Origin of the sequence: Pseudomonas graminis (assembly GCF_001705435.1) — a bacterium.
In the GTDB taxonomy this organism is placed as follows: Bacteria; Pseudomonadota; Gammaproteobacteria; order Pseudomonadales; family Pseudomonadaceae; genus Aquipseudomonas; species Aquipseudomonas graminis_B.
Genome location: NZ_MDEN01000058.1, coordinates 57,672 through 172,744, shown reverse-complemented (window position 1 = coordinate 172,744; position 115,073 = coordinate 57,672). Strand labels below are relative to the sequence as shown.

Here is a 115,073-nt window from a genome sequence, read left to right as displayed (position 1 = left end):
AGCCGCGTATGTTCGGCGCTGAAATCGTGCCGAGACTGGCCGGCTTCAAATTCCTCACCCACCTTGCTGACGATTACCCAGTCCTGGCGTTGCCCGCGCAGCAGCGGGCCGAGGCGCTCTTCGCTGCGACCGTAGGCCGGGGCGGTGTCGATCAGGTTGATGCCCAGATCCCGCGCCAGCTTCAGCAGCATCTGCGCTTCGCCGTCGTCGGGAATCGTGAAGCCATTGGGGTATTTGACGCCCTGATCGCGGCCCAGCTTCACCGTGCCCAGCCCCAGGGGGGAAACGTTGATGCCGAGGGTGCCGAGCGGTCGATGCAGATCGTGCAGGGTCTTCATGGCAGCAGTTGATCCCAGACAGGCATGGCGAGGGGCGGCTTGGGGAAGTCGGTGTGCGGCGGTTGTGGGGTGGGGTGAATGTCATCCCGGGACAACGAGGCCAGTACGCGATCGGCGAAGTCGGGAGCCAGCGCCAGCTTGGTCGGCCAGCCAACCAGCAAGCGGCCTTGCACGTCGAGAAAGGCGTTGTCGGGGCGAACCAGACCGCTTTGCTGCGGCTCGGCGCGGTCCACGCGCAGGGTGGCGAACTGCGCCTGACTGAGGTCGACCCACGGCAGCAGATTCCCGAGTTCTTTTTTTGCGGCGGCGATCTGCTCGGCGGGGTTGCGGGCAACGCCTTCGGCCTCGGCAATGTCGCCGCCCAGGTACCAGACCCACTGACCGTCGGCCGCCGGATGCGTCGTCACCGTGATCCTTGGTTTCGGCCCGCCACCCAGGCAATGGGCGTACAGCGGTTTAAGCGTCGGGCCTTTGACCAGCACCATGTGCAGCGGCCGGCGTTGCATGGCCGGCTGGCTCACGTTCAGCGCCTTGAGCAGATCAGCCATGCCTTCACCGGCGCTGAGCACCACCCGCTGGGCGTGGATGTCGCGGCCGTCGACGCGCAGTCCGACCAGTTCGCCATCAACCCGCAGCGGCTCGATGTCCTGACCCGCCAGCAGGCTGTCGCCCGCCAGCTCCGTCAGTTTTTTCACCAGGCTGGGGATGTCGATGACCAGCTCGGCCAGGCGGTACACCTTGCCTTTGAAGCGCGGATCCTGAAGCGCAGGCGGCAGGTCGCTGCCCTTGACCTGATCGACGCGCCCGCGCACGGCCTTGCTGGCGAAGAAACTGGTGAGATTGCCGGCGATGGTGCCGGGCGACCACAGGTAGTGGGCTTCCGACAGCAGGCGCACGCCCGACAGGTTCAGCTCGCCTTTGCCTTCCAGCGCTTCGCGCCAGCGGCGGGGCATGTCGGCGATCGCTTCGGAAGCGCCGGACAGCGCGCCGTGCAGGGCGTATTTGGCGCCGCCGTGAATGATCCCCTGGGATTTGAGTGTCTGGCCGCCACCCAGGCTGGCCTTTTCCACCACCACCGTCGAAAAGCCCTGATGCCGCAGTCGCGCGTTGAGCCAGAGACCGGCAACGCCCGCGCCGACAATCAGGACGTCAGTGGAAATAGCAGATGACATGGGCACCTCAAATGGCGAAACGAATGCCGGCATTATAGGGGAAGGCTGTTTTCAGTAACCCCCTTAATGACCGGCCGTCTTCGAGAACAGCTGGATGACCACAACGCCTGCGACGATCAGACCCATGCCGGCGATGGCAGGCAGATCCAGTTTCTGCCCATAAATAAACAGCGCGGCGATGCTGACCATGACGATGCCCATGCCCGCCCACACGGCGTATGCCACGCCAACCGGGATGGTGCGCACCACCAGCGTGAGCATCCAGAACGCAATGCCGTAACCGACGATCACCAGCAGCAGCGGGATCGGCGTGCTCAGGCCTTTGACGGCTTTCATGGACACGGTGCCGATGACCTCGGCACAGATGGCGATGGCCAGCAGGTAGTACGCAGGCATGGTGTTACTCCTTTTCGATGGCCGTCATTAAAGCGGCTTACCCGGCACCGAACAACCTGGCGTTTTGGGGAGGCGCGGTGGTCTCAGGTGGACTGTGCCGGGCAAGATATGTGCGAAGCTCGATGGAAATCTGACAGCAATTGGCTGATAAACTCCGCGCCCATGAATAGAACCCTCTACAGCATCCTGTTTCACCTCGGCCTCCCATTGATCGCCCTGCGCCTGTGGCTGCGCTCGCGCAAAGCTCCGGCCTACGCGCAACGGGTCGGTGAGCGCTTCGCCCTGGGGCTGCCTGCCATGCAGCGTGGCGGGATATGGGTGCATGCGGTGTCGGTGGGCGAGAGCATTGCCGCTGCGCCGATGATTCGCGCGTTGCTGGCTCGCTATCCGCAATTGCCCATCACCATTACCTGCATGACACCGACCGGCTCGGAGCGCATTCAGTCGCTGTTCGCCCACGAGCCGCGCGTCCAGCATTGCTATCTACCCTATGACTTTCCGTGGGCCGCCGGGCGCTTTCTCGATCACATCCAGCCGAAGATCGGCGTGATCATGGAAACCGAGCTGTGGCCCAATCACATTCATCAGTGTGCGAAGCGCGGCATTCCGACGGTGCTGGCGAATGCGCGGCTGTCAGAGCGTTCCGCCCGTGGCTACGGACGCTTCGCCGGGCTGACTCGGCCGATGCTCGCCGAGATGAGCCTGTTTGCCGTACAGACCGAAACCGAGGCCCAGCGTTTTCGTGACCTGGGCGCTCGGCCCGAATGCGTCACGGTGACAGGCTCGATCAAGTTTGACCTGACCATCGATCCGCAATTGCTCGAGCGTGCCGTTCAGCAGCGTGAGCAATGGCAGACCCTGCAGCGTCCGGTCTGGATTGCCGCCAGTACCCATGCGGGCGAAGACGAGGTGGTGTTGGCGGCCCATCGCACGTTGATGGAAACCCATGCCGATGCGCTGTTGATCCTTGTGCCCCGTCACCCCGAGCGGTTCAACAGCGTGCTTGAGCTGAGCCAGCGGCAGGGGTTTGCCAGCGTTCGTCGGTCTACGGCCGAGGCGGTGACGCCGGAAACGTCGGTTCTGGTGGGCGACACCATGGGCGAGTTGCTGTTTCTGTATGCCGTGGCGGACATCGCCTTCGTCGGCGGCAGCCTCGTGCCCAACGGCGGCCATAACCTGCTGGAACCTGCGGCGCTGGATAAACCCGTTCTAAGCGGCCCGCACCTGTTCAACTTCCTCGAAATCGCCGCCATGCTGCGCAGTGCCGGCGCGTTGGAAGAGGTCAGTGACTCGCCCGCACTGGCCGCAGCGGTGAGGGGCTTGATCGACCAGCCCGAGAAAGCAAAGGCAATGGCCGATGCCGGATTGGCCGTGATGAAGGCCAATCAAGGTGCGTTGCAGAGGTTGCTGGATGGGATTGGGCGGTTGTTGAACTGATTGCGCCTGAAATGCCGCCTTCGTGAGCAAGGTGGAGCGCCACCCCGGTCACTCCCACAGGTGCGCTAGTTACCGCACGGCATCGGAGTGTCAGGGCGCCACCAATCCGACTAGTAAAGCTGGCCAACTCCGCAGCTCTGCCTGCTGACTGAGTACCTGTGGGACCGACCGGGGTGGCGCTCCACCTTGCTCGGGAAGAGGCAGGTACATCCGCCAAATCTTCAGCGGCTGGAATATCGTCTTCGTGAGCAAGCTCACTCCCACAAGTACGTCATTCACCACGCTACTGCGCGGTTTCAGGGCACAGGTCACTGACTACGAATCAAGCGCAGTGATTCCCGTTTCAATGCATTACATCCTTTCAGTGAAGCCGCTCACCGCTCCGTCGGCCGTTCGAAGTTCTTCGCCGCTTCTTTCGCCAGATCAGGCGGCAGGAAGTCTTTGTCAGGGTTGTAATCGGCCTTCAGGAAGCGCGACAGATCCTGCAGATCCCCAGGGCTCAGCGTGCCGGCTGCCTGCTTCAGACGCAGGTTGTCGAGGATGTAGTCGTAGCGGGTGTTGTTGTAATCGCGCACCGATGCATACAACTGGCGCTGTGCATCCAGCACGTCGACGATGTTGCGCGTACCCACCTGATAGCCGATTTCCGTGGCCTCCAGCGCGCTCTGGTTGGAGATGATCGACTGTTTGCGCGCCTGGACCTGCTCGACATCGGTGTTCACCGCGCGGTGCAGGTTTCGGGTGTTTTCCACCACCTGGCGGCGCAGACCTTCGCGCTGTTGTTCGCTCTGGCCGAGGCGGGCATAGGCCTCGCGGACTTGAGAACTGGTCAGCCCGCCGCTGTAGATGGGGATATTCACCTGCAGGCCGATGGTGCGTTGCTCGACGCTGCCGTGGAAACTCTGGCCGGTGTAATTGGGGTTGGTGAAGCCCAGCGGGTCGTTGTCGCCCTTCTCGTACTGCGCTACCGCATCGACGGTAGGCGCGTGGCCTGCCTTGCGTTGACGCAGGGTTTCTTCAGCGGCGCTGACGGCGTAGTTGCTGGCCAGCAGATTCAGGTTCTGCTGCGTCGCGGTGTCGACCCAGGCTTTCGCGTCGTTGGGCGTAGGTGCGAGCACAGGCAGGGTGTGCACGATGCCTTCGATGGAGTTGTAATCGCGGTTGGTCAGGGTGATCAGCGCCTGAAACGCGTCATCGACCTGGCGTTTGGCGACGATCCGCGCAGCGCGTGCGGTGTCGTAGCTGGCTTGCGCCTGAAGCACGTCGGTCTTGTCCGACAGACCGACGTCGAAGCGTTCATTGGCCTGATCGAGCTGGCGCTTGAGCGCCGCTTCCTCTGCCTTGGTCGAGGCGAGATTGTCCTGTGCGCGAAGCACCGCAAAGTAGTCCTCGGCGCTTTGCAGAATCAGGTTTTGCTCGGTGGCCGAGAGCTGCAGGATGGCCTGCTCGTTGACGTCCTTCGCAGCCTTGAGCTGGAACCAGCGGTCGGCACGGAAGATCGGCTGACTCAGGGTCGCGCGATAGACCGTTCCGCTGCGGCTGATGACGGCGGACGGTTGGTCAATCGATGTGCGGGTGTCATTGATGTCAGCGCCACCGGAGATGTTCGGCAGCAGGCCGGCGCGAGCCTGAGGCACGATTTCCTTCTGCGCGTCATAGCTGGCGCGGGCCGCCGCGAGATCAGCGTTGTTGTTCACCGCTTCCTGATACACGCTGACCAACCCGGTCCTGGTTGGCAGCGGCACGTCTGCTGCCCCGGCCATCGCACTCGAAGCACACGACACGGCAATGGCCAGTGAAAATTTGCGCAGCATAGACATTCCCTAGTAATTCAAGCGGTATGAAGACATTGACGTTGCGTCCGATCCAGATGGCTTTGGCGCCGCGTAGCGAGTGTAGTTCCAGAGGGTAGGGACAACAATCGGGCAAATCAGCCATTTAACGCGCGTTTGAATTCCGCGCTTGGCGTTTGGCCTGCGCCGCGACTAGACTGACGCCGTTCTTGTCGGGGTGCCTTGATATGAGGCTGAGATCGGATAATCCGGATCCCGTTGAACCTGATCAGGTTAGCGCCTGCGTAGGGAACAAGATTTCTCGTCTCCCGGCGAGTCCTCTTGAGCGTCGTCCGGGGTCGTCTTTGTTCAATTTCTGAACAGTCCGCGCCTCTTCGATTCTCAGCATCCATGTCGTCTCAGGGTGCATCCGTCCGTGTTCATCAGGCTCAAGCTCCGACAATTCATTCCGCCGCTGGATGATGTCTGGAGAGCCCGTGATGAGTACAACACTAAAAAACGCCAATCTGAGTGAATCCGCCCAAGTCGACTCGGGGTCGGTTCAACCGTTTACCCGCTCGCAGAAAATCTACGTCCAGGGCTCGCGTCCGGACATCCGTGTGCCCATGCGCGAGATCAGCCTGGACGTTACGCCCACCGGCTTCTCCGGAACAGACAGCGGCGGCGAGATCAATGCGCCGGTCTGTGTGTACGACACCTCCGGCCCTTATACCGACCCCAACGTCATCATCGACGTGCGCAAAGGCCTGGCCGACGTGCGTTCGGCATGGATCGAGTCCCGCGCCGACACCGAGCGTCTGGCAGGTCTGACCTCCAACTTCGGCCAGCAGCGTCTGGCCGATGCCGAGCTGACCAGGCTTCGTTTCGCCCACGTGCGCAATCCGCGTCGGGCAAAGTCGGGAGCTAACGTCAGCCAGATGCACTACGCGCGTCAGGGCATCATCACCGCCGAGATGGAATACGTCGCCATCCGCGAAAACATGAAGCTGCAGGAAGCCCGCGCCGCCGGCCTGCTCACCCAGCAGCACCCAGGCCAGAGCTTCGGTGCGAGCATTCCGAAAGAGATCACGCCTGAGTTCGTGCGCGAGGAAATCGCCCGTGGTCGCGCGATCATTCCCGCCAACATCAACCACGTTGAGCTCGAGCCGATGATCATCGGGCGCAACTTTCTGGTGAAGATCAACGGCAATATCGGCAACAGCGCGCTGGGCTCGTCCATCGAAGAGGAAGTGGCGAAACTGACTTGGGGGATTCGCTGGGGGTCGGACACGGTCATGGACCTGTCCACCGGCAAGCATATTCATGAAACCCGCGAGTGGATCATTCGCAATTCGCCCGTGCCCATCGGCACCGTGCCGATTTATCAGGCGCTGGAAAAAGTCGGTGGCGCCGCCGAAGACCTGACCTGGGAGCTGTTCCGTGACACGCTGATCGAGCAGGCGGAGCAGGGCGTGGACTATTTCACTATTCACGCCGGTGTACTGCTGCGCTACGTGCCGCTGACCGCCAAGCGCGTGACCGGGATCGTCAGCCGTGGCGGTTCGATCATGGCCAAATGGTGCCTGGCCCATCACAAGGAAAACTTCCTTTACACCCACTTCGACGACATCTGCGAAATCATGAAGGCCTACGACGTCAGCTTCTCCCTGGGTGACGGCCTGCGCCCGGGGTCGATTGCCGACGCCAACGACGAGGCGCAGTTCGGTGAGCTGGAGACACTCGGCGAACTGACCAAGATCGCCTGGAAACACGACGTGCAATGCATGATCGAAGGCCCTGGCCACGTGCCGATGCAGTTGATCAAGGAGAACATGGACAAGCAGCTCGAGTGCTGCGACGAGGCGCCGTTCTACACCCTTGGCCCACTGACCACCGACATCGCACCGGGTTACGACCACATCACGTCGGGCATCGGCGCGGCCATAATCGGTTGGTTCGGCTGCGCAATGCTCTGCTACGTCACGCCCAAGGAACACTTGGGGTTGCCGAACAAGGACGACGTCAAGACCGGGATCATTACCTACAAGATCGCCGCCCATGCCGCGGATCTTGCGAAAGGGCATCCCGGTGCGCAGATTCGCGACAATGCGCTGAGCAAGGCGCGGTTTGAATTCCGCTGGGAAGACCAGTTCAACCTCGGGCTGGACCCGGATACCGCGCGCGCCTATCACGACGAGACGCTGCCGAAAGACTCGGCGAAGGTCGCGCATTTCTGCTCCATGTGCGGGCCGAAATTCTGCTCGATGAAGATCACCCAGGAAGTGCGCGAGTACGCCGCCAACCAGAAGATCAGCGCGGTGGACGTGTCGGTGGACGAAGGCATGCGCGAGCAGGCGGCGCGGTTCAGGCAGGAAGGCAGTCAGCTTTATAAGAAGGTTTAGTGGCAAGCGGCAAGCGGCAAGTCACAAGCTGCAAGGAAAAGCAGGCCCGCGTTTGATCTTCTCTTGCGGCTTGCGGCTTGCGGCTTGCGGCTTGCAGCTCATAACGGCTCTTCAGCGAGACACAAAAGTGAACACTCCCGGCACCTATTCCCCCGACGCCCCCGTACCCGCCGCCAAGCGGGTTTTTGGCGGACGCGATCTATTCTCTCTGTGGTTTTCCCTCGGCATCGGCCTCATGGTCCTGCAAACCGGCGCATTGCTGGCGCCGGGGCTGGGCATGTCCGGCTCGATGCTGGCGATTCTCCTCGGTACGCTGGTCGGCGTCTTGCTGCTCGCTGCTGTTGGCGTCGTTGGCAGTGACACCGGGCTGTCGTCGATGGCGGCGCTCAAGCTCAGCCTGGGCAGCAAGGGAGCAGGCGTTCCGGCGATTCTCAATCTGCTGCAACTGGTGGGCTGGGGCTCGTTTGAAATCATCGTCATGCGCGACGCCGCCAGCCTGCTGGGCGCGGGCGCGTTCTCCGAAGGGAGCCTCTGGGCGAGTCCGATGCTCTGGACGATCGTTTTCGGCGCCCTCGCGACCTTGCTCGCCGTGAGCGGTCCGTTGGCCTTCGTCCGGCAGATCCTGCGCAAGTGGGGCATCTGGCTGCTATTGGCCGCGTGCGCCTGGCTGACGTTCAATCTGTTCAGCAAGGCTGACTTGACGGCGCTGTGGTCACGCGCGGGCGACGGTTCGATGCCATTTGCCGTCGGCTTCGACATTGCCATCGCCATGCCGCTGTCGTGGCTGCCGCTGATTGCGGACTACTCACGGTTCGGCAAGCGCGCCACCGGTGTGTTCGGTGGCACAGCGCTGGGCTTCTTCATCGGCAATTTCTGGCTGATGTCCCTTGGCGTGGCGTACACCCTGGCCTTCGCGCCAAGTGGTGAAGCCAACGCGCTGCTGCTGGCGCTGGCGGGCGCGGGGATGGGCATTCCGTTGCTGCTTATCCTGCTGGACGAATCGGAAAACGCGTTCGCCGACATTCACAGTGCAGCCGTGTCGAGCGGGATTCTGCTCAAGGCCAAAGTCGAACACCTGTCGCTGGCGATCGGCACCATCTGCACACTGATCGCCTGCTTTGCGCCACTCGCCCAATACCAGAACTTCCTGCTGATGATCGCTTCGGTGTTCGCGCCACTGTTCGGCGTGGTACTGGTGGATCACTTCATCCTGCGCCGCCGTCGTCACGGCATCGCGACGACGGGCCTGCGCTGGATGACGTTAATCGCGTGGATCGGCGGGATCGGCACCTATCATCTGCTGGCGAATCTGTATCCGGACATCGGTGCAACACTGCCAGCGCTCGTTGTGGCGGGTGTGTTGCAGTGGGTATTGGCGCGCGGACAGGCACCTGCATTCAAGGCCGACGTGCGGCGTTAACTCAGTGGGCTGGGCCTGGAACAGAACAACCAGGCTCAATGCCAGCGGGCGACTCAAAGCGAGTCGAGGTCCGGGAATCCCCAGTCTGTCAGCGGTGCGAGCTGGGACAGAAAAGTCAGGTGCTCGATGGTTTTGACCTTTTGCAGATGTTTCAGATCGGCTGGACCGCCAAGTGCGAGGGCAGGTACGAAGCCGTACATCTCATCGGGCTCCAGCGGTCCGAGTACTGTCATTGATTTTTCAAACAGATCGTCAAAGTCGTTCGACGCGTGATCAAAGGACGCAAAGAAGATTTTTATCTCGTCATCAAAACGTTCGGCGGGTATGTGTCGAGTGGTCCGCATATATCTGGCATAAACGGCATTGACCGTTAGCCAGCTTCCGGTTCCTTGCTGCCACATGTAGATATCACCAAATGCTCCTCTTGCGATCACATGATAGGTCTCAGGATGTGGAATGCCTGACTCCGACAGCCAACAGCGCATGGTTACTTCGTACTCGGCCGGGTTGACGCACCAAAATACTCCATTTCCGTAGCCGCTCCAGCCATACCGATGCCAATGTAATAACAGTTGCGATGGCAATACCCCTGTGTACTTTTCCATGGATGATAATGGAGCTTCCCTTCTATGTATTTCCGGGCCGACTTCTTCAATCAAGCAAACGTAATATTCGTCCATACCCCTATTTACACCTTTCCAGTCTTGCGTTGATTTTTGCGCTGTCACGCATATCTACGCTCGTTGTGCTCGCGGCGTGATCCAATCCGTCTATTCTGCCTCGCCACTGCGCGCCAATACTTGAATTGACACGTGCATCTCCGAAGTCAGAGATGACGTCTTTCCCTCCCGCAAATAAATCGGGGTTATGCAAAGCGGCAAGGATGCTCATCTTTTCTCGCGCTATGATTTTCGCCGCGCGTCTCGCTCCGAGTAGTGGGGTATCGTCTAGCTTCATTTTGGCCATGGCGTCTTTAATCAAACCTTCTTCCAGAGCCTTTCTGGCGAGCCGGGCCACCCCCGGATCCCTAACCTTATCTCCCGCCTTGAACGCCTCCCGCCCCCGCAGATACTCAGCCACGGTCAAATCATTCAGCCCTTTCTCCTGTCCCACCAGTTGCCTGTCGAACTCGGGAATCTTGCTGTCATGCAGGTTGCTCGCGTTAAAGCATGGCACCTTGTATTCCGGCATGCCCAGCGGTTTCTTCCCGCCCGGTCGATCGGTTTCACGATGGCTGTCGGACTTAGGCTCCGGTGTGAGCGAGCTACCCGTTCGAGCCCTGGCAGGCTGCAAGTCAGGCCGCCCTTTAAGGCCCTCTTCATGCTTGACCATCCACTGCGCCAGCCGCGCGCCTTTTCTGCTGGCGCGCATTTGGCCAGCCAGTAGCGCGATGTCGCCGCGACCTCGGGTCAAATACTCAACCACCGCGCCGAGCAGCAGGATTACCACTTCCGTGTGCCCGCGGGCGATGTGGTGTGCCGCTTGATCGACAACCCACGGGTCGTCCTGTGAAATCGGGTTTAGCCCATCGTTGCCTCGGGTCCCGTCCCAAGCGACCTCGATACCGCGCACGTAGTGGTCCAGCAGCGCAGGCAGACCTTGTACGAAAAACTCCGCGACCGACGCCAGCCCAAGCACCCCGAGAATCCAGCTGCTGGCTTGCAATCCCGCCGCCATGCCAGCGATCGCGCCGGGCCCCGCGCCTATGCCACCCGCCAGGGCGCCTACCCCCGCACCCATCGCGCCCCCGGCCAGAACACTGCCGACAATGATCATGGCCATGTCGCCGACGACGCCCATCAGATCAAACAGCACGTCGGCTATGTCGATGTCTGCGAATCGCTGGCGCAATAATGCGCTGGCTTCAAACTCGGCGCAGTAAAAGGCAGTTCTGATGTTGTCGACACGGCGCAGAACAAGTTCGACAGAAGGCGCCTGTTCATTTAGGTAACTTCGAAAGTCGCCTAGGCCGCTACTTTGAACTTCAAGCCTCAATCGATCTTCAATTTCAAACCATGACGGCAGGACATTCCATAAGCGCATCCCGTCTCCCTGACTGTTCTAAAAAGTTCAGGGCGGAACTTAATGATTAAATCAGTGAAGCGTCAATAAACAAGGGGTTTAATAATGGGGCGGGTTTAAGGAGGTTGATGTTTAATGTTTGGAAGTTATGTATGAACGTGTATGTAGGAGCTGGATATGGAAAAGAGGGGGGGTTAAGGAAGGGGATGTTAATAAAAAAGCCGGCGCTTTCTCAGCAACCGGCTTGGGTTCAACCAATCAGCTCCGGCCAGGAAACAGCTCAGGCTTAACGATGCCGTTCAACTGCGGATACGGAATCTTCAGCTCGATGTGGCCCATGGCGTAGGGGGCGATGGTTGTCACCGGGTACTTGAGGATCACCGCACCGTACGTCAGAGCAATGTTGGAAGTTTGCTTGAATGCCCACATGTTCTGGAACTCGGTGTCCTTGTCCAGCTTGCTGCTGATCAGCCAGGCCTGATGAGCGAGGCGGGCCTTGTCCCAGAAGGCAGCTTCCTGACCCGGCACCAGCATGTCCGCGAGTGTCAGCACGCGTTGCTGCTGGCGAGAATAGTTGATGAACGCGCGGCCCGGATTACCCTGGCCGCTGCCGGAATCGACGTAGCTGGACAGCTCCACGACCACGATTCCGTCATGCTGCTCACGTACCTTGGCTTGCAGGTAGCTGCTGTTGCGCGCCGGCGCGCGGCTCAGGTATTGCTCCTGATACGCCTTCAGCGTCGGCGGCACCGGACCATCGCTGTCGCTGCGGGTCAGTTGCAGCAGCGTGCGCTGGACGATCTCGTCAAGTTTCGGTTCATCGGGGAAATGCACGGTGTCGATGTTCACCAGCGGGCAATCATCGGTGGTGCAGCCGGGCTTCATCAGTTCGGAGGCGTCGCGCTGAACGGTCAGCGGACTGCGCAGATTGGGTTGAAACAGGCTTTGGCAGGCGCCCAAAATCAGGGCCACGCAGGCCAGTGAAATGATCTTCAGAAAAGACATGTTGATCCTTGGCATCGGCATAAGGGGGCGTCACGTGGTAGGTAACGGCAAGGTCCTTCGACTGTGGGTGGCGCAATCAGTTCGCCATCGGGCGGATTAGAGTGCTTTCCCCGGCAGTCGTCTACCCCGGTGACCGGTTTTGCGAATTCAAAGGGCTGCATCCCGCACCACAGCGCGTTAGGATGGGCCCGGACACAGTGCTCAAGCAGTGAGAAATGTATGACGGATAGCAACAGATCGACACCGACAAAGCACGAAATTACACACCGTGAGACCTGCTTCAAAGGGTTTTACCAGCTCGACCGTCTTCAATTGCGCCACGAGTTGTTCGCGGGCGGCATGGGCCCGGAAATCAAGCGGGAGCTGTTCGTTCGCCACGATGCGGTGTGCGTGCTGCCCTACGACGCCAAACGCGATGAAGTCGTGCTCATCGAGCAGTTCCGCGTCGGCGTTATCGGCAAGCATGAAAACCCTTGGCTGATTGAAATGGTCGCCGGCCTGATCGATAAAAAAGAGGAGCCCGAGGAGGTTGCTCACCGCGAGGCACAAGAGGAAGCTGGGCTGACGTTCAACGCCCTTTGGCCGATCACCAAATACTTTCCATCGCCGGGGGGCAGCAACGAGTTCGTGCATCTGTACCTGGGCAAGTGCGACAGCGAGGGGGCAGGTGGGCTGCACGGGCTGGTAGAAGAGGCCGAAGACATCCGGGTTTCGGTCTGGTCATTCGACGACGCGATGCAAGCCGTCAGGGACGGGCGCATCGTCAACGCCGCAACTATTATTGCAATGCAATGGCTGGCGCTTAATCGCGCCGAAGTAAGGGGGCTATGGTCGTGAATCTTCTGCGCGAGCGCTATCGTGTCGACCTCGCCGGGCTGCAAGCCGCCTGCGAGGCGAACTACGCGCGCTTGATGCGTTTGCTGCCCGATATGCGCAATCAACAGCGCTCACGCCGGGTCGCCGTGACCCAGGGCGATCAGATGCTGGGCGTGCTGGCGGTCGAGGTCATCCTCGATTGCCCGTACACCACCACGCTCCAAGTCCGTCAGGAACACAGCCTGCCGTGGTTGCCGGTGCCCGTCCTCGAAGTGCAGGTCTACCACGACGCGCGCATGGCCGAAGTCATCGGCGCCGAGCACGCGCGTCGTTTCCAGGGTATCTATCCCTATCCCAACGCCGACATGCACCAGCCTGACGAAAAGGCCCAGCTCAACGTGTTTCTGGGTGAATGGCTGAGCCATTGCCTGGCGTGCGGGCATGAGTTTGAGGCGGTACGCTGAGACGGCGCGACTTATCGGCTGGACCTTCTGCACGCAGATGAGAACCAAGCCCTCTTTCCAGGTTTGCCGCCGCACCGATCTCACACCATAATCCGGCCACATCCGCTTAAGGAGATGGCCATTGTCGAGCCCATCCTCTCATTCCTCATCCGTGCTGGTCGTCCAATTGACCGACAGCCATCTGTTCGCCGAAGCGGACGGCACGCTGCTGGGCATGCCCACGCGCGCCAGTCTCGATGCGGTGGTCGAGCGTGTCCTCATCGAGCAGCCGGCGATCGATCTGGTACTGGCGACGGGGGACTTGTCTCAGGACGGCACGGTTGAGTCGTATCAGGCATTCCGCGAGGCAAGTGAGCGCCTGAATGCGCCCGTGCGCTGGATTCCGGGGAATCACGACGAGCTGAGGGAGATGGCGATTGCCGCGCAGAACAGCGACTTTCTCGAACCGGTCGTCGACGTCGGCAGCTGGCGGGTCACGATGCTGGATTCTGCTGTTTCCGGGTCCGTCCCCGGTTATTTGCAAGACGGCCAGCTTCAGTTGCTCGCCCAGGCCTTGAGCGAGGCGCCGGAGCGGCATCATCTGGTGTGCCTGCATCATCATCCACTGCCCATCGGGGCGGCATGGATGGAACCCATCGGTTTGCGCAATCCCGAGGCGCTTTTTTCGGTCCTGGATCGATTTCCTCAGGTGCGTGCGGTGCTGTGGGGTCATGTGCATCAGGAATTCGATCAGCTTCGTGACGGCGTGCGGCTAATGGCTTCGCCATCGACCTGCATTCAATTCGCGCCGAACAGCGTGGATTTCGGTCTTGATGACCTTGCGCCCGGCTATCGCTGGCTGCGCCTGCACGACGATGGGCGGGTCGAAACCGGTGTTTCGCGTATCGAGCCCGACCTGTTCGACGTCGACATCAACGGCGCGGGCTACTGAAAGACATTTCCTCAATTTGCCGCGATTCGTCAACAGGTGAGTCATCGCGCAGTTGACCCTGTAAACTGCGTGGCTTTGCCTTGATGGGCGGCGACAGGCCAGCCCGTCCGGGATGTATCGATTGCCGTTTGGGAGGCAACTGCGTGAACCAGGATCAATCGACGCTTCTTTACATTCACGGCCTGAACAGCTCGGCCAGGTCGCAGAAAGCCACACAGCTGACGACGCTGATGGCGCGTCTGGGTCTGAGCGATTACGTGCGCGTGCCCGAACTGCATCATCATCCGCGTCAGGCGCTGACCCAGTTGGAGGCCGCAATCAAGGAGCTCGGTCGGCCGCTGCTGGTCGGCAGCTCGCTCGGCGGCTACTATGCGACTCACTTGGCTGAGCGCCACGGCCTCAAGGCTGTGCTGATCAACCCGGCGGTCAATCCGCATCAGCTCTTCGATGGTTTTCTCGGCACCCAACAAAACCTTTATACCGGCGAGAGCTGGGAGCTGACGCACGACCACGTGAAGGCGCTGGCCGAGCTGGAAGTGCCTGCTCCGCAGGACCCGCAGCGTATTCAGGTGTGGCTGCAGACGGGCGACGAGACGCTGGATTACCGCCGCGCCCAAAGTTTCTATCGGGCTTGTGCATTGCGCATCGAAGCGGGTGGCGACCATGGGTTTCAGGGTTTCGCTGCAAAGATGCCATCGCTGTTGAGCTTCGCCGGGTTCGCTCCAGCGCTGCTGCAGGGCGTCGATCTGAGCGGGCTCTGACCTGAGCCGTCGCTGCGACACACGTGTAGAACAGTCTTGTAAAAACATTCTTGTAAAACAGTAGCACTCCGAAATTTCATGAACGACTTGATGACGAGACCCCATGGCCAATCCCAGCGCTAGCTCTTATAACGCAGACGCCATCGAAGTCCTCTCGGGCCTCGACCCGGTCCGCAAACGGCCGGGCATGTACACCGACACCTCACGCCCCAACCACCTGGCGCAGGAAGTCATCGACAACAGCGTCGACGAAGCGCTGGCAGGTCACGCCCGGTCTGTGCAGGTCATTCTGCACGCCGACAATTCGCTGGAAGTCTCCGACGATGGTCGCGGCATGCCCGTGGACATCCACCCCGAAGAAGGCGTGTCGGGCGTCGAGCTGATCCTCACCAAGCTCCACGCCGGCGGCAAGTTCTCCAACAAGAACTACCAGTTCTCCGGCGGCCTGCACGGCGTCGGGATTTCCGTGGTCAACGCGCTCTCGACCGAGGTACGGGTACGGGTCAAGCGCGATGGCAACGAATACGAAATGACCTTTGCCGATGGCTACAAAGCCAGCGAACTGGCGGTGATTGGCACCGTTGGCAAGCGAAACACCGGCACCAGCGTGTATTTCGCGCCGGACCCCAAATACTTCGACACCCCGAAATTTTCTGTCAGCCGCCTCAAGCACGTGCTCAAGGCCAAGGCCGTTCTGTGTCCGGGCCTGCTGGTTAGCTTCGAGGACAAAGGCACTGGCGAGAAGGTCGAGTGGCATTACGAGGATGGGTTGCGCTCGTATCTGCAGGATTCGGTGTCCGACTTTCTGCGCCTGCCCGACGAGCCGTTCTGCGGCGTTTTCGCAGGCAATAAAGAGGCTGTCGACTGGGCGCTGCTGTGGTTGCCCGAGGGCGGCGACAGCGTTCAGGAGAGTTACGTCAACCTGATTCCGACGGCCCAGGGCGGCACCCACGTCAACGGCCTGCGGCAGGGCCTGCTGGACGCGATGCGTGACTTCTGCGAGTTCCGTAATCTGCTGCCCCGCGGCGTGAAGCTGGCACCCGAAGACGTCTGGGAGCGCATCGCTTTCGTGCTGTCGATGAAGATGCAAGAGCCGCAATTCTCCGGGCAGACCAAAGAGCGGCTGTCGTCCCGTGAGGCGGCGGCGTTTGTTGCCGGTGTAGTCAAGGATGCTTTCAGCCTGTGGCTCAATGCGCACCCGGAAATGGGAATGCAGCTGGCCGAACTGGCGATCAACAATGCCGGTCGTCGTCTCAAAGCGAGCAAGAAGGTCGAGCGCAAACGCATCACCTCAGGCCCTGCACTGCCGGGCAAACTGGCCGATTGCGCGGGGCAGGATCCGATGCGCTCCGAGCTGTTTCTGGTCGAGGGTGACTCCGCCGGCGGCTCCGCCAAACAGGCGCGGGACAAGGAATTTCAGGCCATCCTGCCGTTGCGCGGGAAGATCCTGAACACTTGGGAAGTCGACGGCGGCGAAGTGCTCGCCAGCCAGGAAGTGCACAACATTGCCGTGGCGATCGGGGTTGATCCGGGCGCTGCGGACATGAGCCAGCTGCGCTACGGCAAAATCTGCATCCTCGCCGACGCCGACTCCGACGGCCTGCACATCGCCACGCTGCTGTGCGCCTTGTTCGTCCAGCATTTCCGCCCGCTGGTGGATGCAGGTCACGTCTACGTCGCCATGCCGCCGCTGTACCGTATCGACTTGGGTAAAGACATTTATTACGCCCTGGACGAAGCCGAGCGCGACGGCATTCTCGACCGGCTCGTGGCTGAGAAGAAACGCGGCAAGCCGCAGGTCACCCGATTCAAAGGCCTGGGTGAAATGAACCCGCCGCAGCTGCGCGAAACCACCATGGACCCGAATACCCGCCGACTGGTGCAGCTGACCCTGGATGACTTTGAGGCGACGTCGGAAATGATGGACATGCTGCTGGCCAAGAAACGCGCAGGCGACCGCAAGAGCTGGCTCGAATCCAAAGGCAATCTGGCCGAGGTGCTGGTCTGATGCGGGGCTGGTTTGCAGCGCTGTTATTGATCGCCACGCCCGTTTTCGCCGCGCCATTGCCCGAGCTCAAGCTGCTGTCAGAGCATCCGGTGGACGACATGATCGGCGGCAACCTGTCCGGGCTCGCGTCCTGCAACGGCGTGCTGTGGACCGTTTCGGACCGCGACGACACCCTGCTTTACAGCCTTGACACCTCGGCAACGGTCTGGAAAGCCAAGGCCCAGACGCTGGAAATCCCACCGATTCCGGACAGCGGGCTGTCTGCGACCTTGCGTGGCATGGCCAAGGCTTCGGCGCTGATCCGTGGCGGCGACCTGGATTTTGAAGGCGTGAGTTGCGACGCAGCGGGCAACCGTTACCTCGTCAGTGAAGCCTACGCCGCCGTGCTGAAAGTGCCGGTTGACGGTGCGCCGGTCTGGCTGGAGCTGCCCAGGAAGGTCGTCGAAGAAGCGCAGTCGGCCGGGATGCTGCAGCATTTCAACGCCATATTCGAAGGGATCGCGGTCAATCCGGCAGGCGATCAACTATGGCTCGCCGCCGAGCGTGACAAGCGCGGCCTGTTGACCGCAAAGCTCGGCAAGGACGGCTGGGCCTGTGACGCCAGCTGCATTCTGCGAGTCGAGTCCGGCAACGATATTTTGCCGCCCGAGCTGGGTGGCAAGGCCGTCTCCAAGGACTTTTCCGACATCTCGCTGTACAAGGGCAAGCTGTTCACCCTGGAGCGCGCGGCTTACCGAATCTGCCGTCGGACCTTGACGACAGGTCAGTTGGAAACGTGCTGGTCGTTCGCCAAAGAGGCGCTCCAGCCCAACCGGCTGTATGACCAGAAATACGGCCTGACCGAAGCGCTGATCGTCGACGAAAAAGGCGCTTGGGTCGGCACCGACAACAACTTCGGTGTCCGCGCCGATGGCGAAAAACGTCCCGTCGTCTGGCGCTTTGCCGCGCCCGAGGGTGGCTGGAGCGGCAAGCCTTGACCCAGTCACCCCCCGGCAAACGCGCCGGGCGGCTGATGCTGATCATCGCCTGGGCGGCGGCGCTGTTTCTGGCGACGCGGTTTTTTGGCGAGTGGGAGCAGCGTCAGGAAAATCCGAATACCATCGTCGCCTCCGAGCATGGAGACGGCTATGTCGAGGTGAAGCTGGTGGGCAATCGTGACGGCCATTTCGTCATGACCGGGCAGATCAATACCCGTCCCGTGCAGTTCATGCTCGACACCGGCGCAACCAATGTCGCCGTGCCGGAGACCGTCGCGCAGGCGCTGCGCCTCGAGCGGGGCGAGCGCGTGCAGGTGAGTACGGCCAACGGACGCACCGACGCGTTCCGGACCACGCTGCAACGGTTACAGATTGGCGACATCGTCCTGAACAACGTGCGCGCCCTGGTGGTGCCCGGTCTGGACGGTGAACAGGTGCTGCTGGGCATGAGCGCCGTGAAACAACTCGAATTCACACAGCGCGGCGGCACATTGCTGCTGCGCCAGACGACAAAATGATGAGGCCCGCATGAGCGACTCCCTTGACCTCAGCCTGGATGGCGTAGAACGCCGATCGCTGGCTGACTTCACCGAACAGGCCTATCTCAACTATTCCATGTACGTGATCATGGACCGGGCGCTGCCGCACATCGGCGACGGCCTGAAGCCTGTGCAGCGACGCATCATCTACGCGATGAGCGAGCTGGGCCTGGACGCTGACGCCAAGCACAAAAAATCGGCGCGTACCGTCGGTGACGTGCTCGGCAAGTTTCACCCCCACGGCGACTCGGCCTGCTACGAAGCCATGGTGCTGATGGCGCAACCCTTCAGCTATCGCTACACACTCGTCGACGGCCAGGGTAACTGGGGTGCGCCGGACGATCCCAAGTCGTTCGCCGCCATGCGCTACACCGAAGCGCGTCTGTCCCGTTACTCCGAAGTGCTGCTCAGTGAATTGGGCCAGGGCACGGCGGATTGGGGACCGAATTTCGACGGCACCCTCGACGAGCCGCTGGTGTTGCCGGCGCGTTTGCCGAACATTCTGCTCAACGGCACCACCGGCATCGCTGTCGGCATGGCCACCGACGTACCGCCGCACAACCTGCGGGAGGTCGCGACAGCCTGCGTGCGGTTGCTCGATGAGCCGAAAGCCACGGTCGAACAGCTCTGTGAGCACATTCAGGGCCCGGACTACCCGACCGAAGCGGAAATCATCACGCCCCGCGCCGACCTGCTGAAAATGTACGAAACCGGCAAGGGCTCGGTGCGTATGCGCGCCGTGTACCACATCGAAGACGGCGACATCATCGTTACCGCGCTGCCACATCAGGTGTCCGGTGCCAAGGTGCTGGAGCAGATCGCGGCGATGATGCAGGCCAAACCGTCCAAAGCGCCGCAGATCGCTGACCTGCGTGACGAGTCCGACCACGAAAACCCGTGCCGGATCGTGATCATCCCGGGCGCCCGTAAGAACTTCGACCACGATGCGCTGATGCAGCACCTGTTCGCGACCACCGAGCTGGAGTCGAGCTACAGGGTCAACATCAACATCATTGGCCTGGACGGCAAGCCGCAGCTGAAAAACCTGCGCGCATTGCTGGTCGAGTGGTTGGAGTTCCGGGTACAGACCGTGCGTCGTCGCCTGCAATTCCGCCTCGACAAGGTTGAGCGTCGCTTGCACCTGTTGGATGGTTTGTTGATCGCTTACCTCAATCTGGATGAAGTGATTCACATCATCCGCACCGAGGAGCACCCGAAAGCCGCGCTGATCGCGCGTTTCGCCCTGAGCGAAATCCAGGCCGATTACATTCTCGACACCCGTTTGCGTCAGTTGGCGCGACTGGAAGAAATGAAGTTGCGTGCCGAGCAGGATGAATTGCTCAAGGAACAAGCCAAGCTGCAAGCCCTGTTGGGCAGCGAGGCCAAGCTGAAGAAACTGGTACGCACCGAGCTGATCAAGGATGCCGAAATCTATGGCGACGACCGTCGTTCGCCTATCGTCGAGCGCACCGAAGCCAAAGCCCTGACCGAACACGATCTGCTGCCGAACGAGAAAGTGACGGTCGTGCTGTCGGAAAAAGGCTGGGTTCGTTCCGCCAAAGGTCATGAAATCGATGCCACCGGGCTCTCTTATAAGGCCGGGGATGGCTTCAAGGCCCTTGCGCCGGGTCGTTCCAACCAGTTTGCGGTGTTTATCGACTCCACTGGTCGCAGTTATTCGGTGCCGTCGCACACCTTGCCATCGGCCCGTGGCCAAGGCGAACCGCTGACCGGTCGTCTGACGCCGCCGCCCGGTGCGACATTCGAATGCGTGCTGTTGCCCGAAGATGACGCGCTGTACGTGGTTGCGTCCGATGCCGGCTACGGTTTCGTGGTCAAGGGTGAAGACCTGCAGGCCAAGAACAAAGCAGGCAAGGCGCTGTTGAGCTTGCCGGCCGGGGCCAAGGTGATCCTGCCGCGTCCGGTGCCGGATCGTGAGCACAACTGGCTCGCCGCCGTGACCACCGAAGGTCGCTTGCTGGTGTTCAAAATCAGCGATCTGCCGCAATTGGGCAAGGGCAAAGGCAACAAGATCATTGGCATTCCGGGCGAGCGCGTTGCCAGTCGGGAAGAGTTTGTGACCGACCTGGCCGTCGTCCCGGACGGCGCCACGCTGGTGCTGCAGGCGGGCAAGCGCAATCTGTCGCTCAAGCCCGACGATCTGGAGCACTACAAAGGCGAACGCGGACGACGGGGCAACAAGCTGCCGCGGGGATTCCAGCGCGTCGATGCGCTATTGGTAGAAACCGCTGGCTAAGGCGGTTGGTTCGGCGGTCGCTCTTCGTTTCGTCACGAGAGCGACGCAGAATCGCTGGAGTCAACGCGCATATTCACGGATGATATGACGTCCTCCGGCGCCGCTATGGCGGAATGCCTTCATGTTTTCAAAGTATTCAACAGCGTGGACGCGTTACACGGCGTTCACTTGGACGGGATGATGAATTTTCTACGTGTTCCCTGTGTTCTGTTGTTGACCGGCGTTCTGGGTTTGGCCGGTTGCAGCGTTCATCAGCCCACGTCGCTCTATCAGCTGGACAGCGGCGACCCTGGGCAACCGAAACACACCAACGGGGTCGCAGTCTTGCTGGGCCCTGTGGCGATTGCTGACTATCTGCAGCGTGAAACATTACTGCAGCGTCAGCCGGATGGCAGCCTCAAGGCCTCCACCGACGGTCGCTGGGCCGGCAGCCTGTCTGCCGATATCGATCAACTGCTTCTGCGGCAGCTGGCCTGGAAGCTCGACAGCCAACGCGTAGTGATGGCGCCTGCCGCGGCCAATTTCACGCCCGATGTGCAGGTGGTGCTTTCCATCACCCGTCTGGATTCCGGCGAGAAGCAGCCGGCGGTACTGGATGCCCAGTGGCGCTTGCTCGACCGCCGCGGCAATGTGCGCGACAGCAAGCTGGTCCACCTGGAAGAGCCCCATGCAGGCTCATCAGCTGCGCAGGTCAAGGCTCAAGGGATTTTGCTGCAGCGCCTGGCGGACAAGCTGAGTGTCGCGGTCAAGCCCATCGCGAGTCAGCCCTATGTGGCGGACGTGCCCAAAAAGGCCTCGGCGCCGGCGAAAACCCGCACTGATCAGGACAAGCCGAAGATCCCGATGGCATCACCCATCCGCACTGATCTGGAAGTGTTCCGCTTCTGAGAGTGGCGCCACAAAAAAGCCCGCAGCGATGCGGGCTTTTTTGTGGGTGACGCTTAGGCCTTGCGTGCCTCGTGCATGCGCGCCAGTTGGCGCTCCAGCATCGATGGATACGGCTCCATCAGACGCTCCACACAGCTGGCACCTTCAGGGCTCGCAATCGGGCGAATACGCGCACGCTGGCGGATGGTCCCGTCTTCGCTGATCTTGCGCTCCACCAGCAGCAGATTGCGGCTGTGCTGCGACAGCGCCAAGGCGTCCTGCGCGGTTTCGGTCAGCAGCAGATCGATCTGGTTCATGCCATGCAGGCCTTCGCCCAGCGTCAGGCCCAGCTGCAGTTGCAGGGTGATCCCGCTGTCGGCGACCTCGATCTGCAACGCATGGCTCAACGCACGCAGCAACTCGCCGCAGCAGATCGCATTGGTCAGGTAGTCATCGCCGCTGTCCTGGGTGCTGAAAACCATCAGCGAACTGCCGTCGTTCAGGGTGTGTAGCTCGCTGTCGTAGAGCGAAGCGGCCTGATCGATGCAGTCTCGGTAGCGCTCGAGCAGCTCGGTCAGGCGCGTTCGCGGCAGACGGCGCAACTGCTCCTGTGAACCCAGCTGTACCGCCAGCACGGCGCTGTATTGCGGTTGCGATGGCACGACCGGAAGGATCGGACGCGGGGCGGGTTTTGGCGTGGCGGGAGAGTGATCACGAAGGTCCGCAAACGGATCCTCCTCATCTTCTTCATCTTCCTCGGCAGCGATACGTCGTGCCGGAATCACTGTGGCGCGGGGTTTGGGTGTGTCGTCGAAGTCAGGGTCGCTCAGGTCGCTGCTGTCGAACTCCGGCGAAGCGTCTTCCTCGTCCTCGACCTGTGCAGGCTCGGGAATGGGCGCCGGTTCCGGTTCTGGCGGCGCGTACGAAGTCTTCAACTGACGCGCCAGATCGCCGATCTCATCCTGACGATCAGTGGCCGGCGTGTACGGATCGATGTAGCGCAACCACATGCGCAGTTGCAGCATTGGCGTGGAAATATGCCGCCCAAGGCGCAGGCTCAAGGCCAACGCGAGTGCCAGCAGGATACCGGCCAGAATCGCCATGCTCTGCAAGCTGATGGTCAGCGGCTGTTGGAACTGCGCCATGTCCAGGCTAATGCGCAGCGTGCCGGCGACCACGTCCTGAAAGGTGATCTTGATCTCGTAGAGACCTTCAGCCTCGCCCAGCAAGCCGTTTTTCGGACGCTGCCCGGCTTCGGCAAGGATGCGGTTGTCGGGGCTATAGATAGCCGCGTGGGCCACCAGCGGGTTTTTCACCAAGTTGCCCAGCAGCACATTGAGGCTGAGGATGTCGTTGGACACCAGCAGTTCGGTGGCGGACGTGGCGGTCTGCGTGGTCAGGGCTTGCCCCAGTGCGTCAGCCTGCTCGTGCATGGCTTGCTTGAATTGCAAACCCATGACGCAGGCGTAGATCACCAGAGCCAGCGCGACGAGGATCACGTTGTGGCTGGCAATACGCAAAGCAATCGGTACACGTCGATGACGCAATGCCCGGAAGATCAGCACGAAGAAATTATCGGTTTTTACAGGCGTGGGCCGGTTCACTGAGCACGGCTCTCTTGGTGAAGTTGGGGCGCAGTATAGCGAGCGACCCTGTGGCGGCAAAGCGCTGGCTGTGCCCGGCGGTCACTGAAAGTGCGTAGAATGCGGTTTTTTTCAACTGCGGGGGTGCGCCTTGCGCGAAATCGTCCTGATAAACATCACCGGTGAAGACCGTCCGGGCCTCACTGCGGCCATCACCGGTGTGCTGGCCCAAGGCGGCGTGAACATTCTCGACATCGGTCAGGCGGTGATTCACGACGCGCTGTCGTTCGGCCTTCTGGTCGAGATTCCCGACACAGAAGCAGGCGCGGCCGTGCGCCAGAACGTGCAGGCGACAGTCGACCAGTTGGGGCAGCACGTGCGTTTCACTGACGTGTCCGAAGCTGACTATCAGCACTGGGTCGACGGTCAGGGCAAGGCGCGGCACATCGTGACGCTGCTGACGCGCAAGGTCACCGCCGAGCAGCTGCAAACGGTCAGTGCGATCACTGCCAAATATGGCTTGAACATCGACCGCATCGATCGCCTTTCCGGGCGCATGCCGCTCGACATGCCCACCGAGAAGAGTAAAGGCTGCATCGAGTTTTCCGTGCGGGGCGAGCCGGTCGATCCTCAGCAGATGCAGGCTGAATTCCTCCATGTTGCCCAAGAGCTGAACGTCGATATCGCGTTCCAGCAGGACTCACTGTTCCGCCGCAACCGTCGTCTGGCCGTGTTCGACATGGACTCCACGCTGATCGAAGCCGAGGTCATCGACGAATTGGCCAAAGCCCACGGCGTCGGCGAGCGCGTGTCGGAGATCACCGAGCGCGCCATGCGTGGCGAACTGGACTTCCGTGCCAGCTTCAAAGAGCGGCTTGCGCTGCTTCAAGGCCTGGATGTGAAGGTGCTGGATGAGATCGGCGCTTCGCTGCGTTTGACGGAAGGCGCTGAAACGCTGTTTGCCGAACTCAAGCGGCTGGGCTACAAGACGGCGATCCTGTCGGGCGGCTTCACGTATTTTGCGCGTCAGCTGCAGGCCAAACTGGGCATTGACTACATCTTCGCCAACGAGCTGGAAGTGGTGGACGGCAAGTGCACGGGTAACGCGATCGAGCCAATCGTCGACGCCCAACGCAAGGCTGATCTGCTGCGCGAACTCGCCAGCAAGGAAGGGTTGAGTCTGGAGCAGACCATTGCAGTGGGCGACGGCGCCAACGACTTGCCGATGCTCGCCATCGCCGGCCTGGGTGTGGCGTTCCGCGCCAAGCCGCTGGTCAAGCAGTCGGCGAAGCAGGCCATCTCGACGCTGGGACTGGATGGCGTGCTGTATTTGCTGGGGTTCCGCGACCGGGAAGGGCGCAGCGCTTAACACGCATGGACGTTGAGGCATCTGCAACGGATGCCTCGATGGCTCAGAGCACTGTCCACAGCGAGTCGAATTCCTGCTCCGGGCCGTCGTCGTCTGGCGTCGCAGCCTTTTTCGGTCCTTCAAGAATCTGATATTCAAACTGGTTGTAGCTGCCCGTCGTCGCCCGACGATTGCTCAGGCTCGCGCGTCGCTGTTCGCCGCTGGTATTGATCAGCACCTTGGAACCGTCCTCGAACGGCAGGCGCGGAGCGATGACCGTCGCGGGTACGTCAATCGCACGAACTTCCGGCAGCAGCAGGGCGCGCAGAAACTGACTGCTCTGTTCGGCGCGCGTGAGCTGCATGCCGCACGCCTGGGCAAAGGGCGCAATCAGTTCCACGCCCATCTGCATGCCACCGCCACGAACCTGCCGCACCCAGCGCACTACTGCGATGCTCCAGCCGTGACCGTGGTCCTGGATGCCAATCATCTCGCCGGCCTGCAACTGGTCCGGCACTTCTTTCGGCCAGGCCAGGCAGTAGCCGCCCGGGCTGTGATTGACAATGTGCAGCGCGTATGTGGGGAAGCTCTTTTGCCCGTCGGACGCCGCATTGGTTTCAGCGTCGTCACGTTTGTATTCGATTTCCTCGAACGGCAGCATGCTGTTCGAGGTGCCATCGCGTTGCGCGTCTGCAGTCTGCGCCCACGGATCATGCTTGACCGGCTTCAAAGGCTGCAGCGTGTAGTCGACGACTCTGGACAGCGTCGACATTTGCAGCAGGTCGCTGAAGGACTGCTGACCGCCGACATAATAATGCAGAGCGCTCATGCCCACGCAGACGGTCAGGGTGCCTTGCCCCGGGGTGCGCTGAAACGCACGTTCCGACACGTCGCCCCACGCGGCTGCCAGGTGCTGCAGGACGTCGATGGACAAACCCGCCGGCACTTTCAGGGCCGACTTCGAACGTTCTTCAACCGGTGTTTCGGTGTAGCGCTCCAGGGCAGCCGACAAACCACGGGGGTCGATGCCGAGCAAATTTGGCCGCTGATCTTCGTCGTACAGTGCGGCATAGCGTGGCGCTGTGTCCGCAGCTGGAGACACCGCGTACAGGCTGTTGCTGTCCAGCGGCTGCTGCAGGGTGACCATCGCGCTCCACGCATCCAGCGCTTCGGCGAGTTTGCCGATGTTGTGCTGGCGCATCTGATTGCAGCGCGAACACCCCATCAGCAGCGCAACGATGTACGTCTGTTCAACGCTCATCGCCTGAGTGTTGTGGGCGAGGCTGTCGGCAACCGGCACGTTCTGCAATTGATGCTGGCGGGCGATCTGATAAATCTGATGCATCTCCAGCCACAAGCCGTCCTGCACTGGGCAGTAAAGTTGGTTGGCGCGGATAAGCGGGCCGTTCAGGCAGCTGAGCGCGCGCTGAAGGGCGGTGGTCAGCAGGCCGATGCGGTCTTTTCCGAGCTTGACCGCGACCCGCGCGATGATCTGTTTGTAACCAATCGCCAAGTGGTTTTGCAGGGCCTGGCACAGGTTGGCAACCTTGCGCGGACGCTCTTCGAGAACAACTGACTGGTTCAGGAAGTGACGCTCCAGATGCTTGCACACGAAAAAGACTTCCGGGCGAAGCAATTCGAGGAGCTGCATGCGGTTGTCGCTTGGGGTGAGCAACTGGTTCAGCTCGCCCAGCCCCTGATAGAGCTGGCGCGCCATTTCGCCGAGATTGGCCTTGGGCAGGGTGGCGATCCAGCGCTTCATGTCTTTGGGCGTCGCGTCACAGAACGACAGGCTCGACTGCGTCGGCACAGGTGCGCGCAACAACAGTGGGAGACTTAAATTACTCATGTGACAGGCAAACTCCGACAACTACAGGCCTGAACGGCGGCGTCCAACTCCGGGGCAAGCACCCTCGCCGGGCGAAAAGAGCACGTTTACGTCCATTGACAGCGACGTTTCCTACAGCGCTGACAACTGGACTCTAGCAGCATCCTGCAACGTCGCAGCCTGGGCCCAGGGTCATGCGGCCTGGCTCAACCATCCCTGACGAAGCGTAATGCTGCGCGACGCCTTGGTGCCGTTAGCGCCAGAAAAACAGCATCGCGCTCTCAGGGGACTAGCTTACGCAAGAATCAGGCCTGCAATGGCAAAGCGAGGCCCTGACCCATTTGCACCGGCGAACCGGCCGCCAGCGTTTCGGACCATTTCACCTGATTCGGGCCAAACAGCACGATGGCCGTGGAGCCCAGCTTGAACCGACCCAGCTCGGCGCCTTTTTCCAGATGAATGGGGGCGCGCGCGGCTTCGTCGTAACGGAAAGTCTTGAGCTCGCGCTTGGGCGGCGTCACCAGACCTGCCCAGACGGTTTCGATCGAGGCGACGATCATGGCGCCCACCAGCACGACGGCCATCGGACCGCGCTCGGTATCGAAGAGGCAAACAACGCGCTCGTTACGGGCGAACAGCTCCGGCACGTTTTCCGCCGTCGTCTGGTTCACCGAGAACAGCCGGCCCGGTACGTAAACCATTTCGCGCAGGGTGCCGGCGAGCGGCATGTGAACGCGGTGATAGTCCTTCGGCGACAGGTAAACGGTCGCGAACTCGCCACCCATGAAGGGCGCGGACAGGCGCGCATCGCCGCCCAGCAGTTCAAGCACGCTGTAGCTGTGGCCTTTGGCCTGGAAAATCCGGCCGTGTTCGATTGGGCCCAGTTGACTGACCGCGCCGTCGGCAGGGGAAAGAATCGCGCCCGGGGCTGGGTCCAGTGGACGCGCGCCCGGCTTGAGGGCGCGGGTGAAGAAGTCATTGAAGTGCGCGTACCCGGTGATGTCCTCGACCTGAGCCTGGGACATGTCGACCTGATAGCGGCGCGCGAACCACTGGGTGAAAGCGTTCTTGAACCAGCGCACGCGACATTCGGCCACGCAGCCCGCCAGTTGCGACAGCAGATGGTGGGGAAGCAGATACTGGAAAAGGATAAACAGACGCTGTTTCATCAAGATTCCTAAAAATGTTGAAAGAGGGGGATGCGGATCAACGCCCTGTCGGGCCGATTTCATGTCTCGACCGGGGTGTCCGGATGGTTGCCCCATTCGCCCCAGGAGCCGGCGTAACCCTTGACCCTCGGGTAACCCAGCGCCTTGGCCACCAGATAGGTGAAGCCCGAGCGATGATGGGTCTGGCAGTGGGTAATGATTTCTTTCTCCGGAGTGATGCCCAAGTCTTCAAGGATCTTCGGCATGTCCTTGCGGATGCGCAGGTGGCGCGCCTGATCCATGCCGGCGGTCCATTCGAAGTTCACGGCGCCGGGAATGTGACCTCCCTTCGCAGCGACGACTTTTTCGCCGGAGTACTCGGTCGGCGCGCGCGCGTCCCAGATCGCCAGGTCAGCAGCGCCCAGGCGGCTTTGCAGGTATTCGCGGGTGGCCGTAGGCTCGTCGTGCAGGGTCATCGAAACCGGACCGCCAACGGCTTTCGGCACCTCGGTCGACAGCGGCAGGCCTTCGGCTTGCCAGGCGAGCAGGCCACCGTCGATATAGTGATACTTTTTGTGTCCGATGACGTCGAGCAGCCAGATGAACCGGCCGGCCCAGCCGCCGCCTTCGTCGTCATACACCACGTATACCGCGTCGGGGTTGTGGCCCAGTTCGCCGAACAGCGCTTCCAGTTGCGTGTGCGAGGGCAGCAGCCCCGGCGCTGGCGGCAGGCCCAGTTGCGTACGCTTCGGATCGACGAATCGCGCGCCGGGAAGGTGGCCGGCCTCGTAGCGGGCCGGGCTGGTCAGGTCGACCAGAATGAGCTCTGGCGCGCTGAGGCGTGCTTGCAGGTCTGCGGGCTCGATGACCAGCGGCAAGCTTGAAAAGGCAGACATCTAGCGTCTCCGGATCGCGAAAAGGTTGCGAATTGTAGCTCAGCCGTCAGCCATTGCGATGGCTAAAGGTGGTAAGCGCTTTCTCGATGCATTGACCGGTTTTTCCGAAAGCCTGGACGGACATTTCGGAAAACGGGCCACCGCCCTGATCGGCCATCACCATCATCACCACGCGTCCGTTGCTGGCCAGTGAGCGGATCAGCAGGTTCTCGCCGCTGAACAAATTGCGCAGTTGTGGCGGCAGCAGCGCCGAAAACTGAGCGTTGTTGGCCGGCGTCAGGCGTAATTGCGTGGGCTGGGCGAGCAGGCGTTGCAGCACGGTGCTGTCTTTGTAAGGCACCAGCAACGCCGCGGCCGACTTGTCCACACCCGCAATCTGATGCACACGCAGGCTGTCGGTCTTGCGATCGGTCATCAGCAACACCACCCGCTGCATGCCCGCCGCTACCAGAGCGTCCCGGGCGCAGGTGGTCAGGTGTATCGCGTTGATGAAAATGCCGGGCTCTTTCAACAGATCCGCGCAATGCTTGCGCCACAGTTGCAGGGCGTCGGGCGAGGGTGGCGGGGCGGGCAGCAAGCCTTTATGTATCCGTCGTGCATGCCACGGCCAGAGCAACGCCTGCGCGGGGTGCCAGATATCCGGGCCGGAATGCTGGCGAGCGCTGGCGGCCGCGCTCTGGTGAACCTGCTGCTGGAGATCATCCAGTGGCTGCTGCAGATACAGGCTGGTCAGCAGCTGCCAGCGCAGGTTGTGCGGCGTGTCCCAAGCCTGGTGCGCCGACAGCGCAAGACCGTTGGCCAGCAGGATGGTATTGGCAGGCTGGTTGAGCCAGCGGCGCAGCGGCAAGTCGGCGTCGAGTTGCTGTTGCTGCTTGACCGGGTCGTCGTTGCTGTGGGCGATGCGCAGCACTCTCACCAGATTGCGTTGCTGGGAGGTCAGCAGTGCGTAGCCCTGGGTCACCCAGATCGGCAGGCGCCAGTGCTGTGCCAGGGCCTGACACAGATGCACCAAGCGCACGCCAAACAGAGCGTTTTCCACAGCCTTCGCGCACTCTCCCTTGTGGATAACCCGCAACTCCCACTCTTCCAGCAGCTTGGGATGCGCCAAGGCCATCGGCCAGAGCGGCGACAGAAACAGCAGGCTGCCCAGATGGATGTCCTGCCACAGCCTCGCCAGTTGATTGGCGAACAGGCCGTAAGCCTGCTGCATGGCGTGCTGACTGATCAGCTGTAGCTGACGGAGCGCCACCGGAATATCCCGTGCATCGACACTGGGCAGTCGCGCCAACAGCGCTTCGGTGCGCGCCAGGCCCAATCGGTTGATGGCGACTTCAAGGCTCTCCGCAGGCTGGGCGGTGGCGGGGCTGTTCAGGTTGGCGTCACGCAAAACGTTGAGCACCAGCGCCGGGCTGTCCTGCATGAGATCGGCAATATCGCGCAGCGAGCGGCGACTGTCGGTCAATGCTGCCTGCACGCGCTGATGCGCCACCCCGGGCACCGGCAGGGCGATGCCGTCGAGTTGTTTTATCCATTGATCCAGGGTGCGCGGGACAGGTAGCGAAGAAGCTTTATCTGATTGCATTCACAACACCCGTACGGCTGGTAGGTTAGATCGATGTCGGATACTGGCATCATGCTGGCCCTCGTGGCGCAACGTCCGTTGCGACGCACCGGTCAGCATTTTCCTGTGATCTGACTATAGTCTGGCGCATTCATGCCGATAAGCAGGACAAGAGTTTCAAGCGCTTCTCGCACAATGACCATGAACCCGACTCAGTAAGTATTTTCTACCTATGGCAAAAATTATCGGCATCATCGTCGTTTTCGCGAGCGTTCTCGGCGGATACGTCCTGTCCCACGGTCAGATCGCAGCGTTGATCCAGCCTTTCGAGGTCATGATCATCGGCGGTGCGGCGCTGGGTGCATTCCTGCAAGCCAACCCGGGCTATATGACCATGCTGGTCATCAAGAAGTCCTTGAAGATGTTCAGCACCCGGTTCACCCATGGCTACTACCTCGAAGTGCTGGGCCTGGTCTACGAGATCCTCAACAAGAGCCGTCGCGAAGGCATGATGGCCATCGAAGGCGACATCGAGGAACCCGAGAACAGCCCGATTTTCGCCAAATACCCTGGCGTGCTCAAAGACACCCGCATGATCGCTTTCATCTGCGATTACCTGCGCATCATGTCTTCCGGCAACATGGCGCCCCACGAGTTGGAAGGCTTGTTCGACATGGAATTGCTGAGCATGAAAGAAGAACTCGAGCATCCTTCCCACGCCGTGACCGGTGTCGCCGATGCCATGCCAGGTTTCGGTATCGTTGCTGCGGTACTGGGTATCGTGGTGACCATGGCCTCCCTGGGCTCCGGCGACAAAGCGGCGATCGGCATGCACGTCGGCGCGGCGCTGGTCGGTACCTTCTTCGGTATTCTCGCGGCCTACGGTTTCTTCGGCCCGTTGGCCACTTCCCTGGCCCACGATGCCAAGGAAGAAATGAACGTCTATGAATCGATCAAAGCTTCCCTCGTAGCGTCCGCGTCCGGCGTGCCGCCTTCGCTGGCCGTAGAGTTCGGTCGCAAGGTTCTGTATCCGGCCCATCGCCCCAGCTTCAGCGAGCTGGAACAAGCTGTCCGCGGTCGTTGATCCATGGAAAATAATCAGCCGATCATCATAAAGCGCGTCAAGCGCTATGGCGGAGGGCATCACGGCGGCGCCTGGAAAATCGCATTTGCCGACTTCGCGACGGCGATGATGGCGTTCTTCCTGGTGCTGTGGCTGATGTCGTCTGCCACGCCGGAGCAACTGCTCGCCATCGCCGGTTACTTCAAGGACCCGGTCGGGTTTTCCGACAGCGGCTCGCCCTACGTCATTGACCTGGGCGGTTCGCCGGAAATGTCCCCGGACCAGACGCTGAACCCGGAGGTGCAATCCACGCCTTCGCCGGATCGTGTGCCGGTCGACGCGGATCAGCAGGACGCCGCCGCCGAGCAGGTCGAGCAGGACCGTCTGGAAATGTTGCTGCAAGAGTTGCAGAACAAGATCAACGAGAATCCGCAACTGGCGAAGTTCAAGGACCAGATTCTGTTCGAGATTACTCAGGACGGCTTGCGTATCCAGATCACGGACGCCGAAAACCGTCCGATGTTCGACATCGGCAGTGCGAAGCTCAAACCGTATTTCGAAGACATCTTGCTGGCCATGGCCGACACCATTAAAGCGGTGCCGAACAAAGTCAGCATCAGTGGTCACACCGATGCGACCCCTTTTGTTGGCAACAACGGCTTCGGCAACTGGGAGCTGTCGTCCGGTCGAGCGAACGCTGCTCGTCGTGCGCTGCTCGCGGGTGGGTATCCGGATCAGCAGGTGGCGCGCGTGGTGGGTTATGCGTCTTCGGCACTGTACGACAAAGAGCACCCGCAAAATCCGATCAACCGTCGCATCGACATTGTGGTGATGACCAAGAAAGCCCAGCAGCGGATCGAAGGCGCGCAGAATTCAGGCGAAGCACCGCAAACCCCGGATGCGCCTGGAGCCGCTGCGCCATTGCCGGCACCTGGCGCTACCGCACCGGCCAATCAGCCGGGGGCGTCAATTTCCACACCGGCAGTTGATCCCCAGGCTTATGCCCAGCCCCACGAGATTCGGCAGAAGCTGAACATCTTCGATCAGGGCCAGCTGAAGATCGACGAAACCAAGAACTGATATCTGGGTTGCAGACACAAAAACGCCGCGATGATCGCGGCGTTTTTGTTTGCGCAGTTCAAGCGCTGGGACCGCAGTCAGTAGGACCGGCTTCAGCCGGGAAGGCCTAAATCGGATTGGCCACTACCGCTGAATCAATAACTGCTTTCCGGCAAGCTGGCGATGATCGAGCGATAGCTGTTCATGCGCTGTTGCTGCACGCGGCCGTCTGCAAGGCCCTGCAATAAGGCACAACCGGGTTCGCGGTCGTGTTTGCAGTCGCGGAAGCGGCATCTGCCGAGCAGGTCGTTGAACTCGATAAAACCCGCTTCGACGTCTGCACGGCTGACGTGGCCCAGGCCGAATTCACGAATACCCGGTGAGTCGATCAGGTCGCCGCCGCGCGGGAAGTGGAACAGGCGCGCGGTGGTCGTGGTGTGCGTGCCTTGGCCCGAATACTCCGACAATGGCCCGACGCGCGTGCCGACTTCCGGCAGCAGGCTGTTGACCAGCGAGGATTTGCCAACGCCGGACTGACCGACGAACACACTGATGTGGCCATCCAGCTGGTCCTGCAACTGCTGCATGCCATCGCCGTGGTGGGCCGAAACTTCCAGCACGGGATAACCCAGCGTGCGGTACACCGCCAGCAGCGCATTGAGCGCCGGGGCGTTCTGATCGTCGATCAAGTCAAACTTGTTCAACAGCAACAACGGGCGAATCCCCGCATGCTCAGCGGCCACCAGGTAGCGGTCGATCAGATTGGCATGGGGTTCGGGCATCGGTGCGAAAACGATGACGATCAAGTCAACGTTGGCAGCGACCGGCTTGAGCTGGCCCCGGCTGTCCGGGCGGCTCAGTTCTGTATCGCGGGGCAACTGCGCAACGATGACGCCGATGCCCTGATTACCCGCGCGCCACACGACTCGGTCGCCGGTGACCAGCGCCGGCAGGTTGGCGCGCAAGTGACAGCGGAAAACCTGACCCTGCAGCTCGCCGTCCTGCGCTTCGACTTCTACCTGCACGCCAAAGTGCGCGATGACAAGGCCCGTTTGCTCGGGACCGAGATCGCCGCCTTCCAGAGTTTCGAGAGCGGTTGATTCACGTTTGGCGGCACGCGCGGCGCGTTCGCCCTGAATCTTTTCGATGCGCCAGTTCTGGCGGCGGTTGAGTTGGCGTTTGGCCATGGGTGTTCAGTGTTCCGTTTGAAGACGCATAAAGGTGCTGATTTGATAAAGCGCGGGCGAGTCTAGCACGCCCGGGTGGGCTAAACTGCGCGCCAACGCTGAGGAGCCGACATATGCAGAACAAACAGAATCTTATCTGGATCGACCTGGAAATGACCGGTCTGGACCCTGATAACGACGTCATCATCGAGATGGCAACCATCATCACTGACAGCGAGCTCAACACCCTGGCCGAAGGCCCGGTCATTGCGGTTCATCAGAGCGACGAGCTTCTGAACGGCATGGACGAATGGAACACCCGCCAGCACGGCGGTTCCGGCCTGACCCAGCGCGTGCGCGAAAGCAAAATCTCCAACGACGAAGCCGAGGCCATGACGCTTGAGTTTATCAAGCAGTGGGTGCCAGAACGCAGCTCGCCCATCTGCGGCAACAGCATCTGCCAGGACCGTCGCTTCCTGTACAAGCGCATGCCGACGCTGGAAAACTATTTCCACTACCGCAACCTCGACGTCTCGACCCTCAAGGAACTGGCTGCACGCTGGTCCCCTGACCTCAAGTTCAAGAAGGGCAGCACGCACCTGGCGCTGGACGATATCCGTGAGTCGATCGCCGAGCTGCGTTTCTACCGCGAGCACTTCATCAAGTCGTGACAGCAGGGCGCCGGCGGCCAATCGCAGTCGCCTGGAGAGAGCGCTAAACCAAACGCTCTCTTTTGGTGCCCCGGTCGAGTGGTTAGACTGCGCCCCTTTCTCGCAGGGACTGCCGCCATGTTGTTGATGCTCTACCTGATCGCCATTACGGCCGAAGCCATGACCGGCGCGCTGTCCGCAGGCCGTCGCGGCATGGACTGGTTCGGTGTGGTGCTGATCGCCTGCATCACGGCGCTGGGCGGCGGTTCGGTTCGCGACGTGCTGCTGGGGCATTACCCGCTGACGTGGGTCAAGCACCCGGAATACCTGATCCTTACCAGCATTGCAGCGCTGGTGACCATCTTCATCGCACCGCTGATGCGCCATCTGCGCTCGCTGTTTCTGGTGCTCGATGCACTGGGATTGGTGGCGTTTACCCTGATCGGCTGCATGACCGCGCTGGACATGGGCTTGAGCATGACCGTTGCCGCCGTGAGCGGGGTGATCACCGGCGTGTTTGGGGGAATCCTGCGGGATATTTTCTGCAACGACATCCCCCTGATCTTCCGTCGCGAGCTGTATGCCAGCGTATCGTTCGCCGCCGCGTGGTGCTTTTTGCTGTGCCAGTACGCCGGATTGCCGGTGGAGCAGGGCACGCTGATCACGCTGTTTGGCGGATTGTTACTGCGGCTGCTGGCGATCAAGTTTCGCTGGGAAATGCCGAAGTTTGTTTACAAGGACGGGCACTGAACCGGCGCGTAATTACAACAAGCGCCCTGGGGCCCTGGCTTCATGCTGCCCCAACGCCCATTCCACATGCTCGCGCACCATCTCTGACGGATGCTCCCGCCGGGCTTTCAGCGCTTCGATCACGGGGATGGTAGACGGCGCGTTACCCAGCCCCACGGCCAGATTTCTCAACCAGCGCTCATACCCGGCGCGCCGCAACGGTGAGCCTTCGGTGTTGCTGAGAAATGTCGTTTCATCCCACAAAAACAGCGTCGTCAATTCGGCGTTATCAAGACCGTGGCGCGGTTTGAAATCGGTTTGATCGGTCGGCCGGGCGAAGCGATTCCACGGGCAGACGATCTGACAATCATCACAGCCAAACACCCGATTGCCGATTAACGCACGCAAGTCTTCGGGGATCGACGTCTTCAGCTCGATGGTCAGGTAGGAAATGCACTTGCGCGCATCCAGCACGTAGGGTCCGACGAAGGCGTTGGTCGGACAGACGTCCAGGCACGCCGTGCAGCGCCCGCAATGCTCGGTGGCGTGTGGCGCGTCTACCGGCAGCGGCAGGTCGACGAACAGCTCGCTGAGGAAGAAATAACTGCCGGCCTTGCGATTGAGCACCAGGGTGTTCTTGCCGATCCAGCCCAGCCCGGCCTGCTCGGCAATGGCCTTCTCCAGCACCGGTGCGCTGTCGACGAACGCGCGAAACCCGAATGGCCCGATCGCCTGTTGAATGCGCTCCGCCAGTTGCTGCACGCGCTTGCGGATCAGCTTGTGATAATCACGGCCCAGCGCGTAACGAGAGACGTAGGCTTTCTCGGGCTGCCCCAGCAACTGAGCCATCTGCGTATCGCCGGGCAGATAGTCCATGCGCAACGACACCACGCGCAGCGTTCCTGGCACCAGCTCGTCCGGATGCGAACGTTTGCTGCCATGCGCTGCCATATAGTCCATCTCGCCGTGGTACCCGGCGTCGAGCCAGCGCTCCAGATGCTGCTCGTGCTCGGCCAGGTCCAGCCCCGAGATTCCGACTTGCTGAAAGCCGAGCTCGCGCCCCCAACCCTTGATCGATTGGGCAAGGTCGGTCAGCCCGGCTGCCGTTAGAGGCACTGGAGCTGTGGATGGGTCTACAGTTATCGCGGACATGCAAAGAGGACACCGGGGCGCAGGTGCGTATAATTCTGCCAGACATCGGAGCCCAAAGACGCATGTTGCACAGCAAACCCCCATTTCCCGACGCACTGTACAGCGCCGCTCAGGTGCGCGACCTCGACGCACGCCTGATTGCTGCCGGCACGCCCGGCTTTGAGCTGATGCAGCGCGCTGCCCATGCTGCATGGCGGGCAATACGTCGTCGCTGGCCCGAGGGCAGGCAGCTGACAGTGATGACCGGTCGCGGCAACAACGCCGGCGACGGCTACCTCGTGGCTGCGCTGGCCCGGCGTGCCGGCTGGCACGTTCACGTGCTGGCTGTGGGTGACTGCGCAGCGCTGGGCGGCGACGCTCGATCCGCTTATGAAGAAGCGGTTGCCGCCAAGGTCGATATTCAGCCCTGGCAACAGCAGGCGCTGGCCGGCATCGTTGTCGACGCGCTGCTGGGCACAGGGCTGACGGGGGACGTGCGCGATCCTTACGCGGCGGCCATTGAAGCCATCAACGACAGTGGATTGCCCGTAGTGGCCGTCGATCTCCCTTCAGGGCTCTGCGCCGACACCGGCCGAACACTGGGCGTCGCCGTCCGCGCCGATCTGACCGTCACCTTCATTGGCCTCAAGGTCGGGCTGTTCACTGGCGATGCGCCCGAACTGGTCGGCGAGCTGGTGTTCGATGACTTGCAGGCGGACGCCGAGATCATTCGGCAAACCCCCGTCAGCGTCAAACGGCTGGACACCTTCAATCTGCCCACCCTGGCGCCTCGCTCACGCATCGCACACAAGGGCATGTTTGGTCGCGTGCTGGTGGTGGGCGGCGATCGGGGTTTCGGCGGTGCAGCATTGCTCGCCACCGAAAGCACGCTGCGCACCGGCGCCGGCATGGTCACGCTGGCTACGCGGCCGGAACATGTCAGCGCCGCGCTGACGCGATTCCCTGAAGTGATGAGCGCTGGCATCAGCTCGGCCAACCAGCTCCTCGCCTTGATTGAGCCTGCGTCGGTGCTGGTGGTGGGTCCGGGGCTCGGCCAGCACAGTTGGGGAAAAAGCCTGTTGTCTGCGGCCGCGAACGCGCCGTTGCCGCAGGTGTGGGATGCCGACGCGCTGAACGAGCTGGCGACCGGTGCCGTGCAATTGCCCGAGGGCAGCGTGATCACCCCGCATCCTGGCGAAGCCGCGCGTCTGCTGGGCACCGACACGAAACACATTCAAGCCGATCGTCCGGCTGCGGCGCGGGCGCTGGCCAGGAAATTCAATGCTGTATGCGTTTTAAAAGGCAGCGGCAGCCTGATCGCCAACCCGGCAGGTGACCTCTCACTGGCCGATCACGGCCATCCGGCGATGGCGACCGGCGGGCTGGGCGATGTCTTGTCCGGTGTCATCGGCGCGCTGATGGCGCAAAAGATGAGCGCCTATGACGCTGCTTGTCTGGGCGTCTGGCTGCACGCCTTCGCTGGTGAGTTATGCGGCGCCGGCGGGCGAGGGCTGGCTGCCGCTGATCTGATTCCTGTTATTCGCCAGCTTCTGGAGGAGCACCAACCGTGTCTGAGTTAACCCTGGCGCTCATGGGTGAAGAGGCCATGACCCACTTCGGCGCACGTATTGCCCAAGTGACTGAAAGCAATGGGATTATTTTTCTGGAGGGCGATCTGGGGGCGGGCAAGACCACGCTGTCCCGAGGGATCATTCGCGGCCTGGGGCATACCGGCGCGGTAAAAAGTCCGACGTTTACGCTGGTAGAACCTTACGAAATTGGGAGAAACCGCGCGTATCACTTTGATCTCTACCGACTTGTTGATCCAGAAGAGCTAGAATTCCTCGGCATCCGGGACTATTTCGAAGGCGATGCCCTTTGTCTTATCGAATGGCCCAATCTTGGTGCAGGCTTTTTGCCAAAGCCTGACCTGATCATTACCATAAGGCCGCTCGACGAAGGTCGAGCGTTGACGTTGAGCCCAAAAAGCTCGCGTGGCGAGATGTGGTGTGCCGCTTTGGCGCCTTCGTTTAAATAGACATTCAATAGATATGGGGTTTGGTATGCGCATGCGCGCGCTGGTTACTGTGATTGGACTGCTGCTGGCGACACTGGCTGTCGACGCGTTGGCCGCTTCACAGGTACGAAGTGTCCGCTTATGGCGTGCCCCGGATAACACGCGGCTGGTTTTCGACCTGTCTGGCCCTGTTCAGCACAGTGTCTTCACGCTGCAGTCCCCTGATCGTCTGGTCATCGACATCAACGGCGCCACCCTGGGTGGGCCGCTGAACGTGCCGACGGCCAACACGCCGATCACCAGCATGCGCTCGGCGCAACGCACGCCTGACGACCTGCGTGTGGTCATCGACCTGAAGAAGGCCGTGACGCCGAAGAGCTTCACCCTCGCGCCGAACCAGCAATACGGCAACCGTCTGGTGGTCGACCTGTACGACAACGCCGCCGATGCCAATCCGCCGCCGTCGGTTGCCGATACCCCGGCCACCACCGCGCCTGCGACGCCCGCAGTGGTGCCGGTCAGCCCGTCCAAGCCTGAAATCAAGCTTACCCCTGTGCCAAACGGCAAGCGCGACATCGTTGTCGTCATCGATGCCGGTCACGGCGGAGAAGATCCGGGTGCGTCCGGCGGTCGCGGTGAGAAAGAAAAGAACGTCGTGCTCGCGATTGCCAAGGAGCTTCAGCGCCAGATCAACGGCGAAAAGGGCTACCGCGCCGAGCTGACCCGTACCGGCGACTACTTCATCCCGCTGCGTAAGCGCACGGAAATTGCCCGCGCCAAAGGTGCTGATCTGTTCGTGTCCATTCATGCCGACGCGGCGCCTTCTTCGGCGGCCTTCGGCGCTTCGGTGTTTGCCCTGTCGGAACGCGGCGCGACCTCTGAAACAGCACGCTGGCTGGCGGACAGTGAAAACCGTTCCGACTTGATCGGTGGCGCCGGGGCCGTGAGTCTCGATGACAAAGACCGCATGCTCGCGGGTGTGCTGCTCGATTTGTCGATGACCGCATCACTGACTTCAAGCCTGAACGTCGGCCAGAAGGTCCTGACCAACATCGGCCGCGTAACCTCGCTGCACAAGTCCCGCGTCGAGCAGGCCGGCTTCATGGTGCTGAAGTCGCCGGACATTCCGTCGATTCTGGTCGAGACCGGCTTCATCTCCAACGCGGCCGAAGCGAACAAGCTGCAAGGCACCAGCCACCAGCAGGCCCTGGCGCGCTCCATCACGGCGGGCGTGAAGCAGTTCTTCCAGCAGAATCCGCCGCAAGGCACGTACATCGCCTGGCTGCGGGATAACGGCAAGCTGGCCATGGGCGCACGCGAGCATACGGTGCGTCCCGGCGAGTCGTTGAGCATGATCGCGGCGCGCTACGACATGACCATGCCGATGCTTCGTACAGCCAATCATCTGAGCTCTGACGAGCTGAAAGTCGGGCAGGAGCTGAGAATCCCCAGCGCAGAACTGGCAGGTGAGCCGTGACTGACCTGCTGCTCGGTGACCAGGAGCTGGATGTCAGCGTAAGCCCCGATTTACCTGCGGCCGAGGCTGCGCGTATCCAGCTGCTGAGCCCGCGGCTCGCCAACCAGATTGCTGCGGGCGAGGTCGTCGAGCGCCCGGCTTCGGTGATCAAGGAACTGCTCGAAAACAGCCTTGATTCCGGCGCGCGCCGTATTGATGTCGACGTCGAGCAAGCCGGCATCAAACTGTTGCGGGTTCGCGACGACGGCGGCGGGATTTCCTCCGATGACCTGCCCCTGGCACTGGCCCGACATGCCACCAGCAAGATCCGCGACCTGGAAGACCTTGAGCGAGTCATGAGCCTTGGCTTCCGGGGCGAAGCGCTGGCGTCGATCAGTTCCGTGGCGCGCCTGACGTTGACGTCTCGCACGCGCGACGCCGATCAGGCCTGGCAGGTCGAGACCGAAGGCCGCGACATGGCTTCCCGTGTCCAGCCCGCTGCGCACCCCGTCGGCACCTCTGTGGAAGTGCGTGACCTGTTTTTCAACACCCCTGCACGACGCAAGTTTCTTAAGGCCGAGAAAACCGAGTTCGATCACCTCCAGGAAGTGATCAAGCGCATGGCGCTGGCTCGGTTCGATGTGGCCTTTCATTTGCGTCATAACGGCAAGACTGTCCTGAGCCTGCATGAAGCCCACGATGACGTCGCGCGCGCGCGTCGGGTTTCGGCTATTTGCGGCCCCGGGTTTCTGGAGCAGGCGCTGCCGATCGAGGTCGAGCGCAACGGTTTGAGGTTGTGGGGATGGGTGGGGCTGCCGACGTTCTCCCGCAGTCAGGCCGATCTGCAGTATTTCTTCGTCAATGGCCGTGCAGTGCGCGACAAACTGGTTGCCCACGCTGTGCGTCAGGCTTACCGCGACGTGCTGTTCAACGGCCGGCATCCGACCTTCGTGCTGTTTTTCGAAGTCGATCCGGCGGTCGTCGACGTCAACGTCCACCCGACCAAGCACGAAGTGCGGTTCCGCGACGGGCGCATGGTTCACGATTTCCTCTACGGCACGCTGCATCGCGCCCTCGGCGATGTACGACCTGAAGATCAGCTCGCGGGCACCACCTCGGTTACCGCGCTGGTGCGGCCAAGCGGGCCGGATGCCGGCGAGTTCGGGCCCCAAGGCGAAATGCGCCTGGCCAATAACGTGCTCGAAACGCCGCAAGGTCAGGCGTGGAACCCGCCGGCCGGATCCGCGCCAGGCTCTGGCAGTGGTGCGAGTTACCAGTATCAGTACACGCCGCGGCCGTCGTCGGTGCTTCCGGCTGAAGAGGCGCGTGCCGCTTACAGCGAATTCTTTGCCCCTCTGCCCGGCGTGCAGGCGTCGGCGAGCGCAGGCAGCGTGTCGCTTCCCGAATCCCAGGGCGATGTTCCGCCACTGGGTTATGCACTCGCTCAGCTCAAGGGCATTTATATCCTCGCGGAAAACGCCCACGGCCTGGTGCTGGTGGACATGCACGCGGCCCATGAGCGAATCATGTACGAGCGCTTGAAGATCGCCATGGCCAGCGAAGGCCTGAGCGGTCAGCCGTTGCTGGTGCCGGAGTCCATTGCGGTCAGCCAGCGCGAAGCCGACTGCGCCGAGGAACACATGGTCACCTTCCAGCAGCTGGGCTTCGAGTTGCAGCGCCTTGGGCCGGAGACTCTCGCTATCCGGCAGATCCCCGCGCTGCTTAAACAGGCTGAGGCGAATCGACTGGTGCACGACGTGCTGGGCGATCTGATGGAGTACGGCACCAGCGATCGCGTTCAGGCGCACATGAATGAGTTGCTCGGCACCATGGCGTGCCACGGTGCGATCCGCGCCAATCGCCGGCTGGCCATCCCGGAAATGAACGGGCTGCTGCGTGACATGGAAAACACCGAGCGCAGCGGTCAATGCAACCATGGACGGCCCACCTGGACCCAGCTGGGTCTGGATGATCTGGACAAACTATTCCTGCGCGGTCGCTGATGAGTGCTCTTCCTCCGGCCATCTTTCTGATGGGGCCGACCGCCGCCGGGAAAACCGATCTCGCCATCGAGCTGACCAAAGTGCTTCCGTGTGAGCTGATCAGCGTGGATTCCGCGCTGGTGTACCGCGGCATGGACATCGGCACTGCCAAGCCATCAAAAGCGCTGCTGGAGACGTATCCGCACCGTCTCATCGATATCCTCGACCCGAGCCAGAGCTACTCTGCGGCGGATTTTCGAACCGATGCCTTGCACGCCATGGCGGAAATTACCGCCCGGGGAAAAATTCCCCTGCTGGTGGGCGGCACGATGTTGTATTTCAAAGCTCTACTGGAGGGCCTGGCCGATATGCCTGCGGCTGACGCCGAGATTCGTGCGCAGATTGAGGCGCAAGCGGCCAGTCAGGGCTGGCAGTCGTTGCATGATGAGCTGGCGAGCATCGATCCGGTGTCGGCGGCGAGAATTCACCCCAACGATCCCCAGCGGCTGGTTCGCGCGCTGGAAGTCTTTCGGGTCAGCGGCATGAGCATGACCGCGCACCGGGAACAACAAAGTGCGCAAAGTGCTCAAGCGAGCGCTTCGGGGCGTCATCAATTGCCCTATACTGTCGCAAATCTCGCGATCGCACCGACGGATCGCAAGGTGCTCCACGACCGAATTGCTGTGCGTTTCAGGCAAATGCTTGATGAAGGATTCGTTGAAGAAGTCGTAGCGCTACGTTCGAGGGGTGATCTGAACTCGAATTTACCGTCTATAAGAGCTGTAGGGTATCGCCAGGTCTGGGATCATCTGGACGGCAAGCTGACTCGGGACCAGATGCAGGAGCGCGGCATCATTGCCACGCGCCAGCTGGCCAAGAGGCAGTTCACTTGGTTACGCAGCTGGCAGAATTTGCACTGGTTGGACAGCCTGGCTTGCGACAATCTGCCACGCGCCTTGAAATACCTGGGGTCGGTCTCCATATTGAGCTGAGTCCTTGCAATAGCCGTCTATCCTTGGGGGATAGCCTCCGGGAGGTAGCGGCCCAAGCCAATGTTTTCGAATTTATTCTATTGATCCTTAAAGGAGTGCGGCACATGTCAAAAGGGCATTCGCTACAAGACCCTTACCTGAACACTTTGCGTAAAGAGAAGGTTGGGGTTTCGATCTATCTGGTAAACGGTATCAAGCTGCAAGGCACTATCGAATCCTTTGACCAGTTCGTTATTTTGCTGAAGAACACTGTCAGCCAAATGGTCTACAAACACGCCATCTCGACTGTCGTTCCCGTCCGCCCGATTCGTCTGCCTAGCGCTACCGAATCCGAGCAGGCTGACGCCGAGCCAGGTAACGCCTGATAGGAGTCTGCTTTGTTCTTTGAGCGCCACAGTGGTGGTGAGCGGGCGATCCTCGTTCACTTGGATGGTCAGGACCCTGAGGCGCGCGAAGATCCGCAGGAGTTCAGGGAGCTGGCGCTGTCGGCCGGCGCCGACATTGTCTCGTTCGTCAACGTGCCAAGGCATCGGCCAACGGCCAAGTATCTGGTAGGCAGCGGCAAGGTCGAGGAATTGCGCGACCTGGTCAAAACCGAAAAGTCAGATATCGTCATCTTCAATCATGTCCTTACACCCAGCCAGGAACGTAACCTCGAACGTGTTTTCGAGTGTCGCGTGCTTGACCGTACGGGCCTGATTCTCGACATCTTCGCCCAACGGGCGCGCACCCATGAAGGCAAGCTGCAGGTCGAACTGGCCCAGCTTGAGCACATGAGTACGCGGCTGGTCCGTGGCTGGACTCACCTTGAGCGTCAGGGTGGCGGTATCGGTCTGCGCGGTCCGGGTGAAACCCAGCTCGAAACGGACCGGCGCCTGTTGCGTGTGCGTCTGCGTCAGATCAAGGGCCGGCTTGAAAAAGTCCGCAGTCAGCGTGATCAGGCCCGTCGTGGCCGCTCCCGCGCCGACATCCCTACGGTTTCGATCGTCGGCTATACCAACGCCGGCAAGTCAACGCTGTTCAATGCGGTGACCGACTCCGACGTCTACGCGGCCGATCAACTGTTTGCGACCCTCGACCCGACCCTGCGCCGCCTTGAAGTCAAAGACCTCGGGCCGATTGTGCTGGCTGATACGGTGGGTTTCATCCGCCATTTGCCGCACAAGCTGGTCGAGGCCTTTCGGGCTACGCTCGAAGAGTCGAGCAACTCCGATCTGCTGCTGCATGTGATCGACGCTCATGAACCCGATCGCCTTGAGCAGATCGAGCAGGTCATGGTGGTGCTGGGCGAGATTGGGGCCCAGGACTTGCCGATGCTTGAGGTGTATAACAAACTCGATCTGCTCGAAGGGGTTGAGCCGCAGATCCAGCGCGATGCCGATGGCAAGCCGCAGCGGGTCTGGGTTTCTGCCCGTGATGGACGCGGTCTGGACTTGCTCAAGCAAGCCATTGCCGAAGTGTTGGGCAATGACCTCTTCGTGGGGACGCTGCGCCTCACGCAGGAGTTCGCCCGGTTGCGTGCCCAGTTTTTCAACCTGGGTGCGGTGCAGAGCGAAGAGCACGACGAAGAAGGTCAGAGTCTTTTGGCTGTTCGGTTACCCCGAGTTGAATTCAATCGCCTGGTGAGTCGCGAAGGACTGCAGCCGCTGGAATTCATCGAGCAACACACTTTGCAATAAAAGCCTGACAAAGCGGTTGTACCGCTTCGACGGGCATTCTGTAGCATTGGTCGGCGCGCCGTGGGCGCGTCTTTGCTTTATCAGATGGAGAGCGCTATGGCTTGGAATGAGCCGGGTGGCAACTCGAATAATCAGGATCCTTGGGGTGGTAAGCGCAAGGGCGGCGACCGCAAGGGGCCACCGGATCTCGACGAGGCCTTCCGTAAGCTGCAGGAAAGCCTGAATGGGTTGTTCGGTGGTGGCAAGAAACGCAGTGGCGATGGCGGCGGCAGCGGCGGTGGATCGAGCAAGGGCGGTGGCCTCGGCCTGCTCGGCATCGGTCTGGTCGTGCTGCTCGCCATCTGGCTGTACAACGCAATCTATGTGGTCGACGAGCAGGAGCAGGCTGTTGTGCTGCGCTTCGGCAAGTACTACGAAACTGTCGGGCCGGGTCTGAATATCTATTTCCCGCCGTTTGATCGCAAGTACCTCGAAAACGTGACGCGTGAACGTGCGTACAGCAAGCAGGGCCAGATGCTCACCGAAGACGAGAACATCGTCGAAGTGCCGCTGACTGTGCAGTACAAGATCACCAATCTGCAGGATTTTGTGCTGAACGTTGATCAGCCTGAAGTCAGCCTGCAGCATGCGACCGAAAGTGCCTTGCGTCATGTGGTGGGTTCGACCGCCATGGACCAGGTGCTGACTGAAGGTCGTGAGTTGATGGCCAGCGAAATCAAGGAGCGGCTGCAACGCTTCCTCGATACCTATCGCACCGGCATCACCGTGACTCAGGTCAACGTGCAGAGCGCTGCGGCGCCGCGCGAAGTCCAGGAAGCGTTCGATGACGTGATCCGCGCCCGTGAAGACGAACAGCGCTCACGTAACCAGGCTGAAACCTACGCCAACGGTGTGATCCCGGAAGCGCGCGGTCAGGCTCAGCGTATTGTCGAAGACGCCAACGGCTATCGCGATGAAGTGGTTTCTCGGGCCAAGGGTGAGGCGGATCGTTTTACCAAGCTGGTCGCCGAGTACCGCAAGGCACCGGAAGTCACGCGTGAACGTCTGTATCTGGACACCATGCAGGAAGTCTTCAGCAACACCAGCAAGGTACTTGTGACCGGCGACAAAGGTCAGAACAACCTGCTTTATCTGCCGTTGGACAAAATGATCGATAGCAGCCGTAACGGTTCCAGCTCGTCTGCCACGGGCGGCGCTGCTGCTGCACCGGCAGATCCGGGCTCACGGGCAGCGGACATGCAACAGCAACGTGACACGCGCACTAGGGAGACTCGCTGATGAGCAATAAATCTCTGGTTGCCCTGATTGTCTGCGTCGTGTTGGCCGTGGTCGCATGGAACAGCTTCTACATCGTCGCTCAGACCGAGCGCGCGGTGCTGCTGCAATTCGGTCGCGTGGTTCAGGCGGATGTTTCGCCAGGCCTGCACGTGAAGATTCCTTACGTGAATCAGGTGCGCAAGTTCGATGGTCGCTTGATGACCCTCGATGCGCCGACTCAGCGTTTCCTGACGCTGGAAAAGAAAGCCGTGATGGTCGATGCCTACGCCAAATGGCGCGTGAAGGACGCTGAGCGTTTCTACACCGCGACTTCCGGCCTGAAGCAGATCGCCGATGAGCGTCTCTCCCGTCGTCTCGAATCCGGTCTGCGTGACCAGTTCGGCAAGCGCACGCTGCACGAGGTGGTTTCAGGTGAGCGTGACGCACTGATGGCTGACATCACTGCGTCTCTGAACACCATGGCCGGCAAAGAGCTGGGCATCGAAGTTGTTGATGTTCGAGTCAAGGCCATCGACCTGCCGAAGGAAGTGAACCGCAGCGTGTTCGAGCGTATGAGCACTGAGCGTGAGCGTGAGGCCCGTGAGCACCGCGCCAAGGGTAACGAGCTGGCGGAAGGCATCCGTGCCGACGCCGATCGTCAGCGCCGCGTTCTGTTGGCTGAAGCGTATCGGGAGTCTGAAGAGGCACGCGGTGATGGTGATGCTCAAGCGGCTGCGATCTACTCCAAGGCCTACGGTCAGGATCAGGAGTTCTACGCGTTCTACCGTAGCCTGCGCGCCTACCGTGAAAGCTTCGCCAATAAAAGCGACGTGATGGTGCTGGACCCAAGCAGCGAGTTCTTCCGCTATTTGCAAAAAGCCAAGCCGTAATCGCATCAGCACCTGATCACTCCGCCGGGCGGCAAAACTGCCCGTCGGGGTGATCGCGCGACAAAACGTGTGTATGATGCGGCAGCCGGGAAATTCCCGGCTTTTTTGCGTCTGCACGATTGATTGGCCGTGGCGTGTTCCGTGCGCGGCAGTTTTTTCGAGGACGGTGTTCGCGATAGTGCGGCGCATCGGGCAGGGGACATTCCCTTGCCCTGCGTCCGCAGAATGCTGTCTGCTTCACTCAAGGCTTGCCCAAGGGCCGGCCGCCCGGATCATAGGGGAAAGGCGTAATGGCAACGGTTGACCGCTGGCTGCTGCCGGATGGCATCGAAGAAGTACTGCCGCCGGAAGCTGCGCGCATTGAAGTCGCGCGTCGTCAGGTGCTGGATCTGTTTCAGAGCTGGGGCTACGAATTTGTCGTGACCCCGCACATCGAATACCTCGAATCACTGCTCACCGGTGCGGGCCAGGATCTGGATCTGCGCACCTTCAAAGTGGTCGACCCGCAATCGGGCCGGCAGATGGGTTTCCGCGCGGACATCACGCCACAGGTCGCCCGCATCGACGCCCACACCCTGCGTCGCGAAGGCCCAAGCCGCCTCTGCTACGCCGGCAGCGTGCTGCATGCCCAGCCGCGTGCATTGTCGTCCTCGCGCAGCCCGATCCAGTTGGGTGCCGAGCTGTACGGCGACGCGAGCCCGAGCAGTGACGTCGAAGTCATCAGCCTCATGCTGGCGATGCTGCAATTGGCGGATGTGCCAGACGTCCATATGGACCTGGGGCACGTCGGGATTTACCGCGGTCTTGCCCGCGCTGCCGGATTGTCCGGCGAAGTCGAGCAACAGCTGTTTGATGCACTCCAGCGCAAAGCCATCGACGAGGTCATTGCGTTGACCGAAGGTCTGCCGACCGACCTGGCCAGCATGTTGCGTGCGCTGGTGGATCTGTGTGGCGACCGTACGGTATTGGCGCAGGCCCGCGACCGTCTGGCGAATGCGCCGGCGGCGGTCATTGAGGCGCTGGATGATCTGCAGGAAATCGCCGAACGTCTCTCGGCCCGATTCCCTGAGCTACCGTTGTACTTTGACCTTGGCGAATTGCGCGGCTACCACTACCACACTGGCGTGGTCTTTGCGGTCTTCGTCCCGGGTGTTGGCCAGTCGATCGCCCAGGGCGGTCGGTACGATGACATTGGTGCCGACTTCGGTCGCGCGCGACCGGCGACGGGTTTTTCCACCGATTTGAAAACCCTGGTGACACGCGGTCAGGCGCAGATCGAGCTACCGTCTGGCGGTATCTGGATGCCGGACAGCACTGATGCGGCGCTGTGGCAAACGGTCTGCCAGTTGCGCGCTGAAGGTCAGCGTGTGGTTCAGGCGTTGCCAGGCCAACCGGTTTCAGCAGCGCTAGACGCCGACTGTGATCGGCAATTGATTCAGCAGGGCGAGCGTTGGCAGGTAATGCCGCTGGCCTCTTAAGTTTCCCCGCCGGCCGCTGCCGGCACCAAGTTTGCGCGAATGAGGACAAGTGTTATGGGTAAGAATGTCGTAGTCCTGGGCACCCAATGGGGTGATGAGGGCAAAGGCAAGATCGTTGATCTGCTGACCGAACATGCAACCGCGGTAGTGCGCTATCAAGGTGGCCACAACGCTGGCCACACACTGGTGATCGACGGCGAAAAAACCGTCCTCCACCTGATTCCGTCCGGCGTCCTGCGCGAAGGCGTGCAGTGCCTGATCGGCAACGGTGTGGTCGTCGCGCCTGATGCGCTCATGCGCGAAATCACCAAGCTGGAAGATAAAGGCATTCCGGTGCGCGAGCGTCTGCGCATCAGCCCGTCCTGCCCGCTGATCCTGTCCTATCACGTGGCCCTTGATCAGGCCCGCGAAAAGGCCCGTGGCGAGCACAAGATCGGCACCACCGGTCGCGGCATTGGCCCGGCATACGAAGACAAGGTTGCGCGTCGTGGTCTGCGCATCGGTGATCTGTTCCATCGCGAGCGCTTTGCCGCCAAGCTGGGCGAGCTGCTGGATTACCACAACTTCGTTCTGGTCAACTACTACAAAGAGCCGGCGATCGACTTCCAGAAGACGCTCGACGAGTGCATGGAATACGCCGAACTGCTCAAGCCGATGATGCTCGACGTGACCGCAACGCTGCACGAAATGCGTCGCGCCGGCAAAGACATCATGTTCGAAGGCGCTCAGGGTTCGCTGCTGGACATCGACCACGGTACCTACCCGTACGTCACCAGTTCGAACACCACTGCCGGCGGCATCGCTACCGGTTCGGGCATGGGGCCAATGTACCTGGATTACATTCTGGGCATCACCAAGGCTTACACCACTCGCGTGGGTTCGGGTCCGTTCCCGACGGAGCTGTTCGACGACGTTGGCGCGTTCCTGGCCAAGCGCGGCCACGAGTTCGGGGCAACCACCGGCCGTGCGCGTCGCTGTGGCTGGTTCGACGCCGTTATCCTGCGTCGCGCCATCGACGTTAACAGCATCTCGGGCATCTGCCTGACCAAGCTGGACGTGCTTGACGGTCTCGAGACCATCAACATCTGCGTGGGTTACAAGAACGAAAACGGCGCAGTGATCGACGCCCCGACCGACGCCGACAGCTACATCGGCCTTGAGCCGGTGTACGAAGAAGTGCCGGGCTGGTCCGAGTCGACCCTGGGTGCCAAGACCCTGGAAGAGCTGCCTGCCAATGCTCGCGCTTACATCAAGCGTCTTGAAGAGCTGGTCGGCGCACCGATCGACATTATTTCGACGGGCCCTGACCGCAACGAGACGATCGTTCTGCGTCATCCGTTCGACTGATAAGTCGTTGAAGCGCAAATAAAGGGTCGCCTCGGCGGCCCTTTGTTTTGCCCGCTGGAAACTACTCGCCACTGCGGCACGACCCTTGCTGTGATTCCGCTTATAAAACGATGCCATCATTTTGATGGCGTGTGTGGCGAGGGATCTCCTGTGTCGGCCGTTAATTCTCTTCTGCGCAGCCGCTTGCTGCGGCCCGTATTCATTGCTCTTGGTATCGCCCTTCTGGTGCAAGTGCTGGTTGCCGTCGCCCTCACTCGGAGCACCGTCACTGCGCTCGAAGCTGAGCTGGCGGCACGGCTGGGTGTAGATTCGCAACACTTGACCGGCGAGCTGGAGCAGGCGAGCCGTGACGTAACGTCCAGTCTGGACAGTCTTTCGCAAAATACTCGTCAGCGCCTGAGTGCCGGCCTCTCGACGCGCCTTAAAGATGAGCAGGCGCAACTGCGTGCGACGCTGGAGAAAGACCTTCGGGATTCGGCGACGGACATGGCCGAGCTGCTGGCAGCTGTCGCGCCACGGGCGATGTGGGATGGCGATACGCCGACGCTGTCGGAGTTCGCGCGCCGGGCGCAACGTAATCCGAACGTGCTGTTCGTGGTCTACGACGACGCCCAGGGCGAGCACTTGACGCGTTACCTGAATCGCGAGAACGAATCGATCAAGGCCCTGTTGGCGAAAGGCGAGGGTGAGCGCGCCATGGACAAGGTCCTGAACGCGGCGCAGAAAGACCCTTCGGTTTACTACGTTGAAGCGTCCATCAGCCCCAATGGCGTCGAGATCGGCAAGGTCCGCATGGGCGTGTCAACCACCTCGGTAGAAGAGAATCTGGCGGCGCTGGACAAGCGCTTCGCTGCGCTGATCGGCAGCGGTGATCAACTGGTCTCCGAAAGCTTGGGCGGCGCTGCGGCCGAGAGCTCTGCCGCATTGCGCTCGCGTCTGCAAACGGCGCAATCGTCGGCCGCTGCAATGGCAACCAATACCAGTTCTGCCGTACAGGAAGCTGCGTCCACCTTGCGCTGGAGGATCGGCGTCGGGCTGTCCCTGGTGGGGCTCGGCGTGCTGGTGGTGTTGGCGATTGTGCTGGGGCGTCGCGTGGTGCTGCGCTTGCAGTTGCTCAACCGTGCGCTGGATGATCTGGCGGCAGGTGAAGGCGATCTGACCAAGCGCGTCAAACTCAACAGCAACGATGAGATAGGCGACATGGCTGCGGCCGTGAACCGCTTTGTCGATAAGTTGCAGCCGATCGTCCGGGAGGCGGGGGATGTGGCGCAGCAGACTGGCGTCGAGATTGGCGCCATGAGCAAACGCAATGCAGGAGCTGGCGCGGCAGCTGAATTGCAGCGCGATGAGGTGGCTGCCAGCCTTCAAGCGTTGGCACAGATGGCTGACGAGGCGCAGGCCGAGAGCCAGGCCATGCAGGCGGCGTTGCGGCAGGTGGTGGATATTCGTCAAGCGACTGATGAGAACACGCGCACCTCCAATCAGGTCGGCAGTTTGATCGAGGCGCTGGCCGGGCAGGTGGACACCGGCGCCCAGGTCATCGAGCGGCTGGCGCAGCAAAGCCAGCAGATTGAAGTGGTTTTGGAAGTGATCCATGGCATCGCCGAGCAGACCAATCTGCTTGCCCTTAATGCTGCCATTGAGGCCGCGCGCGCCGGTGAGACCGGTCGAGGTTTCGCCGTTGTCGCCGATGAAGTGCGCGCGTTGGCGAGCAAGACGCAAAGCTCGACGGGCGATATCCAGGAGCACATCGCCAAGCTGCAATCCGGGGCGCGCGAAGCAGTGGCAACGATTGGTCTCGCCGGTCGTCAGGCCAAGGAAGGGCTCGCAGTGCTGAAAGACAGCGCGCGGCTGCAGCACTCTGTGCAGGTGTCGGTCGAGCAGGTTCATGCGGCGATTGGCCTGGCGACCCGAGCGGCAGAGCATCAGGCTCAGGGCGCGCAAGCGGTGCGTGGGCGGGTAGAGGTTATTCACGCCCAGGCCGAGAAGGCTGCCCAGGCGGTGGTGGAAACGACCGCCAGCGGCAAGACGCTGGACAGGCTTGCCGCGCAGCTGAAGGCTAGTCTGGGGCAATTTCGAGCGTAGTTTCGCTCTAGGGGGGACAGTTGCAGCTCCCCAGAAAGCACAAAACCGAGCACTCGGCTCGGTTTTGTTTGTTTGGTGCCCAGAAGAAGACTCGAACTTCCACGACCTTGCGGTCACCAGCACCTGAAGCTGGCGTGTCTACCAATTTCACCATCTGGGCATGGCGCTGATTTAATTAGATTTTTCGCGGGAGTGCAACTGAATTTTTGAATTTATTGGGGAGACGGCAGGATGATTCATTTGCAGCGAGGACAGGGCAGGGGGAAGTGATCTACGCTAACGGCTGTTTTGCAACACTTGACTTTTCAAACCGCAAAATGCACAAAACCGAGCCTAAGCTCGGTTTCGTTGAATTGGTGCCCAGAAGAAGACTCGAACTTCCACGACCTTGCGGTCACCAGCACCTGAAGCTGGCGTGTCTACCAATTTCACCATCTGGGCAGTTCGTTGATTTCATTCGATATTTCGTTTGATTTCAACTACAACTTGGCAGTGCCGGCGTTGTGGGGGGCATCTTACGGAGGAGATTGAAGGCTGTAAAGCCCCCGTGCAAAAATAATTTGAAATAGCGAAAAGTCCCAGCAAACGCTGTCTTCGCGTTTCAATCTGGTATATGCCAAACTAATTACATACAGATAAGGTGAATTCATTCTAATGGCCGATTGGCAGTCCCTCGATCCCGAGGCCGCTCGTGAAGCGGAAAAATACGAAAACCCCATCCCTAGCCGTGAGCTGATTCTGGCTCACCTCTCCGAGCGCGGATCGCCCGCAGCCCGCGAGCAGTTGGTGGAAGAATTTGGCCTGACGACTGAAGATCAGATCGAGGCCCTGCGACGTCGGCTCCGTGCCATGGAGCGCGACGCGCAACTGATTTACACCCGGCGCGGCACGTACGCGCCGGTCGACAAGCTGGACCTCATCCTGGGTCGCATCAGCGGTCACCGTGACGGCTTCGGCTTCCTGGTCCCGGATGACGGCTCTGACGACCTGTTCATGAGCCCTGCGCAAATGCGCCTGGTGTTCGATGGTGACCGTGCATTGGCGCGCGTCTCGGGCCTGGACCGTCGCGGTCGCCGCGAAGGCGTCATCGTCGAGGTCATCTCCCGCGCCCATGAAACCGTAGTGGGCCGCTACTTCGAAGAAAGCGGCATCGGTTTCGTCCAGCCGGACAACCCAAAAATCCAGCAAGAAGTGCTGATTACCCCGGGCCGTAACAACGGCGCCAAGGTCGGTCAGTTCGTCGAGGTGAAAATCACCCACTGGCCAACCCCGCGTTTTCAGCCGCAAGGCGACGTGGTTGAGGTTGTGGGTAATTACATGGCGCCAGGCATGGAGATCGATGTCGCGCTGCGTACCTACGACATTCCTCATGTCTGGCCCGAGGCTGTGCTGAAAGAAGCCGCCAAATTGAAGCCGGAAGTGGAGGAGAAGGACAAGGAAAACCGCGTCGATCTGCGTCACCTTCCATTCGTCACCATCGACGGTGAAGACGCCCGCGACTTCGACGATGCCGTTTTCTGCGAAGCCAAGCCCGGCAAGCTGCGCCTGTTCTCCGGCGGCTGGAAGCTTTACGTGGCCATCGCCGACGTATCAAGCTACGTGAAGCTCGGCTCGGCGCTCGACGCGGAGTCTCAAGTGCGTGGCAACTCGGTGTATTTCCCCGAGCGCGTGATCCCGATGCTGCCTGAGCAGCTGTCCAATGGGCTGTGCTCGCTGAATCCGCTGGTTGATCGTCTGGCAATGGTTTGCGAGATGACCATCTCCAAAACCGGCGAAATGACGGACTACGTGTTCTACGAAGCCGTGATCCACTCCCATGCACGCCTGACCTACAACAAGGTCAGCTCGATGCTGGAACACCCGAAAGCCGCCGAAGCCAAGCAGCTGCGTGAGCAGTATGGCGACGTCGTACCGCATCTGAAGCAGCTTTATGCGTTGTACAAAGTGCTTCTGGGCGCCCGGCATGTTCGCGGTGCCATCGATTTTGAAACCCAGGAAACCCGGATTATTTTCGGTTCCGAGCGCAAAATCGCCGAGATCCGTCCGACCACTCGCAACGATGCGCACAAGCTGATTGAAGAGTGCATGCTCGCGGCGAACGTGGCGACTGCAGCGTTTCTCAAGAAGCACGAAATTCCCGCACTGTACCGCGTGCACGACGGCCCGCCGCCTGAGCGCCTGGAAAAGCTGCGTGCCTTCCTTGGCGAGTTGGGTCTTTCCCTGCACAAGGGCAAAGACGGCCCGACGCCGAAGGACTACCAGGCGCTGCTCGAAACCATCAAGGACCGTCCGGATTACCACCTGATCCAGACTGTCATGCTGCGTTCGTTGAGCCAGGCGGTATACAGCTCCGATAACCATGGCCACTTCGGCTTGAATTACGAGGCGTACACTCACTTCACCTCGCCGATTCGTCGCTACCCGGACTTGCTGACTCACCGCGCGATCCGCAGTGTGATCCGCTCCAAGCAGGAAACCCCGCACGTTCGCCGTGCCGGTGCTCCCGCCATTCCGAAGGCCCGTATTTACCCGTACGACGAAGCGATGCTCGAGCAGTTGGGCGAGCAGTGCTCGATGAGCGAGCGCCGTGCCGATGAGGCGACACGCGACGTCACGAACTGGCTGAAATGCGAGTTCATGAAAGACCGCGTTGGCGAGTCGTTCCCGGGTGTGATCACGGCTGTTACCGGCTTTGGTCTGTTCGTCGAGCTGACCGATATCTACGTCGAAGGCCTGGTTCACGTCACCGCATTGCCGGGTGACTACTACCACTTCGATCCGGTCCATCATCGCCTGGCCGGCGAGCGCACAGGCCGTAGCTTCCGCCTGGGCGATACCGTTGAAGTGCGCGTGATGCGCGTTGATCTGGACGAGCGCAAGATCGACTTCGAAATGTCCGAAAAGACCACCAGCGCGCCGATCGGCCGCAAGCGTCGAACGTCCGAGCCTGCTGCGGCGGAGAAGGGCAAGGATTCCAAGGAGTCGTCGTCTGCTTCCAAGTCCGGTCGTCGCACCGCGAAAGAGCCTGTCGCCGAAGCCTACCGGCCGGGTGATGCGGCTGCCAAGAATGCGGAAGTACGCAAAAGCCGTGAGATGAAGAAAGCGCTGCTGACTGAAGCCAAGGGTGGTAGCAAGGCATCGTCGGGAAAGTCGACGAGTGAATCTGCCGGCGCTTCCGTTAAAACCAGCAAACATCGCAAGGGGTCGTCCAAATCGGGCTCGACCTCTGCTTCAGGCAGTGGCAGCGTGCGCAAACCTAAGGCGAAGTCATGAGTCAGCTGGAAAAAATCTACGGTGTTCATGCCGTAGAGGCGTTGTTGCGTCATCACCCGAAGCGGGTCAAGCAGATCTGGCTGGCTGAAGGGCGCAGCGATCCGCGGGTTCAGGTGCTTATCGAGCTCGCCGCGCAGAACCGCGTGTCGGTGGGGCAGGCCGAGCGCCGCGAGATGGATGCGTGGGTCGAGGGTGTTCACCAAGGCGTAGTGGCGGATGTCAGTCCGAGCCAGGTCTGGGGCGAGGCGATGCTCGACGAGTTGCTCGATCGCACTGAAGGTCCGCCACTGATCCTGGTGCTTGATGGCGTCACTGACCCCCATAACCTCGGCGCCTGCCTGCGGACTGCCGACGCAGCCGGCGCTCTGGCGGTGATCGTGCCCAAGGACAAGTCTGCGACATTGACGCCGACCGTTCGAAAAGTGGCATGCGGTGCGGCGGAGGTGATCCCTCTTGTGGCCGTGACCAACCTGGCACGCACGCTGGAAAAACTTCAGCAACGTGGTCTGTGGGTCGTCGGCACTGCGGGCGAGGCCGAGCAGGAGTTGTATCAGCAGGACCTGACCGGCCCGACCATCCTGATCATGGGTGCCGAAGGCAAAGGCATGCGCCGCCTGACCCGCGAGCATTGCGACTATCTGGTGCGCCTGCCGATGGCTGGCAGCGTGAGCAGTCTCAACGTTTCGGTTGCCACAGGCGTCTGCCTGTTCGAAGCCCTGCGTCAGCGCGCTGCTGCCAAGAAGTAGTCAGCCAAGAGTGGCAAGCCCCAAGCCTCAAGCTGCAAGCCGGTTACCCTTCAGCTTGTAGCTTGTAGCTTGTAGCTTGTAGCTTGTAGCTCAGCGTCATTGTTCAAATATTCACCAATCTCCTTGCGCCCCTCCGGCCCCTTCTCTACAATTGCGCCCCTTGCTGTCATGGCAGGCGCTCATGTGCCTGTCCCTGTGCAAGATAAACCAGTGTTATTCACTCCTTGTCTGACCGCTTTGGCGGCAGGCTACAACCCGTAAGGAGCATTCATGCGTCATTACGAAATCATCTTTCTGGTTCACCCGGACCAGAGCGAGCAAGTCGGCGGCATGGTTGAGCGTTACACCAAGCTGATCGAAGAAGACGGCGGCAAGATCCACCGTCTGGAAGATTGGGGCCGTCGTCAACTGGCCTACGCAATCAACAATGTTCACAAGGCTCACTACGTGATGCTGAACGTTGAGTGCACTGGCAAGGCTCTGGCCGAGCTGGAAGACAACTTCCGTTACAACGATGCCGTGATCCGTAACCTTGTCATCCGTCGCGACGAAGCTGTTACTGGCCAGTCCGAAATGCTCAAGGCTGAAGAAAACCGCAGTGAGCGCCGTGAGCGTCGCGACCGTCCTGAGCACTCCGACGCCGATGGCGCCGATGGTGATGACAGCGACAACAGCGATAACGCTGACGAGTAATCCACGGACCTTTTGAGGAGCCCATTACATGGCACGTTTCTTCCGTCGTCGTAAATTCTGCCGCTTCACAGCTGAAAATGTGAAGGAGATCGATTACAAAGATCTCAACACCCTGAAAGCCTACGTATCTGAAACCGGCAAGATCGTTCCTAGCCGCATTACTGGTACCAAAGCTCGTTATCAGCGTCAGCTGGCTACCGCTATCAAGCGCGCCCGCTTCCTGGCCCTGTTGGCCTACACCGACAGCCACGGCCGCTGAGACCAGGTAGTCGACAAACGCAGTAAGGGATAGATCGCATGCGCGCCATGGCTGAATTCATCATGCGCGGCCGCATGCAGGCCACTCTCGTAGTGGTTGGATGTGCGGCATTGCCGCTGTTGTTCTGGTTGAGTGCTGCCGCAGGTTGCCTTGTGCTCCTGCGACGCGGGATGAGTGACGCCCTGGGCGTCCTTGCCTGGGCTCTGCTGCCAGCGTTGGTCTGGTGGTATTTCGGTGAACCTCGCACCCTGATGGTGTTGCTGGGTTCCTGGGGGCTGGCCGCCGTGTTGCGTGCCAGCGAGTCCTGGGTCCGCGTGCTGCTGGTCAGCGTGGCGGTTGGATTGTTGTATGCAGTGGTTCTGGGCGCGGTGTTTCGCGAGCCCATCGAAGCCATGGCGGGGGAGCTGCAAAAGCTCCTGCCCCACGTCTTCGGTGATGTCTACCAGCAGATGTCGGTAGAAGAGCGAGCGCGTCTGGGGGCACTGATTACGCCCGTCCTCAATGGCCTGATTGCAGCGTTGTTGCAGATCGTCAGCGTGGTATGCCTGCTTCTTGGGCGGTACTGGCAGGCGTTGTTGTATAACCCGGGCGGTTTCGGACGCGAGTTTCGCAGCCTGAAACTCCCGCGGGCACCGATGCTGGTGCTGCTGGTGTGCATGTTGGTGGGGCCGAACTTCGGTCCTCAACTGGCGATGCTGACACCGTTGTGCAGCGTGCCGCTCATGTTCGCGGGCCTGGCCCTGATTCACGGTCTGGTGGCTGCAAAGCGCCTGACACGGTTCTGGCTGGTGGGGTTGTACGTCACGCTGTTGCTGTTCATGCAGCTGATCTATCCGTTGCTGGTGGTGTTTGCCATTGTCGACAGCCTGATTGATTTTCGCGGCCGTCTGGCGTCGAAAGATGCCGATAACGGTTCTGCGAACGGTGAAGGTTAAAGTTAAGAGGTTTTACCAAATGGAACTCATCCTGCTGGAAAAAGTCGCCAACCTGGGCAACCTGGGCGATAAAGTAAACGTTAAGGCTGGCTACGGTCGTAACTTCCTGCTGCCTTTCGGCAAAGCAACCGCTGCAACCGCTGCCAACGTGGCCGCGTTTGAAGAGCGTCGTGCAGAGCTGGAAAAAGCTGCCGCCGAGAAGAAAGCTTCTGCTGAAACTCGTGCTGCTCAACTGGCTGAGCTGGAAGTGACTATCACTGCCACCGCTGGTGACGAAGGCAAGCTGTTCGGTTCGATCGGTACTCACGACATCGCTGACGCACTGACCGCCTCTGGCGTTGAAGTGGCTAAAGCTGAAGTTCGTCTGCCGAACGGCACCATCCGTAACGTTGGCGAATACGACGTAGCCGTGCACCTGCACAGCGATGTTGAAGCCACCGTACGCGTTGTTGTTGTAGCTGCTTAAGCAGTATGGTTTCTGCGCTTCGGTGCAGAAGTCTGACCGACTGATGACTCGCTCCTCGGTCGGTTAGCATTGGGCACGTTCCTGTTCGCAGGTCGTGCCCTTTGTCATTTCTGAGTATCCTGATTCAACCCCCTGATTTCCGTGTGGCCATGAACGACATCTCCGCTCCCGAGCAATATGACCTGCAAACCGCTGCCCTGAAGGTGCCGCCGCATTCCATCGAGGCCGAACAGGCCGTGCTCGGTGGTTTGATGCTGGACAACAACGCCTGGGAGCGCGTGCTTGATCAGGTGTCGGATGGCGACTTCTATCGTCATGACCACCGTCTGATATTCCGCGCCATTGCCAAGCTGGCTGATCAAAACCAGCCGATTGACGTCGTGACCCTCGCCGAGCAGCTCGACAAGGAAGGCCAGACTTCGCAAGTCGGTGGCCTCGGTTACCTGTCCGAGCTGGCGAAGAACATCCCATCGGTTGCGAACATCAAGGCGTATGCCCAGATCGTTCGTCAGCGCGCAACGCTGCGTCAGTTGATCGGCATCAGTACCGAGATCGCTGACAGTGCGTTCAACCCGGAGGGGCGTACCGCCGAAGAGATTCTCGACGAGGCCGAACGGCAGATCTTCCAGATCGCCGAAGCGCGGCCCAAGACAGGCGGCCCGGTCAGCGTCAACGACCTGCTGACCCGGGCGATTGACCGCATCGATACGCTGTTCAACATCGGCGACGGCATCACCGGTCTCTCTACCGGTTACGCCGACCTGGATGAAAAGACCAGCGGTCTGCAGCAGTCTGACCTGATCATCGTCGCGGGTCGTCCGTCGATGGGTAAGACCACCTTCGCGATGAACCTTGTGGAAAACGCGGTGCTGCGCAGCGACAAGGTGGTGCTGGTCTACTCGCTGGAGATGCCAGGCGAATCGCTGATCATGCGTATGCTTTCGTCGCTCGGTCGTATCGATCAGACCAAGGTCCGTTCCGGTCAGCTCGATGACGATGACTGGCCGCGCCTGACATCGGCGGTCAACCTGCTCAACGATCGCAAGTTGTTCATCGATGACACGGCCGGCATCAGCCCCTCCGAGATGCGAGCGCGCACGCGGCGGCTGGTCCGCGAACATGGCGATATCGGCCTGATCATGATCGACTACCTGCAACTGATGCAGATCCCTGGCTCAAGCGGCGATAACCGGACGAACGAGATTTCCGAGATCTCCCGTTCGTTGAAAGCGCTCGCCAAGGAATTCAATTGCCCGGTGGTCGCGCTGTCCCAACTCAACCGCTCCCTCGAACAGCGTCCCAACAAGCGCCCGGTGAACTCCGACTTGCGGGAATCCGGAGCGATCGAGCAGGACGCCGACGTCATCATGTTCGTCTACCGGGATGAGGTGTATCACCCCGAGACCGAACACAAAGGCATCGCTGAAATCATCATCGGCAAGCAGCGGAACGGCCCGATCGGGTTTATCCGGCTGGCGTTCATCGGCAAGTACACCCGCTTCGAGAACCTCGCGCCGGGCAGTTACAACTTTGATGATGATGAATAAGTAGGCCTCTGGATCGCGACTTTGATGCCGGAAGGGTGCCAGAGTCGCGAGTCGAGCCGATCACTTATCCGACTACTGTCGTCGGATTTGATCAAAATTTGTGCTATTCTCCGCGCCCGCGAATTTCCAAGCGAAAATCGCCCCCAGACACGAACACTGGTCATCGATATGCAAGCAGCCAAGCCGTTATTTGACTATCCGAAGTACTGGGCCGAATGTTTCGGACCAGCGCCTTTCCTGCCCATGAGCCGGGAAGAAATGGATCAGCTTGGCTGGGATTCCTGCGACATCATCATTGTCACGGGTGATGCCTACGTCGATCACCCCTCGTTTGGCATGGCAATCATTGGCCGGCTGCTGGAGTCCCAAGGCTTCCGCGTCGGGATCATTGCGCAGCCTGACTGGAAGTCAAAAGACGACTTCATGAAGCTCGGCGAGCCGAACCTGTTCTTCGGCGTCGCGGCCGGCAACATGGACTCGATGATCAACCGTTACACCGCCGACAAAAAGATTCGCTCCGACGATGCTTACACGCCGGGCGGCATGGCGGGCAAGCGTCCGGACCGTGCGAGTCTGGTCTACAGCCAGCGCTGCAAGGAAGCCTACAAGAACGTGCCGATCGTTCTGGGTGGCATCGAAGCATCGCTGCGCCGCATCGCTCACTACGACTACTGGCAGGACAAGGTTCGCAATTCGATCCTGATCGACGCCTGCGCCGACATTCTGCTGTACGGCAACGCCGAGCGGGCCATCGTTGAAGTGGCGACCCGCCTGTCCTATGGCGAGACGATCGAAAGCATCACCGACGTTCGCGGCACGGCATTCATTCGCCGTGATACGCCGGAAGGCTGGTATGAAGTCGATTCCACCCGTATCGACCGTCCAGGCAAGATCGACAAGATCATCAACCCGTACGTGAACACTCAGGACACCCAGGCCTGTGCCATCGAGCAGGAAAAGGGTGACGTTGAGGATCCGAACGAAGCGAAGGTCGTGCAGATTCTGGCGAGCCCGCGCATGACTCGCGACAAGACGGTCATCCGTCTGCCGTCGATGGAAAAAGTGCGCGGCGACGCGGTGCTCTATGCCCACGCCAACCGCGTCCTGCACCTGGAAACCAACCCGGGCAACGCCCGCGCACTGGTCCAGAAGCACGGCGAAGTGGATGTCTGGTTCAATCCTCCGCCCATTCCGATGACCACCGAAGAAATGGACTACGTGTTCGGCATGCCCTACGCGCGCATTCCGCACCCGGTGTATGGCAAGGAGAAGATCCCGGCCTACGACATGATCCGTTTCTCGGTGAACATCATGCGCGGCTGCTTCGGCGGCTGTACGTTCTGCTCGATCACCGAGCACGAAGGCCGGATCATCCAGAACCGTTCCCACGATTCGATCATTCGCGAAATTGAAGAGATCCGTGACAAGGTCCCTGGTTTCACCGGCGTGATTTCCGACCTCGGCGGGCCGACGGCGAACATGTATCGCATCGCCTGCAAGAGCCCGGAAATCGAATCGGCGTGCCGCAAGCCGTCGTGCGTGTTCCCGGGTATCTGCCCGAACCTGAACACCGATCACTCGGCATTGATTCAGCTGTACCGCAGCGCTCGTGAACTGCCCGGCGTGAAGAAGATTCTGATCGCGTCCGGTCTGCGTTACGACTTGGCCGTTGAATCTCCCGAGTACGTCAAGGAACTGGTGAGGCACCACGTCGGCGGTTACCTGAAGATTGCGCCTGAGCATACCGAAGAAGGCCCGCTCAACCAGATGATGAAGCCGGGCATTGGCAGCTATGACAAGTTCAAGCGCATGTTCGAGAAGTACTCCAAGGAGGCGGGTAAAGAGCAGTACCTGATTCCTTACTTCATCGCGGCCCACCCGGGCACGACCGACGAAGACATGATGAACCTGGCGCTGTGGCTCAAGGGCAACGGCTTCCGTGCGGATCAGGTGCAGGCGTTCTATCCGTCGCCGATGGCCAGTGCGACGGCCATGTACCACTCCGGCAAGAACCCGTTGCGCAAGGTCACGTACAAGAGCGATTCGGTCACCATCGTCAAGAGCGAGGAGCAGCGCCGTCTGCACAAGGCGTTCCTGCGCTACCACGATCCGAAGGGCTGGCCGATGCTGCGTGAAGCGCTGGAGCGGATGGGCCGTGCCGATCTGATCGGGCCGGGCAAGCACCAGTTGATTCCGCTGCATCAGGTTGAAACCGATAGCTATCAGAGCGCGCGCCGCAAGAACTCGACGCCGGCCGGTAGTCATAAGGTCGCCAAGACCACCAAGATCCTGACGCAGCACACCGGCTTGCCTCAGCGTGCAAGCGACGGCAGCAAGCCTTGGGACAAGCGTGAAGAGGCCAAGGCCGCTGCGGCGGCTCGTAACCGGGACGCCGCCAAGGAACGCGCTGATGCCGCCAAGGGTGGCAAAGGCGGCAAAAGCAAGAAGCCTTCGCGTCAGCCGGTCTTTCCACGCTAAGGTCCCGCGCCGCGCGATACCGAACAACAAAACGCCAGCTTTCGAGCTGGCGTTTTGCATTCCGGTGCAAATAACCCCACCCGCCTCATTTCCGTGCGACCCTTGCACCATTCGTTGAGGGTGGCGCGATTTTGGTGCTGTGCCTGGCTGAACAGGCAACCTCCGCGCCGGAGGCGCCTGATTTGCCGGGGTGGCATAAGTCTTGCGCAGCTCCGTTACCGTCCAGGCTCGCAGGAGGCACGCCGTGTCGATTCACATTGCCTTGCACCATGTCACGCATTACCGCTACGAACGCGCGGTAGAGCTGGGTCCGCAGATCGTCCGCTTGCGCCCGGCGGCCCACAGCCGCACGCGTGTGCTGTCGTATTCGCTGAACGTCCTCCCCGAAAACCACTTCATCAACTGGCAGCAGGACCCGCAGGGTAATTACCTGGCGCGGTTAGTGTTCCCGGAAAAGACCAGCGAGTTGCGCATCGAAGTGGACCTGGTCGCCGAAATGGCGGTGTTTAACCCTTTCGACTTCTTTCTTGAGCCCTATGCCGAGAAGATCCCCTTCACTTATGCCCGAGAAGAGCACCACGAGCTGCAGCCCTATCTGGAAAAGCTGCCGCTGACCCCGAGATTCCAGGCGTACCTGGACAGCATCGACCGCACGCCGATTCCGGCGATCGACTTTCTGGTGGGGCTCAACCAGCGTCTGGCCAACGACATCGGTTACCTGATCCGTATGGAACCGGGCATTCAGACGCCGGAATACACCCTCGAAAACGCGTCGGGGTCCTGCCGCGATTCGGCCTGGTTGCTGGTGCAGTTGCTGCGTCACCTGGGCCTCGCCGCGCGGTTCGTGTCCGGGTATTTGATTCAGCTCAAGGCCGATGTCAAAGCGCTGGACGGACCGTCTGGCACTGAGGTTGATTTCACTGACCTGCACGCCTGGTGCGAGGTGTACCTGCCGGGCGCTGGCTGGGTGGGCCTTGACGCGACCTCCGGCTTGTTCGCAGGTGAGGGACACATTCCGCTGGCGTGCAGCCCCGAGCCGTCTTCGGCGGCGCCGATCAGTGGCATGGTCGAGCCTTGCAACACCGAGTTCACCCACGAGATGTCGGTGGAGCGTATCTGGGAGGCGCCGCGCGTCACCCAGCCCTACACCGAAGCGCAGTGGCAGGACATTCAAGCGCTGGGACGCCAGATCGACAGCGATCTGGTTGCCCACGACGTGCGCCTGACCATGGGCGGCGAGCCGACCTTTGTGTCCATCGACGACCGTGACGGCGAGGAATGGAACACCGCTGCGCTGGGGCCGAAGAAGCGCCTGCTCTCCGCCGAGCTGTACCAGCGCATGCGAGACCATTACGCGCCCCAGGGCATCGTTCATTTCGGTCAGGGCAAGTGGTACCCCGGTGAGCAACTGCCGCGCTGGTCGCTGAACTGCTTCTGGCGCAGGGACGGGCAACCGGTGTGGCGCAACAATGCGCTGATCGCTGATGAAACCCGGGACTATGGCGCCGACAGCGAGATGGCGGGCAGTTTCCTGCGCAGCGTTGCCGAGAGGCTGAAGCTGCCGACGCATTACGTTTTCCCGGCGTACGAAGACAATTTCTATTACCTGTGGCGCGAGGGCGCGCTGCCCAAAAACGTCAGCGCCGAAGCCTCACGTCTTGAGGACCCCCTTGAGCGCGCCCGTCTGCGCAAAGTGTTTTCCCAAGGCCTGGACACGATCATTGGCCACGTTCTGCCGTTGGCGCGAACCGCCGCCGACGATCAATGGCAGAGCGGTCGCTGGTACCTGCGCGACGAGCATTGCCGCCTGGTGCCGGGGGATTCCGCCCTTGGCTATCGCCTGCCGCTGGCCTCGCAGCCATGGGTCAAGGCGGCGGAATATCCCTACATCCACCCGACCGACCACAATCAGGCATTTGCCGAGCTGCCCGACCGCGACGAGGTTCAGTCGCGACTGGACGGCCTGGCAGAGCAGCGCGACCCGAGCATCGACCGCGAACCCGAGATCGACGAGTCGGCCGATTGGCTGACCCGCACCGCACTGAGCGCCGAAACGCGGGGCGGGCGGTTGTACCTGTTCATGCCGCCGCTGCAATCCCTTGAGGCCTATCTGGAATTGGTCGCCGCCATTGAAGCGACGGCCGAGGACATGCGCTGCCCGGTGTTGCTGGAAGGTTACGAGCCGCCGAGCGATCCGCGTCTGGCGAACTTCCGCATCACCCCGGATCCGGGCGTGATCGAGGTGAACGTGCAGCCGTCGTCCACCTGGGATGAGCTGGTCGAACGCACCGAGTTTCTCTACGAGCAGGCGCGTCTGACCCGGCTGACCACCGAGAAATTCATGATCGACGGGCGCCACACCGGCACCGGCGGCGGTAACCATTTTGTCCTCGGTGGCGCGACGCCCGGCGACTCGCCCTTCTTGCGTCGGCCGGATCTGCTGCGCAGCCTGTTGAGCTACTGGCATAACCACCCGTCGCTGTCCTACCTGTTCTCCGGATTGTTCATCGGCCCGACCTCCCAGGCACCGCGGGTCGACGAAGCGCGCAATGACTCGCTGTACGAGCTGGAAATCGCCTTTTCGCAAATGCCCGCGCCGGGCGAGGAATGCGCGCCGTGGCTGGTGGACCGGCTGCTGCGCAACCTGCTGATCGACGTGACCGGCAATACCCATCGCGCGGAATTCTGCATCGACAAGCTGTACTCGCCGGACGGTGCTACCGGGCGGCTGGGACTGCTGGAACTGCGGGCATTCGAGATGCCGCCGCACGCGCGCATGAGCCTGGCGCAACAGCTGTTGCTTCGGGCACTGGTCGCGCGTTTCTGGCGCGAGCCCTATGCACCGGCGAAACTGGCGCGCTGGGGGACCGAGCTGCATGACCGCTTCATGCTGCCGCACTTTATCGACCAGGATTTTGCCGACGTCATCGCCGAGCTCAACGACGCGGGTTATCCCGTGCGCGGCGAGTGGTTCGCGGCGCATCTGGAGTTTCGCTTTCCGAAGGTCGGCGACTACGCCGTCAGCGGCATCGAGCTGGAGCTGCGTCAGGCGCTGGAACCGTGGCACGTGCTGGGCGAGGAGGGGGCAGCCGGTGGCGCGGTTCGCTACGTGGACTCGTCTCTTGAGCGCTTGCAGCTGAAGGTCACGGGTCTGCCGCCGCAGCGTTACATGCTCACCTGCAACGGCGTGCCGGTGCCCCTGCAACCGACCGGGCGCGTCGGCGAGTTCGTCGCCGGCGTGCGTTACCGCGCCTGGCAGCCGACCAATGCCTTGCAGCCGACAATCCCGGTGCATGCGCCACTGGTCTTCGACATCCTCGACACCTGGATGCAGCGCTCGCTGGGGGGCTGCGAGTACCATGTCGCCCACCCTGGCGGGCGCAATTACGAGACCCTGCCGGTGAACGCCAATGAAGCGGAAAGCCGACGTCTGGCGCGGTTCTTCCGGGTCGGCCACAGTCCCGGCAAACGTGAGGTTCCCGCGTTGACCCTCAACGATGAGCTGCCGATGACCCTGGACCTGCGCCTGCATCGGTAGCCGCGCCGGCGACCTGACGTGGGATCAGGTCGCCGTGCCGCACGTTTGAAACGTGGAAAGCGGCGCCTGCGTGTCATGTTGTCTGCGCTAGTCTAAGCGCTGTTGATTCGAGTCCTTTTGTTGCCTGCCGAGCCTTCCATGCCTGACCTGCTTGATCAATATCCGCTCACCCCGGGTACCTATCACGAGATGCTGGATGCCAGCGGCGCCGTTCGGCCGCACTGGCAGCGTCTGTACGAGCATCTCCAGCGCAGTACACCTGCGCAGCTCATCCAGCGTCAGGCGCTGCTCGCCCGGCAGATTCAGGAAAACGGCGTGACCTATAACGTCTATGCCGACCCCAAGGGTGCCGATCGGCCCTGGGAACTGGACATGCTGCCCCACGTGATTCCAATGGAAGAGTGGCAGCCGCTGGCGGCCGGCATCGCCCAGCGCGCGCGTCTGCTCAATGCCGTGCTGGCTGATCTCTACGGTCCGCAGGAACTGATCGCCGAAGGACTGCTGCCGTCGGAACTGGTGTTCGGCCACAATAATTTTCTCTGGCCATGCCAGGGCGTAACGCCCCCCGAAGGCACCTTCCTGCATGTGTACGCAGTAGACTTGGCGCGCACGCCCGACGGTCGCTGGTGGGTGACCGCCGACCGGACTCAGGCGCCGTCGGGTGCCGGTTATGCGCTGGAAAACCGCCTGATCGTGTCGCGAGCATTTCCCGAGTTGTACCGGGATCTGCAGGTCCAGCACCTCTCCAATTTCTTTCGGTCGCTGCAGGAAACACTTGCGCGCCAGGCACCGACCAGCCACGAAGCACCGCTGGTGGTGTTGCTGACGCCCGGGCGTTTCAACGAGAGCTATTTCGAGCACCTTTATCTGGCCGGTCAGCTGGGCTATCCGCTGGTGGAAGGCAGCGACCTGACCGTACGCGACGCCACGGTGTACCTGAAAACCCTCAGCGGCCTGCGTCGTGTTCACGCGATCATGCGCCGTCTGGACGACGACTTCTGCGATCCGCTGGAACTGCGCACAGATTCAGCGCTAGGCGTGCCCGGCCTGCTGCAGGCGGTGCGTCAGGGGCGTGTGCTGGTTGCCAACGCCTTGGGCAGCGGCGTGCTGGAATCGCCGGGACTGTTGGGGTTTCTGCCAAAGATCAACGAACACCTGTTTGGCGAAGAGCTGTTGCTGCCGTCGATCGCCACGTGGTGGTGCGGCGAGCCGCCGGTGCTGGCGCAGGCGCTGGAGAAGATGCCGGAGCTGCTCATCAAACCTGCATTCCCGTCCCAGAGTTTCGCCCCGGTGTTCGGCCGCGATCTCAGCGAGGAAGCGCGTCAGGCGCTGTCCGCGCGCATGCAGGCCAGGCCCTATGCCTACGTGGCTCAAGAACTGGCGCAGTTGTCCCACGCGCCGGTTTGGCAGGGCGAGGACAGCCAGCTGCAGCCCCGCGCCATCGGCATGCGCGTATACGCAGTGGCCACCGCCGATGGCTATCGCGTCCTGCCGGGCGGATTGACCCGCGTGGCCGCCGATGCCGACGCCGACGTGGTGTCGATGCAGCGCGGCGGCGCAAGCAAGGACACCTGGATTCTTGGCGAGCGTCCGCTCGGCAGCGAACCGTGGAAACATCGCCATTCCCTGGGTGTGCACGACCTGGTACGTCGCGACCCGTATCTGCCGTCGCGGGTGGTGGAAAATCTGTTCTGGTTCGGCCGCTACTGCGAGCGCTGCGACAACAGCGCGCGGCTGCTGCGAATCATGCTCACGCGCTATGTAGACGGTGATGATCCGGTCGCCCTGCAAGCAGCGGTCGAGCTGGCCGAACGGTTGAACCTCCTGCCGCTTCAAGACGAAGAAGCACCGAGCGAGCTGCATGAGCGTCTGCTCGAAGCGCTGTTGGGTGATGACTGGCCGTTCAGCCTGCGCTCCAACTTGCAGCGCTTGCAGTGGGCGGCGTCCCAAGTACGCGGCAAGTTGTCCCGCGAGAACTGGCAGGCGCTGGTGGAGTTGCAGCGGGAAGCGATGAGCCTGGAGACCGAAACCCCTGATTTCGGCGAGCTGCTGGATTTCCTCAACCGGCTGGTGATGTCACTGGCGGCGTTGTCCGGTTTTGCCTTGGACGACATGACCCGCGACGAGGGCTGGCGCTTCCTGATGATCGGGCGGCGCATCGAGCGCTTGCAGTTTCTGTGCACGACGCTGGCGGCATTCCTGCGCAGCGACGCGGTATTTCATCAGGATGCGCTGGACGGGCTGCTTGAACTGGGTAACAGCGGGATCACTTACCGCTCGCGCTATCTGGCCCTGCCGCAGTTGATCCCGGTGCTCGATTTGCTGGTACTGGACGATCAGAACCCCCACGCGGTGTTGTTTCAGCTCAAGCTGGTGGCCCGTTCGGTGAAACGCATGAACGAGGATTTCGGCGTGCCCCAGGACAACAGTCTCGCGGTGCTGATTCAGCGGCTGTCGATGTTCGATCTGGGTTGCCTGGAAGAAGGGCTCTTCGGCGAGAGCAGTGTCAAAGCGGCGCTGGATGGGCTGGCGGATTTGCTGCAGACCATAGGCGATACCAGCGGCCATGTTTCTGACCGGCTTGCGCTGCGTCATTTCGCCCACGTCGACGATGTCAGTCAGCGCACGGTGTCGGTCTGATGAACAGTGTTCAGTATCAGATCCTCCACGACACGCACTACAAATACGACAGCCCGGTTTCCCTAGCCCAGCAACTTGCGCATCTGTGGCCGCGGCGCAGTCCCTGGCAGCGTTGTCTGGAGCAGCACCTGGTCATCAGCCCGACGCCGACCACGCGCCGTGATGAACTGGACGTCTTCGGCAATCCGCTGACGCGTCTGGCGTTCGAACGCCCCCACGATGAGCTGCAGGTCAACGCGCGCCTGCGCATTGAAGTGCTGGAACGCCCGCTGCTGGATTTCAATGCTTCCGCTTCGTGGGATGAGGCCCAGCACCGGCTGACCTACAGCGCGTCGAGAATGGCGCCGGATATCCTTGATGCCTGCCGCTATCGCTTCGAATCGCCCTACGTGCACCTGAAGCAGACGTTTGTCGAGTTCTCCGCCAGTTGCTTTCCCGCGGGGCGGCCGGTACTGCTGTGCGCGCAGGCGCTGATGGAGAAGATATTCGAAGAATTCACGTTTGACGGCGAGGCGACTCAGGTTGCGACGCCGCTGGTGGAGGTCCTGGAAACCCGCCGTGGCGTCTGTCAGGACTTCGCTCATTTGATGCTGGCGTGCGTCCGGTCGCGCGGGCTGGCGGCGCGTTATGTCAGCGGCTATCTGCTGACCCAGCCGCCGCCCGGTCAGCCACGGCTGATCGGTGCCGATGCGTCCCACGCGTGGGTGTCAGTGTTCTGTCCGGTGCTGGGGTGGGTGGATTTCGATCCGACCAACAACGTTCAGCCTGCGCTTGAGCACATCAGTCTGGCGTGGGGGAGGGATTTTTCGGACGTGTCGCCGTTGCGCGGGGTGATTCTGGGAGGCGGGAGCCATGACCCGGACGTGCGCGTCACGGTGATGCCGATTGCGGGGTAGGTGGGCGTTGCTGTCGACGGGGCTGTGAGCGTACTGGCGATCAGGGGGTCAGCCAATGGATGGATCATGGCGAAAATCCCATCGCGAGCAAGCTCACTCCTAGAGGTTTCGCGTTCATCCATCCCATTGCGCTGAATCAGACGATCACTCAGCGGGCTTTGCTTCGGCGGAGCCTTTTACGTCAGCGGAGCCTTCAGCATCGGTGGAGTGTTCGGCTTCGGAAGAGCCTTCGGCGTTTTCGCCGTCTACAACTGCAGCTTCTCCGGCCTCTGCTTCAGCCTTCTCAGCCTGCTTGCGCTGTGCTTTTTCCTCTTTCTTTTGCTCTTTTGCCAGATCACGTTGGCGTTTGGCGAAGGAATAGTTGGGTTTGGCCATGGGCAGTCCTCGAGGCAGACGATAAGTCAGCACATTCTGCCTGAGAATGGTGCAAAGCCGGCGTGGTATTTTTCTTCACCCAGTCATATATCCCGGTCGGTCGCCCGCCGTTACAGGTCGTAGCCTGCGGAAAACGCGCTTTGGTAGACGCCGTAATCCTGGCTGGCGCGGTCGTAACTACCCGATGCGCCACAGGCGTAAGCGGCGAGCAAGCTGCGGAAAATGCTGGAGAGTTGCATGGGATCGTCCTGAAGATAGGTGACAGCGCGATCTTATGCAGCCATCGTAGCGCTGACTGTTTGATTGTCTTGATGGCACTGATAGAGGCCGCCCAGAGGTGACCGGTCATAACGGTTGATAAATTGTTCTAATTCAGGTCAGTCTTTGTATGCAAAATCCAAGGCTGCCCACCAGGAGACGCACCATGATTCGCAAGCTTGTCGCTGCATCCATTCTGACTTTGGCCAGTGGGCACCTTCTGGCGGCGGAATGCTCGGGCGAAGTCGATTCCACCGACCAGATGACGTTCACCACCAAGGCCATCGAAATCGACAAGAGCTGCAAGCAGTTCACCGTCAACCTGAAACACTCCGGCAGCCTGCCGAAGGCCGTCATGGGCCACAATCTGGTCATCAGCAAATACGATGACATGTCGCAGATCGCCACAGACGGCATGAGCGTCGGCATCGACAAGGATTATCTGAAGGACGGTGACGCGCGCGTTATTGCCCACACCAAAGTGATCGGCGGAGGCGAGAAGGATTCGGTCACGTTCGACGTCTCCAAGCTGGACCCGGCCGAGAAATACGGCTTCTTCTGCTCGTTCCCCGGCCACATCGGCATGATGAAAGGCACCGTCAGCCTGAAGTGACCGCTAGGGCTGGTTCGAGTCGGTCTGCTTCGAGTCGGTCATTTTGAAGATGCCCTGCGCGTTGCTGCTGTCGAAGTTGAGATCGATCTTGCCGTTGTCAGGGTCGATCTTGCGCTGAATGAACTCCACGAATGAGCCCGGCACCTTGTGCGCCACGACGACGCTCTCGGCATTCATCAGCCCTCGGCTCACCGTGCAGGCCTTGTACGCGGTCTGCATGACCCTTCCCGAACCTGACACCTCGATGCTGTCCTTCATCGGCCGTTCGCGCCGATTCTGTTCGGCCACCGTCGCTTCCAGATCCACCACCCGATCGGTCAGATGATTGAAGCTGTTGCCCTCGGTGGCGATCCACGCCATTTCCGCGCTTTCGCTCAGCAGTTGGCGATAGTCATCCTCCCGAACGACGCCGTGCTGGCGGCCAAACGCGCGATACAGGGCCGGCAGCAGGCGCGTGGCTTCGGCCAGGCTGCAATGCCGGGTGGTGCGCAGGCGATTCAGCATGCTCAAGTCTTCAGAACTCAACGGGTCGCGGCTCGAACCGACGACGCGGCTGACCGCCTCTTGAAACGACTGACTGAGTCGGCCGGGGTGCAGTTCGGAGACGAAGAACTGCGCGATGTCTTCTGGCAGGTCCATCTGGCGATAGCCCCAACCGGTCATGTTCAGTTTGGTCAGTGGATAGGTGCGCACATCGGTGAAACCCAGCGGCTCGAGCAGGCGCGAGAAGGCCTGACGACCGCGCGGCAATTCGCCGTTGTCCGCCCAGTCGACGGTGCGGATGGCGCCGTGGTCGAACACTACCTTGCGCCCACCCTCGAATTGCTCGTCCACATAGCGAAGCCCGTCGGGTACGGCCTCTACCAGCTTGTGGAACAGGCACAGGTTCAACGCTTCGGCGAGCCAGGCCCGATGGACCGCCTCCTCGGACCAGGAAAACCCGCTCAGCGCCTTCGGCGCCTCGACGCGGTGTTCCAGCCATGCCGCAGCAGGCTGGCCGACGGTGGACGCAACGAGGGTGAAGAGGCCTTGGAAAGCAGTCATGGTTAGCGGCTCTGGGCGGGAAGTCAGAGCGCTATGTAAGCCGTGATGGCGAGCGCCATCAAGCGAAAAGAAATAACGGGTTCATTCCGTTTTTGAATGCAGCGGTACTGATGCCCGATGAATTTTCAATCAACCCATCGGGCGTCTTTGTGACCGAGCCTTATGGCGCGTAAGGCAGATCCCGCTTGTGCTGGGTCTTGCGGTAGGTGCTGACAATGATCTCGGCGGTTTCCTGCTTCACTGGCTCGCCGTGCAGGAAGGCGTCGATCTCTGCGTAGCTGATGCCGTGGGCCGCTTCGTCCGGTTTGCCGGGGACCAGTTCTTCGAGGTCCGCGGTGGGGACTTTCTCGACGAGGTTCTGTGGCGCGCCGAAGCTGCGGGCGATCGCACGGACCTGGTTCTTCACCAGACCGCTCAACGGCGCCAGGTCGCAGGCCCCGTCGCCGAACTTGGTGTAGAAGCCCATGACCGCTTCAGCCGCATGGTCGGTGCCGATGACCAGACCGCCTTTCACGCCAGCAATGGCGTACTGCGCGACCATCCGCGCCCGGGCCTTGATGTTGCCTTTGACGAAATCCACGGTATTGGCCGGCTGGCCCCCGAAGGCTTTGATCTGATCAACCAGCGCTTTCACCGAGGGCGCGATGTCCACTGTGTGGCGCTCATCGGGATTGATGAAATCCACCGATGCCGTGGCTTCGTGTTCGTCGTGCTGGATGTGATACGGCAGGCGCACGGCGACGAAGGTGTAGGCATTGTCGCCGGTGCTTTCACGCAGCTCGCGGATGGCGCGTTGGGCCATCAAACCTGCTGTCAGCGAATCCACGCCGCCGCTGATGCCCAGCACCAGCACCTTCAGGCGGGCGTTATGCAGGCAGTCCTTGATGAATTGCACGCGGCGGCTGACTTCCGCCTGCAGTGCTTCATCGTTGGCAAAGGGCGGCTGGACGTTGAGCTGCCGGGCGATCTCGCGCTGTACGTCTTGCATGATTGACTCCTCGAGCAAAAAAGGAATGGCATAAAAAGGGGCGGCGGTCGGTGCTCGACTCAGGCTGGCACCTTGAACACGTGGCGCAGATAGGACACGAACTCCGGGTCCTTGCACTGGGTTTTGCCGGGCTCGTCGGAAATCTTGGCGACGGGCTGGCCGGCGCAGGCAGTCATTTTCAGCACGATGCTCATCGGCTGGATCCCCGGGATGTCGGCAGTCAGGTTGGTGCCGATCCCGAAGCTGACGTTGATGCGACCCCGCAGCGCGCGGAATATTTCCAGCGCCTTGGGCAGATTCAACCCGTCGGAGAACACCAGGGTCTTGCTCATCGGCTCGATGCCCAGCTTTTGATAATGCCGGATGCATTTTTCGGCCCACTGCACGGGGTCGCCCGAATCGTGGCGCAGGCCGTCGAAGAGCTTGGCGAAGAACAGGTCGAAATCACCGAGGAAGGCATCGGTGGTGATGCAGTCTGTCAGCGCAATACCCAGCAGGCCGCGGTATTCGCGGACCCAGCAATCGAGGGCGGCAATCTGGCTGTCGATCAGCCGCGGGCCGAGTTGCTGATGGGCCATGATCCACTCGTGGGCCATGGTGCCGAGGGGTTTGAGGTCGAATTTGCGCGCCAGGTGCACGTTGCTGGTGCCGACGAACTGGCCGGGGAAATCCTTTTTCAGCACCGAAACGACGTCTTCCTGCACCGCGTAGGAGAAGCGCCGGCGGGTGCCGAAGTCAGCCACCTTCAATTCCGCCAGTTCATCAGCGGTGGCGGTTGCGTTGAGCCAGTCGATTTTTCGGTACAGCTGATCGCGGGCCTGGCTGAGCAGGGTTTCCGGGTTGCGATGGCGATTGCGGACTTCGCTGACGATGGCCAGGACGGGCACTTCGAAAAGGATCACGTGCAGCCAGGGGCCTGAGAGGCGGATGCACAGTTCGTCGTTTTCGATGGTGGTCTGGACGTAGCGCAGGTTGAAGCGGAATAGCCCGAGGAAACGCAGGAAGTCGGGCTTCATGAAGTTGATGCGTTCGAGGAAACCGGTCTCCTCGACACTCAGCGACAGGTCGCAGAGCTGCTCGATCTGATGGCGGATCTCGGCCAGATACGGCCGGAGGTCTTCACCGTTGCGGCAGCGAAACTCCCACTCCACTTCGACGTTGGGGTAGTTGTGCAGCACGGCCTGCATCATGCTCAGCTTATAGAGGTCGGTATCGAGCAGGTTCTGCACGATGCGGTCCGCGAAAGCGCTCTCACTCATTGTGTCGCTCCAGCCAGCAGCGGCCGCCAAGGTGCGGCCCGGGATTCAATTGGATGTCGCATACAACCTTGCGGTAGCGCTGTGGCGGTACGTCCGGTTTGTTATTGACGATGGCCGACATAATGCCAGTCGTCGTGGAAGAGGGGCAGAAATGTTTCAGCGACTGACTGCCTGCTCCTAGCAGGACTGGCTGGAACTCCGATTCCATGGACTGGCCTGAACTCCAATTGTAGGACCGGCTTTGGCCTGGAAGGCGTCGGTGGTCACGGCGCAGATTTGATGGTGCGCAACTGGCCTCTTCCCGGCTGAAGCCGGTCCTACTGTGAGATTGCGCGACGTCAGTAGGACTGGCTTTAGCCGGGAATGTTTTTACTGCGGCGTTGGCTCGTTGAGCTGTTCGAGCATCCATTCCACAAACACGCGGATTTTCGGCACTTCGGCCGCGTGCTCCGGGTATGCGAGGTAGTAGGCGTCCTGACTGGGCAGGGCGTGGGGCCAGGGGATGATCAGCTTGCCGTCCGTCAGCTCTTCCTCCACCAGAAACCGGGGCAGCAGCGCGACGCCGCAGCCCACTTGCGCCGCACGAATGCACATATAGATCGTTTCGAAGCGCGGGCCGTGGTAGCTGTGCTCGGTCTGGTGACCCTGACTGTCGAACCAGTCATGCCAGGCCTGGGGACGGTGCGCGTTTTGCAGCAGGACCAGATCGGTCAGTTGCGTAGGATCGGTGAAGGGTTCATCGGGCAGGCTGCCGGGAGCGCATACTGGCACTAGCTCTTCACTGAACAGCTTCACGCTCTCCGCACCGGGTCGGGCGCCACCGCCGAAATAGAACGACAGGTCGCAGCGGCTCTGGGCTACATCATCGCTCTCCTGTTCGTTGACCAGATCCAGATGAATGTGCGGATGACGCAAGCGCCAGCCCTTGAGCCGTGGCACCAGCCAGCGGGCGCCGAAGGTCGAGGGTGTCGACACCCGCAGGACTTCGGTTTCGCCGCCGTAGGAACGCAGGAAGTGCGTCGACATCTCCATCTGCGTGAGCACTTTGCGCACCTCTCCCAAGTACAGCGCACCGGCTGGCGTCAGTTGCAGGCGTCGACGCACCCGTCGGAACAACAGGTGCTGCACCAATTCTTCCAGCTGGGCGACCTGCTTGCTGACCGCGCTCTGGGTGAGGTTCAGCTCCTCGGCCGCGCGGGTGAAACTCAGGTGACGGGTCACCGCTTCAAAACATTGCAGCGCGGTGACCGACGGGAGATGGCGTTTGCTCAGCATATTCGGCTCGTTCAGCGTCAGCATGAAAAAACGGAATGATATCTCGCTTAATCGTCGTTTGTTGCAGTGTCGCCGGCCAGCTATTACTAGAGGCTGACGAAATAACCCACATTTGGCATTCCGCTTTTGCGCTTACGAACAGTTCCAGGAGAAACCATGCTCAACGACCTGCTTACCCGACTCGGTGTCGACGCCGCGCTTTATCAACAGGGTGACAAGCCTGTTCACACGCCGATCGATGGCAGCCAGGTCGCGTCGGTGAGCTGGGAAAGCGCCGCCGAAGTCGAGCAGCGCATCACCCGCGCCGATCACGCTTTCGAAGCCTGGCGCAAAGTGCCTGCACCCCGTCGCGGCGAGCTGATTCGTCTGTTTGGCGAAGCGCTGCGCAAGCACAAAGCCGACCTCGGTGAACTGGTGTCGTGGGAAGCCGGCAAGATCACTCAGGAAGGGCTGGGTGAAGTGCAGGAAATGATCGACATCTGCGACTTCGCCGTCGGCCTGTCGCGCCAGATGTACGGCCTGACCATCGCTTCCGAGCGCCCGGGCCACCACATGCGTGAGACTTGGCATCCGCTGGGGGTTGTCGGCGTTATCAGCGCGTTCAACTTCCCTGTCGCGGTCTGGTCGTGGAACACCGCGCTGGCGCTGGTCTGCGGTAACGCGGTGATCTGGAAACCGTCGGAAAAAACGCCCCTCACTGCGCTGGCCTGTCAGGCCCTGTTCGATAAAGTCGCCGCTGAATTTTCGGATGCCCCGCAGTACCTCACCCAATGCATCGTCGGCGGCCGCGAAGCCGGTGAGGCGTTGGTCGATGACATCCGCGTCGCATTGATCAGCGCCACTGGCAGCACGCGCATGGGCCGCGAAGTGGCGCCGAAACTCGCTGCACGTTTCGCCCGCAGCATTCTGGAGCTGGGCGGCAACAACGCGATGATTCTGACCCCGAGTGCCGATCTGGATCTGGCCGTGCGCGCGGTGCTGTTCAGTGCCGTCGGCACGGCCGGTCAACGCTGCACCACCCTGCGCCGTTTGATTGCGCACTCGTCGGTGAAGGCGGAGTTCGTCGAGCGCCTGAAAGCGGCGTACGCCAAAGTGCGCATCGGGCATCCGCTGGAAGGCAATCTGGTCGGTCCGCTGATCGACAAGCAAAGCTACGAAAACATGCAGGAAGCGCTGGAGCAGGCGTTGAGCGAAGGCGGCAAGGTGTTCGGCGGCAAGCGCCAGTTGGAGGAGAAATTCCCGAACGCTTATTACGTCTCGCCGGCCATCGTCGAGATGCCGGAACAGAGCGAGGTCGTGCGCAGCGAAACCTTCGCGCCGATTTTGTACGTGGTGGGCTATGAGGAATTCAGCGAGGCGGTTCGTCTGAACAATGACGTCCCCCAAGGTCTGTCGTCCTGCATTTTCACCACTGACGTGCGCGAAGCCGAGCAGTTCATTTCGGCACTGGGCAGCGATTGCGGCATCGCCAACGTCAACATTGGCCCGAGTGGTGCAGAGATTGGCGGCGCGTTCGGTGGCGAGAAAGAAACCGGCGGTGGCCGCGAATCCGGCTCGGACTCCTGGAAAGGCTACATGCGTCGCCAGACCGCGACGGTGAACTACTCCCGCGAACTGCCGCTGGCGCAGGGCATTACGTTTGATTGATGGTTTGTGTAGGAGCGTGGCTTGTCCCGCGATCTGGCGCGCAGCGGCAGTAAGTTCTTGAACCCGGTTTGTCTGAGTCAACCGGGGAAACGCATTACGACTGCTGCGCAGCCGATCGCGGGACAAGCCACGCTCCTACAGGTTTAAGCCATCCGCGCGCATGCATTACCACGCGGAGCGTGGGAACGATCAATGGTCTGGCTGTCTCTTTCCGAGGTTTTGCGATGCCGTTACGCGAAGAATGTCTGTGGGAAACGCTGACGCCGCAAAGGCCGGAGGCGCCCGCCTTGAGCGGGGAAGTGACGGTCGATGTGTGCGTCATCGGCGCAGGTATCACGGGTTTATCGGCGGCCATTCATTTGCTTGAGCAGGGCAAGACCGTTGCTGTCGTCGAAGCCCATCGCACCGGGCAGGGCGGGTCCGGCCGGAACGTAGGATTGGTCAACGCCGGCCTGTGGATTCCGCCTGACGACATTGAAGCCGGGTTCGGCGAGACAGTCGGCAGCCAGCTCAACACCATGCTCGGCAACGCGCCGTCGCTGGTCTTCAGCCTCATCGAAAAATACGGCATCGACTGCCAGGCGACGCGCAAAGGCACGCTGCACATGGCCCACAACGCCAAAGGCGAGCTGGACCTGCGCAGCCGTGAGGAACAGTGGAAACGTCGCGGCGCGCCAGTGGAGTTGCTCACCGGCAAGGTCTGTCAGGAAGCGACCGGCACCACCGAGATCACCTCCGCTTTACTTGATCACCGCGCCGGCACCATTAACCCGATGGCCTATACCAGCGGGCTGGCGGCGGCCGTCACGCAGTTGGGCGGTCAGCGTTTCGACCACTCGCCGGTCAGACGCCTTGAGCGACAAGGCTCGCGCTGGTGCGTGATCACTGAAAACGGCGCGGTGCTTGCCGAGCAAGTCGTCATCGCCTCCAACGCCTACACCGAGGGCGAGTGGACGGAGCTTCGGCGCAACTTCTTCCCCGGCTATTACTATCAAGTGGCCTCGGCGCCGCTGACCGAAGACGCGGCGCAGCGGATTTTACCGGGCGGGCAGGGCTCCTGGGACACGCGGCAGGTGCTCAGCAGCATCCGTCGCGATGCCGATGGCCGGTTGTTGTTGGGCAGTCTGGGCAATGGCAATCAAAAGCCTGGCTGGTTTCTCAAAGCGTGGGCCGATCGTGTGCAACAGCATTATTTTCCGTACCTCAAAACGGTCGAGTGGGAATGCACCTGGACCGGCTGCATCGCGTTTACGCCCGATCACTTGCTGCGAATGTTTGAGCCTGCACCAGGACTGGTCGCGGTCACCGGTTACAACGGACGCGGCAACACCACTGGGACAGTCGTCGGCAAAGCATTCGCCGATTACCTGTGCAGCGGCAACGCCAGTGTTTTACCCATCCCCTTTGCGCAGATGCAGCCGCTGGCGGCCGTCGGACTGCGCAGTTCTTTGTACGAGGCTGGCTTTTCGCTATACCATGCGGGACAGTGCCTCAGAATCGTAATCTAAGAAGAATTCTCTCTCCAAAACAACGCTTTCTCCTACATCCACTACCCTCAAATGGTGCGGCCCGTAGCGGATCCGCACCGACGGTGTGCAGTTCGGTGACGCACGCTGTAACAACAGGGTTGTACAGGTGAGAACGGCGCGGTTGCGCGTCTGTCTCGCCAGGGTTGCTCTTTTAAAGTCGCGAGGTTGCACCTTGCGCGGTTTAGACGGTTGCACGCCCCGTGAAAAAGGGCAGAAATCAGTCGGATAGCGACAAAACGACGAGTTTCTCAAGAATAAAAAACCGATGGCACGCCACTTGCTCGCAGCAGCTCTGTGGTCGCAGTGCTAATTAAAAAACCCAGGAGCACCAACTCATGTCGCAGACGTTCTACAGAAAAGGCTTTCTCGCACTCGCCGTGGCTACTGCCATGGGTGCGGCTTCATTTGCGCAGGCAGCCGACATCAAGATCGGCGTTGCAGGCCCGATGACCGGCGCCAACGCCTCATTCGGCGAACAGTACATGAAGGGCGCTCAAGCGGCTGCCGATGCCATTAACGCTGCGGGCGGCGTCAACGGCGACAAAATCGTCCTGACCGCCTACGACGATGCGTGCGAACCGAAACAGGCCGTTGCCGTCGCCAACAAGGCCGCGTCCGACAAAGTTGCCGGCGTTGTCGGTCACTTCTGCTCCTCCTCGACCATCCCGGCGTCGGAAGTCTATGACGAAGCCGGCATCATCGCGATCACTCCTGGCTCTACCAACCCGACCGTGACCGAGCGCGGCCTGAGCGCCATGTTCCGCATGTGCGGTCGTGACGATCAGCAAGGCGTCGTTGCCGGCGACTACATCGTCGACGTGCTCAAGGGCAAGAAGATCGCCGTCATCAACGACAAAGACACCTACGGCAAAGGCCTGGCAGACGCCACCGCCAAGCAGCTCACCGCTCGCGGCGTGAAGCCTGTGCTGGAAGAAGGTCTGACCCGTGGCGAAAAAGACTTCAGCGCCCTGGTCACCAAGATCCGCTCCGTTGGCGCTGACGTCGTTTACTTCGGCGGCCTGCACCCGGAAGCCGGTCCACTGGTTCGCCAACTGCGTGAGCAAGGCCTGAAAGACGTGAAGTTCATGTCCGACGACGGCGTTGTGACCGACGAGCTGGTGACCACCGCTGGCGGCGCGCAATACGTCGATGGCGTGTACATGACCTTCGGCGCCGACCCGCGCATGCTGCCAGACAGCAAGGCTGTGGTTGAGCAGTTCCGCAAATCCGGCTACGAGCCAGAAGGCTACACCCTCTACGCTTACGCTTCGGTTCAGGCCCTGGCTGCTGGCTTTAACGGCGCCAAGTCGAACAAAGGCGAGGACGCTGCCAAGTTCCTGAAAGCCCATCCTGTCAAAACCGTCATGGGCGAGAAAGCCTGGGACACCAAGGGCGACCTGAAAGTCTCTGACTACGTGGTTTACCAGTGGGACAAGGACGGCAAATATCACCAGCTCGAAAAGCAGAAGTGAGTTAAGCGCTTAGTCGGATCGGCCGTTTCCCGGGGGTGAGTCGGGAAACGTTCTGATCCGGTAATCGGCGCTGTCTGACAGCGGCGCCGGATTTCTTCTGTTGCCACTGTGTGCGCCGCTCTGTTCCTCACGAGGGAATGGTCGCCGCGCGTCAGGCTGGCCTTTCAAGTTCGTGAGCGTGCGTGATGGACGGTATTTTCCTGCAGCAAATGGTCAACGGCCTGACACTGGGCTCGGTCTATGGCCTGATCGCCATCGGTTACACGATGGTCTACGGCATCATCGGCATGATCAACTTCGCCCACGGCGACGTGTACATGATCTCCGCCTACCTCGCAGCCATTGGCCTCGCCGTACTGTCGTTCTTCGGCGTTGAGTCATTCCCCTTTCTGATTCTCGGCACACTGATCTTCACCATTGTGGTGACCGGTGTGTACGGCTTCGTCATCGAGCGCGTGGCGTATAAACCGCTGCGTAACTCGACCCGTCTGGCGCCGCTGATCAGTGCGATCGGCATCTCCCTGATTCTGCAGAACTACGCGCAGATCGCTCAGGGCCCACGCCAGCAAGGCGTACCGACCCTGCTCGAAGGCGCCATGCGCTTCGATGTCGGCAGCGGCTTCGTACAGATCACCTACACCAAAATCTTCATCCTGATCGCCGCCTTCGTCGGCATGGGCGTACTGACCTACATCATCAAGTACACCAAGCTGGGCCGCATGTGCCGCGCCACGCAGCAGGATCGCAAGATGGCCTCGATTCTGGGCATCAATACCGACCGGGTCATTTCCTACGTGTTCATTATCGGCGCGGCCATGGCGGCACTGGCCGGCGTGCTGATCACCATGAACTACGGCACCTTCGACTTCTTCGCCGGCTTCGTCATCGGCATCAAGGCGTTCACCGCAGCGGTCCTGGGCGGCATTGGTTCGTTGCCGGGCGCCATGCTCGGCGGGCTGATCCTGGGGGTTGCCGAGTCGCAGTTCTCCGGCCTGATCAACTCCGACTACAAAGACGTGTTCAGTTTCGGCCTGCTGGTAGTGATTCTGATCTTCCGTCCCCAAGGCCTGCTGGGTCGCCCACTCGTGGCGAAGGTATAACCATGTCTGCACCTACTAAACCCATTGATATCAAACAAAGCCTGATCGACGCGGTGATCGCCGGACTGCTGGCGTTGATCGTGTTCGGCCCGATCGTCGGCATCGTGCTCGACGGTTACGGCTTCAACCTGCAACCAGGGCGCGTCGCCGTGCTGGTGGGCGTGGTCGTTGTCGGTCGTTTCTTCATGAGCCTGTTCCTGCAGACGCCGAAGGGCGTGGCCATCGCCCAGAGCTTCGAAAACTCGGGCTCAGGCGTGCACGTGCTGCCACCGGGTTACAAGACGCGCCTGCGTTTCATCATTCCGCTGATGATTCTGATTGCGGTGATTTTCCCGGTCTTCGCCGACAAGTATGTGCTGACCGTGGTGATCCTCGGCCTGATCTATGTGCTGCTGGGCCTGGGCCTTAATATCGTGGTAGGGCTCGCTGGTCTGCTCGATCTGGGTTACGTGGCTTTCTATGCGATTGGCGCGTACGGCCTGGCACTGGGTTATCAGTATCTGGGCCTGGGGTTCTGGTCGGCGTTGCCGCTGGCAGCCATTGCGGCGGCGCTTGCCGGTTGCATCCTCGGCTTTCCGGTGCTGCGCATGCACGGGGATTACCTGGCGATCGTGACCCTGGGCTTCGGCGAGATCATTCGTCTGGTGCTCAATAACTGGCTGTCGTTCACCGGCGGACCCAACGGCGTGGCGGTGCCTGCGCCGACCTTCTTCGGCCTGGAGTTCGGACGTCGCGCGAAAGACGGCGGCATCCCCATCCACGAGTATTTCGGCTTCGAATACAACCCGGACCTGAAATTCATTTTCATCTACACCGTGCTGTTCCTGGTCGTGTTGGCGGTGCTGTACGTCAAGCATCGCCTGACGCGCATGCCGGTCGGCCGCGCGTGGGAGGCACTGCGTGAAGACGAAATCGCCTGCCGCTCCATGGGCCTGAACCACGTGCTGGTCAAGCTTTCGGCTTTCACCATCGGCGCCTCGACCGCAGGGCTGGCCGGCGTGTTCTTCGCCAGCTATCAAGGCTTCGTCAACCCGACCTCGTTCACCTTCTTCGAGTCCGCGCTCATTCTCGCCATCGTCGTGCTCGGCGGCATGGGCTCGACCGTCGGCGTGGTCATTGCGGCGTTCGTGCTGACCGTCGCACCGGAACTGCTGCGCAGCTTCGCGGAATACCGCGTCTTGCTGTTCGGCATCCTCATGGTGCTGATGATGATCTGGCGTCCCCGTGGCTTGATCCGCATCAGCCGTACCGGCGTGCAGCCACGCAAAGGCGTGCTGGCTAAAGTGGAGGGCGCGTGATGAGCGACGAAATCGTTCTGTCCGTCGAAAACCTGATGATGCACTTCGGCGGAATCAAGGCCCTCAGCGACGTCAGCCTGCAAGTGCGGCGCAACTCGATCTTCGCCCTCATCGGCCCGAACGGCGCCGGCAAGACCACGGTGTTCAACTGCCTGACCGGTTTCTACAAAGCCACCGGCGGGCGCATCGAGCTCAACGCGCGGGGCAAGAAAACCAACGTCATTCAGTTGCTCGGCGAACAATTTCGCGCCGCTGACTTCGCTTCGCCCAAGCGCTTCGGCAGCCGCCTGTACTACAAAATGTTTGGCGGCACGCACCTGGTAAACCGTGCGGGGCTTGCGCGTACCTTCCAGAACATTCGCCTGTTCAAGGAAATGTCCGTCGTCGAGAACCTGCTGGTCGCACAGCACATGTGGGTCAATCGCAACATGCTGGCCGGCATCCTCAACACCAAGGCCTATCGCAAGGCCGAAGAAGACGCCATGAACACCGCGTTCTACTGGCTCGAAGTGGTGGATCTGGTGGACTGCGCGAACCGTCTGGCCGGTGAGCTTTCCTACGGCCAGCAACGCCGTCTGGAGATCGCGCGGGCGATGTGCACGCGTCCGCAGGTCATCTGCCTGGACGAACCGGCAGCCGGCTTGAACCCACAGGAAACCGAGGCGTTGAGCGGCATGATTCGCCACCTGCGCGACGATCACGACATGACCATCGTGCTGATCGAGCACGACATGGGCATGGTCATGGGCATTTCCGACGACATCGTCGTGCTCGACCACGGCAACGTGATCGCCAAGGGTAAACCGGAGCAGATCCGCAACGATCCGAAAGTGATCGCCGCATATCTGGGCGCTGATGAAGAGGAGTTGGTATGAGTAAGCCGATCCTCGAACTGAAAGAGATCGACGTGTATTACGGGCCGATTCAGGCCTTGAAGAAAGTCTCGATGCACATTGATGAGGGCGAAACGGTCAGCCTGATCGGCTCCAACGGCGCGGGCAAATCCACGCTGCTGATGTCGATCTTCGGCCAGCCGCGCGCGGCCAGTGGACAGATCATCTATCAGGGCACCGACATCACCCACAAGTCGTCGCACTACATCGCGTCCAATGGCATCGCGCAGTCGCCGGAAGGCCGCCGTGTGTTTCCGGACATGTCGGTGGAAGAGAACCTGATGATGGGCACCATCCCCATCGGCGACAAACACGCCAGCGAAGACATGCAGCGCATGTTCGAGATGTTCCCGCGGCTTAAGGAGCGTCGCAATCAGCGGGCGATGACGATGTCCGGGGGCGAACAGCAAATGCTCGCTATTGCCCGGGCGTTGATGAGCCGTCCCAAGTTGCTGTTGCTGGACGAACCGAGCCTGGGGCTGGCACCCATCATCGTGAAGCAGATTTTCGCAACGCTGCGCGAGCTGGCCCAGACCGGCATGACCATCTTCCTGGTCGAGCAGAACGCCAACCATGCGCTGAAGCTGTCGGACCGCGCCTACGTGATGGTCAACGGCGAGATTCGCCTGACGGGCACGGGTAAGGAATTGCTCACCAACGAGGAGGTCAGGAACGCCTATCTAGGCGGTCACTGATTGCTGATCAATGCGGCTCAAACAAGCCCCGGGTGGATAACTTCCGGGGCTTTTTTATGCGGTAGCCGAATTGTGGAAAACAATTTTGGGCAGATGCGAAAACGCGACATATAGCCGCTGCAAATCGCTGTTTTGTCACGCTTTTGACTTGTTCAGTTTTACTGTGGAGGTGACTGTGAATAAGTTGGGAGCAGCTGGCTGGAGGCCTTTATTTACGTGGCTTGCAGCATGCTGATCAATATTTGACCAGTGCTTTCGGCCGGTATTTTTAGGGGGTTTGTCAACGTTCTTGTGGCTGGTTTTTTATACAGTCTTTATAAGGTGTCTGCCTGTGGATAAGTCTGTGTGCAACCGTTGGAAAGACCGCCGCAGATAGCGCAATCTCTGGCGTTCACGCAGCAATCCTGTCCGCGCACCCAAGTCTTGAGAATAGTCGACGGCAGATGGCCCATGGCCGGTCAAGTAAAAACATGCGCTGAGTTACCCACACGCCCCGTATGCCGGGACTTTCGGCGTTTTAGAGTTGCCCCCAGAAAATGTACGTCTGACTGTGGATAAGGTGGGCAAAAGTGTCTGCAGGCCACATGGTGTAAGGGTTGGGAACAATTGGTTGTTTTTTGTACAGCAGAGCGGTTGTATGAGGATGTTGCGGATGGTGCTTGATCCCGGCCTGTGCGGGCGGGCATTCTCCAGAACCTTCCTACACGCAACGCTGCTTGCGTGACATTCCCGCTTGGCTTGATAAGCCCGCATCTTTAGTCAGGAGAAAGAAATGACCTCTACCGTATTCATTACCGGGGCCACTTCCGGGTTTGGCGAAGCCTGCGCCCGTCGTTTTGCCGAGGCGGGGTGGTCGCTGGTGCTGACCGGTCGCCGTGAAGACCGCTTACAGGCGCTGAGCGCCGAATTGTCGAAACAGACCAAGGTGCACACGCTGACGCTGGACGTGCGCGATCGCGCAGGCGTGGAGCGCGCCGTGGAAAGCCTGCCGGCTGAATTCGCGAAGATCCGCGGCCTGATCAACAACGCAGGCCTGGCGCTGGGGATTGATCCTGCACCCAAGTGCGATCTGGATGACTGGGACACCATGATCGACACCAACATCAAAGGGCTGGTTTACACGACGCGCACGCTGCTTTCGCGTCTGATCGCCTACGGCCGCGGCGCCAGCATCGTCAACCTTGGCTCGGTTGCGGGGAATTATCCGTACCCGGGCGGTAACGTATATGGCGGCACCAAAGCGTTCGTCGGACAGTTCTCGCTGAACCTGCGCAACGACCTGGTCGGCACCGGCGTACGGGTGACCAACCTTGAGCCTGGCCTGTGTGAGAGCGAGTTCTCGCTGGTGCGTTTCGGCGGCGATCAGGCCAAGTACGACGCCACCTACGCAGGCGCCGAGCCGATCCAGCCCCAGGACATCGCCGACACCATCTTCTGGATCATGAACACGCCGGCCCACGTCAACGTCAACAGCCTGGAACTGATGCCCGTGAGCCAGACCTGGGCCGGGTTTGCAATTGATCGCAGTCGCGGGGAGAAATAAGTAGGGTTTTAGGAGATTAGCGTCGCCCGACACGCGGCGCGTTCCAGAGGGCAGCGCCGTCCATGTGGGAGTGAGCTTGCTCACGAAGACGGCATTCCAACCGCTGAATATTTAGCGGATGTACCTGCCCATTCGCGAGCAAGCTCGCTCCCACAGGGGGCGCCGCCAATCTCTGATGGGATGACCATCAGGGAATCAGCTCAGCCGATAAAAAACTCGGCCAGCCCGATGTAGCAGGTCGCCAGGTGATACGGCGTTGTCGACGGCATGTCGCTGCGGCTGATCTGCCCCTGGCTGTCGAGGCACTCGTTCCAGCCGGTGGGGTGCAGAAACTGCGTTTGCAGCGCAGTCAATTGGCGCGCCAGCAGATGTTCGCTCTCAGGCCGTAACGTCAGCGCGCGCAGGTATTCAGCCTGAGCCCAGATGCGCTGCGTGCCGTCTTTCACCGAACCGTCCACTTCCAGCATCGCCGCGACCGCGCCAGTCGTCTGGTCGACACCCTGTGCTTCGGCGTGGGCGAATGCAGTCTCCAGCGAGCGATACAGCGGCGTGCTCCGCAGACGCGCGGACGATGCCAGCAGATAAAACCATTCAAACTGATGACCCGGCTCGGACCAGTTATCCACAGCGTCCAGCGGTTTCTCCAGCATGACGCCGTGATCGACGTCCACGAAGCGTCGCTGCATGGCTTCTACCAGGGCATCCAGCGCCGCCAGCGTGTCAGCGTCATCACGCACGGCCAAGGTGCCGAGAAATGCTTCGGCCAGATGCATCAGCGGGTTTTGCAGCGCGCCGGCGTTGAGCGAAGACCAATCCTCGGCCAGCACGGATTCGTACAAGCCATCGCCATCGGCGAAGCGTTCGGCGACCACGTTCAGCGCGGCATTAAGCACCGACTCCACAAACGGCTCACGGACCTTGCCCCAGTAGTGCGCGCAGGCGAAGACGATGAAGGCGTGAGTGTAGAGATCCTTGCGGCGATCCAGCGGTGCGCCCTGTGGATCAATGCTGTAAAACCAGCCGCCGTCCTCGGCGTCGTGAAAGTGCTGCTGCAACGAACGAAACAGCGCGGCCGCGCGGGTGGCGGCGTCGGGCACGTCGGGGTGATCGATCAGGCTTGAAAACAGAAACAGCTGACGCGCACAGGCCATGGCCCGGTAGCGCTGTGGCGGCAAAGGCCGATGCTGGGCGTCGAGCGCCTCGAACGGCAACGCCATCTCGGCATTCCACCCCGGGCCCTGCCACAACGGCACGACCACGCGCATGAAGTGCTGCTGCAGCTCAGTGAACAGGGCGGACAGTTCAGACTTGGCGGTGGGGAGGGAAGCGTCAGGCATTGGATGGCGTCACGGCAGTGGCAAATTGCGCGACATGGTAGCAGGAGGTGAGGCGAGCGGGGCAGCGGGGATCGATTGATCCCCGCCGAACCCTATAGGGCATGGTTTAGCCCGCGAACAACCAGATGCCGGCTGCGGCCGACAGCGCACCTGCGATCCGCACCACTGGTGCCGCCGCGGTTGGCAGAAACCGCACCACGGCATAACCCGCTGCATGCAGCGCAGCCGTCGCGCCGACGAATCCGAGGGCATAGCCCCACGGGCTCGACATTTCAGGGAGCTCCAGACCGTGGGCGACGCCGTGGAACAGCGCAAACAGCGCCGTCGCTGCTACAGCCATGAACAGTGGCGGGCGTACGGCCAGCGCGACCGCCAGGCCCAATGCAAACACCGATGCCGCAATGCCGCTCTCCAGTGCCGGCAATGCCAGGCCTTCAAACCCGAGCAAGCCGCCCATCAGCATGGTGCCGACAAACGTGCACGGCAGCGCCCAGCGCGCGGCGCCTTTTTGCTGTGCAGCCCAAAGCCCGACAGCGATCATCGCCAGCAGGTGATCGATGCCGCCCAGTGGATGGCTGATGCCGGCCACAAGACCGCTTTCATCATGGCCGGGGTGGGCGAAGGCCAGCGCCGGAACGAGGAGCAGCGCCAACGCGCCGAATACTTTTTTGCCGTTCATGAATGAATTCCTTGCTTCACTTGGGTGTTAGCCATTTGGGTGGACGAAATCAGGCCGCAGTCAGCAGACCCTGGCGCTCGATGAACGCGATGATCTGCTCCAGGCCGTGACCGGTTTTCTGGTTGCTGAACACGAACGGCTTGTCGCCGCGCATCTTCTTCGTGTCGCGGTCCATCATGTCCAGCGATGCACCCACCAGCGGCGCGAGGTCGATCTTGTTGATCACCAGCAGATCGGATTTACAGATGCCCGGGCCGCCCTTGCGCGGCAGCTTGTCGCCGGCCGACACGTCGATCACATAAATGGTGAGGTCCGACAGCTCCGGGCTGAACGTCGCCGACAGGTTGTCGCCGCCGGATTCGACGATGATCAGGTCCAGCCCCTCGAAGCGCCGATTGAGCTGGTCGACCGCTTCCAGATTGATCGAAGCGTCTTCGCGGATCGCCGTGTGCGGGCAGCCACCGGTTTCGACGCCGATGATGCGCTCGGGCGCCAGTGCTTCATTGCGCACCAGAAAATCAGCGTCTTCACGGGTGTAGATATCGTTGGTGACCACCGCGAGGTTGTAACGATCGCGCAGGGCCAGGCACAGCGCGAGCGTCAGCGCGGTCTTGCCGGACCCGACCGGACCGCCGATGCCGACGCGCAAAGGTTGGCTGTTCATTCGTTCTCTCCGTTAAGCATGGTGTACGGTTCGAGGTACTGCGGCGATGGCAGCCACCTCATGATCGGAACAGGCGGCTGTACTGCCGCTCATGGTTCATGCTCGCCAGCGCCAGACCGAATGGCGCGCTGCCGATGTGTTCAGGATTCAGTACGTTCGCGTCGTGCCGGGCCTTCTGCAGCAGCGGCAGCAACTCACTGGTCAGGCGCTGTGCAGCTTGCTGCCCCAGTGGCAGGGTTTTCATCAGCACCGCCAACTGGTTTTCGAGCCAGCTCCAGAGCCAGGCAGCGAGCGCGTCCTGAGGGCTGATCTGCCAGGCGCGCGCGGCCAGTGCCCAACCCAGCGCCAGATGTGGCTCACCCATACGCTGTAGAAAGTCCCGCGCGGGCTGATCCATTTCCGGCAGACCGTTGAGCAATTGCTGCAGCGAGTAGCCCATCTGCCGGCTTTCCAGATGCAGTTCGCGGGTTTCGCGGCTGGCGCGATGCTCTTCGCTCAATTGCAACAAGGCCGCCCAGTCGTCTTCGGCAGCCGCCGTGCAGTGCGCCAGTAAAAGCGGCGCCTCGAATCGTGCAAGGTTGAGCAGCAACTGGTCGCCAATCCAGCGGGCGGCGCTGGCCGAGTCGTGGACGGTCGATTGCTCGACCGCCATTTCCAGGCCCTGGGAATAGCTGTAGCCGCCGATCGGCAGTTGGGGGCTGGCCAGACGCAGCAGCGCCCAGGCTGCGTTCACGTGCGTACGCCGAATTGATGAATGCGCGGCGCGTAATTGAAATCTTCCTCACCGGCGCGCGAATGGTGATGGCCGCCGCCATAGGCGCCGTGCTCGGGCTGGAAGGGGGCTTCGATGGATTCGGTCGTGGCGCCCAGTTGATCGAGCATGGCCTTGAGCACGTAGTCGTCGAGCAGACGCAGCCAGCCGTCGCCTACTTGCAGTGCCACATGGCGGTTGCCCAAGTGATACGCCGCCCGGGTCAGCTCGAACGTGTTGCTGCACGTCACGTGCATCAGTTGCTCGGGGCGCGCGCAAACACGCACGATCCGCCCGTCTTCAGCCTTGAGAAAGTCGCCATCACGCAGCGGCGGCTGGCCCCGCTCAAGGAACAGCCCGACGTCTTCGCCCTCGCCACTGAAACAGCGCAGCCGGCTTTTGCTCCGCGCCTCGAATATCAAATGCAGCTCTGCGGCCCATTCAGCCTGAGGTTCGACCCGTTGATGAATCACCAGCATCAGAAAGCTTCCAGCAATGTGCGATGCAAGGGCTAGAGCAAGTGGCTTGCCAACAGATGGACAGGGCAGAAATTGCCAGAATACGGTGCAGTAAGGGCTGTACTGATCACCTCAGTGCGACTTATCGGTGCGTCAGTTGCGAAGGCGCACCTCCGTGGTGCGAAGGGAGGGTCATGAGGCCGTGTTGCAGAGGAGTGAAGCGTCGCGGCTCACTCGGTGCTGCCCAATCCCTGCCAACGCTTGGCGCCGATGAAGATAAAGCGCAGTTGCTGAGTGATTTTCGCGCGGGGGGTCAAATGTTCGGCCAATGCCGGGGGCGGCGGGTCGATCAGCTCCGGAAGCATGGCAAACACGCTTTTCACCACCAGGTCGGCCATGACCGAGAGGTCGTCGGTGTTCAGGTGATGGAATTTGGGCATCGACGCCAAGTCGGTCGCGAGGTCGGCGATGATGCCTTCGCGCAGCGCACCGAGCGCCTGTCGGACCTTCAGCGAGCCGCCGTATTGTTCGCGCGCCAGGAACAGAAACTGCGAGCGGTTGGCGGCCACGACGTCCAGAAAGATGCGGATGGAGGCGTCGATGATGCCGCTGTCGATGTTGTCGTTGTGGCGCACGCGGCGGATGGTTTCGCGGAAGGTCTGACCGACTTCGCTGACCAGCGCCAGGCCGAGGTGGTCCATGTCATCGAAGTGCCGATAGAAACCGGTGGGCACGATGCCGGCGGTTTTCGCCACTTCGCGCAGGCTCAGACTGCCGAAACCGCGTCCGCTCTCCATCAGGCCCCGGGCTGCATCGAGCAGGGCATGGCGAGTCTGCTGTTTCTGTTCGGCGCGGGGCAGCATGGGGCGTGTATCTGATAGAGGCATGGGCCGCAACTCTAGCAAATGCGTTTGCGTGGCGTCGAACCCGGTTTGACGTCGGGCAATAAAAAGCCCGGCGATCAGGGCCGGGCTGTTCACATGTTTTTTGTCGTGCCGATTTTTGGTTGATCTGACCGGCCTCTTCCCGGCTTAAGCCGGTCCCACTAACAAGCGCCGCGTTGTTTCTGTAGGACTGGCTTCAGCCGGGAAGCTTTTGACGGAGCGGGTAAAAATCAGGAAACGCGCTGATACTGCTGAATCAGCCGATCAGGGCCGTTTTCGGCGACGCGCTGATATTGATTGATCAATCGGTCGGGGCCGTCCTGCGCAAGGGTCGGCAAACCGGAATGCTGTGTCGCCTTTGCTTCGCCGAGGATCGCTTGTTCGCTGGCAGGCATCGCGAACGCGCTCGAGGCAAGCAGGGAAAGGGTCAGGGCAATCAACTGGCGTTTCATGGAAGGATGCTCGGGTGTAAAGGGTGATGTGAACGTGCTGGCGATTTTACCGCTGCCCGCCTGATAAAGAAGTTCAGCGAGCTGATGGTGACCATCGACAGAAATGATGCGCCTCTGGACTCGTTGCCTGGCGGGCCTTTCAGCGAGTTTCAGAGGGATCGCCAAGCCCGTCTGGACGTACGGTATCGGTGGGGTGCGGAACTTTTCTGGCCTTGAATACAGATTTGATCAAACCGACGCGGCTTTTCTCAGTCGAAGCGTTACGACGTACGAGACGCGCCCTGGATGGCGCATCGGTTTTTGGGGAGACAACGCAATGACGCGAGGCCGTAAAATCTTCGCCTGGACAGCCGCAATCCTGCTGCTGTTGCTGGTGATTCTGATCATTGTGATCGCCACGTTCGACTGGAACCGACTCAAGCCGACCATCAACGAGAAGGTGTCTGCAGAACTCCATCGTCCCTTTGCCATCAACGGCAATCTGGCCGTGAGCTGGCACCGCGAGCCCGATGAAGGCGGCTGGCGCGCCTGGGTGCCGTGGCCGCACCTGTCGGCGGAAGACATCGCACTGGGCAACCCGGAATGGTCAAAGACGCCGCAGATGGTCACGCTCAAGCGCGTCGACCTGCGTTTGTCTCCCTTGCCGTTGCTGGCCCAGCGCGTGGTCATCCCGCGTATCAACCTGACCGAGCCCAACGCGAAGATCGAGCGTCTGGCCGATGGCCGCGCCAACTGGGTCTTTGATCTGCCCAAGAGCGACCCGAACGCCAAACCGTCGAGCTGGGTGGTCGACATCGGCTCGATCGGCTTCGACAAAGGCTTCGTGAGCTACAACGACCAGAAGATCAACACGGCCGTCGATGTCGTCATCGACATGCTGGGCAAGCCGATCCCCTACAGCGACATCGTCGGCAGCAGCGAGGCGAAGAAGGTTCAGGACAAGGGCGCTTCGGCTCAGGACTATGCCTTCGGCTTTACTGCCAAAGGCCAGTACCACGGCCAGAAACTCAACGGCAGCGGCAAGGTAGGTGGACTGCTGGCGCTGAAAGACGCGGCGTTGCCATTCCCGGTGCAGGCCGACGTCAGCGCGGGTGCCTTGCGTGTTGCGATTGCAGGCACGGTTACCGATCCGCAGAATCTGGGTGAACTGGACCTGCGCCTAAAACTCTCCGGCGACAGCCTCAGCAATCTCTATCCGCTGACCGGCGTGACGCTGCCGGATTCCCCTCCGTACTCCACAGACGGCCGCCTGATCGCGAAACTGCACGACCCGGCGGGTGCGTCGTTCCAGTACAAGGGCTTCAACGGCAAGATCGGCGACAGCGACATCCACGGTGATCTCGGCTTCGCCGCCAGCGAAACTCGCCCCAAGCTGACCGGCGCGCTGGTGTCCAACCAACTGCTGATGGCGGACCTCAAGCCGCTGATTGGCGCCGATTCCAATGCCGAGCAGAAAACCCGGGGCGGCGAGAGCAAGCAGCCGACAGGCAAGGTGCTGCCGGTCGAGGAGTTCAAGACCGACCGCTGGGCTGCCATGGACGCCGACGTCGAGTTCACCGGCAAGCGCATCGTGCAGAGCGCCGACCTGCCGTTCACGGACCTGTATACCCACGTGGTGCTCAACGATGGTGTGCTGAGTCTGGAACCGCTGCGGTTTGGTGTGGCAGGCGGCAAGCTCGACGCCGACATCAAGCTCAACGGGCACACCCAGCCGCTGGAGGGCCGCGCGAAACTGTCGGCTCGCGGCTTCAAGCTCAAGCAGCTGTTCCCCACCTTCGAACCGATGAAAACCAGCTTTGGTGAGCTCAACGGTGATGCCGACCTCAGTGGCCGTGGGAATTCGGTGGCAGCGTTGCTGGGCACGTCCAACGGCGAGCTGAAGATGCTGATCAACGACGGCGCCGTCAGCCGTGGCCTGATGGAGATTGCGGGCCTGAACGTTGGCAACTACGTGGTGGGCAAGCTGTTCGGCGACAAGGACGTGAAGATCAACTGTGCGGCCACCGATGTCGGCTTCAAGGACGGCTTGGCGAGCACCAAGGTGTTTGTGTTCGATACCGAGAACGCGATTATTTACGTCGATGGCACGGCGAACCTGAAGACCGAGCAACTGGACATGAAGGTGACGCCCGAGTCGAAAGGCTTCCGGGTCTTCTCCCTGCGTTCGCCGCTGTATGTGCGTGGGCCGTTCAGCAAACCCAACGCGGGTGTTGAGTCAGGTCCGCTGTTGCTGCGCGGCGCGGGCATGGTGCTGTTGGGCGCTGCAGTCGGACCGGCGGCGGGATTGCTGGCACTGGTGGCACCGAGCAGCGGCGACGCGCCTAACCAGTGCACCGGGTTGCTGGAGCAGATGCGTTCAGGCAAGGCGCCTAAGACTGTGAAATAAGTTCGGCGCAGGATTCTGTGCCGTCTTCACTCACACAATATGCCCGGCTTCGGCGCAGGCTTGCGTGGTACCCGGTCCCACAGAACCGCGTTCGGCGCCTGATTCAGCGTCAGGTTGATCTGGCCCTTGTGGGAGCGAGCTTGCTCGCGAAGAGCCCGGTATCCGCTAAACATCCCGCCTGAAAGTTACCCACAAAAAAGCCAGGGCATGTGCCCTGGCTTTTTGCATTGCGTGTCGCGTATCAGAGGCCGTCGAGCAGGTCGGCCATGTCGTCGGCGTGCTCTTCTTCCTGCGCCAGGATCTCTTCAAAGATGCGGCGGGTAGTCGGGTCTTGGTCGCCGATGTACTGAATGATTTCGCGGTAGCTGTCGATCGCGATACGCTCGGCCACCAGGTCTTCGGTGATCATCTCTTTCAGTGTGTTGCCGGCCACGTACTGGGCGTGGGAGTTCTTGCTCAGCAGGTCCGGGTTGAATTCCGGCTCGCCGCCCAGCTGCACGATGCGCTCGGCCAGCTTGTCAGCGTGTTCGAGCTCTTGATTGGCGTGTTCCAGAAACTCATCAGCGGCGGCGTGGGACTTGATGCCCTTGGCCATGAAGTAGTGGCGCTTGTAACGCAGGGTGCAGACCAGCTCAGTGGCCAGCGACGAGTTCAGCAGACGCAGGACCTCATCACGATCACCGTTGTAGCCTTCAGTGACGGCGCCGTCTTCGACGTTTTTGCGTGCGCGCTCTCGCAGGGTGGCGACGTCGGTCATTGGGTGCAGATTGATCATCAGATTTCTCCAGGGCTTTTACGGTTTTTTCCGTCGCGCTCTGTTGCGCCATACGTCAAGCAGGCGCCCGGCGAGATCGGGTCTTAAGGTGTGAGTGGTGGGCGCTGGCAAAAGTTTGATTTTTGTTCGGGGACTTTTTGACGCAGTGTCAGATGGTCGGGTTGTGGCGGGAACAGGGCGATGCGGAGTCAAGATGGTGTGCGCGTGTTTCCAGGGAATCACTCGCGACAGCGGCAGCGCCGGGCATCTTTGCGATGCCTCGGCGCTCGTGATCGCGAGCGGACTCACCCATTCATACGGACGGCGTCAGATCACATGGCGCGTTCGTTGGCGTCACGCTGTTCGCAGGTCATGAAACCCTTGCTGTTGACGCGGCCATTGTTGTCGAAGGTGACGTAGTACGCCTGCTGATGGCCTTCGCGGTTCAGCACGTAGTTGTTGCAAGTACCTGGGTGGGCGCGACGCTGAATGGAGGTCGATGGCGTGCCGCCGATGGTCAGGACCTGTTCTTTGGTCATGCCTTCTTCGACTTGCTTGACCAGCGGCTCATTGCGATAGGTCGCGTAATCAACCGGGTTCGGCAGGGTGGTCGATGCGCAACCGGCCAATGCGGCCATGGAAATCACTACTGCCAGGGATTGCTTGAACATTCGAATCGCTCCGCGAAAAAGGCCATTGTTGGCCCGTTGCTGTTAGGAGCATTCGAGATGCAAAAGAGTTCGATCAAATTGATGGCGATGGGGCATTACCCGTACTGTCATGTTTTATGAATGTTTCCCGGCTACTTTGACGTGGCTGACTTGACCCCGCAGCGCTGAACAAAAACGCTCACTGAGGAACGCTCCTTAATGTCGCAAGAGCAGGCCACCCGTTATCCCATCGTCTTGGTACCGGGATTGATGGGCTTCGTGAAACTGGTGGTCTATCCGTATTGGTTCGGCATCGTGCCAGCGCTGCGTCGGGGCGGCGCACAGGTGGTTCCGGTCATGGTGTCGGCGGTCAATTCCACCGAGATTCGCGGCGAGCAATTGCTGGCCCGAGTCCAGGAAGTTCTCAAGGAAACCGGCGCGGCGAAGGTCAACCTGATCGGTCACAGTCAGGGGGCGCTGACCATTCGGTATGTTGCTGGCGTACGCCCGGACCTGGTCGCCTCGGTCACCTCCGTCGCGGGACCCAACCATGGCTCCGAACTGGCCGACTACTTTGAAGCGCATTACCCGCCCCATACCCTGAAAGGGCGTGTGGTCAACGCTGCCATCCGCCTCACCACGCTCATCACCAGCCTGCTCGACACCGGTTATCGCGGTACGCGCCTGCCCGTGGATGTCGACGCTGCGCACCATTCGCTGACCGCACGCGGCGTGGCGCACTTCAACCGGCGGTTCCCCCAGGGATTGCCCGAACACTGGGGCGGGCAGGGCGAGGAGGAGGTCGGCGGCGTGCGCTATTACTCGTGGTCCGGGACCCTGCAACCGGGGCGTACCGACCGCGGCAAGAACCTCTTTGATAAGTCAAATCTCACTTGCCGAATATTTGCTCGCACGTTCACGAAAGAGCGGGGTCAATCTGATGGCATGGTCGGGAGATGCAGTTCTCACTTGGGTAAAGTCATCGGTGATGACTACCCGCTCGACCATTTCGACATCGTCAACCAGCACTTCGGGCTGGTGGGCAACGGAGCCGATCCCGTGGGGTTGTTCCTTGAACATGCCGCGCGTCTCAAAGCCGCCGGTCTTTGACTTATTTGGCCGTAGTTCGTGATCAGTCGACCCGTGAGGTCGCGTAGGAAGAGATGCGATGAGCGATAAAGAGCTTTATGAAATCGAGTACACGCTGGCCGGTGAGCACCATGTCGATCTGATTGAAAACCTCGACGTGCCGATCATCGAGGTCGTGCACGAGCTGGCGCTCAAGCACAACGTGGCCGTTGAAGATGACCCCTTCGATACCGGTGAGGGCACCATCGGTCTGCCCCATGTGCTGGGCATTACCGACGTGTCGATTCACGCTGCGCAGGAGCACGACAAAGCCTGATAGCCGGTTTCATCCGACGGGCAGCGTTAATGGATTGCGGCCTTGCGCAGCGGTGTGGTCCAGCGTTCTGCCAGGATCACCCCGCCCAGCGTCAGGGCACCGCCGATGAAGTGATACGACGCCAGCTGCTCGCCCAGTGCGAGCGCAGCGACCAGCGCCGTCAGGATCGGCACCAGGTTGAAAAACAACGTGGTACGGCTTGGCCCGAGGATGGAAATCGCTTTCATCCACAGCAACGGCGCGAGCATTGAGGTCGGGATGCACGCGTAGAGCACCAACGGAATGTTGCTCGCATTCAGGCCGGTTTTCGGTGAAATCGCGAACAGCGGAAACAGCGCGATGATCGCCACCAGAATCTGCAAATAAAGCAGCTGCAACGGCGGCATGCGCAACTGCCATTTCTTCAGCAGCGTGCTGTAGGTTGCATAGGCCAGCGTTGCGACCAGCATCATCACGTCGCCGATGTTGATGCCATGGGCAATCAGCAAGCTCCAGCTCCCTTGGGACACCACCCACAACACGCCCGCAAACGACACGATAGCGCCAACCAGCGCGCCTGCGGTCAACCGGGTGCCGAGGCTGGCGATCGACATGCCTAGGGTCATCACCGGCACCAAAGACAGAATGATGCCCATGTTGGTGGCCGTCGTGATGTTCGCTGCGTAGTACGCCAGGCTCTGATAAATCGCCATGCCCAGCACGCCCAGCACCACCACCTTGCCGATGATGGGTTTGATCTGCGCCCGATTGCGCAGCACGGGACCCAGCAGAAACGGCGTGAACAGCAAACCCGCCAGCATCCAGCGATAGAAGCCGATCTCGGCCGGGAAAATACGGCCCGCGGCGGCTTTGGTGATGACGTTGTTGCCCGCCCAGATCATGACGGTGAGCAGTGGATAAAGGTATTGCATGACCGGCCCGGCGGCTGAATGAGGCGCCATTATCGGCCTGTCAGTGCGCACGTCCAGCGCACGCTGCGCATTTGCAGAAATATGCAGCAACATTCTTTGGCTACACTGCTCCGAAAGCCATGCAGGTGCGTGGTGCTTCCGGAGAAAAGCGATGACGATGCTGCGTATTCCTCTGCTGGTGATGGGCCTGCTGTTGAGCGCCCAGGGTTTTGCTGCTACTGCCCAGCAAAACAAGATGACCACCTGCAACGCCGATGCCTCGGCCAAATCCCTCAAAGGCGACGAGCGCAAGGCGTTCATGAGCTCCTGCCTGAAGGCCGCGCCTGCGCCTGCCGCCACTCAGCAGGAAAAGATGAAAACCTGCAATGCCACCGCGAGCACCCAGGCGCTCAAGGGCGATGCGCGCAAGGCGTTCATGAGCGATTGTCTTAAAAAGAAATAATTTTCCGAGCCAATGGCGGGCGTCGAAAGGCGGCGCCGGCCCCTGTACTTTCTGCGATTGCGGCCGATGATCTGGCCTGCAATCGCAGCCTCCCAACGCTTGAGCCCTGAAGGGCTTTCGCGTCGCTGGTTCTCCACTCAGAACGCTGGCAGACTGCCCATCCTTCACGCCGCTCGTTTTGAGGCTGTATGCCAACGTTTACGCCCCGTCAAGTCTATCTGGCCAGTTGCATTCTCGTGTTCGGCGGGTTGCTGCTGGTCTTGCCGCTCAACCTTCTGCCCAGTCTGCTGGCGGGTTTGCTGGTGTACGAACTGGTCGACATGCTCACCCCTCAGCTGCAACGGCTGATTGCCGGCGAGCGTGCGCGGTGGCTGGCGGTGGCGTTGCTGGGGACTCTGGTGGTGACGGTGCTGGCGTTGCTGTTTGCCGGCGCAATCAGTTTCCTGCTGCACGAGGCGGAAAACCCCGGCGCGTCGCTGGATAAATTCATGATTCTGGTGGACCGCGCCCGCGGTCAGCTGCCGCCCTTCATCGACAACTACCTGCCGGCCAGTGCCACCGAGTTTCAGGTGTCCCTCAGCGCGTGGCTGACCAAGCACCTGGGCGAGCTTCAGCTGCTCGGCAAGGGTGCGGCGCACATGTTCGTGACGTTACTGATTGGCATGGTGCTGGGCGCGATCATCGCCCTGCAGCGCATCCCCGATGTCACCAAGCGCAAGCCATTGGCGGCGGCACTGTTCGAGCGTTTGCACCTGCTGACTCAGGCCTTTCGCAATATTGTTTTCGCGCAGATCAAGATCTCGCTGCTGAACACGGCGTTCACTTCTATATTCCTGGCAGTGATCCTGCCGCTGTGTGGCGTGCACTTGCCGCTGACCAAAACCCTGATCGTGCTGACCTTCCTGCTGGGCCTGCTTCCGGTGGTCGGCAATCTGATGTCCAATACGCTGATCTTTATCGTCGGCATGTCGTTGTCGATCTGGGTGGCGGTGGCGGCGTTGGGTTATCTGATTGTGATCCACAAAGTCGAGTATTTCCTCAACGCACGGATCGTCGGCGGGCAGATCAGCGCCAAGTCGTGGGAGTTGCTGCTGGCGATGCTGATCTTCGAAGCCGCCTTCGGCCTGCCGGGGGTAGTGGCAGGGCCGATTTATTACGCGTACCTGAAGAGCGAACTGCGCCGGGCAGAGCTGGTGTAGCGCACTGCGCAGACAACCTCACTTTCGCGGCATGACACCCGACGCCTTCCCGGCTAAAGCCGGTCCCACAAAGCGCATGCTGTCAGTCAGTGGGACTGCGATGTGTAGGACCGGCTTCAGCCGGGAAGAGGCCTGCGCAGACAACCTTAATTTTGCGGCATGACACCCGACGCCTTCCCGGCTAAAGCCGGTCCCACAAAGTACACACGGTCAGTCAGTGGGACCGCGATGTTCAGTAGAACCGGCTTCAGCCGGGAAGAGGCCTGCGCGGACAGCCTCAACTTCGCGGCGTGGCGCCTGACGCCTTCCCGGCTAAAGCCAGTCCTACGATGCGCCCGCGATGTAGTAGGACCGGCTTCAGCCGGGAAGAGGCCTGCGCGGACAACCTCACTTTTGCGGTGTAACACCCGACGCCTTCCCGGCTAAAGCCGGTCCCACAAAGTACACACGGTCAGTCAGTGGGACCGCGATGTTCAGTAGAACCGGCTTCAGCCGGGAAGAGGCCTGCGCGGACAGCCTCAACTTCGCGGCGTGGCGCCTGACGCCTTCCCGGCTAAAGCCAGTCCTACGATGCGCCCGCGATGTAGTAGGACCGGCTTCAGCCGGGAAGAGGCCTGCGCGGACACCCTCAATTTCGCGGCATGACACCCGACGCCTTCCCGGCTAAAGCCAGTCCTACAAGCGCCCCGCGGGGGATCAGCCGTAACGCTTCTTGGCTTCGATCGCCAGCCCGCTGCCGATGCTGCCGAAGATGTTGCCCTCGACGTGCCGGGCCTTGGGCAGCATGGCGGCGACGCTGTTGCGCAGGGCCGGGATGCCGCTGGAGCCGCCGGTGAAGAACACGGTGTCGACATCGGTCACACCCACGCCGGCGTCATTCAACAGGTTCGTCACACTGCCGCGCACGCGTTCGAGCAAGGCGTCAATTGACGATTCGAACAACTGCCGCGTGAGGTCCACGCTCAGGCCGGGCTCGACGCGGTCCATCGGCACCAGGCGATTTTCCGAGTGGGTCAGCTGGATCTTGGTTTCTTCCACTTCCATCGCCAGCCAGTGACCGGCGCGTTGATCGATCAGTCTGAACAGCCGATCAATGCCTTGGGTGTCTTCGATGTCATAGCGCATGCTGCCCAGCGCCAGTTGCGACTTTTGCGAATACACCGAGTTGATCGTGTGCCAGGTCGCCAAGTTCATGTGCGTGCTGGTCGGCATGTAGGCGCCGCTTTTCATCCGGCTGCCATAGCCAAACAGCGGCATCACGCCCTGAAGGCTCAGCTGCTTGTCGAAGTCGGTACCGCCGATGTGCACGCCGCCCGTGGCGAGGATGTCGGTGTGACGGTCATCAATCAGGCGACGCTCCGGCGACAGGCGCACCAGCGAGAAGTCCGACGTACCGCCGCCGATGTCGACGATCAGCACCAGCTCTTCACGGTCCAGCGTTGACTCGTAGTCGAAGGCCGCTGCGATGGGCTCGAACTGGAAGGAAACCTCCCTGAAGCCGATCTTGCGCGCCACATCGGCCAGCGTGTCTTCTGCCTCCTGGTCGGCGGCAGCGTCGTCATCGACGAAATGCACGGGACGGCCCAGCACGACGTGCTCAAAGGAATGACCGGCAGCGGCTTCAGCACGTTTTTTAAGTTCGCCGATGAATAGCCCGAGCAGGTCCTTGAACGGCATCGCTGTCCCGAGCACGCTGGTATCGTGCTTGATCAGCTTGGAACCCAGCAGGCTCTTGAGCGAGCGCATCAGGCGGCCTTCGTAGCCCTCGAGGTACTCGTGAAGCGCAAGACGACCGTAGACCGGGCGGCGCTCTTCGATGTTGAAAAAGACCACCGAGGGCAGCGTGATCTTGCCGTCCTCCAGTGCGATCAGCGTTTCCACTCCAGGGCGTAGCCAGCCGACCGTGGAGTTGGACGTGCCAAAATCGATGCCAAGGGCACGGGCCGGGGATGGAGTGCTCATCTGCTTTGCATACCAGTCAAAAAACGGCCGCGCAGTGTATGCGAGTGCGCGCCGGATGCGTAGCGCGAAACGTCGGTTTATCGCCCGTCCGGCATCTATTTCCGGCCCCTGGCTTGAACTGTGGCCCCGAGCCCCAATCTAGCAGGCAACTCTTAATGCATTTGGCCGGTCTGGACAGCGTTTCAATTCGCGGGACGGCGTGCCGATAACATTGCAACGTTCAACGCAGCCAGCGTTCACATGTGGAACACGCTGCGGACTGGGCTGGATATTCCAGAATTGGGTGACCGTCAGATGGACTTCAAAGACTATTACAAGATCCTTGGCGTAGAGCCGACGGCGGACGAGAAGACGATCAAGACCGCCTATCGCAAGCTCGCGCGCAAGTATCACCCCGACGTCAGCAAAGAGCCTGGCGCGGAAGACAAATTCAAAGAAGCCTCCGAAGCGTATGAAGCGCTCAGCGACCCTGAAAAGCGCGCCGAATACGACGAGATTCGCAAATACGGCAGTCAGGGCCGGTTCCAGCCACCGCCTGGCTGGCAGGGCCGCGGCGGCGCGGGCGCGGGCGCGGGTCAGGGCTTTGGTGGCGGCGGCTTCGAAAACGGCGATTTCTCCGACTTTTTCAGTTCCATTTTCGGTAATCGCGGTGGTCAGCAAGGCGGTCGGGCGCAGAGCCCGGGGCGTCGAGGGCAGGACGTGGAGATGGAACTGGCGGTGTTTCTGGAGGAGACCCTCTCCACCGAGTCCAAGCAGATCAGCTTCAAGGTGCCGCAACACAGCGCCAATGGTCAGCGCATGGCCGACATCACCAAGACGTTGAATGTGAAGATCCCCGCGGGCGTCACCGATGGCGAGCGCATCCGCCTCAAGGGGCAGGGCGCGCCGGGCGTTGCCGGTGGGGAGAAGGGCGATCTGTACCTGATCATCCGCCTGGCGCCGCACCCGATGTTCGACGTCGAGGGGCATGACTTGATTATCACGGTGCCGATCGCGCCGTGGGAAGCAGCGCTCGGCACCAAGGTGGCGGTGCCGACGTTGACCGGCAAGATCAACCTGACCATCCGCCCGGACAGTCAGAACGGTCAGCGGCTGCGGGTCAAAGGCAATGGTCTGTTGAACAAGCAGGGCCAGCGCGGCGATCTGTACGCGCAACTGAAAATCGTCATGCCCAAATCCACCGATGAGGCGACCAAAGCGCTGTGGGAGAAGCTGGCCCAGCAGGCCGCGTTCGATCCGAGGGCTCAATGGAGTAACTGATCATGAGCAATACCCTGGTCATAGACATGCAGGAGTTCTGTGAGGTGGTCGACCTGCCGGCCGCCTTCGTCATCGAGATTGTCGAGCACGGCATTCTCGAACCCCAGGGAAGGCAGCCGGATGAGTGGCTGTTCGACAGTGCCGCGTTGTCGATCGGCAGGCGTGCGGTCAAATTGCATCGCGAATTGCAGCTGGAATGGGACGGCGTCGCTTTGGCGCTGGACCTTCTGCAAGAGCTCGAACACGTCAGGGCGGAAAACCGCATGCTCAGGCAGCGGCTGGGGCGGTTTGTGGATTGAAGCGCTGGACTGAAGCTCACTCCCCACACGGGTTGTGCTCGCTGCTCAACGCTTATTAACCTTTCTTCGGCAATTCCACGTTAAACGTCGTGCCGTCTCCGACGTTGGACACAACTGTGATGCTGCCGTTATGGGCATTCACCACCTCTTTCACGATGAACAACCCCAGGCCCAGGCTGGTGGAAGGGTTGTGGATGCCGGTTTTTTCGTTGGCCGAGCGGACCAGCGGGTCGAAGATGCTGCCGATGGCTTCCTCCGCGATAGGCTCGCCGCCGTTATGCACCGAGAGGCTCACATGGTTTTCGCTGCCGGTGAGCTTCACGGTGACCTGCCGCGTCGCCGCGCCATGCTGCAAGGCATTGCCAATCAGGTTTTGCAGCAACTGTGCGATGCGTGCCCGATCCCACTCGCCCCGGGTGTCACCGGTGCTGGTGAACACGGCGTTGCAATCGGGCTGTCCTGCCGTGGCCGCGTCGATGGCCTCGCGGCAGGCCAGGGTCATCTCCATGGGTTTGCGCTCGACCGGCAGCGTGACGCCGAGACGGCTGCGAACAAACTCCAGCAAGTCGCTGATCATTGTCCCCATCAACAAACTGCTGCTTTTGATGCGTTTGATGTACCCAAGCTCGGCGTCTGCCAGCGTGGTCTTGCGCATCAGCACTTCGGACGACATACCGATGGCCTGCAAGGGCGCGCGCAGGTCATGACCGAGAATGGCAAGAAAGATGTCACGGGAACGTGTCACGCGATCGGCGTAGGCCGCCGTCGACTCGGCCAGGGCTTCATCGATGGCTTCGTTGAAGCGGATCATGTCGGTGATGTGACTGACCTGTGGATCTATCTGGTTTTCTGCCCAGAAGCGCACGACCGTGGCCCGAAGGTGGCGGAACTCTGAAGTCATCTGCACCAGGTCAAACCCGACGATATGGCGCAACTCACCATGACTGGAGGCGGCCTGATCGAGTGTCGGGGTTTTGCCGATGTCTTCGCCCTGCGCCTTGGCGATGCGTTCGGCTTTGGTCTGAGCGGTGTTCATGTCACGCGCCGCCGCGAGCAGGATCGCCTCGGCATGGTCGCGCAGCTCGGCTGAACTCATCTGGGCGGCGGCGGGCGTCAGCGTGGCCGCAAACCGTTCCCACTCATCGACGATGCGATCCACATTCTGAACGATGAAGTCCGAAAGACGCATGGGGAACTACCTTGCTGCCGGGGCGCTGAATGAGAGCGCGCATAGTACCGCCATGTTGTTGCAGGAAGCATCACGGATTTACATTGGGGGCTGGGCAGCACTGTCATTTATGACAGTAGACGATACTTTTCCAGAGGCGGAATCTGTATTGGACGCCAGCGCGGCCATCTTTAAGCGAAGTGGAAGGAGCTGGCACGATCATATGCGCTACTTGGAGATGGAACATGGATGTCGTGGCCTTCAAACAATTCATCAACGATCAGATACAGCTCTTTGCAGAAAAGCTGGGTGATGCAAAGCACTCGTCAAACGACGGCGTATCGCTGGGAAAGTTAACGTTTTATCTGGCGGTCCGGCAGTCCATCGACAAGAAAGCGTCTGAACAGGACATGGGCTTGGTCGGGGCATTCAACGACACATTGCAGGCGTTGGGGATGGTCGAGCCGGGCAAGACGTTCATGTCGAAACTGGACACTTGATGTCCACGAGCTAATCAGGGAGCTGACCATGAACGTGATGACCTTAACGGACGACAATTTTGACAAAGACGTGTGGCTATCGCCTTCGGTGGATAAGGGCGGAGCCCTTTCGGTGGTGCTATTCACCAATGGAGTGAAGGCAACCGGCGAGCAGCTCAAGAGATCAAGCGAGAAGGCAAGCGAGCTGCTTGCGGAGTTGGCAGCCGACTACAACGACAAGGTGGGGCTAAGTTTTTTTGAGGTCGATTATCGGAGCAATCCGCAAACCGCCCTGCGTTTCGATATTCAGTCCGCGCCGACCTTCCTCTTTCTCCAGATTGAGGAGGTCGTCGGTAGCAATACCAAGGAGTGGCTGAAGGCGAAAATCGACGAAAAGATTGCGTAGGGAGGCACCAGCCCCCCTTGGTCTTCAAAACAGAAAATACCGCTGCGCCATTGGCAGCACGTCCGCCGGCTCGCACCACAACAGCACGCCGTCGGCCTTGACCTGGTAGGTCTGCGGGTCGACGTCGATGTTTGGCAGGTAGTCGTTGTGGATGAGGTCCGCCTTCGTGACGCTGCGGCAGCCCTTGACCACGCCGATCTGTTTCTTCAGACCCAGCTGCTCCGGCACCCCGGCATCAAAGGCCGCCTGGCTGATGAAGGTCAGGCTGCTGGCGTGCAACGAGCTGCCATAGCTGGCAAACATCGGGCGGTAGTGAACCGGCTGCGGGGTCGGGATCGAGGCGTTGGCGTCGCCCATCAGGCTGGCGGCAATCGAGCCGCCCTTGAGGATCAGCGTCGGTTTCACCCCGAAGAAGGCCGGGCGCCAGAGCACCAGGTCCGCCCATTTACCCACCTCAATGGAGCCCACTTCATGGCTGATGCCGTGGGTGATGGCCGGATTGATGGTGTATTTGGCGATGTAGCGTTTGGCGCGGAAGTTATCGTTGCCTTCGCCGTCCCCCGGCAGCGGGCCGCGCTGGCGTTTCATTTTGTCGGCGGTCTGCCAGGTGCGCATGATCACTTCGCCCACGCGGCCCATGGCCTGGCTGTCGGAGCTGAGCATCGAGAACGCGCCCAGATCGTGAAGGATGTCCTCGGCGGCAATGGTTTCGCGGCGGATGCGGCTCTCGGCGAACGCGACGTCTTCGGCGATGCTCGGGTCCAGGTGATGGCAGACCATCAGCATGTCCAGGTGCTCGTCGATGGTGTTGCGGGTGAACGGCCGGGTCGGGTTGGTCGAGCTCGGCAGCACGTTAGGGAAGCCGCAGGCCTTGATGATGTCCGGAGCATGACCGCCGCCGGCGCCTTCGGTGTGGTAGGTGTGAATGGTGCGGTTCTTGAACGCCCCCAGAGTGGTTTCGACGAAGCCGGACTCGTTTAGCGTGTCGGTGTGGATAGCCACCTGCACGTCGTACTGATCGGCGACGCTCAGGCAGTTATCGATGGCCGCAGGCGTGGTGCCCCAGTCTTCGTGCAGCTTGAGACCGATGGCGCCGGCCTTGACCTGTTCGATCAGCGGCTCGGGCAGGCTGACGTTGCCCTTGCCGGTAAAGCCGATGTTCATGGGGAACGCTTCGGCAGCCTGCAACATGCGCATCATGTGCCACTTGCCGGGCGTGACCGTGGTTGCGTTGGTGCCCGTCGCCGGGCCGGTGCCGCCGCCGATCATGGTGGTGACGCCGCTCATCAGCGCTTCTTCGATCTGCTGCGGGCAGATGAAGTGGATGTGCGTGTCGACGCCACCGGCGGTGAGGATCATGCCTTCGCCAGCGATAACTTCGGTGGCGGCGCCGATGGCGATGGTCACCCCGGGCTGAATGTCCGGGTTGCCGGCCTTGCCGATGGCTGCGATGCGCCCGCCCTTGAGGCCGACATCGGCTTTGACGATGCCCCAGTGATCGACGATCAGCGCGTTGGTGATCAGCGTGTCGACGACTTCGGCAGCCACGCCCTGGCCCTGGCCCATGCCGTCACGAATGACCTTGCCGCCGCCGAACTTCACTTCCTCGCCATAGACGGTGAAATCCTGCTCGACCTCGATCCACAGCTCGGTGTCGGCCAGACGCACACGGTCGCCGACAGTGGGGCCGAACATGTCGGCGTAGGCTTGTCGGCTGATCTTCATACTTCGTTCCTCGAATCAAAGCGGCAAGCCTCAAGCGGCAAGCGGCAAGTAAAAGCGAATGTTGTGTACGCCGCGGACTGCTGTGCTTGGCGCTTGTGGCTTGGCGCTTGCAGCTTGACCTGGCTGGAAAGTGAACGCGTTTTACAGTTCACCCATAACTCTTCCCGCAAACCCGAAAACCCGCCTCAACCCGGCCAGGTCCACCAGTTCCACTTCCCGCGCCTGTCCCGGCTCGAAGCGCACGGCGGTGCCGGCGGGGATGTTCAGGCGCATGCCCCGGCTGGCGGCGCGGTCGAAGGTCAGGGCGTCGTTGGTTTCGAAAAAATGAAAGTGCGAGCCGACCTGAATTGGCCGGTCTCCGCTGTTGGCGACGCTAAGGGTGATGGTCCGGCGACCGGCGTTGAGCTCGATGTCGCCGGGCTGGATCTGGTATTCACCAGGAATCATGCGCTCTTCCTCGACAGTAACTTGTAGTAAATGGCCGTGGCCTTGTATTCGCCGTCGGGGTTGCAGGCGTAGTCCGGCAGCAGGCCAGACAGCTCATACCCCGACGCGCGATAGAAATCTTCGGCATCGGAACCGGCCAGTGTGTCCAGAAACAAAAGCCCGCGCTGGTGCTGCTGCGCTGCCTGTTCCACGGCGGTCATCAACTGCGTCGCCAGCCCGCGCCGGCGTGCCTGACTGAGCACCAGCAATTTCTGTACCTCGGCGCGGTTCAGGCCATTGGCCTTCTGGCACAGCGCCAGTTGCACCGTCGCCAGCACCTGGTCTTCCTCTGCCACCACCCAGAGCAGCAGGTCGCCCTGCTCAACCTCGGCCTTGACCCCGTCCCACCACGTGGCCGCCTCTTCAGCGCCGAGATCGGCCATGAAGCCGACCGAGGCCCCGTGGCGGACGGCGTCCAGCAACAGCGCCACCAGGCCTGAGCGGTAATGCGCGAAGCTTTCTGACGTGACACGGCGTAAATGGGCGGCATTCATGGGCGAAATCCTTTCAGGATGAACATTCAGGCGACAGGCGTGATGCCGGGCGCTTGCGAAGGTGGGGCAGAGGCGCCGGGCGACAGGTCCAGCTGCATGAAGGTCAGGTCCAGCCAGCGACCGAACTTGGTGCCCACCTGGGGCATTTGCCCGGTGGTGATAAAACCCTCGCGCCCATGCAGGTGAATCGACGCCGCATTACCGCTTTCGATGGCCGCGACCATCATGTGCTTGTCGCAGGCACGGGCGCGTTCGATCAGCGCTTTCATCAGCAGCGGACCCAGGCCGTTGCCCCGTTGATCGGCACGCACGTAAACCGAGTGCTCGACGGTGTGACGAAACCCCTCGAACGGTCGCCAGTCGCCGAACGACGAATAGCCCAGCACCTGATCCTCGTCGTCGACGGCGACCAGAATCGGGTACGCCTGTGCCTGGCGCGCGGCGAACCAGGTTTCGCGGTTGGCAAGGTCCACCGGCTGCTCGTTCCAGATCGCCGTGGTGTTGAGCACGGCGTCGTTGTAGATCGCCAGCACGGCCGGCATGTCAGTCAGCAAAGCGTCACGGATCGAATAGGTCATGTTCGTTTCCACGGGTTCCTGTGTGGCTGTTTCAACGGGCTTCTCAGGTTCAATGGGCCGTTCAGGCAATCGGCTGATGCACGGTGACCAGCTTGGTGCCATCCGGGAAGGTCGCCTCGACCTGGATCTCCGGGATCATTTCCGGGATGCCTTCCATCACCTGGTCACGGGTCAGCAGGGTGGTGCCGTAGTGCATCAGGTCGGCGACGGTCTGGCCGTCACGCGCACCTTCCAGCAGGGCGGCGGAGATGAAGGCCATCGCTTCCGGGTAATTAAGCTTCACACCGCGTGCCAGCCGTCGCTCGGCGACCAGGCCTGCGGTGAAGATCAGCATCTTGTCTTTTTCGCGTGGGGTCAGATCCATGGGTTTTGTCCGTTATTAAGTTCCGAATAGAGAAATCGCCGCAAACTCTGTAGGAGCGTGGCTTGTCCCGCGATCTGACGCGAAGCGGCAGTCATGGCCGTCCTTCGATCTGTCATGAGGACCGTATGGGCCGGTTTACGACGACTTCGTCGCCGATCGCGGGACAAGCCACGCTCCTACAGATGGCCAGTTTCGTTTAGGTACTCCAAATCCTCGGCGCCACCGCCTCCCGGCCCAACAGGGCAGGGCGCAGCAGCTTCCATAATTCAATCAGCCAGGCCCGCGCGTGCAGGGCTTCGTCTGCCAGGCAGCGGGCGATGATCAAACCGGGCAACTGGCTGAGGTCGCCGCGCACGGCTGAATGTGCGGCCAACTCGCGGCAGCGCTCCATCAATTCAGCATCGATTTCCCCGGTCACGATCAGCGTCGCGAACACCGGTTTGCCGCACAGGCCGATAGGCGAATCCAGCAAGCCGTCATTGCCGACGATGCGCTGGCGCTCGTGCCACAACAGCTTGCCGTCACGCCGGATATCCAGATGCGCCTGAAAGTGGCCCTGATCGAAACGCTCCCCACTGGCCGGCCGGCCCAGCGCAACCACGTCCCAATAGAACAGCCGGGCGTCGCCTTCCAGATCGATCTGCGTGGTCAGTTCAGCCTTGGCTTCGCTGAAGACGATGGATTCCTGCGGCAGCCATTCCAGCGTGCCGCCTGCAGAGACGTTTATGTCCAGTTGCTGATAGGCCGGACCCGCCGCGCGGTACCACTTCGCTGCGCCGGGGCTGGTCAATTGCGCCCAGGCGTTGGCGCCGACGCTGGCGCTGATGTCCAGCCGATCGCCGCCGGCAATGCCGCCCGGCGGGTGAACGATGATGTGCTGGCAGACCTGCGGGCCTTCCGCGTACAGGTGCTTTTGCACCCGCAACGGACCTTTGTGGCGTCGTTGCGTCGGGCGCGTGCTGTCGCCGAAACGCCCATACGCCAACTCCAGCTCGGCATGCCAGCTGGGGGTGAACAGGGCGGTGTGGGCAGGAAGATTCATAAGTCGATTATCGTGTTATCCAAGGACCGTACCTTAGCTGATCGGCGCATTAATTAGATGGTGACCAGACCCCGAACGCCTTCGGCCTCCATGTTACCGCCGCGCCCTTGCTGGACGATCTCGCCGCGGGACATGACGATGTACTGATCCGCCAGCTCGGCGGCAAAGTCGTAGAACTGCTCGACCAGCAGGATTGCCATGTCACCGCGGGCGGCGAGCTTTTTGATCACCGCGCCGATCTCCTTGATCACCGACGGCTGAATGCCTTCGGTGGGTTCGTCGAGAATCAGCAGGCGAGGGCGACTGGCGAGGGCGCGACCGATCGCCAGTTGCTGTTGTTGACCGCCGGACAGGTCGCCACCGCGCCGGTGCTTCATCTGCAGCAACACCGGGAACAGCTCGTAGATGAACGCCGGGACTTCCTTCGCCTCCGATCCCGGAAAGCGTGACAGGCCCATCAGCAGGTTTTCCTCAACGGTCAGCCGCCCGAAAATCTCCCGGCCCTGGGGCACGTAGGCGATGCCGGAATGCACGCGCTGGTGGGGCTTGAAACCGGTGATCGTCTTGCCTTCCCACTGCACAACGCCTTCTTTGGCGGGCAGCAGCCCCATCAGCACTTTCAACAGCGTGGTCTTGCCCACACCGTTGCGACCGAGCAGGCACGTGACCTCGCCGATTTTCACGTCAAACGACAGGCCGCGGAGGATGTGGCTGCCGCCGTAGAATTGATGCAGCTGAGTGACGGTTAACAATTTGATTTCCTCGGATTCATCAGCTGCAAGCTGCAAGAAAAAGCGGGTCATGCGTTTGGCTTCAGCTCGCCGCTTGCAGCTAAAAGCTTGCCGCTGGGCGGTTTACCGCCCCAAATACACTTCGATAACTCTTTCATCCGCCTGCACGTCTTCCAGCGATCCTTCCGCCAGCACGCTGCCCTGGTGCAGGACGGTGACGTGGTCGGCGATGCTGCCGACGAAACCCATGTCGTGCTCGACCACCATCAGCGAGTGCTTGCCGGCCAGGCTCTTGAACAGCTCGGCGGTGAATTCGGTTTCGGCGTCGGTCATGCCGGCGACAGGCTCGTCGAGCAGCAGCAGTTGCGGGTCCTGGACCAGCAACATGCCGATCTCCAGAAACTGCTTCTGACCGTGGGACAACAGCCCGGCGAGGCGCGACATCGACGCGCTCAGGCGAATGGTCTCCAGCACCTCGTCGATGCGGTCGCGCTGTTCGCCATTGAGCTTTGCCCGCAGGCTGGCCCACACCGATTTGTCGGTCTTCTGCGCCAACTCCAGGTTTTCGAACACGCTCAGCGCTTCAAACACCGTCGGTTTCTGAAACTTGCGGCCGATGCCGGCCTGGGCGATCTGCACTTCGCTCATCTTGGTCAGATCGAGGGTTTCGCCGAACCAGGCCTTGCCGTGACTGGGGCGGGTCTTGCCGGTGATCACGTCCATCAGCGTGGTCTTGCCCGCGCCGTTGGGGCCGATGATGCAACGCAGCTCGCCGACGCGGATGTACAGATTCAGATCGTTGAGGGCCTTGAAACCGTCGAAACTGACGCTGATGTCTTCCAGCGTCAGGATCGTGCCGTGCAAGGTGTTCAGTCCTTTGCCGGCGACCTGGCCAAGGCCGATGGCGTCGCGGCTGGTGCCGGCGTCGCTGTTCGGGTCGAGCACTGGGTCGAATGCGGGCGTCGGAGTGCTTTTCATTGCTCGCCCCTTTTTTTGATCAGGCCGATCACGCCCTTGGGCAGGTACAGCGTCACCACGATGAACAGCGCGCCGAGGAAGAACAGCCAGTATTCCGGGAAGGCCACGGTGAACCAACTCTTCATGCCATTGACCAGACCGGCGCCGAGCAGTGGGCCGATCAGCGTGCCGCGACCGCCCAGGGCGACCCAGACGGCCGCTTCAATGGAGTTGGTCGGCGACATTTCGCTCGGGTTGATGATGCCCACCTGCGGCACGTACAACGCCCCGGCCAGCCCGCACAGCACGGCGCTCAACACCCAGACAAACAGCTTGAAACCGCGCGGATCGTAGCCGCAGAACATCAAACGGTTCTCCGCATCGCGCACGGCGGTCAACACACGACCGAACTTGCTGCGGGCCAGACGCCAGCCGACAAACAGGCTGCCCGCCAGCAGCGCCACCGTCAGCAGAAACAACACCGCGCGAGTGCCCTGGGAGGTGATGCTGAACCCCAGAATGCTGCGGAAGTTGGTGAAACCGTTGTTGCCGCCAAAGCCGGTTTCGTTGCGGAAAAACAGCAGCATGCCGGCGAAGGTCAGTGCCTGGGTCATGATCGAGAAGTACACGCCCTTGATCCGCGAGCGGAAGGCGAAGAAGCCGAACACCAGTGCCAGCAACCCCGGCGCCAGGACCACCAGGCACATGGCCCAGAGGAAATGCTGGGTGCCGACCCAGTACCACGGCAGTTCGGTCCACGACAGAAAGGTCATGAACGCCGGCAGACCGTCGCCCGACGCTTCGCGCATCAGGTACATGCCCATCGCGTAACCGCCCAGCGCGAAGAACAGCCCGTGGCCCAGGGACAACAGGCCCGCGTAACCCCAGACCAGATCCAGTGCCAGGGCAACGATCGCGTAGCAGAGGATTTTGCCCACCAGCGTCAGGGTGTAGGCCGAGACTTGCAGGCTGTTGCTCTCGGGCAGCAGGGACAGCAACGGCAGGGCGATCAGCAAGGCAAGAATCACCACCCCGACCGCGACCGTGACTTGGGTGCCGGCGCGTTGCGCGGCAGTGACCATCAATGGCTGATTCATCAGTCGATCACCCGTCCTTTGAGTGCGAAGAGGCCTTGCGGACGTTTCTGAATGAACAGAATGATCAGCGCCAGGATCAGGATCTTGCCCAGTACCGCGCCGATCTGCGGTTCGAGAATCTTGTTGGCGATGCCCAGCCCGAAGGCTGCGGTGACGCTGCCGGCCAGTTGCCCGACGCCGCCGAGCACGACCACGAGGAAGGAGTCGATGATGTAGCTCTGGCCCAGGTCAGGACCGACGTTGCCAATTTGGCTGAGTGCCACGCCGCCCAGGCCGGCAATGCCGGAGCCGAGCCCGAAGGCCATCATGTCGATGCGCCCGGTGGGCACGCCGCAGCAGGCGGCCATGTTGCGGTTCTGGGTGACGGCACGCACGTTCAGGCCCAGGCGGGTTTTGTTCAGCAGCAGCCAGGTCAGCACGACGACAAACAGCGCGAAGGCGATGATGACGATGCGGTTCCAGGGCAGCACGAGATTGGGCAGCACCTGAATGCCGCCCGACAGCCATTCCGGGTTCGCCACTTCGACGTTCTGCGCGCCGAACACCACGCGAATCAGTTGGATCAGCATCAGGCTGATGCCCCAGGTCGCCAGCAGTGTTTCCAGCGGGCGACCGTACAAGTGGCGAATGACCGTACGTTCCAGGGCCATGCCGATGCACGCGGTGACGAAAAACGCGATCGGCAGCGCCACCAGCGGATAAAACTCAAGGGCGCCGGGGGCGTACCGCTGAAACATCATCTGCACGACGTAGGTGGCGTAGGCGCCGAGCATCAGCATCTCGCCGTGGGCCATGTTGATCACTCCGAGCAGGCCGAAGGTGATCGCCAGTCCCAGCGCCGCCAGCAGCAGAATCGACCCGAGCGACAGGCCGGCGAAGGCTTGCCCGAGGATCTCGCCAATCATTAATTTGCGTTTGACCTGAGCCAGGCTTGTCTCCGCCGCCAGACGCACGGTGGGGTCGGTTTCAACGTTGGGTTCGAGCAGGGTTTCCAGCCGGGTGCGGGCCAGCGGGTCACCGGTCTCACCGAGCAGGCGCACCGCGGCGAGCCGCACGGTAGGGCTCACGTCCACCAGCTGCAGGTTGGCCAGCGCCAGATTAAGGGCCGAATGGACGCTGTCGTCCTGTTCGCTCGCCACTTGTTGCACCAGCAACGGCAATTGCGCCGGACGGGCGCTTTTCTGCAGGATTTGCGCGGCGGCCAGGCGAACCTTGGGATCGGCAGCGAGCAATTGATGGCTGGCCAGCGCGGTGTTGATCAGGCCGCGAAGGCGGTTGTTCAAGCTGATGGCCTGTGGCGTGTCGGGGTTTGGCGCATCGGCCAGCGCGGGAGCGGCAGGGTCGACGGCGATGAAGCTGTCGCCGTTCTGGATGAACGCCCGCTTGCTGCTGTCGGCGGCGACGCGGCCGTCCTGCAGGGCAACCAGCAACTCGACGCGCGCCGGGTCAGGCCTGGCGGCCCAGGTTTCCAGCAGTTGGGCGCGCTCGGAGGAGTCGCCCGCGACAAAGTCGCCGGCATCGCTGGCATGGGCGGCGAAAGGCAGCCACAGGCACAGCGCGAGAATGAGGTGGTGGAAGTATCTGGGCATATCGAGTCCTGGGAGCACCCGCATGACGCAATGTCATGCAGGGAACCTGTAGGCGTGAGCTTGCTCGCGATCACGTGATGTCAGACGACATCTGCGATCTCGGTGAGATCGCATTCGCGAGCAAGCTCGCTCCCACAGGGAAAGGTTCAGCCGGAACATTTCAACCGACCGTTTACCCTGTTTTCCTTAGTTGCTCTTCACTGCGTAGTCAGGCTTTTTGTCGTTGCCCGGAATGAACGGACTCCAAGGCTGGGCGCGAATCGGCTCTTTGGTCTGCCACACCACGTTGAACTGACCGTCAGCCTTGATCTCGCCGATCATCACCGGTTTGTGCAAGTGGTGGTTGGTCTTGTCCATCGTCAGGGTGAAGCCCGACGGCGCGGCGAAGGTCTGGCCAGCCATGGCTTCGCGGACTTTATCCACGTCGGTGGATTTGGCTTTCTCGACCGCTTGCGCCCACATGTGGATACCCACGTACGTGGCTTCCATCGGGTCGTTGGTCACGGCCTTGTCGGCGTTCGGCAGGTTGTGCGCCTTGGCGTAGGCCTTCCAGTCGGCGACGAACTTGGTGTTGACCGGGTTCTTCACCGATTCGAAGTAGTTCCACGCCGCCAGGTTGCCCACCAGCGGTTTGGTGTCGACGCCGCGCAGTTCTTCTTCGCCGACCGAGAACGCTACAACCGGTACGTCGGTGGCCTTCAGCCCCTGATTGCCCAGTTCCTTATAGAACGGCACGTTGGAGTCACCGTTGACCGTTGAGATCACCGCCGTCTTGCCGCCCGCCGCGAACTTTTTGATGTTCGACACGATGGTCTGGTAATCGCTGTGACCGAACGGGGTGTAGACCTCTTCGATGTCCTTGTCCGCGATACCTTTGGAGTGCAGGAACGAGCGCAGAATCTTGTTGGTGGTGCGCGGGTAAACGTAGTCGGTGCCCAGCAGGAAGAAGCGCTTGGCCGCGCCACCGTCTTCGCTCATCAGGTATTCAACCGCAGGAATCGCTTGCTGGTTGGGCGCGGCCCCGGTGTAGAACACGTTCGGCGACATCTCTTCGCCTTCGTACTGCACCGGGTAAAACAGCAAGCCGTTCAGCTCTTCGAAGACCGGCAACACCGACTTGCGCGACACCGAGGTCCAGCAGCCAAACACCACGGCGACCTTGTCCTGGGTCAGCAACTGGCGGCCCTTCTCGGCAAACAACGGCCAATTCGACGCGGGGTCGACCACCACAGGCTCAAGCATCTTGCCGTTGACGCCGCCCTTGGCGTTGATTTCATCAATGGTCATCAGCGCCATGTCCTTGAGCGAGGTCTCGGAGATGGCCATGGTGCCGGACAAAGAATGCAGAATGCCGACCTTGATGGTCTCGGCCGCCTGAGCGGTCCAGGTCAAACCCATCGCTGCGATCGATGCAGACAAAGTGAACGCTTTCAGCAAACTACGACGCTTCATTGGCTAGCTCCATTCTCTGATTTTTTTAGATGACGGCTGTTGGCGGTGCACAGTTGCGTCTGCTTAGGCTTTAGCAAACGCTGGGCCAAGGCTGCGCGCGTCGCAAAATGGAATCAAAACTTCGCGTGAACCCGGCGCCGCGCACCAATGTGGATCGGTGCGGGGCGGGTGGTGCGTCAAGCGCGCTCAACTGGTGCGATACCGTCCGGCGCCCCTCGTTTGACTGGCCTGGCGCACTCGGCAAGGGCTGCTACCTCACGAAAAGCTCACGCTCCCCCGTAAACAGATCAAAGGTTTCGTAGACGATGTTGTCCGGCGCGGTGAAATAGGCGAACGCCTGTCCGTTCACCTCTTGAAACGCTTTGAGCTGAACGCGGGTGCCGGGCGGGATAGCGACGTGGTCGGCAAGAAAATCCGAGAACATGTTCTTCTTCGGTACCGACGGCGCAAAGATCAGAAACACCGGACGCGTATTACTGAGTGCCTGGTCCGTCACGAACCTGTCCAAGCTCCAGCGCACGGCATTCCCGCGGCTAATGGACGCTGATTGCACCCCTGCGTCAACAAACACCGCGCCGAGCTGGCGTCGTAATTGTTGCAGACCCTCGTCCGTGACGCGCGCGGCACGGAACGCATCGCCTTTCCATGAACGCAGGCGGTAGAACTGGTTGAGAAACGCCTGGGTCCGGGGCGTCCGCGCTCCGCTTCTCAGGAGTTGATTGATCTCTGCGGATCCGCCTTCGATGTAGTCGAGGAGCTCGGGGTACAGCTCCGCCCTTGCGCGTTCGGCCAGGGCCAGGAACCGGGGTTCATCGAGGGACGGTTCAGCAATGCTAATGCCTTCAGACGGGAACGGCCATCCGGTGAGCAGCAGGCTTAGGTCATGCCGGGCCTGTCGACTCGCGCTCGGTGCCAGGCGCACCACCGGCTGCGAGAGCTTGCGCCAGCCCCCGGTCCTTGTCCGCACAACGTATTCGTCCTCATGGATCAGCAGCGCGGGGTCTCGGTAATAGGGGCGGTACAGGCGGCACCGCCCGAACAGGTTGAACCGTCGAGCCACGTAGGCCTTTTCAGAATCGAGGGTGATCTCGGTAAATTTTTTCGGGTCAAGCCTCGTGATCATGCCCGACTCGGCAAAGTAGGGCGCCCCAGCGGGTGACAGCAGATAGCCGATCTGCACCTGTCCATGGCGTCCGGTGCGGCGGACCAGGTGCGGGCGTTTTATCGCCGCCAGTTGACGGCCCTTGAAGGCTGCGCCACCTGCGCGGGAGATACCGGCGGTCAGCAGATAACCGGCCGCGTCCATAAACTCCTGTGCGGCACCGTCCCAGTCGTTTTCATCGACTTTTTGAAAGCCGCTCCAGGCGTTGGCCAGGCCCATTCCGAGCGCGAGGGGGATCATGACCGGCGGGGGCAACAGCAGCAGGGCCACGCTCACCACCATGTCGAAGGTTTGCCACCGGGACTCGCCACTGCCGGGCTGGATCAGCAGCGATTTCGCTTCCTCTTTCAACTGGCGGATCCTGCCCCCGAAATACTCGTCTAACAGATCGCCCGTCTGCGTCACAAACACCACTGGATGCGTAAAGTGGGACGGGATGGGAAGCGGACTCGGCAGCGACG

101 protein-coding genes, 2 tRNA genes, 2 pseudogenes and 1 riboswitch (2 of these 106 cut by a window edge) are annotated in these 115,073 nt (G+C 61.1%); of the genes and pseudogenes, 58 read left to right on the top strand and 47 right to left on the bottom strand.

All coding sequences use genetic code 11. The features are described from left to right. The 3 genes from BBI10_RS08000 to BBI10_RS07990 form a co-directional block, all read right to left on the bottom strand. A protein-coding gene (locus tag BBI10_RS08000; protein ID WP_065987837.1) for an aldo/keto reductase crosses the window boundary here: on the bottom strand, positions 1-338 show its 5' portion. Its footprint begins 472 nt before the window's first position; the window shows 338 of its 810 coding nt (coding positions 1-338); its start codon is at positions 336-338; its stop codon lies off the left edge, out of view. After that, a complete protein-coding gene (locus BBI10_RS07995) occupies positions 335-1,510 on the bottom strand; it encodes an NAD(P)/FAD-dependent oxidoreductase (RefSeq protein WP_065987836.1) in 1,176 nt (391 codons plus the stop codon). Before BBI10_RS07995 ends, BBI10_RS08000 begins: the two co-directional genes overlap by 4 nt. Positions 1,511-1,573: 63 nt before the next feature. Next, on the bottom strand, positions 1,574-1,906 hold the full coding sequence (locus BBI10_RS07990; protein ID WP_065987835.1) for a DMT family transporter: 333 nt from the start codon (positions 1,904-1,906) through the stop codon (positions 1,574-1,576). A 162-nt stretch (positions 1,907-2,068) separates the two neighbouring features. On the opposite strand from BBI10_RS07990, the gene waaA reads away from it, so the two are divergent. Next, the gene (gene waaA / locus BBI10_RS07985) at positions 2,069-3,343 is read left to right on the top strand and encodes a lipid IV(A) 3-deoxy-D-manno-octulosonic acid transferase (protein WP_065987834.1); all 1,275 of its coding nucleotides are present in this window, start codon (positions 2,069-2,071) and stop codon (positions 3,341-3,343) included. Between the two features lie 374 nt (positions 3,344-3,717). Here the strand turns inward: waaA and BBI10_RS07980 are convergent, their stop codons facing one another. After that, complete coding sequence (locus BBI10_RS07980; RefSeq protein ID WP_065987833.1) at positions 3,718-5,157, bottom strand: TolC family outer membrane protein; 1,440 nt, start codon at positions 5,155-5,157, stop codon at positions 3,718-3,720. Positions 5,158-5,339: 182 nt separating this feature from the next. Next, a riboswitch (TPP riboswitch) is annotated at positions 5,340-5,444 on the top strand. Between the two features lie 171 nt (positions 5,445-5,615). Here BBI10_RS07980 and thiC point away from each other — a divergent pair. Both thiC and cytX read left to right on the top strand, forming a co-directional pair. Then, a complete protein-coding gene (thiC, locus tag BBI10_RS07975) occupies positions 5,616-7,517 on the top strand; it encodes a phosphomethylpyrimidine synthase ThiC (RefSeq protein ID WP_065987832.1) in 1,902 nt (633 codons plus the stop codon). 127 nt (positions 7,518-7,644) lie between these two features. Continuing rightward, positions 7,645-8,937 (top strand): putative hydroxymethylpyrimidine transporter CytX, encoded by a 1,293-nt coding sequence (cytX, locus tag BBI10_RS07970; protein WP_065987831.1) that lies wholly within the window; start codon positions 7,645-7,647, stop codon positions 8,935-8,937. Positions 8,938-8,990: 53 nt separating this feature from the next. Here cytX and BBI10_RS07965 read toward each other — a convergent pair whose 3' ends face one another. The 3 genes from BBI10_RS07965 to BBI10_RS07955 form a co-directional block, all read right to left on the bottom strand. Next, positions 8,991-9,617 carry a GAD-like domain-containing protein gene (locus BBI10_RS07965; protein ID WP_065987830.1) on the bottom strand — a complete coding sequence of 209 codons (627 nt, stop codon included), beginning with the start codon at positions 9,615-9,617 and terminating at the stop codon, positions 8,991-8,993. A gap of 4 nt (positions 9,618-9,621) precedes the next feature. After that, on the bottom strand, positions 9,622-10,980 hold the full coding sequence (locus BBI10_RS07960; protein ID WP_065987829.1) for a DUF6861 domain-containing protein: 1,359 nt from the start codon (positions 10,978-10,980) through the stop codon (positions 9,622-9,624). A gap of 237 nt (positions 10,981-11,217) precedes the next feature. Further along, a complete protein-coding gene (locus BBI10_RS07955; protein ID WP_065987828.1) occupies positions 11,218-11,964 on the bottom strand; it encodes an RsiV family protein in 747 nt (248 codons plus the stop codon). Positions 11,965-12,183: 219 nt separating this feature from the next. Here BBI10_RS07955 and BBI10_RS07950 point away from each other — a divergent pair, with 219 nt between their 5' ends. The 9 genes from BBI10_RS07950 to BBI10_RS07910 all read left to right on the top strand — a co-directional run bounded on the left by BBI10_RS07950 (position 12,184) and on the right by BBI10_RS07910 (position 21,605). Continuing rightward, positions 12,184-12,801 (top strand): NUDIX domain-containing protein, encoded by a 618-nt coding sequence (locus BBI10_RS07950; RefSeq protein ID WP_065987827.1) that lies wholly within the window; start codon positions 12,184-12,186, stop codon positions 12,799-12,801. Further along, positions 12,792-13,244 carry a DUF1249 domain-containing protein gene (locus tag BBI10_RS07945; RefSeq protein WP_065987826.1) on the top strand — a complete coding sequence of 151 codons (453 nt, stop codon included), beginning with the start codon at positions 12,792-12,794 and terminating at the stop codon, positions 13,242-13,244. The genes BBI10_RS07950 and BBI10_RS07945 overlap by 10 nt, the downstream gene beginning before the upstream one ends. A 121-nt stretch (positions 13,245-13,365) precedes the next feature. Further along, a complete protein-coding gene (gene cpdA / locus BBI10_RS07940) occupies positions 13,366-14,175 on the top strand; it encodes a 3',5'-cyclic-AMP phosphodiesterase (protein WP_065987825.1) in 810 nt (269 codons plus the stop codon). A 143-nt stretch (positions 14,176-14,318) separates the two neighbouring features. Next, positions 14,319-14,936, top strand: coding sequence for a YqiA/YcfP family alpha/beta fold hydrolase (locus tag BBI10_RS07935; RefSeq protein WP_065987824.1), 618 nt, complete (start codon positions 14,319-14,321; stop codon positions 14,934-14,936). A 103-nt stretch (positions 14,937-15,039) separates the two neighbouring features. Then, positions 15,040-16,944, top strand: coding sequence for a DNA topoisomerase IV subunit B (parE, locus tag BBI10_RS07930; protein ID WP_065987823.1), 1,905 nt, complete (start codon positions 15,040-15,042; stop codon positions 16,942-16,944). After that, positions 16,944-17,921 (top strand): esterase-like activity of phytase family protein, encoded by a 978-nt coding sequence (locus tag BBI10_RS07925; RefSeq protein ID WP_065987822.1) that lies wholly within the window; start codon positions 16,944-16,946, stop codon positions 17,919-17,921. The genes parE and BBI10_RS07925 overlap by 1 nt, the downstream gene beginning before the upstream one ends. 35 nt (positions 17,922-17,956) lie before the next feature. Then, positions 17,957-18,439 carry a retropepsin-like aspartic protease family protein gene (locus BBI10_RS07920; RefSeq protein ID WP_208600740.1) on the top strand — a complete coding sequence of 161 codons (483 nt, stop codon included), beginning with the start codon at positions 17,957-17,959 and terminating at the stop codon, positions 18,437-18,439. Between the two features lie 10 nt (positions 18,440-18,449). Further along, positions 18,450-20,717 (top strand): DNA topoisomerase IV subunit A, encoded by a 2,268-nt coding sequence (gene parC / locus BBI10_RS07915; protein WP_065987820.1) that lies wholly within the window; start codon positions 18,450-18,452, stop codon positions 20,715-20,717. 180 nt (positions 20,718-20,897) lie between these two features. Beyond that, entirely contained in the window at positions 20,898-21,605 is a 708-nt protein-coding gene (locus tag BBI10_RS07910; protein WP_065987883.1) for a PqiC family protein, read from the top strand. Between the two features lie 53 nt (positions 21,606-21,658). Here the strand turns inward: BBI10_RS07910 and BBI10_RS28540 are convergent. Beyond that, positions 21,659-22,363, bottom strand: a pseudogene (locus tag BBI10_RS28540) (histidine kinase); the annotation flags it as partial. Between the two features lie 102 nt (positions 22,364-22,465). Next, positions 22,466-23,188, bottom strand: a pseudogene (locus BBI10_RS28535) (AhpA/YtjB family protein); the annotation flags it as partial. A gap of 130 nt (positions 23,189-23,318) precedes the next feature. Here BBI10_RS28535 and serB point away from each other — a divergent pair. Beyond that, a complete protein-coding gene (serB, locus tag BBI10_RS07900; protein WP_065987818.1) occupies positions 23,319-24,536 on the top strand; it encodes a phosphoserine phosphatase SerB in 1,218 nt (405 codons plus the stop codon). Positions 24,537-24,579: 43 nt separating this feature from the next. Here the strand turns inward: serB and BBI10_RS07895 are convergent, their stop codons facing one another. The 4 genes from BBI10_RS07895 to BBI10_RS07880 form a co-directional block, all read right to left on the bottom strand. Beyond that, positions 24,580-26,364 (bottom strand): molecular chaperone, encoded by a 1,785-nt coding sequence (locus BBI10_RS07895; protein WP_065987817.1) that lies wholly within the window; start codon positions 26,362-26,364, stop codon positions 24,580-24,582. Positions 26,365-26,648: 284 nt separating this feature from the next. Next, a complete protein-coding gene (gene asd / locus BBI10_RS07890) occupies positions 26,649-27,518 on the bottom strand; it encodes an archaetidylserine decarboxylase (RefSeq protein WP_167355779.1) in 870 nt (289 codons plus the stop codon). A 53-nt stretch (positions 27,519-27,571) separates the two neighbouring features. Then, the gene (locus BBI10_RS07885; protein WP_065987815.1) at positions 27,572-28,387 is read right to left on the bottom strand and encodes a rhodanese-like domain-containing protein; all 816 of its coding nucleotides are present in this window, start codon (positions 28,385-28,387) and stop codon (positions 27,572-27,574) included. A 46-nt stretch (positions 28,388-28,433) separates the two neighbouring features. After that, the gene (locus BBI10_RS07880; protein WP_065987814.1) at positions 28,434-29,969 is read right to left on the bottom strand and encodes an HDOD domain-containing protein; all 1,536 of its coding nucleotides are present in this window, start codon (positions 29,967-29,969) and stop codon (positions 28,434-28,436) included. Positions 29,970-30,180: 211 nt separating this feature from the next. On the opposite strand from BBI10_RS07880, the gene motA reads away from it, so the two are divergent. Further along, positions 30,181-31,032, top strand: coding sequence for a flagellar motor stator protein MotA (gene motA, locus BBI10_RS07875; protein WP_037015764.1), 852 nt, complete (start codon positions 30,181-30,183; stop codon positions 31,030-31,032). 3 nt (positions 31,033-31,035) lie between these two features. Further along, the gene (gene motB / locus BBI10_RS07870; protein WP_065987813.1) at positions 31,036-32,091 is read left to right on the top strand and encodes a flagellar motor protein MotB; all 1,056 of its coding nucleotides are present in this window, start codon (positions 31,036-31,038) and stop codon (positions 32,089-32,091) included. 134 nt (positions 32,092-32,225) lie between these two features. Here the strand turns inward: motB and rsgA are convergent, their stop codons facing one another. Next, positions 32,226-33,257: a small ribosomal subunit biogenesis GTPase RsgA gene (gene rsgA, locus BBI10_RS07865; protein WP_065987812.1), complete on the bottom strand. Its 1,032-nt coding sequence runs from the start codon at positions 33,255-33,257 to the stop codon at positions 32,226-32,228. A gap of 113 nt (positions 33,258-33,370) precedes the next feature. Here rsgA and orn point away from each other — a divergent pair, with 113 nt between their 5' ends. Both orn and BBI10_RS07855 read left to right on the top strand, forming a co-directional pair. Beyond that, positions 33,371-33,907 (top strand): oligoribonuclease, encoded by a 537-nt coding sequence (gene orn / locus BBI10_RS07860; protein WP_065987811.1) that lies wholly within the window; start codon positions 33,371-33,373, stop codon positions 33,905-33,907. Between the two features lie 117 nt (positions 33,908-34,024). Further along, complete coding sequence (locus tag BBI10_RS07855) at positions 34,025-34,636, top strand: trimeric intracellular cation channel family protein (RefSeq protein ID WP_065987810.1); 612 nt, start codon at positions 34,025-34,027, stop codon at positions 34,634-34,636. Positions 34,637-34,648: 12 nt separating this feature from the next. Here BBI10_RS07855 and queG read toward each other — a convergent pair whose 3' ends face one another. Further along, a complete protein-coding gene (gene queG, locus BBI10_RS07850; protein WP_141695142.1) occupies positions 34,649-35,767 on the bottom strand; it encodes a tRNA epoxyqueuosine(34) reductase QueG in 1,119 nt (372 codons plus the stop codon). A gap of 62 nt (positions 35,768-35,829) precedes the next feature. Here queG and BBI10_RS07845 point away from each other — a divergent pair, with 62 nt between their 5' ends. The 12 genes from BBI10_RS07845 (at position 35,830) to BBI10_RS07790 (ending at position 50,929) form a co-directional block, all read left to right on the top strand. Then, the gene (locus BBI10_RS07845) at positions 35,830-37,326 is read left to right on the top strand and encodes a bifunctional ADP-dependent NAD(P)H-hydrate dehydratase/NAD(P)H-hydrate epimerase (RefSeq protein ID WP_065987808.1); all 1,497 of its coding nucleotides are present in this window, start codon (positions 35,830-35,832) and stop codon (positions 37,324-37,326) included. Next, on the top strand, positions 37,314-37,784 hold the full coding sequence (tsaE, locus tag BBI10_RS07840; protein ID WP_065987807.1) for a tRNA (adenosine(37)-N6)-threonylcarbamoyltransferase complex ATPase subunit type 1 TsaE: 471 nt from the start codon (positions 37,314-37,316) through the stop codon (positions 37,782-37,784). Before BBI10_RS07845 ends, tsaE begins: the two co-directional genes overlap by 13 nt. Positions 37,785-37,797: 13 nt before the next feature. Then, positions 37,798-39,240 carry an N-acetylmuramoyl-L-alanine amidase gene (locus BBI10_RS07835; RefSeq protein WP_208600739.1) on the top strand — a complete coding sequence of 481 codons (1,443 nt, stop codon included), beginning with the start codon at positions 37,798-37,800 and terminating at the stop codon, positions 39,238-39,240. Between the two features lie 26 nt (positions 39,241-39,266). Next, entirely contained in the window at positions 39,267-41,222 is a 1,956-nt protein-coding gene (gene mutL, locus BBI10_RS07830) for a DNA mismatch repair endonuclease MutL (protein ID WP_167355778.1), read from the top strand. Beyond that, positions 41,222-42,193, top strand: coding sequence for a tRNA (adenosine(37)-N6)-dimethylallyltransferase MiaA (gene miaA, locus BBI10_RS07825; RefSeq protein WP_065987804.1), 972 nt, complete (start codon positions 41,222-41,224; stop codon positions 42,191-42,193). The genes mutL and miaA overlap by 1 nt, the downstream gene beginning before the upstream one ends. Before the next feature lie 104 nt (positions 42,194-42,297). Further along, positions 42,298-42,558 (top strand): RNA chaperone Hfq, encoded by a 261-nt coding sequence (hfq, locus tag BBI10_RS07820; protein WP_019691505.1) that lies wholly within the window; start codon positions 42,298-42,300, stop codon positions 42,556-42,558. Between the two features lie 12 nt (positions 42,559-42,570). Then, complete coding sequence (hflX, locus tag BBI10_RS07815; protein ID WP_065987803.1) at positions 42,571-43,872, top strand: ribosome rescue GTPase HflX; 1,302 nt, start codon at positions 42,571-42,573, stop codon at positions 43,870-43,872. Positions 43,873-43,968: 96 nt separating this feature from the next. Further along, positions 43,969-45,150: an FtsH protease activity modulator HflK gene (gene hflK / locus BBI10_RS07810; RefSeq protein WP_065987802.1), complete on the top strand. Its 1,182-nt coding sequence runs from the start codon at positions 43,969-43,971 to the stop codon at positions 45,148-45,150. Then, positions 45,150-46,019, top strand: a complete 870-nt coding sequence (gene hflC, locus BBI10_RS07805) for a protease modulator HflC (RefSeq protein WP_065987801.1) — start codon at positions 45,150-45,152, stop codon at positions 46,017-46,019. Before hflK ends, hflC begins: the two co-directional genes overlap by 1 nt. Before the next feature lie 290 nt (positions 46,020-46,309). Continuing rightward, positions 46,310-47,497 (top strand): ATP phosphoribosyltransferase regulatory subunit, encoded by a 1,188-nt coding sequence (locus BBI10_RS07800; protein ID WP_065987800.1) that lies wholly within the window; start codon positions 46,310-46,312, stop codon positions 47,495-47,497. Between the two features lie 54 nt (positions 47,498-47,551). Further along, positions 47,552-48,844 carry an adenylosuccinate synthase gene (locus tag BBI10_RS07795; RefSeq protein ID WP_065987799.1) on the top strand — a complete coding sequence of 431 codons (1,293 nt, stop codon included), beginning with the start codon at positions 47,552-47,554 and terminating at the stop codon, positions 48,842-48,844. Positions 48,845-48,994: 150 nt separating this feature from the next. Continuing rightward, positions 48,995-50,929: a methyl-accepting chemotaxis protein gene (locus tag BBI10_RS07790; protein ID WP_065987798.1), complete on the top strand. Its 1,935-nt coding sequence runs from the start codon at positions 48,995-48,997 to the stop codon at positions 50,927-50,929. A gap of 73 nt (positions 50,930-51,002) precedes the next feature. Here BBI10_RS07790 and BBI10_RS07785 read toward each other — a convergent pair. Both BBI10_RS07785 and BBI10_RS07780 read right to left on the bottom strand, forming a co-directional pair. Beyond that, a tRNA-Leu gene (locus tag BBI10_RS07785) sits at positions 51,003-51,089 on the bottom strand. A gap of 194 nt (positions 51,090-51,283) precedes the next feature. Continuing rightward, positions 51,284-51,370: transfer RNA gene (locus BBI10_RS07780), tRNA-Leu, on the bottom strand. A gap of 213 nt (positions 51,371-51,583) precedes the next feature. Here BBI10_RS07780 and rnr point away from each other — a divergent pair. The 11 genes from rnr to BBI10_RS07725 all read left to right on the top strand — a co-directional run bounded on the left by rnr (position 51,584) and on the right by BBI10_RS07725 (position 68,400). After that, the gene (rnr, locus tag BBI10_RS07775; RefSeq protein WP_065987797.1) at positions 51,584-54,202 is read left to right on the top strand and encodes a ribonuclease R; all 2,619 of its coding nucleotides are present in this window, start codon (positions 51,584-51,586) and stop codon (positions 54,200-54,202) included. Then, on the top strand, positions 54,199-54,948 hold the full coding sequence (rlmB, locus tag BBI10_RS07770) for a 23S rRNA (guanosine(2251)-2'-O)-methyltransferase RlmB (protein WP_037015712.1): 750 nt from the start codon (positions 54,199-54,201) through the stop codon (positions 54,946-54,948). Before rnr ends, rlmB begins: the two co-directional genes overlap by 4 nt. Before the next feature lie 270 nt (positions 54,949-55,218). Next, the gene (gene rpsF, locus BBI10_RS07765) at positions 55,219-55,641 is read left to right on the top strand and encodes a 30S ribosomal protein S6 (protein ID WP_065987796.1); all 423 of its coding nucleotides are present in this window, start codon (positions 55,219-55,221) and stop codon (positions 55,639-55,641) included. A 28-nt stretch (positions 55,642-55,669) separates the two neighbouring features. After that, positions 55,670-55,900, top strand: a complete 231-nt coding sequence (gene rpsR, locus BBI10_RS07760; protein WP_037015707.1) for a 30S ribosomal protein S18 — start codon at positions 55,670-55,672, stop codon at positions 55,898-55,900. A 38-nt stretch (positions 55,901-55,938) separates the two neighbouring features. Continuing rightward, positions 55,939-56,835: a hypothetical protein gene (locus BBI10_RS07755; RefSeq protein WP_065987795.1), complete on the top strand. Its 897-nt coding sequence runs from the start codon at positions 55,939-55,941 to the stop codon at positions 56,833-56,835. Between the two features lie 19 nt (positions 56,836-56,854). Continuing rightward, positions 56,855-57,301, top strand: coding sequence for a 50S ribosomal protein L9 (gene rplI / locus BBI10_RS07750; RefSeq protein ID WP_065987794.1), 447 nt, complete (start codon positions 56,855-56,857; stop codon positions 57,299-57,301). 149 nt (positions 57,302-57,450) lie between these two features. After that, entirely contained in the window at positions 57,451-58,848 is a 1,398-nt protein-coding gene (gene dnaB, locus BBI10_RS07745; RefSeq protein ID WP_065987793.1) for a replicative DNA helicase, read from the top strand. 168 nt (positions 58,849-59,016) lie between these two features. Further along, on the top strand, positions 59,017-61,326 hold the full coding sequence (locus tag BBI10_RS07740) for a YgiQ family radical SAM protein (protein ID WP_065987792.1): 2,310 nt from the start codon (positions 59,017-59,019) through the stop codon (positions 61,324-61,326). A gap of 244 nt (positions 61,327-61,570) precedes the next feature. Then, positions 61,571-64,864, top strand: coding sequence for a DUF2126 domain-containing protein (locus tag BBI10_RS07735; RefSeq protein ID WP_065987791.1), 3,294 nt, complete (start codon positions 61,571-61,573; stop codon positions 64,862-64,864). Positions 64,865-65,002: 138 nt separating this feature from the next. Further along, positions 65,003-67,504, top strand: coding sequence for a circularly permuted type 2 ATP-grasp protein (locus BBI10_RS07730; RefSeq protein WP_065987790.1), 2,502 nt, complete (start codon positions 65,003-65,005; stop codon positions 67,502-67,504). Next, complete coding sequence (locus tag BBI10_RS07725) at positions 67,504-68,400, top strand: transglutaminase family protein (RefSeq protein WP_065987789.1); 897 nt, start codon at positions 67,504-67,506, stop codon at positions 68,398-68,400. The genes BBI10_RS07730 and BBI10_RS07725 overlap by 1 nt, the downstream gene beginning before the upstream one ends. Before the next feature lie 144 nt (positions 68,401-68,544). On the opposite strand, the gene BBI10_RS07720 is transcribed toward BBI10_RS07725, so the two are convergent. Further along, positions 68,545-68,775 carry a hypothetical protein gene (locus tag BBI10_RS07720; protein ID WP_065987788.1) on the bottom strand — a complete coding sequence of 77 codons (231 nt, stop codon included), beginning with the start codon at positions 68,773-68,775 and terminating at the stop codon, positions 68,545-68,547. A 110-nt stretch (positions 68,776-68,885) separates the two neighbouring features. Further along, entirely contained in the window at positions 68,886-69,014 is a 129-nt protein-coding gene (locus BBI10_RS28210) for a hypothetical protein (protein WP_279615253.1), read from the bottom strand. 185 nt (positions 69,015-69,199) lie between these two features. Here BBI10_RS28210 and azu point away from each other — a divergent pair, with 185 nt between their 5' ends. Then, complete coding sequence (azu, locus tag BBI10_RS07715; protein WP_065987787.1) at positions 69,200-69,646, top strand: azurin; 447 nt, start codon at positions 69,200-69,202, stop codon at positions 69,644-69,646. A 3-nt stretch (positions 69,647-69,649) separates the two neighbouring features. On the opposite strand, the gene BBI10_RS07710 is transcribed toward azu, so the two are convergent. The 4 genes from BBI10_RS07710 to BBI10_RS07695 form a co-directional block, all read right to left on the bottom strand. Next, positions 69,650-70,690 carry a DUF1338 domain-containing protein gene (locus BBI10_RS07710; RefSeq protein ID WP_065987786.1) on the bottom strand — a complete coding sequence of 347 codons (1,041 nt, stop codon included), beginning with the start codon at positions 70,688-70,690 and terminating at the stop codon, positions 69,650-69,652. Positions 70,691-70,850: 160 nt separating this feature from the next. Continuing rightward, entirely contained in the window at positions 70,851-71,678 is an 828-nt protein-coding gene (gene nadE / locus BBI10_RS07705) for an ammonia-dependent NAD(+) synthetase (RefSeq protein ID WP_065987785.1), read from the bottom strand. Between the two features lie 59 nt (positions 71,679-71,737). Then, positions 71,738-72,937: a nicotinate phosphoribosyltransferase gene (pncB, locus tag BBI10_RS07700; RefSeq protein ID WP_065987784.1), complete on the bottom strand. Its 1,200-nt coding sequence runs from the start codon at positions 72,935-72,937 to the stop codon at positions 71,738-71,740. Between the two features lie 369 nt (positions 72,938-73,306). After that, positions 73,307-74,212, bottom strand: a complete 906-nt coding sequence (locus BBI10_RS07695) for a LysR family transcriptional regulator (protein WP_065987882.1) — start codon at positions 74,210-74,212, stop codon at positions 73,307-73,309. Positions 74,213-74,368: 156 nt separating this feature from the next. On the opposite strand from BBI10_RS07695, the gene amaB reads away from it, so the two are divergent. The 8 genes from amaB (at position 74,369) to BBI10_RS07655 (ending at position 84,389) form a co-directional block, all read left to right on the top strand. Further along, positions 74,369-75,859 (top strand): L-piperidine-6-carboxylate dehydrogenase, encoded by a 1,491-nt coding sequence (gene amaB / locus BBI10_RS07690; protein WP_065987783.1) that lies wholly within the window; start codon positions 74,369-74,371, stop codon positions 75,857-75,859. Positions 75,860-76,083: 224 nt separating this feature from the next. After that, a complete protein-coding gene (gene amaA, locus BBI10_RS07685; RefSeq protein WP_065987782.1) occupies positions 76,084-77,367 on the top strand; it encodes an L-pipecolate oxidase in 1,284 nt (427 codons plus the stop codon). 356 nt (positions 77,368-77,723) lie between these two features. After that, positions 77,724-78,860 (top strand): ABC transporter substrate-binding protein, encoded by a 1,137-nt coding sequence (locus BBI10_RS07680; protein WP_065987781.1) that lies wholly within the window; start codon positions 77,724-77,726, stop codon positions 78,858-78,860. A 185-nt stretch (positions 78,861-79,045) separates the two neighbouring features. Continuing rightward, the gene (locus BBI10_RS07675; RefSeq protein WP_065987780.1) at positions 79,046-79,960 is read left to right on the top strand and encodes an ABC transporter permease subunit; all 915 of its coding nucleotides are present in this window, start codon (positions 79,046-79,048) and stop codon (positions 79,958-79,960) included. Positions 79,961-79,962: 2 nt separating this feature from the next. Next, a complete protein-coding gene (gene livM / locus BBI10_RS07670) occupies positions 79,963-81,258 on the top strand; it encodes a high-affinity branched-chain amino acid ABC transporter permease LivM (protein WP_065987779.1) in 1,296 nt (431 codons plus the stop codon). Next, positions 81,258-82,133 (top strand): ABC transporter ATP-binding protein, encoded by an 876-nt coding sequence (locus tag BBI10_RS07665; protein WP_065987778.1) that lies wholly within the window; start codon positions 81,258-81,260, stop codon positions 82,131-82,133. Before livM ends, BBI10_RS07665 begins: the two co-directional genes overlap by 1 nt. Next, a complete protein-coding gene (locus BBI10_RS07660; protein ID WP_065987777.1) occupies positions 82,130-82,846 on the top strand; it encodes an ABC transporter ATP-binding protein in 717 nt (238 codons plus the stop codon). The genes BBI10_RS07665 and BBI10_RS07660 overlap by 4 nt, the downstream gene beginning before the upstream one ends. 772 nt (positions 82,847-83,618) lie before the next feature. Then, positions 83,619-84,389, top strand: a complete 771-nt coding sequence (locus tag BBI10_RS07655) for an SDR family oxidoreductase (RefSeq protein WP_065987776.1) — start codon at positions 83,619-83,621, stop codon at positions 84,387-84,389. A 200-nt stretch (positions 84,390-84,589) separates the two neighbouring features. Here BBI10_RS07655 and BBI10_RS07650 read toward each other — a convergent pair whose 3' ends face one another. From BBI10_RS07650 to BBI10_RS27155, 7 genes are all read right to left on the bottom strand, one after another. Then, positions 84,590-85,726: an AGE family epimerase/isomerase gene (locus BBI10_RS07650; RefSeq protein ID WP_065987775.1), complete on the bottom strand. Its 1,137-nt coding sequence runs from the start codon at positions 85,724-85,726 to the stop codon at positions 84,590-84,592. Between the two features lie 106 nt (positions 85,727-85,832). Further along, positions 85,833-86,405 (bottom strand): HupE/UreJ family protein, encoded by a 573-nt coding sequence (locus BBI10_RS07645; protein WP_065987774.1) that lies wholly within the window; start codon positions 86,403-86,405, stop codon positions 85,833-85,835. Between the two features lie 49 nt (positions 86,406-86,454). Then, positions 86,455-87,069: an urease accessory protein UreG gene (gene ureG, locus BBI10_RS07640; RefSeq protein WP_065987773.1), complete on the bottom strand. Its 615-nt coding sequence runs from the start codon at positions 87,067-87,069 to the stop codon at positions 86,455-86,457. Between the two features lie 58 nt (positions 87,070-87,127). Next, entirely contained in the window at positions 87,128-87,802 is a 675-nt protein-coding gene (locus BBI10_RS07635; RefSeq protein WP_065987772.1) for an urease accessory protein UreF, read from the bottom strand. Beyond that, positions 87,799-88,299, bottom strand: coding sequence for an urease accessory protein UreE (gene ureE / locus BBI10_RS07630; RefSeq protein ID WP_065987771.1), 501 nt, complete (start codon positions 88,297-88,299; stop codon positions 87,799-87,801). The genes BBI10_RS07635 and ureE overlap by 4 nt, the downstream gene beginning before the upstream one ends. 209 nt (positions 88,300-88,508) lie before the next feature. Continuing rightward, positions 88,509-89,141 carry a TetR family transcriptional regulator gene (locus BBI10_RS07625; RefSeq protein ID WP_065987770.1) on the bottom strand — a complete coding sequence of 211 codons (633 nt, stop codon included), beginning with the start codon at positions 89,139-89,141 and terminating at the stop codon, positions 88,509-88,511. A 251-nt stretch (positions 89,142-89,392) separates the two neighbouring features. Further along, positions 89,393-89,779, bottom strand: coding sequence for a hypothetical protein (locus BBI10_RS27155; protein ID WP_141695141.1), 387 nt, complete (start codon positions 89,777-89,779; stop codon positions 89,393-89,395). A gap of 151 nt (positions 89,780-89,930) precedes the next feature. Here BBI10_RS27155 and BBI10_RS07615 point away from each other — a divergent pair, with 151 nt between their 5' ends. Further along, complete coding sequence (locus BBI10_RS07615; RefSeq protein WP_065987768.1) at positions 89,931-92,000, top strand: AsmA family protein; 2,070 nt, start codon at positions 89,931-89,933, stop codon at positions 91,998-92,000. A gap of 241 nt (positions 92,001-92,241) precedes the next feature. On the opposite strand, the gene BBI10_RS07610 is transcribed toward BBI10_RS07615, so the two are convergent. Both BBI10_RS07610 and osmE read right to left on the bottom strand, forming a co-directional pair. After that, positions 92,242-92,775, bottom strand: a complete 534-nt coding sequence (locus BBI10_RS07610) for a ferritin-like domain-containing protein (protein ID WP_065987767.1) — start codon at positions 92,773-92,775, stop codon at positions 92,242-92,244. Positions 92,776-93,086: 311 nt separating this feature from the next. Further along, a complete protein-coding gene (osmE, locus tag BBI10_RS07605; RefSeq protein ID WP_065987766.1) occupies positions 93,087-93,425 on the bottom strand; it encodes an osmotically-inducible lipoprotein OsmE in 339 nt (112 codons plus the stop codon). Between the two features lie 198 nt (positions 93,426-93,623). Between osmE and BBI10_RS07600 the strand changes: the two genes are divergently transcribed. Together BBI10_RS07600 and BBI10_RS07595 are read left to right on the top strand one after the other, a co-directional pair. Further along, on the top strand, positions 93,624-94,514 hold the full coding sequence (locus tag BBI10_RS07600; protein ID WP_065987765.1) for an esterase/lipase family protein: 891 nt from the start codon (positions 93,624-93,626) through the stop codon (positions 94,512-94,514). Between the two features lie 58 nt (positions 94,515-94,572). After that, positions 94,573-94,809: a hypothetical protein gene (locus tag BBI10_RS07595; RefSeq protein ID WP_065987764.1), complete on the top strand. Its 237-nt coding sequence runs from the start codon at positions 94,573-94,575 to the stop codon at positions 94,807-94,809. A gap of 26 nt (positions 94,810-94,835) precedes the next feature. Here BBI10_RS07595 and BBI10_RS07590 read toward each other — a convergent pair whose 3' ends face one another. Then, positions 94,836-95,720, bottom strand: a complete 885-nt coding sequence (locus BBI10_RS07590) for a DMT family transporter (RefSeq protein WP_065987881.1) — start codon at positions 95,718-95,720, stop codon at positions 94,836-94,838. 151 nt (positions 95,721-95,871) lie between these two features. Here BBI10_RS07590 and BBI10_RS07585 point away from each other — a divergent pair, with 151 nt between their 5' ends. Together BBI10_RS07585 and BBI10_RS07580 are read left to right on the top strand one after the other, a co-directional pair. Next, complete coding sequence (locus tag BBI10_RS07585; protein WP_065987763.1) at positions 95,872-96,162, top strand: PsiF family protein; 291 nt, start codon at positions 95,872-95,874, stop codon at positions 96,160-96,162. A gap of 188 nt (positions 96,163-96,350) precedes the next feature. Next, the gene (locus BBI10_RS07580) at positions 96,351-97,361 is read left to right on the top strand and encodes an AI-2E family transporter (protein ID WP_065987762.1); all 1,011 of its coding nucleotides are present in this window, start codon (positions 96,351-96,353) and stop codon (positions 97,359-97,361) included. Positions 97,362-98,057: 696 nt separating this feature from the next. Here the strand turns inward: BBI10_RS07580 and BBI10_RS07575 are convergent. Continuing rightward, on the bottom strand, positions 98,058-99,323 hold the full coding sequence (locus tag BBI10_RS07575) for an Hsp70 family protein (protein WP_065987761.1): 1,266 nt from the start codon (positions 99,321-99,323) through the stop codon (positions 98,058-98,060). Positions 99,324-99,617: 294 nt separating this feature from the next. Here BBI10_RS07575 and cbpA point away from each other — a divergent pair, with 294 nt between their 5' ends. Next, positions 99,618-100,583 carry a curved DNA-binding protein gene (gene cbpA, locus BBI10_RS07570; RefSeq protein ID WP_065987880.1) on the top strand — a complete coding sequence of 322 codons (966 nt, stop codon included), beginning with the start codon at positions 99,618-99,620 and terminating at the stop codon, positions 100,581-100,583. Between the two features lie 2 nt (positions 100,584-100,585). Beyond that, entirely contained in the window at positions 100,586-100,882 is a 297-nt protein-coding gene (locus BBI10_RS07565) for a chaperone modulator CbpM (RefSeq protein WP_065987760.1), read from the top strand. 55 nt (positions 100,883-100,937) lie between these two features. Here BBI10_RS07565 and BBI10_RS07560 read toward each other — a convergent pair whose 3' ends face one another. After that, positions 100,938-102,071 carry a sensor histidine kinase gene (locus tag BBI10_RS07560; protein WP_065987759.1) on the bottom strand — a complete coding sequence of 378 codons (1,134 nt, stop codon included), beginning with the start codon at positions 102,069-102,071 and terminating at the stop codon, positions 100,938-100,940. A 224-nt stretch (positions 102,072-102,295) separates the two neighbouring features. Between BBI10_RS07560 and BBI10_RS07555 the strand changes: the two genes are divergently transcribed. Together BBI10_RS07555 and BBI10_RS07550 are read left to right on the top strand one after the other, a co-directional pair. Further along, positions 102,296-102,550: a hypothetical protein gene (locus tag BBI10_RS07555; protein WP_065987758.1), complete on the top strand. Its 255-nt coding sequence runs from the start codon at positions 102,296-102,298 to the stop codon at positions 102,548-102,550. Positions 102,551-102,578: 28 nt separating this feature from the next. Beyond that, positions 102,579-102,935, top strand: coding sequence for a thioredoxin domain-containing protein (locus BBI10_RS07550; protein ID WP_065987757.1), 357 nt, complete (start codon positions 102,579-102,581; stop codon positions 102,933-102,935). Positions 102,936-102,959: 24 nt separating this feature from the next. On the opposite strand, the gene ureC is transcribed toward BBI10_RS07550, so the two are convergent. From ureC to BBI10_RS07490, 12 genes are all read right to left on the bottom strand, one after another. Continuing rightward, a complete protein-coding gene (gene ureC, locus BBI10_RS07545) occupies positions 102,960-104,660 on the bottom strand; it encodes an urease subunit alpha (RefSeq protein ID WP_065987756.1) in 1,701 nt (566 codons plus the stop codon). A 141-nt stretch (positions 104,661-104,801) separates the two neighbouring features. Beyond that, positions 104,802-105,107 carry an urease subunit beta gene (locus tag BBI10_RS07540; protein WP_065987755.1) on the bottom strand — a complete coding sequence of 102 codons (306 nt, stop codon included), beginning with the start codon at positions 105,105-105,107 and terminating at the stop codon, positions 104,802-104,804. Then, entirely contained in the window at positions 105,104-105,640 is a 537-nt protein-coding gene (locus BBI10_RS07535; RefSeq protein WP_065987754.1) for a GNAT family N-acetyltransferase, read from the bottom strand. The genes BBI10_RS07540 and BBI10_RS07535 overlap by 4 nt, the downstream gene beginning before the upstream one ends. Positions 105,641-105,666: 26 nt before the next feature. Continuing rightward, entirely contained in the window at positions 105,667-106,218 is a 552-nt protein-coding gene (locus tag BBI10_RS07530; protein ID WP_065987753.1) for a GNAT family N-acetyltransferase, read from the bottom strand. A 61-nt stretch (positions 106,219-106,279) separates the two neighbouring features. After that, positions 106,280-106,582 (bottom strand): urease subunit gamma, encoded by a 303-nt coding sequence (locus BBI10_RS07525; RefSeq protein ID WP_065987752.1) that lies wholly within the window; start codon positions 106,580-106,582, stop codon positions 106,280-106,282. 196 nt (positions 106,583-106,778) lie between these two features. After that, the gene (locus BBI10_RS07520; protein ID WP_065987751.1) at positions 106,779-107,624 is read right to left on the bottom strand and encodes an urease accessory protein UreD; all 846 of its coding nucleotides are present in this window, start codon (positions 107,622-107,624) and stop codon (positions 106,779-106,781) included. A 53-nt stretch (positions 107,625-107,677) separates the two neighbouring features. After that, positions 107,678-108,376, bottom strand: a complete 699-nt coding sequence (gene urtE, locus BBI10_RS07515) for an urea ABC transporter ATP-binding subunit UrtE (protein WP_065987879.1) — start codon at positions 108,374-108,376, stop codon at positions 107,678-107,680. Between the two features lie 102 nt (positions 108,377-108,478). After that, on the bottom strand, positions 108,479-109,333 hold the full coding sequence (urtD, locus tag BBI10_RS07510) for an urea ABC transporter ATP-binding protein UrtD (RefSeq protein ID WP_065987750.1): 855 nt from the start codon (positions 109,331-109,333) through the stop codon (positions 108,479-108,481). Next, a complete protein-coding gene (urtC, locus tag BBI10_RS07505; RefSeq protein ID WP_065987749.1) occupies positions 109,330-110,409 on the bottom strand; it encodes an urea ABC transporter permease subunit UrtC in 1,080 nt (359 codons plus the stop codon). The genes urtD and urtC overlap by 4 nt, the downstream gene beginning before the upstream one ends. Further along, positions 110,409-111,998: an urea ABC transporter permease subunit UrtB gene (gene urtB, locus BBI10_RS07500; protein ID WP_065987748.1), complete on the bottom strand. Its 1,590-nt coding sequence runs from the start codon at positions 111,996-111,998 to the stop codon at positions 110,409-110,411. The genes urtC and urtB overlap by 1 nt, the downstream gene beginning before the upstream one ends. Before the next feature lie 186 nt (positions 111,999-112,184). Continuing rightward, positions 112,185-113,450: an urea ABC transporter substrate-binding protein gene (urtA, locus tag BBI10_RS07495; RefSeq protein ID WP_065987747.1), complete on the bottom strand. Its 1,266-nt coding sequence runs from the start codon at positions 113,448-113,450 to the stop codon at positions 112,185-112,187. A 250-nt stretch (positions 113,451-113,700) separates the two neighbouring features. Further along, positions 113,701-115,073, bottom strand: the end of a protein-coding gene (locus BBI10_RS07490) for a dermonecrotic toxin domain-containing protein (RefSeq protein ID WP_141695140.1). 1,783 nt of this gene lie beyond the right edge of the window; only the last 1,373 of its 3,156 coding nucleotides appear in the window; its start codon lies beyond the right edge, outside the window; it ends in the stop codon at positions 113,701-113,703.

What these genes read in the sequence shown, in the direction of transcription:
- BBI10_RS07995 (WP_065987836.1), bottom strand. Translation starts at nt 1,510, where the DNA reads ATGTCATCTGCTATTTCCACTGACGTCCTGATTGTCGGCGCGGGCGTT.
- BBI10_RS07990 (WP_065987835.1), bottom strand. Translation starts at nt 1,906, where the DNA reads ATGCCTGCGTACTACCTGCTGGCCATCGCCATCTGTGCCGAGGTCATC.
- waaA (WP_065987834.1), top strand. Translation starts at nt 2,069, where the DNA reads ATGAATAGAACCCTCTACAGCATCCTGTTTCACCTCGGCCTCCCATTG.
- BBI10_RS07980 (WP_065987833.1), bottom strand. Translation starts at nt 5,157, where the DNA reads ATGCTGCGCAAATTTTCACTGGCCATTGCCGTGTCGTGTGCTTCGAGT.
- thiC (WP_065987832.1), top strand. Translation starts at nt 5,616, where the DNA reads ATGAGTACAACACTAAAAAACGCCAATCTGAGTGAATCCGCCCAAGTC.
- BBI10_RS07965 (WP_065987830.1), bottom strand. Translation starts at nt 9,617, where the DNA reads ATGGACGAATATTACGTTTGCTTGATTGAAGAAGTCGGCCCGGAAATA.
- BBI10_RS07960 (WP_065987829.1), bottom strand. Translation starts at nt 10,980, where the DNA reads ATGCGCTTATGGAATGTCCTGCCGTCATGGTTTGAAATTGAAGATCGA.
- BBI10_RS07955 (WP_065987828.1), bottom strand. Translation starts at nt 11,964, where the DNA reads ATGTCTTTTCTGAAGATCATTTCACTGGCCTGCGTGGCCCTGATTTTG.
- BBI10_RS07950 (WP_065987827.1), top strand. Translation starts at nt 12,184, where the DNA reads ATGACGGATAGCAACAGATCGACACCGACAAAGCACGAAATTACACAC.
- BBI10_RS07945 (WP_065987826.1), top strand. Translation starts at nt 12,792, where the DNA reads ATGGTCGTGAATCTTCTGCGCGAGCGCTATCGTGTCGACCTCGCCGGG.
- parE (WP_065987823.1), top strand. Translation starts at nt 15,040, where the DNA reads ATGGCCAATCCCAGCGCTAGCTCTTATAACGCAGACGCCATCGAAGTC.
- BBI10_RS07925 (WP_065987822.1), top strand. Translation starts at nt 16,944, where the DNA reads ATGCGGGGCTGGTTTGCAGCGCTGTTATTGATCGCCACGCCCGTTTTC.
- BBI10_RS07920 (WP_208600740.1), top strand. Translation starts at nt 17,957, where the DNA reads ATGCTGATCATCGCCTGGGCGGCGGCGCTGTTTCTGGCGACGCGGTTT.
- parC (WP_065987820.1), top strand. Translation starts at nt 18,450, where the DNA reads ATGAGCGACTCCCTTGACCTCAGCCTGGATGGCGTAGAACGCCGATCG.
- BBI10_RS07910 (WP_065987883.1), top strand. Translation starts at nt 20,898, where the DNA reads ATGAATTTTCTACGTGTTCCCTGTGTTCTGTTGTTGACCGGCGTTCTG.
- BBI10_RS07895 (WP_065987817.1), bottom strand. Translation starts at nt 26,364, where the DNA reads ATGAGTAATTTAAGTCTCCCACTGTTGTTGCGCGCACCTGTGCCGACG.
- BBI10_RS07885 (WP_065987815.1), bottom strand. Translation starts at nt 28,387, where the DNA reads ATGTCTGCCTTTTCAAGCTTGCCGCTGGTCATCGAGCCCGCAGACCTG.
- BBI10_RS07880 (WP_065987814.1), bottom strand. Translation starts at nt 29,969, where the DNA reads ATGCAATCAGATAAAGCTTCTTCGCTACCTGTCCCGCGCACCCTGGAT.
- motA (WP_037015764.1), top strand. Translation starts at nt 30,181, where the DNA reads ATGGCAAAAATTATCGGCATCATCGTCGTTTTCGCGAGCGTTCTCGGC.
- motB (WP_065987813.1), top strand. Translation starts at nt 31,036, where the DNA reads ATGGAAAATAATCAGCCGATCATCATAAAGCGCGTCAAGCGCTATGGC.
- rsgA (WP_065987812.1), bottom strand. Translation starts at nt 33,257, where the DNA reads ATGGCCAAACGCCAACTCAACCGCCGCCAGAACTGGCGCATCGAAAAG.
- orn (WP_065987811.1), top strand. Translation starts at nt 33,371, where the DNA reads ATGCAGAACAAACAGAATCTTATCTGGATCGACCTGGAAATGACCGGT.
- BBI10_RS07855 (WP_065987810.1), top strand. Translation starts at nt 34,025, where the DNA reads ATGTTGTTGATGCTCTACCTGATCGCCATTACGGCCGAAGCCATGACC.
- queG (WP_141695142.1), bottom strand. Translation starts at nt 35,767, where the DNA reads ATGTCCGCGATAACTGTAGACCCATCCACAGCTCCAGTGCCTCTAACG.
- BBI10_RS07845 (WP_065987808.1), top strand. Translation starts at nt 35,830, where the DNA reads ATGTTGCACAGCAAACCCCCATTTCCCGACGCACTGTACAGCGCCGCT.
- BBI10_RS07835 (WP_208600739.1), top strand. Translation starts at nt 37,798, where the DNA reads ATGGGGTTTGGTATGCGCATGCGCGCGCTGGTTACTGTGATTGGACTG.
- miaA (WP_065987804.1), top strand. Translation starts at nt 41,222, where the DNA reads ATGAGTGCTCTTCCTCCGGCCATCTTTCTGATGGGGCCGACCGCCGCC.
- hfq (WP_019691505.1), top strand. Translation starts at nt 42,298, where the DNA reads ATGTCAAAAGGGCATTCGCTACAAGACCCTTACCTGAACACTTTGCGT.
- hflK (WP_065987802.1), top strand. Translation starts at nt 43,969, where the DNA reads ATGGCTTGGAATGAGCCGGGTGGCAACTCGAATAATCAGGATCCTTGG.
- hflC (WP_065987801.1), top strand. Translation starts at nt 45,150, where the DNA reads ATGAGCAATAAATCTCTGGTTGCCCTGATTGTCTGCGTCGTGTTGGCC.
- BBI10_RS07800 (WP_065987800.1), top strand. Translation starts at nt 46,310, where the DNA reads ATGGCAACGGTTGACCGCTGGCTGCTGCCGGATGGCATCGAAGAAGTA.
- BBI10_RS07795 (WP_065987799.1), top strand. Translation starts at nt 47,552, where the DNA reads ATGGGTAAGAATGTCGTAGTCCTGGGCACCCAATGGGGTGATGAGGGC.
- rnr (WP_065987797.1), top strand. Translation starts at nt 51,584, where the DNA reads ATGGCCGATTGGCAGTCCCTCGATCCCGAGGCCGCTCGTGAAGCGGAA.
- rlmB (WP_037015712.1), top strand. Translation starts at nt 54,199, where the DNA reads ATGAGTCAGCTGGAAAAAATCTACGGTGTTCATGCCGTAGAGGCGTTG.
- rpsF (WP_065987796.1), top strand. Translation starts at nt 55,219, where the DNA reads ATGCGTCATTACGAAATCATCTTTCTGGTTCACCCGGACCAGAGCGAG.
- rpsR (WP_037015707.1), top strand. Translation starts at nt 55,670, where the DNA reads ATGGCACGTTTCTTCCGTCGTCGTAAATTCTGCCGCTTCACAGCTGAA.
- BBI10_RS07755 (WP_065987795.1), top strand. Translation starts at nt 55,939, where the DNA reads ATGCGCGCCATGGCTGAATTCATCATGCGCGGCCGCATGCAGGCCACT.
- rplI (WP_065987794.1), top strand. Translation starts at nt 56,855, where the DNA reads ATGGAACTCATCCTGCTGGAAAAAGTCGCCAACCTGGGCAACCTGGGC.
- dnaB (WP_065987793.1), top strand. Translation starts at nt 57,451, where the DNA reads ATGAACGACATCTCCGCTCCCGAGCAATATGACCTGCAAACCGCTGCC.
- BBI10_RS07740 (WP_065987792.1), top strand. Translation starts at nt 59,017, where the DNA reads ATGCAAGCAGCCAAGCCGTTATTTGACTATCCGAAGTACTGGGCCGAA.
- BBI10_RS07730 (WP_065987790.1), top strand. Translation starts at nt 65,003, where the DNA reads ATGCCTGACCTGCTTGATCAATATCCGCTCACCCCGGGTACCTATCAC.
- BBI10_RS07725 (WP_065987789.1), top strand. Translation starts at nt 67,504, where the DNA reads ATGAACAGTGTTCAGTATCAGATCCTCCACGACACGCACTACAAATAC.
- BBI10_RS07720 (WP_065987788.1), bottom strand. Translation starts at nt 68,775, where the DNA reads ATGGCCAAACCCAACTATTCCTTCGCCAAACGCCAACGTGATCTGGCA.
- BBI10_RS28210 (WP_279615253.1), bottom strand. Translation starts at nt 69,014, where the DNA reads ATGCAACTCTCCAGCATTTTCCGCAGCTTGCTCGCCGCTTACGCCTGT.
- azu (WP_065987787.1), top strand. Translation starts at nt 69,200, where the DNA reads ATGATTCGCAAGCTTGTCGCTGCATCCATTCTGACTTTGGCCAGTGGG.
- BBI10_RS07710 (WP_065987786.1), bottom strand. Translation starts at nt 70,690, where the DNA reads ATGACTGCTTTCCAAGGCCTCTTCACCCTCGTTGCGTCCACCGTCGGC.
- nadE (WP_065987785.1), bottom strand. Translation starts at nt 71,678, where the DNA reads ATGCAAGACGTACAGCGCGAGATCGCCCGGCAGCTCAACGTCCAGCCG.
- pncB (WP_065987784.1), bottom strand. Translation starts at nt 72,937, where the DNA reads ATGAGTGAGAGCGCTTTCGCGGACCGCATCGTGCAGAACCTGCTCGAT.
- BBI10_RS07695 (WP_065987882.1), bottom strand. Translation starts at nt 74,212, where the DNA reads ATGCTGAGCAAACGCCATCTCCCGTCGGTCACCGCGCTGCAATGTTTT.
- amaB (WP_065987783.1), top strand. Translation starts at nt 74,369, where the DNA reads ATGCTCAACGACCTGCTTACCCGACTCGGTGTCGACGCCGCGCTTTAT.
- amaA (WP_065987782.1), top strand. Translation starts at nt 76,084, where the DNA reads ATGCCGTTACGCGAAGAATGTCTGTGGGAAACGCTGACGCCGCAAAGG.
- BBI10_RS07680 (WP_065987781.1), top strand. Translation starts at nt 77,724, where the DNA reads ATGTCGCAGACGTTCTACAGAAAAGGCTTTCTCGCACTCGCCGTGGCT.
- BBI10_RS07675 (WP_065987780.1), top strand. Translation starts at nt 79,046, where the DNA reads ATGGACGGTATTTTCCTGCAGCAAATGGTCAACGGCCTGACACTGGGC.
- livM (WP_065987779.1), top strand. Translation starts at nt 79,963, where the DNA reads ATGTCTGCACCTACTAAACCCATTGATATCAAACAAAGCCTGATCGAC.
- BBI10_RS07665 (WP_065987778.1), top strand. Translation starts at nt 81,258, where the DNA reads ATGAGCGACGAAATCGTTCTGTCCGTCGAAAACCTGATGATGCACTTC.
- BBI10_RS07660 (WP_065987777.1), top strand. Translation starts at nt 82,130, where the DNA reads ATGAGTAAGCCGATCCTCGAACTGAAAGAGATCGACGTGTATTACGGG.
- BBI10_RS07655 (WP_065987776.1), top strand. Translation starts at nt 83,619, where the DNA reads ATGACCTCTACCGTATTCATTACCGGGGCCACTTCCGGGTTTGGCGAA.
- BBI10_RS07650 (WP_065987775.1), bottom strand. Translation starts at nt 85,726, where the DNA reads ATGCCTGACGCTTCCCTCCCCACCGCCAAGTCTGAACTGTCCGCCCTG.
- BBI10_RS07645 (WP_065987774.1), bottom strand. Translation starts at nt 86,405, where the DNA reads ATGAACGGCAAAAAAGTATTCGGCGCGTTGGCGCTGCTCCTCGTTCCG.
- ureG (WP_065987773.1), bottom strand. Translation starts at nt 87,069, where the DNA reads ATGAACAGCCAACCTTTGCGCGTCGGCATCGGCGGTCCGGTCGGGTCC.
- ureE (WP_065987771.1), bottom strand. Translation starts at nt 88,299, where the DNA reads ATGCTGGTGATTCATCAACGGGTCGAACCTCAGGCTGAATGGGCCGCA.
- BBI10_RS07625 (WP_065987770.1), bottom strand. Translation starts at nt 89,141, where the DNA reads ATGCTGCCCCGCGCCGAACAGAAACAGCAGACTCGCCATGCCCTGCTC.
- BBI10_RS07615 (WP_065987768.1), top strand. Translation starts at nt 89,931, where the DNA reads ATGACGCGAGGCCGTAAAATCTTCGCCTGGACAGCCGCAATCCTGCTG.
- BBI10_RS07610 (WP_065987767.1), bottom strand. Translation starts at nt 92,775, where the DNA reads ATGATCAATCTGCACCCAATGACCGACGTCGCCACCCTGCGAGAGCGC.
- osmE (WP_065987766.1), bottom strand. Translation starts at nt 93,425, where the DNA reads ATGTTCAAGCAATCCCTGGCAGTAGTGATTTCCATGGCCGCATTGGCC.
- BBI10_RS07600 (WP_065987765.1), top strand. Translation starts at nt 93,624, where the DNA reads ATGTCGCAAGAGCAGGCCACCCGTTATCCCATCGTCTTGGTACCGGGA.
- BBI10_RS07595 (WP_065987764.1), top strand. Translation starts at nt 94,573, where the DNA reads ATGAGCGATAAAGAGCTTTATGAAATCGAGTACACGCTGGCCGGTGAG.
- BBI10_RS07590 (WP_065987881.1), bottom strand. Translation starts at nt 95,720, where the DNA reads ATGCAATACCTTTATCCACTGCTCACCGTCATGATCTGGGCGGGCAAC.
- BBI10_RS07585 (WP_065987763.1), top strand. Translation starts at nt 95,872, where the DNA reads ATGACGATGCTGCGTATTCCTCTGCTGGTGATGGGCCTGCTGTTGAGC.
- BBI10_RS07580 (WP_065987762.1), top strand. Translation starts at nt 96,351, where the DNA reads ATGCCAACGTTTACGCCCCGTCAAGTCTATCTGGCCAGTTGCATTCTC.
- BBI10_RS07575 (WP_065987761.1), bottom strand. Translation starts at nt 99,323, where the DNA reads ATGAGCACTCCATCCCCGGCCCGTGCCCTTGGCATCGATTTTGGCACG.
- cbpA (WP_065987880.1), top strand. Translation starts at nt 99,618, where the DNA reads ATGGACTTCAAAGACTATTACAAGATCCTTGGCGTAGAGCCGACGGCG.
- BBI10_RS07565 (WP_065987760.1), top strand. Translation starts at nt 100,586, where the DNA reads ATGAGCAATACCCTGGTCATAGACATGCAGGAGTTCTGTGAGGTGGTC.
- BBI10_RS07560 (WP_065987759.1), bottom strand. Translation starts at nt 102,071, where the DNA reads ATGCGTCTTTCGGACTTCATCGTTCAGAATGTGGATCGCATCGTCGAT.
- BBI10_RS07555 (WP_065987758.1), top strand. Translation starts at nt 102,296, where the DNA reads ATGGATGTCGTGGCCTTCAAACAATTCATCAACGATCAGATACAGCTC.
- BBI10_RS07550 (WP_065987757.1), top strand. Translation starts at nt 102,579, where the DNA reads ATGAACGTGATGACCTTAACGGACGACAATTTTGACAAAGACGTGTGG.
- ureC (WP_065987756.1), bottom strand. Translation starts at nt 104,660, where the DNA reads ATGAAGATCAGCCGACAAGCCTACGCCGACATGTTCGGCCCCACTGTC.
- BBI10_RS07540 (WP_065987755.1), bottom strand. Translation starts at nt 105,107, where the DNA reads ATGATTCCTGGTGAATACCAGATCCAGCCCGGCGACATCGAGCTCAAC.
- BBI10_RS07535 (WP_065987754.1), bottom strand. Translation starts at nt 105,640, where the DNA reads ATGAATGCCGCCCATTTACGCCGTGTCACGTCAGAAAGCTTCGCGCAT.
- BBI10_RS07530 (WP_065987753.1), bottom strand. Translation starts at nt 106,218, where the DNA reads ATGACCTATTCGATCCGTGACGCTTTGCTGACTGACATGCCGGCCGTG.
- BBI10_RS07525 (WP_065987752.1), bottom strand. Translation starts at nt 106,582, where the DNA reads ATGGATCTGACCCCACGCGAAAAAGACAAGATGCTGATCTTCACCGCA.
- BBI10_RS07520 (WP_065987751.1), bottom strand. Translation starts at nt 107,624, where the DNA reads ATGAATCTTCCTGCCCACACCGCCCTGTTCACCCCCAGCTGGCATGCC.
- urtD (WP_065987750.1), bottom strand. Translation starts at nt 109,333, where the DNA reads ATGAAAAGCACTCCGACGCCCGCATTCGACCCAGTGCTCGACCCGAAC.
- urtC (WP_065987749.1), bottom strand. Translation starts at nt 110,409, where the DNA reads ATGAATCAGCCATTGATGGTCACTGCCGCGCAACGCGCCGGCACCCAA.
- urtB (WP_065987748.1), bottom strand. Translation starts at nt 111,998, where the DNA reads ATGCCCAGATACTTCCACCACCTCATTCTCGCGCTGTGCCTGTGGCTG.
- urtA (WP_065987747.1), bottom strand. Translation starts at nt 113,450, where the DNA reads ATGAAGCGTCGTAGTTTGCTGAAAGCGTTCACTTTGTCTGCATCGATC.